Annotated in this window: 116 protein-coding genes and 2 tRNA genes (2 of these 118 only partly in view); 59 read left to right on the forward strand and 59 right to left on the reverse strand. The window is 27.8% G+C overall.

Going from position 1 to position 115343, the window contains the following annotated elements; translation table 11 throughout:
• The 3 genes from ACJJVK_RS11630 to ACJJVK_RS11640 form a co-directional block, all read right to left on the reverse strand.
• Positions 1-690, reverse strand: the 5' end (the start) of a protein-coding gene (locus ACJJVK_RS11630; RefSeq protein WP_215994987.1) for a peptide chain release factor 3. The gene continues 903 nt to the left of window position 1, outside the view; 690 of the gene's 1593 nt are visible here — the first part of the coding sequence; its start codon is at positions 688-690; its stop codon lies beyond the left edge, outside the window.
• A 109-nt stretch (positions 691-799) separates the two neighbouring features.
• Positions 800-1363: a YceI family protein gene (locus tag ACJJVK_RS11635; protein WP_405566151.1), complete on the reverse strand. Its 564-nt coding sequence runs from the start codon at positions 1361-1363 to the stop codon at positions 800-802.
• An 89-nt stretch (positions 1364-1452) separates the two neighbouring features.
• Positions 1453-2145: a peptidylprolyl isomerase gene (locus ACJJVK_RS11640; RefSeq protein ID WP_405566153.1), complete on the reverse strand. Its 693-nt coding sequence runs from the start codon at positions 2143-2145 to the stop codon at positions 1453-1455.
• Positions 2146-2263: 118 nt separating this feature from the next.
• On the opposite strand from ACJJVK_RS11640, the gene idi reads away from it, so the two are divergent.
• Together idi and ACJJVK_RS11650 are read left to right on the forward strand one after the other, a co-directional pair.
• Positions 2264-2782 (forward strand): isopentenyl-diphosphate Delta-isomerase, encoded by a 519-nt coding sequence (gene idi / locus ACJJVK_RS11645; protein ID WP_405566154.1) that lies wholly within the window; start codon positions 2264-2266, stop codon positions 2780-2782.
• Positions 2775-3188 carry a 6-pyruvoyl trahydropterin synthase family protein gene (locus ACJJVK_RS11650; protein WP_405566155.1) on the forward strand — a complete coding sequence of 138 codons (414 nt, stop codon included), beginning with the start codon at positions 2775-2777 and terminating at the stop codon, positions 3186-3188. The genes idi and ACJJVK_RS11650 overlap by 8 nt, the downstream gene beginning before the upstream one ends.
• A gap of 7 nt (positions 3189-3195) precedes the next feature.
• Here ACJJVK_RS11650 and ACJJVK_RS11655 read toward each other — a convergent pair whose 3' ends face one another.
• Together ACJJVK_RS11655 and ACJJVK_RS11660 are read right to left on the reverse strand one after the other, a co-directional pair.
• A complete protein-coding gene (locus ACJJVK_RS11655) occupies positions 3196-4161 on the reverse strand; it encodes a hypothetical protein (protein WP_405566156.1) in 966 nt (321 codons plus the stop codon).
• A 155-nt stretch (positions 4162-4316) separates the two neighbouring features.
• A complete protein-coding gene (locus ACJJVK_RS11660; protein ID WP_405566157.1) occupies positions 4317-5231 on the reverse strand; it encodes a hypothetical protein in 915 nt (304 codons plus the stop codon).
• A 275-nt stretch (positions 5232-5506) separates the two neighbouring features.
• On the opposite strand from ACJJVK_RS11660, the gene kdsB reads away from it, so the two are divergent.
• The 5 genes from kdsB (at position 5507) to ACJJVK_RS11685 (ending at position 8164) form a co-directional block, all read left to right on the forward strand.
• Positions 5507-6244, forward strand: coding sequence for a 3-deoxy-manno-octulosonate cytidylyltransferase (gene kdsB / locus ACJJVK_RS11665; RefSeq protein ID WP_215994994.1), 738 nt, complete (start codon positions 5507-5509; stop codon positions 6242-6244).
• Positions 6237-6929, forward strand: coding sequence for an HAD family hydrolase (locus ACJJVK_RS11670; RefSeq protein WP_405566158.1), 693 nt, complete (start codon positions 6237-6239; stop codon positions 6927-6929). Before kdsB ends, ACJJVK_RS11670 begins: the two co-directional genes overlap by 8 nt.
• On the forward strand, positions 6926-7552 hold the full coding sequence (locus tag ACJJVK_RS11675; protein ID WP_405566159.1) for a CatA-like O-acetyltransferase: 627 nt from the start codon (positions 6926-6928) through the stop codon (positions 7550-7552). Before ACJJVK_RS11670 ends, ACJJVK_RS11675 begins: the two co-directional genes overlap by 4 nt.
• A gap of 25 nt (positions 7553-7577) precedes the next feature.
• Complete coding sequence (locus ACJJVK_RS11680) at positions 7578-7838, forward strand: hypothetical protein (RefSeq protein ID WP_215994997.1); 261 nt, start codon at positions 7578-7580, stop codon at positions 7836-7838.
• A 131-nt stretch (positions 7839-7969) separates the two neighbouring features.
• Positions 7970-8164 (forward strand): hypothetical protein, encoded by a 195-nt coding sequence (locus ACJJVK_RS11685; RefSeq protein ID WP_215994998.1) that lies wholly within the window; start codon positions 7970-7972, stop codon positions 8162-8164.
• A gap of 33 nt (positions 8165-8197) precedes the next feature.
• On the opposite strand, the gene ACJJVK_RS11690 is transcribed toward ACJJVK_RS11685, so the two are convergent.
• From ACJJVK_RS11690 to ACJJVK_RS11705, 4 genes are all read right to left on the reverse strand, one after another.
• Complete coding sequence (locus ACJJVK_RS11690) at positions 8198-8659, reverse strand: sensor of ECF-type sigma factor (RefSeq protein WP_215994999.1); 462 nt, start codon at positions 8657-8659, stop codon at positions 8198-8200.
• Positions 8660-8670: 11 nt separating this feature from the next.
• Positions 8671-9210, reverse strand: a complete 540-nt coding sequence (locus ACJJVK_RS11695) for a hypothetical protein (protein ID WP_405566160.1) — start codon at positions 9208-9210, stop codon at positions 8671-8673.
• Between the two features lie 31 nt (positions 9211-9241).
• Positions 9242-9790, reverse strand: coding sequence for an RNA polymerase sigma factor (locus ACJJVK_RS11700; protein ID WP_215995001.1), 549 nt, complete (start codon positions 9788-9790; stop codon positions 9242-9244).
• Positions 9791-9853: 63 nt separating this feature from the next.
• On the reverse strand, positions 9854-11302 hold the full coding sequence (locus ACJJVK_RS11705; protein ID WP_215995002.1) for a TonB-dependent receptor: 1449 nt from the start codon (positions 11300-11302) through the stop codon (positions 9854-9856).
• A 76-nt stretch (positions 11303-11378) separates the two neighbouring features.
• Here ACJJVK_RS11705 and ACJJVK_RS11710 point away from each other — a divergent pair, with 76 nt between their 5' ends.
• The 5 genes from ACJJVK_RS11710 to ACJJVK_RS11730 all read left to right on the forward strand — a co-directional run bounded on the left by ACJJVK_RS11710 (position 11379) and on the right by ACJJVK_RS11730 (position 15471).
• On the forward strand, positions 11379-12161 hold the full coding sequence (locus ACJJVK_RS11710; protein ID WP_405566162.1) for an MBL fold metallo-hydrolase: 783 nt from the start codon (positions 11379-11381) through the stop codon (positions 12159-12161).
• A gap of 110 nt (positions 12162-12271) precedes the next feature.
• Positions 12272-12625 (forward strand): hypothetical protein, encoded by a 354-nt coding sequence (locus tag ACJJVK_RS11715; protein WP_215995004.1) that lies wholly within the window; start codon positions 12272-12274, stop codon positions 12623-12625.
• Complete coding sequence (locus ACJJVK_RS11720) at positions 12626-13438, forward strand: cell envelope biogenesis protein OmpA (RefSeq protein ID WP_405566163.1); 813 nt, start codon at positions 12626-12628, stop codon at positions 13436-13438.
• Positions 13439-13445: 7 nt separating this feature from the next.
• A complete protein-coding gene (locus ACJJVK_RS11725) occupies positions 13446-13931 on the forward strand; it encodes a Rab family GTPase (protein WP_405566164.1) in 486 nt (161 codons plus the stop codon).
• Positions 13932-13938: 7 nt separating this feature from the next.
• The gene (locus ACJJVK_RS11730) at positions 13939-15471 is read left to right on the forward strand and encodes a hybrid sensor histidine kinase/response regulator (RefSeq protein ID WP_405566166.1); all 1533 of its coding nucleotides are present in this window, start codon (positions 13939-13941) and stop codon (positions 15469-15471) included.
• Between the two features lie 25 nt (positions 15472-15496).
• On the opposite strand, the gene ACJJVK_RS11735 is transcribed toward ACJJVK_RS11730, so the two are convergent.
• The 7 genes from ACJJVK_RS11735 to ACJJVK_RS11765 all read right to left on the reverse strand — a co-directional run bounded on the left by ACJJVK_RS11735 (position 15497) and on the right by ACJJVK_RS11765 (position 23749).
• A complete protein-coding gene (locus tag ACJJVK_RS11735; RefSeq protein WP_215995008.1) occupies positions 15497-16135 on the reverse strand; it encodes an alpha/beta hydrolase in 639 nt (212 codons plus the stop codon).
• A gap of 37 nt (positions 16136-16172) precedes the next feature.
• Positions 16173-16499: a DUF4870 domain-containing protein gene (locus tag ACJJVK_RS11740; RefSeq protein WP_405566168.1), complete on the reverse strand. Its 327-nt coding sequence runs from the start codon at positions 16497-16499 to the stop codon at positions 16173-16175.
• Between the two features lie 5 nt (positions 16500-16504).
• Complete coding sequence (locus tag ACJJVK_RS11745; RefSeq protein WP_405566170.1) at positions 16505-17761, reverse strand: dihydroorotase; 1257 nt, start codon at positions 17759-17761, stop codon at positions 16505-16507.
• Entirely contained in the window at positions 17758-19707 is a 1950-nt protein-coding gene (locus ACJJVK_RS11750; RefSeq protein WP_405566172.1) for a BatA domain-containing protein, read from the reverse strand. The genes ACJJVK_RS11745 and ACJJVK_RS11750 overlap by 4 nt, the downstream gene beginning before the upstream one ends.
• Before the next feature lie 97 nt (positions 19708-19804).
• Positions 19805-20569: a TIGR02757 family protein gene (locus tag ACJJVK_RS11755; protein ID WP_405566173.1), complete on the reverse strand. Its 765-nt coding sequence runs from the start codon at positions 20567-20569 to the stop codon at positions 19805-19807.
• 7 nt (positions 20570-20576) lie between these two features.
• Positions 20577-21236, reverse strand: a complete 660-nt coding sequence (locus ACJJVK_RS11760; RefSeq protein ID WP_405566176.1) for an ABC transporter ATP-binding protein — start codon at positions 21234-21236, stop codon at positions 20577-20579.
• A gap of 89 nt (positions 21237-21325) precedes the next feature.
• Complete coding sequence (locus tag ACJJVK_RS11765; protein WP_405566177.1) at positions 21326-23749, reverse strand: DUF5916 domain-containing protein; 2424 nt, start codon at positions 23747-23749, stop codon at positions 21326-21328.
• A 313-nt stretch (positions 23750-24062) separates the two neighbouring features.
• Here ACJJVK_RS11765 and sucC point away from each other — a divergent pair, with 313 nt between their 5' ends.
• Complete coding sequence (sucC, locus tag ACJJVK_RS11770) at positions 24063-25259, forward strand: ADP-forming succinate--CoA ligase subunit beta (RefSeq protein ID WP_215995015.1); 1197 nt, start codon at positions 24063-24065, stop codon at positions 25257-25259.
• A gap of 292 nt (positions 25260-25551) precedes the next feature.
• On the opposite strand, the gene ACJJVK_RS11775 is transcribed toward sucC, so the two are convergent.
• The 3 genes from ACJJVK_RS11775 to ACJJVK_RS11785 form a co-directional block, all read right to left on the reverse strand.
• Positions 25552-26355, reverse strand: coding sequence for a carboxypeptidase-like regulatory domain-containing protein (locus ACJJVK_RS11775; protein WP_215995016.1), 804 nt, complete (start codon positions 26353-26355; stop codon positions 25552-25554).
• A 74-nt stretch (positions 26356-26429) separates the two neighbouring features.
• A tRNA-Leu gene (locus tag ACJJVK_RS11780) sits at positions 26430-26513 on the reverse strand.
• 50 nt (positions 26514-26563) lie between these two features.
• A tRNA-Lys gene (locus ACJJVK_RS11785) sits at positions 26564-26636 on the reverse strand.
• A gap of 94 nt (positions 26637-26730) precedes the next feature.
• Between ACJJVK_RS11785 and ACJJVK_RS11790 the strand changes: the two genes are divergently transcribed.
• Positions 26731-27246, forward strand: coding sequence for a shikimate kinase (locus ACJJVK_RS11790; RefSeq protein WP_405566179.1), 516 nt, complete (start codon positions 26731-26733; stop codon positions 27244-27246).
• Here the strand turns inward: ACJJVK_RS11790 and ACJJVK_RS11795 are convergent.
• On the reverse strand, positions 27238-27741 hold the full coding sequence (locus ACJJVK_RS11795; protein WP_215995021.1) for a phosphoribosyltransferase family protein: 504 nt from the start codon (positions 27739-27741) through the stop codon (positions 27238-27240). The two genes, ACJJVK_RS11790 and ACJJVK_RS11795, sit on opposite strands and share 9 nt — an antisense overlap.
• Positions 27738-28118 carry an RNA-binding S4 domain-containing protein gene (locus ACJJVK_RS11800; RefSeq protein WP_215995022.1) on the reverse strand — a complete coding sequence of 127 codons (381 nt, stop codon included), beginning with the start codon at positions 28116-28118 and terminating at the stop codon, positions 27738-27740. Before ACJJVK_RS11800 ends, ACJJVK_RS11795 begins: the two co-directional genes overlap by 4 nt.
• 79 nt (positions 28119-28197) lie before the next feature.
• Here ACJJVK_RS11800 and ACJJVK_RS11805 point away from each other — a divergent pair, with 79 nt between their 5' ends.
• On the forward strand, positions 28198-29115 hold the full coding sequence (locus tag ACJJVK_RS11805) for an FKBP-type peptidyl-prolyl cis-trans isomerase (protein ID WP_405566181.1): 918 nt from the start codon (positions 28198-28200) through the stop codon (positions 29113-29115).
• Positions 29116-29195: 80 nt separating this feature from the next.
• On the opposite strand, the gene ACJJVK_RS11810 is transcribed toward ACJJVK_RS11805, so the two are convergent.
• The 4 genes from ACJJVK_RS11810 to msrB all read right to left on the reverse strand — a co-directional run bounded on the left by ACJJVK_RS11810 (position 29196) and on the right by msrB (position 33900).
• Positions 29196-30071: a bifunctional 5,10-methylenetetrahydrofolate dehydrogenase/5,10-methenyltetrahydrofolate cyclohydrolase gene (locus ACJJVK_RS11810; protein ID WP_215995024.1), complete on the reverse strand. Its 876-nt coding sequence runs from the start codon at positions 30069-30071 to the stop codon at positions 29196-29198.
• Entirely contained in the window at positions 30068-31486 is a 1419-nt protein-coding gene (locus ACJJVK_RS11815) for a hypothetical protein (protein WP_215995025.1), read from the reverse strand. Before ACJJVK_RS11815 ends, ACJJVK_RS11810 begins: the two co-directional genes overlap by 4 nt.
• Before the next feature lie 50 nt (positions 31487-31536).
• Positions 31537-32865 carry a signal recognition particle protein gene (gene ffh, locus ACJJVK_RS11820; RefSeq protein WP_215995026.1) on the reverse strand — a complete coding sequence of 443 codons (1329 nt, stop codon included), beginning with the start codon at positions 32863-32865 and terminating at the stop codon, positions 31537-31539.
• Positions 32866-33411: 546 nt separating this feature from the next.
• Positions 33412-33900 carry a peptide-methionine (R)-S-oxide reductase MsrB gene (msrB, locus tag ACJJVK_RS11825; protein WP_405566183.1) on the reverse strand — a complete coding sequence of 163 codons (489 nt, stop codon included), beginning with the start codon at positions 33898-33900 and terminating at the stop codon, positions 33412-33414.
• 197 nt (positions 33901-34097) lie between these two features.
• Here msrB and ACJJVK_RS11830 point away from each other — a divergent pair, with 197 nt between their 5' ends.
• Both ACJJVK_RS11830 and ACJJVK_RS11835 read left to right on the forward strand, forming a co-directional pair.
• Positions 34098-34913, forward strand: a complete 816-nt coding sequence (locus ACJJVK_RS11830; protein ID WP_405566184.1) for a M48 family metallopeptidase — start codon at positions 34098-34100, stop codon at positions 34911-34913.
• A 98-nt stretch (positions 34914-35011) separates the two neighbouring features.
• On the forward strand, positions 35012-36307 hold the full coding sequence (locus ACJJVK_RS11835; RefSeq protein ID WP_405566186.1) for an MFS transporter: 1296 nt from the start codon (positions 35012-35014) through the stop codon (positions 36305-36307).
• Positions 36308-36358: 51 nt separating this feature from the next.
• Here the strand turns inward: ACJJVK_RS11835 and ACJJVK_RS11840 are convergent, their stop codons facing one another.
• The 7 genes from ACJJVK_RS11840 to ACJJVK_RS11870 form a co-directional block, all read right to left on the reverse strand.
• Positions 36359-36910: a type 1 periplasmic binding fold superfamily protein gene (locus ACJJVK_RS11840; protein ID WP_405566188.1), complete on the reverse strand. Its 552-nt coding sequence runs from the start codon at positions 36908-36910 to the stop codon at positions 36359-36361.
• Between the two features lie 35 nt (positions 36911-36945).
• Positions 36946-39351: a TonB-dependent receptor gene (locus ACJJVK_RS11845; protein ID WP_405566190.1), complete on the reverse strand. Its 2406-nt coding sequence runs from the start codon at positions 39349-39351 to the stop codon at positions 36946-36948.
• A 36-nt stretch (positions 39352-39387) separates the two neighbouring features.
• Complete coding sequence (locus ACJJVK_RS11850) at positions 39388-39666, reverse strand: hypothetical protein (protein WP_405566191.1); 279 nt, start codon at positions 39664-39666, stop codon at positions 39388-39390.
• A gap of 37 nt (positions 39667-39703) precedes the next feature.
• The gene (locus ACJJVK_RS11855) at positions 39704-40474 is read right to left on the reverse strand and encodes a TerC family protein (RefSeq protein ID WP_215995033.1); all 771 of its coding nucleotides are present in this window, start codon (positions 40472-40474) and stop codon (positions 39704-39706) included.
• Positions 40475-40915 (reverse strand): hypothetical protein, encoded by a 441-nt coding sequence (locus ACJJVK_RS11860; protein ID WP_405566193.1) that lies wholly within the window; start codon positions 40913-40915, stop codon positions 40475-40477.
• Positions 40916-40923: 8 nt separating this feature from the next.
• The gene (gene purB / locus ACJJVK_RS11865) at positions 40924-42267 is read right to left on the reverse strand and encodes an adenylosuccinate lyase (protein ID WP_405566195.1); all 1344 of its coding nucleotides are present in this window, start codon (positions 42265-42267) and stop codon (positions 40924-40926) included.
• 188 nt (positions 42268-42455) lie between these two features.
• Positions 42456-43037: an adenylosuccinate lyase gene (locus ACJJVK_RS11870; RefSeq protein WP_405566197.1), complete on the reverse strand. Its 582-nt coding sequence runs from the start codon at positions 43035-43037 to the stop codon at positions 42456-42458.
• 41 nt (positions 43038-43078) lie between these two features.
• On the opposite strand from ACJJVK_RS11870, the gene ACJJVK_RS11875 reads away from it, so the two are divergent.
• The 7 genes from ACJJVK_RS11875 (at position 43079) to ACJJVK_RS11905 (ending at position 48128) form a co-directional block, all read left to right on the forward strand.
• Entirely contained in the window at positions 43079-43795 is a 717-nt protein-coding gene (locus ACJJVK_RS11875; protein ID WP_405566198.1) for a toxin-antitoxin system YwqK family antitoxin, read from the forward strand.
• Between the two features lie 2 nt (positions 43796-43797).
• Positions 43798-44508: a hypothetical protein gene (locus tag ACJJVK_RS11880; RefSeq protein ID WP_405566200.1), complete on the forward strand. Its 711-nt coding sequence runs from the start codon at positions 43798-43800 to the stop codon at positions 44506-44508.
• A 67-nt stretch (positions 44509-44575) separates the two neighbouring features.
• Positions 44576-45763, forward strand: a complete 1188-nt coding sequence (mnmA, locus tag ACJJVK_RS11885; RefSeq protein WP_405566201.1) for a tRNA 2-thiouridine(34) synthase MnmA — start codon at positions 44576-44578, stop codon at positions 45761-45763.
• Positions 45764-45787: 24 nt separating this feature from the next.
• Complete coding sequence (locus tag ACJJVK_RS11890; RefSeq protein ID WP_405566202.1) at positions 45788-46606, forward strand: hypothetical protein; 819 nt, start codon at positions 45788-45790, stop codon at positions 46604-46606.
• Complete coding sequence (locus ACJJVK_RS11895; protein ID WP_405566203.1) at positions 46599-47540, forward strand: NAD(P)H-dependent flavin oxidoreductase; 942 nt, start codon at positions 46599-46601, stop codon at positions 47538-47540. The genes ACJJVK_RS11890 and ACJJVK_RS11895 overlap by 8 nt, the downstream gene beginning before the upstream one ends.
• A gap of 115 nt (positions 47541-47655) precedes the next feature.
• Positions 47656-47847 (forward strand): cold-shock protein, encoded by a 192-nt coding sequence (locus ACJJVK_RS11900; protein ID WP_015480027.1) that lies wholly within the window; start codon positions 47656-47658, stop codon positions 47845-47847.
• An 83-nt stretch (positions 47848-47930) separates the two neighbouring features.
• The gene (locus tag ACJJVK_RS11905; RefSeq protein ID WP_405566206.1) at positions 47931-48128 is read left to right on the forward strand and encodes a YwbE family protein; all 198 of its coding nucleotides are present in this window, start codon (positions 47931-47933) and stop codon (positions 48126-48128) included.
• Positions 48129-48137: 9 nt separating this feature from the next.
• On the opposite strand, the gene ACJJVK_RS11910 is transcribed toward ACJJVK_RS11905, so the two are convergent.
• From ACJJVK_RS11910 to mtaB, 3 genes are all read right to left on the reverse strand, one after another.
• Positions 48138-49040: a lytic transglycosylase domain-containing protein gene (locus tag ACJJVK_RS11910; protein WP_405566207.1), complete on the reverse strand. Its 903-nt coding sequence runs from the start codon at positions 49038-49040 to the stop codon at positions 48138-48140.
• A 35-nt stretch (positions 49041-49075) separates the two neighbouring features.
• A complete protein-coding gene (locus ACJJVK_RS11915; protein WP_405566209.1) occupies positions 49076-49744 on the reverse strand; it encodes an alpha/beta hydrolase in 669 nt (222 codons plus the stop codon).
• Between the two features lie 62 nt (positions 49745-49806).
• Positions 49807-51141, reverse strand: a complete 1335-nt coding sequence (mtaB, locus tag ACJJVK_RS11920) for a tRNA (N(6)-L-threonylcarbamoyladenosine(37)-C(2))-methylthiotransferase MtaB (protein ID WP_215995043.1) — start codon at positions 51139-51141, stop codon at positions 49807-49809.
• A 39-nt stretch (positions 51142-51180) separates the two neighbouring features.
• Between mtaB and ACJJVK_RS11925 the strand changes: the two genes are divergently transcribed.
• Both ACJJVK_RS11925 and ACJJVK_RS11930 read left to right on the forward strand, forming a co-directional pair.
• Positions 51181-51498 (forward strand): antibiotic biosynthesis monooxygenase family protein, encoded by a 318-nt coding sequence (locus ACJJVK_RS11925; protein WP_405566211.1) that lies wholly within the window; start codon positions 51181-51183, stop codon positions 51496-51498.
• A 2-nt stretch (positions 51499-51500) separates the two neighbouring features.
• Positions 51501-52025, forward strand: a complete 525-nt coding sequence (locus ACJJVK_RS11930; RefSeq protein WP_215995045.1) for a DUF4442 domain-containing protein — start codon at positions 51501-51503, stop codon at positions 52023-52025.
• A gap of 84 nt (positions 52026-52109) precedes the next feature.
• Here the strand turns inward: ACJJVK_RS11930 and ACJJVK_RS11935 are convergent, their stop codons facing one another.
• From ACJJVK_RS11935 to ACJJVK_RS11970, 8 genes are all read right to left on the reverse strand, one after another.
• Positions 52110-53252 carry a geranylgeranyl reductase family protein gene (locus ACJJVK_RS11935; RefSeq protein ID WP_405566213.1) on the reverse strand — a complete coding sequence of 381 codons (1143 nt, stop codon included), beginning with the start codon at positions 53250-53252 and terminating at the stop codon, positions 52110-52112.
• Between the two features lie 34 nt (positions 53253-53286).
• The gene (locus ACJJVK_RS11940; protein ID WP_405566215.1) at positions 53287-54297 is read right to left on the reverse strand and encodes an endonuclease/exonuclease/phosphatase family protein; all 1011 of its coding nucleotides are present in this window, start codon (positions 54295-54297) and stop codon (positions 53287-53289) included.
• Between the two features lie 21 nt (positions 54298-54318).
• A complete protein-coding gene (locus ACJJVK_RS11945; RefSeq protein ID WP_405566217.1) occupies positions 54319-55167 on the reverse strand; it encodes a rhomboid family intramembrane serine protease in 849 nt (282 codons plus the stop codon).
• On the reverse strand, positions 55167-55898 hold the full coding sequence (locus ACJJVK_RS11950; protein WP_405566219.1) for a rhomboid family intramembrane serine protease: 732 nt from the start codon (positions 55896-55898) through the stop codon (positions 55167-55169). Before ACJJVK_RS11950 ends, ACJJVK_RS11945 begins: the two co-directional genes overlap by 1 nt.
• Positions 55899-55900: 2 nt before the next feature.
• Complete coding sequence (mutL, locus tag ACJJVK_RS11955; RefSeq protein ID WP_405566221.1) at positions 55901-57718, reverse strand: DNA mismatch repair endonuclease MutL; 1818 nt, start codon at positions 57716-57718, stop codon at positions 55901-55903.
• Positions 57718-57993 (reverse strand): riboflavin synthase subunit beta, encoded by a 276-nt coding sequence (locus ACJJVK_RS11960; protein WP_405566222.1) that lies wholly within the window; start codon positions 57991-57993, stop codon positions 57718-57720. The genes mutL and ACJJVK_RS11960 overlap by 1 nt, the downstream gene beginning before the upstream one ends.
• A 252-nt stretch (positions 57994-58245) precedes the next feature.
• Positions 58246-58752 (reverse strand): 6,7-dimethyl-8-ribityllumazine synthase, encoded by a 507-nt coding sequence (gene ribH, locus ACJJVK_RS11965; protein WP_405566224.1) that lies wholly within the window; start codon positions 58750-58752, stop codon positions 58246-58248.
• Positions 58753-58827: 75 nt separating this feature from the next.
• Positions 58828-59595, reverse strand: a complete 768-nt coding sequence (locus ACJJVK_RS11970; RefSeq protein WP_405566226.1) for a tetratricopeptide repeat protein — start codon at positions 59593-59595, stop codon at positions 58828-58830.
• 113 nt (positions 59596-59708) lie between these two features.
• Here ACJJVK_RS11970 and recF point away from each other — a divergent pair, with 113 nt between their 5' ends.
• Both recF and ACJJVK_RS11980 read left to right on the forward strand, forming a co-directional pair.
• Positions 59709-60788: a DNA replication/repair protein RecF gene (gene recF, locus ACJJVK_RS11975; protein ID WP_405566228.1), complete on the forward strand. Its 1080-nt coding sequence runs from the start codon at positions 59709-59711 to the stop codon at positions 60786-60788.
• A 92-nt stretch (positions 60789-60880) separates the two neighbouring features.
• Positions 60881-61177 (forward strand): DUF721 domain-containing protein, encoded by a 297-nt coding sequence (locus ACJJVK_RS11980; RefSeq protein WP_215995054.1) that lies wholly within the window; start codon positions 60881-60883, stop codon positions 61175-61177.
• A gap of 373 nt (positions 61178-61550) precedes the next feature.
• Here ACJJVK_RS11980 and ACJJVK_RS11985 read toward each other — a convergent pair whose 3' ends face one another.
• Positions 61551-61970 carry a nucleoside-diphosphate kinase gene (locus tag ACJJVK_RS11985; RefSeq protein WP_405566230.1) on the reverse strand — a complete coding sequence of 140 codons (420 nt, stop codon included), beginning with the start codon at positions 61968-61970 and terminating at the stop codon, positions 61551-61553.
• A 219-nt stretch (positions 61971-62189) separates the two neighbouring features.
• Here ACJJVK_RS11985 and ACJJVK_RS11990 point away from each other — a divergent pair, with 219 nt between their 5' ends.
• The 5 genes from ACJJVK_RS11990 to ACJJVK_RS12010 are packed head-to-tail and all read left to right on the forward strand — an operon-like array spanning position 62190 to position 66217.
• Complete coding sequence (locus tag ACJJVK_RS11990) at positions 62190-63218, forward strand: bifunctional oligoribonuclease/PAP phosphatase NrnA (protein ID WP_215995056.1); 1029 nt, start codon at positions 62190-62192, stop codon at positions 63216-63218.
• 16 nt (positions 63219-63234) lie between these two features.
• Positions 63235-63738, forward strand: coding sequence for a gliding motility-associated peptidyl-prolyl isomerase GldI (gldI, locus tag ACJJVK_RS11995; RefSeq protein WP_405568365.1), 504 nt, complete (start codon positions 63235-63237; stop codon positions 63736-63738).
• A gap of 9 nt (positions 63739-63747) precedes the next feature.
• Complete coding sequence (locus tag ACJJVK_RS12000) at positions 63748-64473, forward strand: FKBP-type peptidyl-prolyl cis-trans isomerase (protein WP_215995058.1); 726 nt, start codon at positions 63748-63750, stop codon at positions 64471-64473.
• A 3-nt stretch (positions 64474-64476) separates the two neighbouring features.
• A complete protein-coding gene (locus ACJJVK_RS12005) occupies positions 64477-65634 on the forward strand; it encodes a peptidylprolyl isomerase (RefSeq protein WP_405566232.1) in 1158 nt (385 codons plus the stop codon).
• 1 nt (position 65635) lies between these two features.
• Positions 65636-66217: a phosphatase PAP2 family protein gene (locus tag ACJJVK_RS12010; RefSeq protein ID WP_405566234.1), complete on the forward strand. Its 582-nt coding sequence runs from the start codon at positions 65636-65638 to the stop codon at positions 66215-66217.
• A gap of 4 nt (positions 66218-66221) precedes the next feature.
• Here the strand turns inward: ACJJVK_RS12010 and ACJJVK_RS12015 are convergent, their stop codons facing one another.
• Both ACJJVK_RS12015 and ACJJVK_RS12020 read right to left on the reverse strand, forming a co-directional pair.
• Complete coding sequence (locus ACJJVK_RS12015) at positions 66222-67883, reverse strand: ArnT family glycosyltransferase (protein ID WP_405566236.1); 1662 nt, start codon at positions 67881-67883, stop codon at positions 66222-66224.
• A gap of 29 nt (positions 67884-67912) precedes the next feature.
• Positions 67913-69133, reverse strand: a complete 1221-nt coding sequence (locus ACJJVK_RS12020) for a peroxiredoxin family protein (protein ID WP_405566238.1) — start codon at positions 69131-69133, stop codon at positions 67913-67915.
• Positions 69134-69268: 135 nt separating this feature from the next.
• On the opposite strand from ACJJVK_RS12020, the gene pheT reads away from it, so the two are divergent.
• The 14 genes from pheT to hisIE all read left to right on the forward strand — a co-directional run bounded on the left by pheT (position 69269) and on the right by hisIE (position 83010).
• Positions 69269-71695, forward strand: a complete 2427-nt coding sequence (gene pheT, locus ACJJVK_RS12025) for a phenylalanine--tRNA ligase subunit beta (protein ID WP_405566240.1) — start codon at positions 69269-69271, stop codon at positions 71693-71695.
• A gap of 43 nt (positions 71696-71738) precedes the next feature.
• On the forward strand, positions 71739-72770 hold the full coding sequence (locus ACJJVK_RS12030) for a quinone-dependent dihydroorotate dehydrogenase (RefSeq protein WP_405566242.1): 1032 nt from the start codon (positions 71739-71741) through the stop codon (positions 72768-72770).
• Between the two features lie 123 nt (positions 72771-72893).
• Entirely contained in the window at positions 72894-73766 is an 873-nt protein-coding gene (locus ACJJVK_RS12035) for a glycosyltransferase family 10 domain-containing protein (RefSeq protein WP_405566244.1), read from the forward strand.
• Positions 73767-73786: 20 nt separating this feature from the next.
• Complete coding sequence (locus ACJJVK_RS12040; RefSeq protein WP_405566246.1) at positions 73787-74401, forward strand: LysE family translocator; 615 nt, start codon at positions 73787-73789, stop codon at positions 74399-74401.
• Between the two features lie 324 nt (positions 74402-74725).
• Positions 74726-75583, forward strand: a complete 858-nt coding sequence (gene hisG, locus ACJJVK_RS12045) for an ATP phosphoribosyltransferase (protein ID WP_215995067.1) — start codon at positions 74726-74728, stop codon at positions 75581-75583.
• A 111-nt stretch (positions 75584-75694) separates the two neighbouring features.
• Positions 75695-76981: a histidinol dehydrogenase gene (gene hisD / locus ACJJVK_RS12050; protein WP_405566248.1), complete on the forward strand. Its 1287-nt coding sequence runs from the start codon at positions 75695-75697 to the stop codon at positions 76979-76981.
• Positions 76982-77018: 37 nt separating this feature from the next.
• Positions 77019-78071 carry a histidinol-phosphate transaminase gene (gene hisC / locus ACJJVK_RS12055; protein ID WP_405566250.1) on the forward strand — a complete coding sequence of 351 codons (1053 nt, stop codon included), beginning with the start codon at positions 77019-77021 and terminating at the stop codon, positions 78069-78071.
• A 2-nt stretch (positions 78072-78073) separates the two neighbouring features.
• Positions 78074-79210: a bifunctional histidinol-phosphatase/imidazoleglycerol-phosphate dehydratase HisB gene (hisB, locus tag ACJJVK_RS12060; protein ID WP_405566252.1), complete on the forward strand. Its 1137-nt coding sequence runs from the start codon at positions 78074-78076 to the stop codon at positions 79208-79210.
• 54 nt (positions 79211-79264) lie between these two features.
• Positions 79265-79846 carry an imidazole glycerol phosphate synthase subunit HisH gene (gene hisH / locus ACJJVK_RS12065; protein ID WP_405566254.1) on the forward strand — a complete coding sequence of 194 codons (582 nt, stop codon included), beginning with the start codon at positions 79265-79267 and terminating at the stop codon, positions 79844-79846.
• Positions 79847-79858: 12 nt separating this feature from the next.
• Complete coding sequence (locus ACJJVK_RS12070; RefSeq protein ID WP_405566255.1) at positions 79859-80374, forward strand: TlpA family protein disulfide reductase; 516 nt, start codon at positions 79859-79861, stop codon at positions 80372-80374.
• Positions 80375-80385: 11 nt separating this feature from the next.
• Positions 80386-81123, forward strand: coding sequence for a 1-(5-phosphoribosyl)-5-[(5-phosphoribosylamino)methylideneamino]imidazole-4-carboxamide isomerase (hisA, locus tag ACJJVK_RS12075; RefSeq protein WP_405566256.1), 738 nt, complete (start codon positions 80386-80388; stop codon positions 81121-81123).
• Between the two features lie 65 nt (positions 81124-81188).
• Positions 81189-81944, forward strand: a complete 756-nt coding sequence (hisF, locus tag ACJJVK_RS12080) for an imidazole glycerol phosphate synthase subunit HisF (protein WP_405566257.1) — start codon at positions 81189-81191, stop codon at positions 81942-81944.
• A 5-nt stretch (positions 81945-81949) separates the two neighbouring features.
• Positions 81950-82411: a GNAT family N-acetyltransferase gene (locus ACJJVK_RS12085; protein ID WP_405566258.1), complete on the forward strand. Its 462-nt coding sequence runs from the start codon at positions 81950-81952 to the stop codon at positions 82409-82411.
• Positions 82411-83010 (forward strand): bifunctional phosphoribosyl-AMP cyclohydrolase/phosphoribosyl-ATP diphosphatase HisIE, encoded by a 600-nt coding sequence (hisIE, locus tag ACJJVK_RS12090; protein WP_405566259.1) that lies wholly within the window; start codon positions 82411-82413, stop codon positions 83008-83010. Before ACJJVK_RS12085 ends, hisIE begins: the two co-directional genes overlap by 1 nt.
• Here hisIE and ACJJVK_RS12095 read toward each other — a convergent pair whose 3' ends face one another.
• Together ACJJVK_RS12095 and ACJJVK_RS12100 are read right to left on the reverse strand one after the other, a co-directional pair.
• Positions 83011-83502 (reverse strand): hypothetical protein, encoded by a 492-nt coding sequence (locus ACJJVK_RS12095; protein ID WP_405566260.1) that lies wholly within the window; start codon positions 83500-83502, stop codon positions 83011-83013. It lies immediately after the preceding gene.
• A gap of 65 nt (positions 83503-83567) precedes the next feature.
• Positions 83568-85067, reverse strand: coding sequence for a hypothetical protein (locus tag ACJJVK_RS12100; protein ID WP_405566262.1), 1500 nt, complete (start codon positions 85065-85067; stop codon positions 83568-83570).
• A gap of 149 nt (positions 85068-85216) precedes the next feature.
• On the opposite strand from ACJJVK_RS12100, the gene yiaA reads away from it, so the two are divergent.
• The 3 genes from yiaA (at position 85217) to ACJJVK_RS12115 (ending at position 87636) form a co-directional block, all read left to right on the forward strand.
• Complete coding sequence (yiaA, locus tag ACJJVK_RS12105; RefSeq protein WP_215995079.1) at positions 85217-85702, forward strand: inner membrane protein YiaA; 486 nt, start codon at positions 85217-85219, stop codon at positions 85700-85702.
• Between the two features lie 82 nt (positions 85703-85784).
• Entirely contained in the window at positions 85785-87062 is a 1278-nt protein-coding gene (locus ACJJVK_RS12110) for a DUF2157 domain-containing protein (RefSeq protein ID WP_405566263.1), read from the forward strand.
• 10 nt (positions 87063-87072) lie between these two features.
• A complete protein-coding gene (locus ACJJVK_RS12115) occupies positions 87073-87636 on the forward strand; it encodes a GDYXXLXY domain-containing protein (protein WP_405566265.1) in 564 nt (187 codons plus the stop codon).
• Between the two features lie 10 nt (positions 87637-87646).
• Here the strand turns inward: ACJJVK_RS12115 and ACJJVK_RS12120 are convergent, their stop codons facing one another.
• The 5 genes from ACJJVK_RS12120 to ACJJVK_RS12140 all read right to left on the reverse strand — a co-directional run bounded on the left by ACJJVK_RS12120 (position 87647) and on the right by ACJJVK_RS12140 (position 90935).
• Positions 87647-88273, reverse strand: coding sequence for a TMEM175 family protein (locus ACJJVK_RS12120; RefSeq protein ID WP_405566266.1), 627 nt, complete (start codon positions 88271-88273; stop codon positions 87647-87649).
• 84 nt (positions 88274-88357) lie between these two features.
• A complete protein-coding gene (locus tag ACJJVK_RS12125) occupies positions 88358-88633 on the reverse strand; it encodes a hypothetical protein (protein WP_405566268.1) in 276 nt (91 codons plus the stop codon).
• A 6-nt stretch (positions 88634-88639) separates the two neighbouring features.
• Positions 88640-88795 (reverse strand): YqaE/Pmp3 family membrane protein, encoded by a 156-nt coding sequence (locus tag ACJJVK_RS12130; RefSeq protein ID WP_215995084.1) that lies wholly within the window; start codon positions 88793-88795, stop codon positions 88640-88642.
• 307 nt (positions 88796-89102) lie between these two features.
• Entirely contained in the window at positions 89103-90047 is a 945-nt protein-coding gene (locus ACJJVK_RS12135; protein WP_405566270.1) for a DUF5694 domain-containing protein, read from the reverse strand.
• Between the two features lie 93 nt (positions 90048-90140).
• Entirely contained in the window at positions 90141-90935 is a 795-nt protein-coding gene (locus ACJJVK_RS12140) for a LytTR family DNA-binding domain-containing protein (RefSeq protein ID WP_405566272.1), read from the reverse strand.
• A 118-nt stretch (positions 90936-91053) separates the two neighbouring features.
• Here ACJJVK_RS12140 and ACJJVK_RS12145 point away from each other — a divergent pair, with 118 nt between their 5' ends.
• The 3 genes from ACJJVK_RS12145 to ACJJVK_RS12155 all read left to right on the forward strand — a co-directional run bounded on the left by ACJJVK_RS12145 (position 91054) and on the right by ACJJVK_RS12155 (position 92678).
• Positions 91054-91941, forward strand: coding sequence for an EamA family transporter (locus ACJJVK_RS12145; RefSeq protein WP_405568368.1), 888 nt, complete (start codon positions 91054-91056; stop codon positions 91939-91941).
• 126 nt (positions 91942-92067) lie between these two features.
• Positions 92068-92271: a hypothetical protein gene (locus ACJJVK_RS12150; protein ID WP_215995087.1), complete on the forward strand. Its 204-nt coding sequence runs from the start codon at positions 92068-92070 to the stop codon at positions 92269-92271.
• Positions 92272-92474: 203 nt separating this feature from the next.
• Complete coding sequence (locus tag ACJJVK_RS12155) at positions 92475-92678, forward strand: hypothetical protein (RefSeq protein WP_215995088.1); 204 nt, start codon at positions 92475-92477, stop codon at positions 92676-92678.
• Between the two features lie 65 nt (positions 92679-92743).
• Here the strand turns inward: ACJJVK_RS12155 and ACJJVK_RS12160 are convergent, their stop codons facing one another.
• From ACJJVK_RS12160 to ACJJVK_RS12170, 3 genes are read right to left on the reverse strand one after another with little or no spacing between them, the layout of a single operon-like run.
• Positions 92744-93637 (reverse strand): transglutaminase N-terminal domain-containing protein, encoded by an 894-nt coding sequence (locus ACJJVK_RS12160; RefSeq protein ID WP_405566273.1) that lies wholly within the window; start codon positions 93635-93637, stop codon positions 92744-92746.
• A gap of 1 nt (position 93638) precedes the next feature.
• Positions 93639-96203 carry a circularly permuted type 2 ATP-grasp protein gene (locus ACJJVK_RS12165; protein ID WP_405566275.1) on the reverse strand — a complete coding sequence of 855 codons (2565 nt, stop codon included), beginning with the start codon at positions 96201-96203 and terminating at the stop codon, positions 93639-93641.
• Between the two features lie 5 nt (positions 96204-96208).
• The gene (locus ACJJVK_RS12170) at positions 96209-99556 is read right to left on the reverse strand and encodes a DUF2126 domain-containing protein (protein WP_405566276.1); all 3348 of its coding nucleotides are present in this window, start codon (positions 99554-99556) and stop codon (positions 96209-96211) included.
• A 247-nt stretch (positions 99557-99803) separates the two neighbouring features.
• Here ACJJVK_RS12170 and ACJJVK_RS12175 point away from each other — a divergent pair, with 247 nt between their 5' ends.
• Complete coding sequence (locus tag ACJJVK_RS12175; RefSeq protein ID WP_215995091.1) at positions 99804-101270, forward strand: circularly permuted type 2 ATP-grasp protein; 1467 nt, start codon at positions 99804-99806, stop codon at positions 101268-101270.
• 9 nt (positions 101271-101279) lie between these two features.
• Positions 101280-102230, forward strand: coding sequence for an alpha-E domain-containing protein (locus tag ACJJVK_RS12180; protein WP_405566278.1), 951 nt, complete (start codon positions 101280-101282; stop codon positions 102228-102230).
• Positions 102231-102250: 20 nt separating this feature from the next.
• Here the strand turns inward: ACJJVK_RS12180 and ACJJVK_RS12185 are convergent, their stop codons facing one another.
• The 3 genes from ACJJVK_RS12185 to ACJJVK_RS12195 form a co-directional block, all read right to left on the reverse strand.
• Positions 102251-102610: a hypothetical protein gene (locus tag ACJJVK_RS12185; protein ID WP_405566279.1), complete on the reverse strand. Its 360-nt coding sequence runs from the start codon at positions 102608-102610 to the stop codon at positions 102251-102253.
• Positions 102611-104683 carry a hypothetical protein gene (locus tag ACJJVK_RS12190; protein ID WP_405566281.1) on the reverse strand — a complete coding sequence of 691 codons (2073 nt, stop codon included), beginning with the start codon at positions 104681-104683 and terminating at the stop codon, positions 102611-102613.
• Between the two features lie 90 nt (positions 104684-104773).
• Entirely contained in the window at positions 104774-105286 is a 513-nt protein-coding gene (locus tag ACJJVK_RS12195; RefSeq protein WP_405566283.1) for a hypothetical protein, read from the reverse strand.
• Between the two features lie 485 nt (positions 105287-105771).
• Here ACJJVK_RS12195 and ACJJVK_RS12200 point away from each other — a divergent pair, with 485 nt between their 5' ends.
• The 4 genes from ACJJVK_RS12200 to ACJJVK_RS12215 all read left to right on the forward strand — a co-directional run.
• Entirely contained in the window at positions 105772-109926 is a 4155-nt protein-coding gene (locus tag ACJJVK_RS12200; protein WP_405566285.1) for a two-component regulator propeller domain-containing protein, read from the forward strand.
• Between the two features lie 260 nt (positions 109927-110186).
• A complete protein-coding gene (locus tag ACJJVK_RS12205; protein ID WP_405566287.1) occupies positions 110187-112748 on the forward strand; it encodes a T9SS type A sorting domain-containing protein in 2562 nt (853 codons plus the stop codon).
• Between the two features lie 50 nt (positions 112749-112798).
• Positions 112799-112978: a hypothetical protein gene (locus ACJJVK_RS12210; RefSeq protein WP_405566289.1), complete on the forward strand. Its 180-nt coding sequence runs from the start codon at positions 112799-112801 to the stop codon at positions 112976-112978.
• Positions 112979-113537: 559 nt separating this feature from the next.
• A protein-coding gene (locus ACJJVK_RS12215; protein ID WP_405566291.1) for a TonB-dependent receptor crosses the window boundary here: on the forward strand, positions 113538-115343 show its 5' portion. 1227 nt of this gene lie beyond the right edge of the window; 1806 of the gene's 3033 nt are visible here — the first part of the coding sequence; the start codon lies at positions 113538-113540; its stop codon lies off the right edge, out of view.

The raw sequence follows: 115343 nt of genomic DNA on the forward strand, positions 1-115343 counted from the left end.
CAATTCAATTTCTTCTCGTAAAGTTTCTGCAGCAATTTCTCCGACAACTTTGTCTAATTCAGGGTTAGATAAATCATCAAACTCAACACCTTCTGAAATGGTTTGTTTTTTATCACCAGAAAAAAGATTTAATTTCTTTTCCCAAATGTTATAAATCCCTTTAAAATCGTATCCCATTCCAATAGGGAAACTCATAGGTGTAACTCGTAAACCTAATTTTTGCTCAACTTCATCTAACAAATCGAAAGCATCTTTACCTTCTCTATCTAATTTATTGATAAAAACCAGCATTGGTATGCTACGCATTCTACAAACTTCAACTAATTTTTCTGTTTGTGGTTCAACACCTTTTGCAACATCAATAACCACAATAACACTATCTACAGCAGTTAAAGTTCTAAAGGTGTCTTCAGCAAAATCTTTGTGACCAGGAGTATCTAAAATATTTATTTTCTTATTTTGATAAATAAATGCCAAAACAGAAGTAGCAACAGAGATACCTCTTTGTCGCTCAATTTCCATAAAATCGGAAGTGGCTCCTTTTTTAATTTTATTATTTTTTACTGCACCAGCTTCTTGTATGGCACCACCAAATAATAATAATTTTTCTGTTAATGTAGTCTTACCAGCATCTGGATGCGAAATGATACCAAATGTTCTTCTACGTGCTATTTCTTCTAAAAAACTCATCTACAAAATTTGAGGTGCAAAGATAGGTTTTAAAAAAAAAGTGAGCAAAATAGAAGGTTGCCTATTTTACTCATTTTTAATTGATAAATGTACTATATAAAAACTTTTTTTATCTAGTCAATTCGGTTTTACAATGAAATGTGATTATCTCTCCAATCATTGCTTTGTTATATTTAATCCCAAAATCTTCTCTATTTATTTTTCCTTCAATCTTTAATCCAGCTCTAGCATCACTTCCAAAAGGGTCTTTTATAGTTCCATTATGAGTTATGTTTAACGTAATTTCTTTCGTAATACCTCGTAAAGTTAAATTTCCTTTTACTATATATTCTTTAACAGATGTTTTTTGAACAGAAGTACTTTTAAAAGTCATTTTAGGATGCATTTTAGTGTTGAAAAAATCTGCTTGTTGTAAATGATTATCTCTTTTTTCATCATTGGTATCTACACTTTTTAAGTTGATTGTAAAAAGAATATTTACATCTGAAAAATCATCATTTTTAGAAGAAGAGATTTCTCCTTCAAACTCACTAAATTTCCCCTCTACTTCTGATATTACCATATGACCTATTTCAAAACGAATAGATGTATGTGTTTTGTCTATTTTCCACTTATTTTGAGCACCTATTGATAAAATTGAGAATAACGTTAATGCTAAAAATATTTTTTTCATGATATTATAATTTATTAGATGTAAAATTAGATAATTGATGTTCTTTTTTAAGTTTGTAAATGTTAAGATAATTATAATTGGCTAAAATCTTATTCTAAAATTTCGATAGTCATTTGAATATCGTTTATAGGCCACTCATCAACACCTACTTTTACTTTAGATATTTTATCCATGGTATCAAAGCCAGAAATAACTTCACCAAAAACAGTATGTTCATTGTCTAAATGATGAGCGCCATTTCTTTTATGCACCATGTAAAACTCAAATGGGCTAGAAAGTTTATTCGGATTGTTTTCCCATTGTCTAGCTGCAGCTAAAGCACCGTATTTATGTTTTCTGTTTTTTCTAAATTCGGGTTTCATTAAATAATTACCATATTTTCTACGCTGTTTTTGTGTGTACATATTATCTGAATTACCACCTTGAATTACAAAGTTTTTTGCAACTCGATAAATAACAGTTGTATTAAAATATTTAATTTTTGTTAGGAAAATAAAATTGGCTCTATGTACAGGTACATCTTCATAAAGTTTAAGTTTTATATTACCAAATTTTGTTTTAATGATAACTCTTGTTTCAGGGTTTTGTTTACCATATTCTAATAAAAAAGCTTCTGTGTTGCTGCTATTTAAACTATCCCAAGGTTTAATAATTTTTTCTTCTTCTTTTTGCTTAATTGTTTTATCAATTTTGTTTTTTTTAACTTTTGATTCTTTTTTTGAATTACATTGATAAAAAGAAATTAGGCTAATCAGAAACAATATTCGAAATAAAAATTTCACTATAAAATTGGTTTTAATTTATCAAATATAAATCATCGAAATAAAAGAATAGAAAATTCTAATGGTTTTATTAAAATTTTAGCTTCTTATACTATTTTGATATATTATCTTTGTAAATATGGAAGAATTGGTAGTTTTAGTTGATGAGAATGATAAACAATTAGGTTTAATGCCTAAAATGGAAGCTCATGAAAAGGCGATTTTACATAGGGCTTTTTCTGTATTTATTTTTAATGATAAAGGTGAGTTAATGTTACAACAGAGAGCAGCACATAAATATCATTCGCCATTATTATGGACAAATACTTGTTGTTCTCATCAAAGAGATGGAGAAAGTAATGTAGAAGCTGGTAGAAGAAGATTGCAAGAAGAAATGGGGTTTACAGCCGATTTAAAAGAGATTTTTTCTTTTGTTTATAAAGCACCTTTTGATAATGGCTTAACAGAACACGAACTAGATCATGTAATGATTGGTAGTTATAATGACAAGCCAGAAATTAATAAAGATGAAGTGGAGGATTATAAATGGATGCAATTAGATGATGTTAAGGCTGACATTAAAAAGAATCCTGATGTTTATACAGAATGGTTTAAAATAATTTTTAAAGAATCTTATCAAAAATTAACAAATGCCTAAAGTTACTGTTCATAGAAAAGCTCATTTTAATGCAGCTCATAGATTATATTGTAAAGATTGGTCTGACGAAAAAAACTTTGAGATTTTTAGCAAATGTAGTAACCCAAACTTTCATGGGCATAATTACGAATTAATTGTTTCTTTAACAGGTGAAATAGATCCAATAACTGGTTATGTTTACGATTTAGGTGTTTTAAAAGATTTAATAAAATCTGAAATTGAAGATGCTTTTGATCATAAAAATTTAAATATAGAAGTTGTTGAGTTTAAGAATTTAAACCCAACAGCAGAAAATATTTGCGTTGTAACTTATAATAAATTAAGAAAACATCTACCTGAAAATTTAGATTTAAAAATAACTCTTTATGAAACTCCAAGAAATTTTGTGAGTTATTCTGGAGATTAATTTAAGGTTAATTAGAGGCTAAAATATTTTCATTTTTATCAAATTTATCAAAACTTCCATTTATACTATTATAATATTTAATAGATTTAGCTAGCTTATTGTAGTTGTAATAAGTAAAGTTTGTAAAATTAATTTTACTTAATAGACCTTTATTATTTTTTTGCATACTATCTATAAAAATTCTTTCACCTTGTTTAATTGAGTTGAATTTTAACCAACCACCCATAAACATGGTTTCTGATGAATAAATAATAGAAATTTTAGGCATATTTTTTACATCACTTAAATATTCTAACCTTTTACTTGCAGAATTAAATCCGTTTTTTGGGTCTGTAACATAAACATGCACAAGTAATCTATCTACATATCTAGAAATTTTTTCAATTTCGTGTTTGTAATATTTACCAACATAAGCTTCCACAGTAACTTTATGACTATTTTCTTTAGCCAATTCTTTCATCTTAGCTAAAGATTTTAAAAAGAAGTTAAAAGTGGTTTTTCTATTACAAGCTTCTCCGTTTTTTTTGAGATAGTTTTCACAATAATAACCGCCATTTTTATTGGCATCTTTTTTCCAATATTCATATTCTAAGTTGTAAGTGTCAAATCGTTCTATTGGGTTAATCCTAGACATGTTGTATGCATGAATAGCATCAACAAAAAACTCAGCACTTTCTCCAGAGCCACCAACACCTTCTAAACCATAATTAATTTTTGCTTTAAAAATAAATCTGGCTAAAATGCTGTTTTTTCTTTCATCAGCAAGTGGGTATACTTTGTTGATTTTGTGCAAATCATAAAGAATAATTTTGTCGAAACCATTTTGAACAGTGAACTCTAATAAGTCGTTTTCTTTTTGCTCATTTCCAAGAATATGGAAAAACTGATCTACATATAAGATTCTGTGAGATCCGTAACTATTGAATATAACAAATAACGTAATTACTAGAAATTTAGGGAATTTCCATTTCATACTTAAAGGGGATTTAAGGGATTTTATAAAGTACAATAGTACAACTTTTTTTTAAAAGACAAAGATTGTTACTATAATTCTTATAAAAAAGTTGGTTTTAAAAAGTAGTTTTAAAAAATTGATATAGAAATAGTTGAAGAGAATATATTGATAAATTAATTTCTAGTATAAGAATAATAACTGATAGATTTCTCTAAAAATGAATAGGTATGATAGCTAAAACCATCTAAATTTATGTTTTTAGATTGGTCTGTATTGTTTACATCCATTAAATTAAAAAAGTCCTTTTCACTACTTTCTAAACTATTAGATTTAAACCAAAATCCCATATGATTCATACGTGTAGAATATAAAATTGAGGTTTTAACTTTACTATTAATTTTAGACAAGTGAGCTAAGCTTTTTTTAGCTGAAACAAAAGAATTTCTTGGGTTTTTACCTGAGGTTTGTATAATTAATCGATCGCAATATTTTACAATATTACTCAGTTCCTTTTGAGAATAATAGTTTAAATAAGCTTCAATTTTAATGTTATGTATGTTGTTTTTAGAGAGGTTTTTTAGTTCTTTTAAATTATCAATAAAAAAATTATAAGAGCCAGTTCTGTTACAAGGTATGGAGTTGTCGTTCAAATAATTTACACAATAATAACCATTTTCGCCAGAAGCATTTTTAGACCAATATTCATACTCAAGATTATAAATGTCAAACTTTTCTTCAGCTTTATTTCTAGAATTGTTATAGGGGTCTATTGTGTTCGTAAAAAATGAAGCACATTCACCAGAAGCACCAATGCTATTTATACTAAACTCAGTTTTTGCTTTGACTATAAATTCTGCTAGAATATTATTTTTTCTTGGGTCAGAAAGTGTCCATTTTTTATCAACTTTATTTAATTGATATAAAATAAGTGTTTTAAAATTATTCTTTTTTGCAAATAATAATAATCTGTTTTCTTTGCCTGGACTACCAATAATATTTACAAAATCATCAACATATAAAGTTCTTTGTTTACTAAAAATACTAGAGCTAATTAGTAAACAAAAAATGAAAACAGTTATTTTTTTCAATTTAGAATTTAGTTAAAAATTATAATATAAAATTAAGTAAACTTTGTAAAGTATCAATCATACTTTTTATTTTTTTTATAAAAAACGGATGCCTTATATTGTAATTAACAGAATTTAAGTTGTTAAAATAACAGGAAATTTATCCATAAATAATCTTATTAATAAAAAAAATGATATTTTAAAGTTTATTATTTCTGGTTATTTCAGATTAATTCTTTTAGTCTTAAATTTGTACGGATAAATACAAGGTTAATAAAACTTGTAAACATAATTTTATGAAAGTAATTGCAATGATTCCTGCACGTTACAGTGCATCTCGTTTTCCAGGTAAATTAATGAAAGATTTAGCAGGTAAACCAGTAATTTTAAGAACGTATGAAGCTGCATTAAATACTAATTTATTTGATGAGGTTTATGTTGTTACAGATTCTGATGTTATTTTTAAAACGATAGAAAATGCAGAAGGAAAAGTAATAATGAGTAAAAAAGAACATGAATGTGGTTCTGATAGAATTGCTGAAGCTGTTGCAGATATTGATGTAGATATTGTAATAAATGTACAAGGAGATGAACCGTTTATTGATGCTGTTTCTTTAACAAAATTAATTCAAGTTTTTAAAGATGATGTAAACAAAAAGGTAGATTTAGCATCGTTAAAAGTTGAAATTAAAGATAAATTAGAGGTTGAAAACCCTAATAATGTTAAGGTGATTACTGACGTTAATAATATGGCAATTTACTTTTCTAGAAGTGTAATTCCTTATCATAGAGATACTACTATTAATGTGAAATATTACAAACATAAAGGGGTTTATGCGTTTAGAAAACAAGCTTTAATTGATTTTTATAATACACCAATTACACCTTTAGAAGCTGCAGAAAAAATTGAAGCAATTCGTTATCAAGAAATTGGTAAAAAAATAAAAATGGTAGAAACTTCTATTGAATCTGTTGGAATTGATACACCTGAAGATTTAGAAAAAGCAATTAAAATTTTGGATAACAATGAGTAAAAATATTAAAGTAATTGCCTTTGATGCAGATGACACTTTATGGGTTAATGAAACTTATTTTAGAGATGCAGAACATCAATTTGCAAAACTATTATCGAAATATGAAACCGAGAATAAAATAGATCAAGAACTCTTTAAAAAAGAAATAGATAACCTTTATTTATATGGTTATGGAATTAAAGGTTTTGTACTCTCTATGGTAGAATCTGCTTTAGAATTGTCTAATTATCAAGTTTCTCAAAAAACAATTGAAAGCATTTTAAACATTGGTAAAGAAATGCTAGAAAAACCAATTGAACTATTAGATGGGGTAGAAGAGGTACTAAAAAGTTTACAAGGTAAATACAAATTAATTGTTGCTACTAAAGGAGATTTATTAGACCAAGAACGTAAGTTAGAAAAATCGAATTTACTTAAATATTTTCATCATATAGAAGTAATGAGCGATAAGAAAGAAAAAGACTATATAAAATTAATTAAACACTTAGACATTAAACCTTCAGAATTATTAATGATAGGTAATTCTTTAAAATCGGATGTTTTACCACTAATTAGCATTGGTGCATCTGCAGTTCATATTCCATTTCACACAACTTGGGTTCATGAAGAAGTAAATGATAATGAAAAATCTGATGTTACTTATAAAACCTTATCAAGCATTAAAGAAATAGTGAACTTTTTATGAAGTATTTAGATATTGAAAATTGGAATAGGAAATTACATTTTAATCATTTTAAAAGTTTACAAAACCCTTTTTATGGTGTAACTGTTAATGTTGATGTAACTCTGGCTTATCAAAAATCAAAAGAAGAAAAAATCTCTTTTTTTGTATATTATTTACATGCTTGTTTAAAAGCATTAAATACTATAGATAATTTTAAATATAGAATTAAAGATGATAAAGTTGCAATTATAGATGTAATTCATGCTTCTGCAACAATTGCCAGAAAAGATCATACTTTTGGGTTTTCTTTTATTCATTTTGCTGATGAAATTGCTGTTTTTAATCAGAATTTTTTAAAAGAAAAAGAACGGATTTTAAATTCAGAAGATTTGTTTCCACTAATAAATTCTGATGAATGTATTTATTGTTCTGCATTACCATGGTTTTCTTTTACTAGCCAAATAGAGCCAAATGCAGGTTTAAAAGACGATAGTATACCTAGGTTAGCTTTTGGAAAAACTTTTAAAGTTGGCAATACACTAAAAATGCCAGTTGCTATTACAGTAAACCATGCTTTGGTAGATGGTTATCATCTTGGTTTATTTTTTAAAGAATATCAAAGCCAATTAGATAAAAACAACTAAATTTGCACTTTTAAAACAATAAGTAATGGCAAGTATAAAAAACTTAAAAAAAGATATCAATTACGTATTAGGTGACGTTATAGAATACACTTTAGATGTGTCTATTTTAAAAAACGAATCTAAAAAAGGTGATGAAATTATTGATGAAGCAATTGAGACTTTTGATAATTTAATTGCAAAAGTAAATGCTAAAGGTGTAGAAAACAAAAAAGCACATTATAAAGCAATTAATCAAGAATTAGAAACAGAAGCTAAAAACTTAGTAGAAAAAGTAAATAGCTTATAGTTTTTTAACAAATTCTAAACAAAAAATTAAGACCAACATCTAAAAAAGATGTTGGTTTTTTTTGTAAATTTGGTTAGTATACTAAAACGTTTTAGTTTACGTTATTAAAACATATAAATCTTTAGAAAAATATGGCAAGAGCAATGTTTGAGTACACGAAAACTGTACTAAAAAAAGTAAGTTTTAATTCAGATTTGTTTTGTAAAGAGTTAGAAAAAGCACTTGGTAGATTGTTACCTTATGAAGTAGATGAGTTAACAATATGGTTAAAGCAATTTACAGCAAACAAACCAGAATTATACTCCTGTTTAAACTTAATAAATTAAAAAAAAATGGAAGCTTAGAAGCTTCCATTTTTTTTAATCTTTTTTGTCATGATCTCTATGCTTGTATTTTCGCATTAATTTTCTGCCAAATTCCATTTCTGCAATTTGTAGTTTTAATATTTTTGAATAAGAAATAATACCTTCAATTTGTTTCGTGAATTTTTCTTGAGATAAGTAAAGTTTTTTGTCTGTAAGTAATTTTAAAGAAACAAGTTTTTTAGCTTCATCTTCGTTTAAACTGGCTAAATCTTCAAATTCTTTTTCCGCTTTTTTAACATTAGCTTTATAATTGTTTCTTATTGCATATTGGTCAGTTATATATGTATTATAAATTGGCCAAAACTTTTCTGCTTCAGAAGTCGTTAAATTCATCTGCTCTGTTAAATAAGCAACTTTTAATGCTTTAATCTTTTTTCTACCTTCTTTACTCATTTGAGCGTTTATGGATAGAGAGAAGCTTAAGGCAATACAGATAAAGGTTATTAATTTTTTCATTATCTAATTTTTTAATTTAATTCGTTTAATAAAGAAGTGTTATCTATAGAATTAATATAGTCTTCTATAGTTTCATCTTCAATTAGTGCAAAAGAAAACTCATTAATTTCTAATATATCTTCTGGTAAAATTTCTACAATATCATCAGTATCTATTGTGCTTGCGTCTAACCAATATTCAAAATCATCATCAGATAAAGTATCTATTGTGTTAGAATTACTAGTGTTAAATACAAAAGAATTTAAACCAATAAATAGAGCAATAGAAGCAGCAGCTGCAAAAGGCAATATTTTTAAAACTCTTTCTTTAAAAGAAATTACTTTAGTTTCTTTTTCTTCGGATGTAACTTTGGCAAAAATATCATCCTCTAAATTATTAAAATAAGCATCTGGTACTTTAAAAGAAGTTTCTTTTGTAAAACTTTCTTCAGAAATTTTTATAGTAATATCATCTTCTAAATTATTTAAATAATTAGAAGGTGTAGAAAAACCAGCTTTATTGCCAATTTGTTTTCTTAAAAAAGCTACACTATGTTTAATTTCGTTTTCCATTGTTATTTAGACCTTTAAAGTTTAAAAAGGTTTAATTTGTTTCTGTTTTTATATATTTTTCTATTTTTTTAACGGCATGAAAATATGATGCTTTTAGGGCTCCAACAGAAGTTTCTAAAATTTCAGAAATTTCATCATATTTTAACTCATCAAAATATTTCATGTTAAAAACCAATTGTTGTTTTTGTGGTAAGGTTGCAATTGCTTTTTGTAGAATTATCTGAATTTCATCACCAGAAAAATATAAGTCACTTTCTAAAGTGCTTGCTAATTGTTGATGATAGTCAGAAATATCTACGTTTCTTTCCTTAACTCTCTTATTAATAAATGTAATAGATTCGTTTGTGGCAATTCTATACATCCAAGAATATAGTTTACTTTGCTTGTTAAATTTTTCGATATTTTTAAAAATCTTTACAAAAGTGTTTTGTAAAACATCATCTGCATCATCATGTACAATTACAATTTTACGTATATGCCAATACAAGCGTTCTTTGTATTGTGTAATTAATACTCTAAAAGCTTTATCTCTTGTTTTAGTGTCTTGGAGTTGTTGTACTAGTGTAATTTCGTCTATCAAAAAACAACATTTTTTATTAGACTAAAATAGGTTAAAAAGGTTTAATTAAAAAGGTAATAAATATTAACTTTTACTTCTAGATCTAGAATAACCAAATAATCTTTTTTGTTTTATAATTTCAGAGACCCCTTCTGGTAACATTTCTTCCCAACCTTTTTCTCCATCCATAATTTTTCTTAATACAGTTCTAGAAAAGATGTCTAAAACTTCTTTATTAAAATCTTTAATGTCTAAGATTTTTCCGTTGTTTTTAAAGAATTTGTATAATTCTTTCATTCTAGGGTGTACTTTTAAGTTTTCACTATTCATATATTCTCCAGTTTCTGGGTCATGATATGGATACATGTACACTTTTAAATCTCTATGGAATAATTTACCAAAAGCTTCTAAGATTCCACCACTTAAATCTCTATAGTATTTTTCGTCAAAAATTTGTACCAGATTAAAAACACCCATGGCAAGCGCCATTCTTTCTTTGGTAAACTCACTAAAATATTCAACTAATTTAAAATATTGTTGAAAGCTGGTAATCATAACATTTTGTCCTAAAGAACATAGTAATTCTGCTCTATCTAAAAAGTCTCTTTCATTAATTTTACCTTCTGCAGATAAGTTACTTAATGTAATTTCGAATATAACTTGAACCTTGCTTTCATTTACTTTGTTTTCTTTTAAAAACATTTTTTTAGACTGTTCAAACATATCCATATTAACTTTAGTTACTGGTCTAAAACTACCTCTTAAAGCTAAAATGTTTTTTTTGTAAAGTACTTGAGCTGGTAATAAATTATTACCATCAGGCCCAAACATAACAGCATTTGTCATTCCATTTTTAAGCAATTGTAAGCTCATTAAACGATTGTCTACATACATAAAACGAGGGCCAGAGAAATTAATCATGTCAATTTCTAGTTGATGATTTCCTAAATTATGATAAAAAGATTTTACCAACTCTTTTGGATTATCATTTAAGTAAAAAGCACCATAAATAAGGTTTACACCCAAAATACCTAAAGTTTCTTGTTGCAAACGCGCATCTGTTTCTTTAAAGCGTAAGTGTAAAACAATTTCGTTATAATCTTCTAAAGGATCTAATTGAAAACGGATTCCTACCCAACCATGACCTTTAAATTTTCTAGCAAAATCTATAGTAGTTACAGTATTAGCATAACTAAAGAATAATTTATCAGGATGTTTTTGTCTACTTAAACGATCTTCCATTAAATCGATTTCGTGACCTAACATTTTTTTTAATCTAGGCTGAGTAACATAACGTCTGTCTTCTTCAATACCATAAATAGCATCAGAAAAATCTTTATCATAAGCACTCATAGCCTTTGCTATAGTACCAGATGCAGCTCCAGATCTAAAGAAATTACGAGCAGTTTCTTGGCCTGCACCAATTTCTGCAAAGGTTCCATAAATATCAGAGTTTAAGTTTATTCTTAGTGCTTTACTTTTAGTAGTTGGTACACTACTAATCTCTTTATCTCCTCTCAAAGAAATTGCCATATTAGATTTTTTAAGTACTTAACAAATGTAGTAAATAAGAATGCTATCAGTCAATTTTTATGTTATTTTTGTTATAATGAATTTTAGTAAAAAAGTATTAGATATAACCTTTCTAGGTACAGGAACTTCGCAAGGCATACCAATGATTGCAAGTAATGACCCAGTATGCCTATCAACAGACCTTAAAGACAAACGATTACGTTCTTCCCTGTTAATTTCTTGGAATGATTTAACTTACGTTATTGATTGTGGACCAGATTTTAGACAACAAATGTTGCGAGAAAATGTTCAATTAATTAATGGAGTTTTTTTTACACACGAACATGCAGATCATGTAGGTGGTTTAGATGATTTAAGGCCTTATTGTTATAAAATAGGAGATATGCCTATTTATTTAAACAAAACTACATTAACGAGTTTAGAGAAACGTTTTGACTATATTTTTAGTAAAGAAAACAGATATCCAGGAGCACCAAGTGTAACTCCATTTTTAGTAGATAGCAATAGTTTTTTGGTTGATGGATTAGAAGTTACTCCAATAAATGTAAAGCATGGTAAATTACCAATTACAGCTTTTAGGTTTCAAGATTTTGCTTATTTAACAGATGTAAAAACTATTGATGAAACTGAAAAACAAAAATTAAAAAACTTAGATGTTTTAGTCGTTAATGCTTTAAGGATTCAAGAACACCCAACTCATTTTAACTTAAAAGAAGCTTTAGATTTTGTTGATGAAATACAACCTAAAAAAACTTATTTTACTCATATAAGTCATAAACTAGGTTTTCATAAGGAGATTTCTAAGAAATTGCCTGAAAATGTATTTTTAGCTTTTGATGGTTTAAAAATAACAGTATAGGTTTTTATAATTTGTTTTTTAGTGTATATTTGTCTACAAGGCTATTGTTTTCAGAACTTTAGTCATCAACATTAAAAAGATTTAATAGTTATAAAAAACTAAATAATAGCATGGCTAAAACTCCCGAACAAAATAATGAAACAGCACCTAATCAACAAGTTGATACTAGGATTGCAGCAGTAAGAGACTTAATTTTTGGAGAGAATATTCAAAGATATGATTCAGAATTTGCAGACGTTTATGAAAAAATTGAAGCATTAAAAAAACAAAGTAACAATAGCTTAGCTGATGCTGTAACTAACTTAGAAAATAAATTATCTGATTTAGAAAGTTTAGTAGATCATAAATTTCAAGATTTAAATGATGATTTAGATAAGAAGTTAGCAGATTTAGATGATGAAAAAACAGATAGAAGAAAATTAGGAAAAGCTTTAGAGAAGATTGCACAGATGTTGCAAGAATAGATGAGAAAAACGACTGTAAATCATAATACTGACAACCGTTTTGAATTACTAAAAGAACTTTTATTAACAGATGATAGAAAAGAATTTGAAGCTTTAAGTGCCAAATTTTTAGAAAAAACTGAAGTTAAAAAAGAAGTAGCCCCAGTAATAGACCAAAAAATAGATGATTTTAAAGATAATTTTTCAGATCATTTTGGTGGCCATATTACAGAAGCTATAAAAGTACAAATTAGAGATTCTCAAGACGAAGTTGTAGAAGCACTTTACCCAATTATAGGTAAATTGATTAAGAAGTTTATTGTCGCAGAAATAGCTAAACTTACAGATACTATTAACGAAACTATTAATGATAAGTTTTCGATTACTCAAATTATAAAACGTTTATTTAAAGGTAAAAGAACAGATGCAGATGATGTGTTACAAGAAGTTTTTGAACCTATAATAGAAGAGATTTTTGTTATAGAAAAAGATTCTGGTTTATTAAGAGGTAGTTTTTCTAGAGGTAGTATTGCAGATAAAGATATGGTTTCTGGTATGTTAACTGCCATAAAATCTTTTGCTGAAGATGCTTTTTCTAAAGAAGGACAAGATTTAGAAGATATAAAATTCGAAACTTTTCAATTATCTATTCAAAATTTTAAATCTATCTATATTGCAACTGCAGCTTCTGGTATTATAAATAGTGAATTTAAAGAAGAACTTTTAGACGATATTAATATACTAGCAGAAAAAGTTTTAATGGATAGAAGTTTTTTAGCAGAAGAAGAAAGATTAAATGTTTTAATAATGGATATTTTTATAAATAAAGATTAAGTTTTAAATGATAGCAAAAAAAGTTTTACTTGTTGGTAATTTTGGTGTTGGTAAAACCTCACTAATTAGAAGGTTTGTTTTAAATGAATTTTCTGAAGATTACATCAGTACAATTGGTGTAAGAGTTAGTACTAAAATAGTAGAATTAAATTCAGAAAAAATTAAGCTATTAATTTGGGATGTTGCTGGTACTAAAGATGATGAAAAAGTGCCAAAAGCTTATTTTTTAGGAGCAAGTGCAGCTATGTATGTTTTTGATATGTCTAGAGATGAAACTTATTTAAATTTAAGCAGTCAAATAGATACAATTAAAGAATTGTCTGGTTTAGAGGATATTACAATTGTAGGTAATAAAAAAGATTTATTAACTAGTTTAGAGATAAATCAAGTAAAAAAAACTGTAAATATTCATATAGATTTAATTACCAGTGCAAAAGATAATGAAAATGTAGAAGATGCTTTTGTATTGTTAGCACACCAATCTTTAAAATAAAATTTCATTGATACCTCCAAATATAGAAAATGCTTTTATTGAAATTGTAACCAATAAGCAAGGAATTATTACTGCAATTAATGCAGGTAAATTTGCTAAAAAAGAATTTGATTTAAACACTTCAATATTTAATCCTTGCCCTTTTCTTTTTGGTACGTTAGATTTTTTAACAGAAAATGAAACAATTCCTATAAACGGAATGGTTATTTGTTCTGATGAAAAAGAGTACAATGTAGATTTAGAATTGTTAAATAAAAACAATGTAATAACAATTCTAATACAAGAAAGAACTGAGATTTACAAAACTATCACTAAATTAAATCAAAGTAGAAATGATTTGTATTTTTTGAAAAGAGAAATTTCAAAAAAAAATAAAGAACTAATTGTTTTAAGAAAAGCTTCTGATAAAGCTAATGAAGAAAAATCTCGTTTTTTAGCAATGATGAGTCATGAAATAAGGAATCCTTTAAATACCATTTTAGGATATACACAAATGATTTCTGAAGAAGATTTATCGAAAAAAGTAGAAGATTATATAAAATATCTTTCAATAGCTGGTAGAAATTTAAAAGTTATTGTTGATGATATTTTAGATTTATCGAGAATTGAAGCAGGTAAGCTTAAATTGGCTGTTGAGCAGATAAATATTAATGATATAATTGAGGGTATTTATATTAACTATAAGAATCAGAATAGTAATGATAAAGTTAATATAGAACTTTCAAAATCTGATCTTATACCAGATGTTTTATATGGAGATGGTGTAAGAGTTACTCAAATTATTACTAATTTAATGAGTAATGCTTTAAAGTTTACTAAAAAAGGAATGGTTTCTTTACAAGCAAATCTTATTTTAGACAGTCCAGAAACTACAGAAATACGTTTTAAAATTATTGATACTGGTAGAGGAATGACACCAGAACAAACTGTACTAATATTTGAAGAATATGGTCAAACAGAGTTAGATGATAATAGAATTCATGGTGGTGCAGGTTTAGGGTTGGCAATTGTAAAACGTCTGGTATCTGCAATGCAAGGAACTATATCTGTAGAAAGTGCTATTGATAAAGGAACTGTTTTTTCTGTAGAAATTCCGTTTAAAAAAGTAGATTCTTATATAGAAAACAAAATACAAGAGGTCCCAGAAACAAAAATTATAAGTTTAAAAGGTAAAAAAGTTTTACTGGCAGATGATGATCATTTAAATCAAAAAATAACCATTCATTTTTTAGAAAAAGAAGGGGTTAAAGTTACTGTTGTAGACAATGGATTAATGGCTTATAATGTTTTAAATAAAGAAACTTTCGATATTGTTCTTTTAGATATAAATATGCCAGAACTTACAGGAGTAGAGTTGGTTAAAAGAAAAGAACATCTATATTTTAATACAAAAACACCTTTTTTAGCCTTAACAGGTTTTGCAACTGAAGAAGATAAAAGTCACTATTTGAGTGTAGGTTTTAAAGACGTTATATTTAAGCCTTACAAGCCAGTAGAATTAATAGGAAAGCTTCAAAAATCACTCATAAATATAGATTAAGAGCTCTTTGGTAATTAGTTCTATTTTACAACCTATTTTCTATCCAAGACTTAAAACTATAGAAGTTTTGTGGAGCTACTCCATGACCAACAGGATACTCAGAAAAAACATTTTCTAACCCTAAATTATCTAAAAAGGGTTTACTTTTTCTTGCCCAATCAATAGGTAAAACTTGATCTACAGTTCCATGAGAACAATAATAGTCTGTTTTTACATCCTTAGAAATTGTTGATGGTAATAATTTTGTTTCAATATAACCACTTAATGCAATAATATAATTTACTTTATTTGGGTAAAAGAAACTTAAAGAATAACTTAAAATAGCACCTTGACTAAAGCCTAACAAAAAAGTATTGTTAGTACTTGTGTTGTATTTTGTTTTAATATCATCAATAAAAACTGCAATTTTATCAATAGATTCTTTAGCTTGTTTTAAATCAGAAAATTTACCATTTACTTCATCAAAATTAATTGCATACCAAGCATAACCACCATAACCCATTTCGTAAGGTGCTTGTACACTTACAATAAGTAATTCTTCTGGTAACTCTTCTGCAAACGAAAATAAATCTTGTTCATTACTTCCATAGCCATGTAATAAAATTAATAAAGGCGGATTTTCAGTTTTTTTAGTAGGTTCTTTTACAATGTAATTTAGACTCATAAATGTTTTTTAGACTGATAATAGTTTAATTTTTTTATTAAATTCCTCTAAACCAATTTTGAAAATGCTCACCAACTACTGGTACTTCTTTTTCCTCTCCTTTAAAAGCTCCTATTAAAGAAATAATCCATAGTATAAAAGCTAAAGCTCCAATAATATAACTAGCAGAACTACCAAAAAATTTAAGAATAATTGCTCCGTTTAAAAACTGAATAATATTTAAACCTATCATTTGTCTTATATAAAAACTAGCAAAATAATTCTTTTTATTCATGTTCATTACAAATGCAATTACAAGGCCTATAATCCAAAAATGACTTATAATTGCAGCTGTTTTTCCTTCACTTACAGAGGTGTTTTCCATAATATTTATTTTAATATTAATTGATTGTTTGCATAAACTCCATAAACTTTACCTTTTAACTTTTTGTTGATGAAAGGACTGTTTTTAGAAGTTGATAATATTTGTTGTTTTGTAAAAATAATTTCTTCTTTTGGATTAAATAAAGTGATATCAGCTTTATTACCTTCGTTAATTGTGTAATTTTCTAACCCAAAAATAGCTTTAGGTTTTGTAGTTAATTTCTCTATAAAATCTTCTAATTCTAATACAGAATTGATTGCTCCAAAAGCAGTTTCTAAGCCAATTACACCATCTTTAGCTTCACTGAATTCAACTTTTTTATGTTCTATGTCAATAGGATTATGATCAGAGGTAATAATATCAATAACATTGTTTTTAATCGCTTTTTGTAAAGCTTTAGTATCTGCTTTGGTTCTTAAAGGCGGATTCGTTTTAAAGTTACTATCAAAACCATGTAATTCATCATCAGTTAAAGTTAAATGATGTGCAGAAACACTACAAGTAACTTGCAATCCTTTTTTCTTAGCTTCTTTTATTAGGTCAACAGATTTTGCTGTAGAAATTGTTGGTATGTGTAATTTACCACCTGTGTATTCTAACAAAAATAAATCTCTCGAAATTTGTATATGCTCAGCTAAAGCAGGACTTCCTTTTAAACCTAATTTAGTGCTATTAATACCTTCGTTAGCAATTCCTTCTCCTGCAATCGCATTATTTTTAGGGAAACTTAAAACTAAACCATCAAAATTTTGAGCATATAAAAGTGCAACTTTCATTAAGTTGTCATTTTCAATTGGTTTGTTGTAATCACCAAAAGCAATGGCTCCAGATAGTTGCATATCATACAATTCAGCCATTTCAATTCCATTGCTTTTTTGTGTTAATGCAGCTATAGGAAATAATTTTGTTGCAGAATTATTAGCTTTGTTAATTAGGTATTCAACATCAGATTTAGAATCTATTATTGGGTTCGTGTTTGCGTTTACAGCAATTGCAGTAAAACCACTTTTGGCAGCAACTTGCAAACCATTTTGTATTGTTTCTCTTTCTTCAAATCCAGGTTCTCCTAATGAAACACTAGTATCAAACCAACCACAAGAAACGTGCAAGTCTTCTAAATCTACTAAATTTGTGTTTTCTTTAAGTTGAATGGTGTCTGCAATCTTTTTGATTTTTCCATTACTAATTAAAATGTCCTTTTTTTGAAGATGATAAGGACTTGATGCATCTATAATTGTTGCGTTTCTAAGAAGCGTACTCATGGTTTATAGAACTTTAAAATAAAAATTTCTAAAAGCAAAGATACAATTGCCAAGGCTAAAAACCATTTCCAAAGCCATTGAACTTCATTTTTTTTGTTTAAATCGTTAAAAACCTCTGCAATAGAAGAATTAAAATTGATGTTTTTATTTTCTTTTCTTAAAGAATTTAAATCTAAAAAGTTTAATGAACTCTCTTCTTTTGGGTTATTAAAAGCAATAGTTTGTAACGTGTCTTTTTTACTGATGATATTATAAAAACCAACTTTTGTAGGATTGTCTTTTGTAGAAATACTTACTTTATTTTGATAAGTTTGTTGAGATGGAATAAAAGATGAATTTTGATTAACAATGGTTAAAATTTCATCTTTTTCTAAATTGGTTTCTACATCAATTTTATTTTCTTTATTTAGATAATAATATAATTTTTGATGTTGAAAACTTAGTTTTCCAAAATTGTAAAATGTAGGTACAACTAGAGGTGAATTTAAAAAATTGCTATTGTTTTTTGATAAAGAACTAGAGATCCAATACACTTTGTTTTTCGAAGAATTAATCTCACTTATAAAACTTGAATTGTTCTCAAAAGAGATAATGTTACTTTTGTTTTTAGATAAAATAGGATAGTAGCTTTTAACAATTGGATATTGAAAATTCAATACTTTTTTAGAGAAAACATTTTTAAATAAAGGGTGATTAAAATTGATATTTGTAATTTTTAAAGTATCAGAAATTTTAGATTTTATTTTTGATCCAGCAATTTTATTTAAGAATAAATTATAAGATTGTACTTCAGATTTTATATTTGGTATAATTACAATCGTGCCTCCTTTTTTAGAAAAATTAACGATACTTTTTGATAGCGTTTCAGGGATTTTTTTTAATTCATTTAAGATGATAATTTGCTGTTTTGGAATGGCATTATAATTTATGTTTTGTAGGGTAGAAGTAGAGAAGTTAAATTCGTCTTTTGTGTAGATTTTAGATAAGAAATTTGTGTCATTACCAATACTTAGAATATTGATTTTTTTACTAGTGTTTATGCTAAAATAAAAACTATTGTCAAACAAAAAAGTGTCGCTAAAAGTAATGTCTAATTTCCCTAAGAATTCAGTAACATTTTGTAATGTAAAAGTTATTGTTTTATTTTCATTTTCGTTAATAGAGAAAGACTGTTTACTTACTAGTTTTTCTTTATTATAAATGGCTATTGGAATGTTGTTTTTTGCATCACCTTGATTTTTAACTACTACATTTATAGTTAAGTTTGTTGTGTTAGAGGTCGTAGTAAAAACACTATCTATAGAAATGTTGTTTTTTTTGCTACTCTCTAGTTTTATACCTGAAAAACCTTTGGTTACATTTGTAAACTCGTTGTTGTAAGTATTCTGAAAATCAGAAATAAAAACACTTTTATATAAAGTATTAGTTTTATTTTTTTGAGAGCTGTTTATTTTAAGAAAAATGTTCTTAATTTCTACTTTTTTAGCAGAATTTTTTATGTTTAGTAAGTTGTTTTTTAAATCTTGGTAAGAAATATCTTTGTAAAAATCTGTATTTGTTTGTAAAGAATATCTATCATTTCTAGAAGCATTTTCAATAATTTCTTGTGCTGCAATTTTTAATAAATTTCCTTTTTCTCCTGTACTATTTGTACTTAAAGAATTGTCTAAATAAATAAATATTTGCTGTTTAGTTTCTGTTTTTTTACCGCTAAAATAGGGTTGAGAAAAAGCAATAATTATCGCTGAAAGTAATAGTAGCCTTGTTGCTAAAATTAACCATTTTTTTATACGAGAACTCTTACGTGTTTGTTGTACTAATTTCTGTAAAAAAGCAACGTTAGTAAATGGTGTTTTTACAAATTTTTGTAATTGAAAAAGATGCACTAAAATGGGTATAATGAGTAGTGCTAAAAAGTATAAAATTTCAGGATTTTGAAATTGCATTTTTGTGATTAAAGTTCTCTCAAAAATAGGGAAATTAATCCATATTATAGCACTGAGTTTTTAATAGAAATCACAAAGTTTTATAAACATGTATTCTTTAAAATTTTTCAAAAACACCTAATCCAAAAAGGGCAAAATCATATTTTACAGGATCGCTTTTATCTAGTTTTCTTAAATTTTTGTCTAACTCAGAAAGTGCTTTCCAGTCGTTTTGTTTTCTGTTTAACAGTTTTAATTTTCTTGCAACATTACCAGAATGTACATCTAAAGGACAAGATAAATTTGCAGGATTATGAGTTTGCCAAATTCCAAAATCTACACCAGAATTATCGTCTCTAACCATCCAACGTAAAAACATATTTATACGTTTTGCAGCCGAATTTTTAAGAGGATCAGAAACGTGCTTTTGTGTTCTTTGTTGATAGTCAATTTCAAAAAAAATAGTTTTAAATTGATGTATTGCTGTTTTGTAATTTTTAGAATTGTCTTTTATGTTTAGTACGTTTTCTAACCCAAAATGGTTTTTATATATGTGTTGTAAAGACTTTATAAATTGTTGAAAATCGATGTTATTAAAAGTTCTATGTACAAAGTTTTCGAATGTTTTTAAGTCTTTTTCTTGATGGTTTAACACAAAATCATAAGGAGAATTGTCTAGTAATTCCATCATCCTATATGCATTTTTGATAATCATTTTTCGATTACCCCAAGAAATTGTTGCTGTTAAAAAAGCAGCAATTTCTATATCTTCTTTTAAAGTAAATGTATGTGGAATTTGAATTGGATCTGATTCAATAAATTTTGGATTATTGTATAAGACAACTTTCTCGTCCAAAAATTCTTTAAGTTCAGTTTTATTCATCTATCAACTAAAGAATTTTACCATCTTTCATTGTTAATTTTCTATCTGCCATATCTGCTAATTCTAAATTATGGGTAACCAAAACAAAAGTTTGACCAAATTCATCACGCAGTTTAAAAAATAATTCGTGTAAATTTTTAGCAGATTCACTATCTAAATTTCCACTTGGTTCATCTGCAAGAATAACAGATGGGTTGTTAATTAAAGCTCTAGCAACTGCAACTCTTTGTTGTTCACCACCAGAAAGTTCGCTTGGTCTATGATTTATTCTATGAGATAATCCTAAAAATTCAAGTAATTCTTTGCCTTTTTTTTCGGAACCTTTTTTAGATTTCTTTGCAATAAATGCAGGGATACAAACATTTTCTAACGCTGTAAATTCTGGAAGTAATTGATGAAACTGAAAAATAAAACCAATATGTTTATTTCTAAATTCTGATAATTGTTTGTCAGTTAAATTTTTAAGAGATTTATTGTTGATGTTAATTTCGAAATCTTGCTCTTTTAAAGGTTTGTCTAACGTACCTAGTATTTGTAAAAGTGTAGTTTTTCCAGCCCCAGAAGGACCAACAATAGCTACAATTTCTCCTTTTTTTATTTCTAAATCTAAACCTTTTAAAACTTCTACATCACCATAATATTTATGGATATTTTTTGTAACAATCATAGTTTTTATATCTGATTACGAATGTATAAAAAAACGGATATACTTTTTAAATATATCCGTTATTATTAAAAGTTGGGAGAGTTCTAAACTTAAAAAATGTTCTTAATCTTATTGTAATCTATAAAATATACAAACCTTACAGAAAATGTATGACTATGAGATTGGGCGAATAAATTATCCAAATTTTTGAAAAAATTCAAATTCGAGTTTGTGTCAGAGTTGTAGATTGAATTTCTATAAAATGCTATTAATTGGCTTCCAGGCGCAAATTGCCAAATATAATTTAAGTCTAAATTCCAGCTATTAAAATTCACGTTTTCTCCTTCATAGGTATCGTTTTTATTTAATTCACCATCAGAAGTTAGATTATAATAGTCATTATAATTTACTGCACCCCAATAATGCCTAAAAGTTAAGGAAAGTGAAGATTTTGTACTAAAACTATATTTACCAGAAATAGAATTGGTGTAATTTTTACGATCTCTCATACCAAAAATAATATTGGTGTCATCTTCATCTACATAACCTTGATCATCATAAAATTGATTGTAATTTAAGCTGTATTGTAAAGAAAATTGATTTGTAAATCGATAACGAGGTGAAATGCTAAAACCGTAACCAACTTTAGGGTTGTTAGAATAGGCAGTATGCCAAGCATCTGCATTTACCTGAAACTTTTTTTGTGAATTGGTAGATATCCAAGCATTGATGTTTTTTCTTTCGGGTTGTAAAAAGTAAACACCACTAGTTGTACCTTGTCTTGGTTCAAAAAAATCTTTGTTTTCTGTTTCATAATTTAAGTTACCACCAAAATAGAAGCGTTTTCTTGTTTGTGCACTTGCTCCAAAACTGGCTGAATAACCTGTAAATATTCCAGAAAAATGTTGGAATTCTGCATTGTTGTAAAAATAGAAATTGTAAGAATTAAATTTTTTGGTAGGTTGTAAAGTTCGCCAACCAGCACTACCATAAATTGTTTGTTGGTTATTGCTAAAAAGAATCCCCAAATCATTTGGATTAAAGTCTTTGTTCTCGAAGTTGTAACCTACTTCCCAGTTCCAATGGCCAGAATTGTATCCAAAACTATTATCAAAATAATAACCTAAACCATTGTTATTTACATCATCAGAAATAGAACTCATTTTTACAGAACCATCTGCATTGTATTTACTGTCTTTAGTTTCTATATGCCAATCTAAAGCAGTAACATTTGCATCTCTAAATCTGCCATCTCTGGTAACATTTGTGTTTATAAGAGATATGGTTGAGTTTTGATTAAATTGTTGATCTAGAACTAAAATATTATAGTTTGTAAAAGGATCAATTACTTCTTTTCTTTCAGTATTTGTTAGATTATTTTTTATAGTAGCTTCAGTTTTTTCTGTAATTGCGTTAAAAAAACCAATACCTAAACCCTTTTGGGTTCTTCCAGATATTTTAACAGCATTTAGCATGGTTACTTTTCCTGGGTAATCTGTAATTTCTTCATCTTCGGATATAGAACTTTCAATATCAAATTGATCTATAGGTTGAGCACCTATTCTTCTAGAATAAAATAAATTGGCAATATTAAACAATTCTGTACCTTCTGTAAAAAACTGTCTTTGCTCTGTAAATTGTTGCTCAAAAGGACCTAAATTTAATTCTACGTCATCAAAACCAACTTGACTAAAGTCAGGAATTAAAGTAGCATCCAAAGTAAAATTTTCTGTTAAACCATATTTAATATCCATACCAAGACTGTAGTTAAAATCGGTATTGCCTTCAAAAGTTGTAGTTGTTGCTGAAGCGTAAGGATATAAGTTTAATCTTGTTGGTGGTTTTATATCTCTAAAATCGGTGATTAAACCATCATATTGCGTCCACCTTCCTACAGTATTATCAATATGTGTCCAAGTGTGTTGTTGGTTTAATTTTTCTAATCTTCTATGAAAATTAAAACCCCAAGATTGTACAGGTCTGTTTGCAAAACGTAATGCTCTATATGGTATTTCCATTTCTACATTCCATCCTTTATCAGTAATTTTTGCAGCACTATCCCAAACAGCGCTCCAATTAAAATCTTCATTTCCATTAGATACTTTTGCATCACCTTGGTTTCCTGTAGATTGTACAATAAATTCAAATGGGTTTTGGCCATCATCATTTGGGTTTATGGTAACTAAAAAGAAATCTGCAATACCAAAATTATCTCTTACAGCAAATTCTTGAGGAATTCCTTCAGGATCAGGGTCTAACATTTCTGCTGATATGTAAATAGCATCATCATTATAAATTACCCTAACAGTAGTTTGATATTCTTTAGAAACTGGCTTACCATTGTCTGGTCTAAGAATAATAAAATCAGAACAAATTTCTGCATCTTTCCAAGCTTCATCATTTAAAATACCATCAATTTTTGGTGTTTTTGATATACGGGTTGTTTTAATTGTTTTTCTATTCTCTTGGTTTTGTGAAGATGATTGGTGAATGCCTAAAAAAGCAATCATTATCATTGAGATTTTTTTTAACATTTGGTTTTGGTTGATTTTTTGTTAAAACAATTTACGAATATATTTGACTCCTTACAGTAGTAATCATAAAATGTTGTTAATTCATATGAAAGACACCATATTTTTTAATGCGTTACAGTAACCAAGTGTTAATTAAATCTTAAAAAAGATTTAATTAAAATTAAAGTAAGTTTTCCTGTAAAAAATAAGCCTTAAGAACTTAAGATGTTTTTTAGTAGGTCATTTTTTTGTTTAGCTATAATTTTTATAAAAAAAATATCAAAAATCATCATTGAATTTGTATTTTTGTTTCCGTTTTAAAATCACGACACAGATGAACTTACACGAATATCAAGGAAAAGAAATTTTAAACAGTTTTGGAGTTAGAATTCAACGAGGAATTGTTGCAAGCACTCCAGCTGAAGCTGTAGAAGCTGCAAAAAAACTAACGGAAGATACTGGTACAGGTTGGCACGTAATAAAAGCCCAAGTTCACGCAGGTGGTCGTGGAAAAGGTGGTGGAGTTAAGTTAGCTAAAAACTTAGACGAAGTTCAGTCTATTTCTGATGATATTTTAGGTATGATGTTAATTACACCTCAAACATCTGCAGAAGGTAAATTAGTGAACCAAGTTTTAGTTGCAGAAGATGTTTATTATCCTGGAGATGAAGAACCAGATGAATACTATATGTCTGTTTTATTAAACAGAGCAACTGGTAAAAATATGATTATGTATTCTACTGAAGGTGGTATGGATATAGAAACTGTTGCAGAAGAAACTCCGCACTTAATATTTACAGAAGAAGTAGATCCTTTATTAGGTTTAATGCCTTTTCAAGCACGTAAAGTAGCATTTAACTTAGGCTTATCTGGTGTTGCATTTAAAGAAATGACAAAATTTGTTTCAGCTCTTTATACAGCATACATTAAGTCTGATTCTTCTATGTTTGAAATTAACCCAGTGTTAAAAACATCAGACTCTAAGATAATGGCTGTAGATGCAAAAGTGTCTTTAGATGAAAATGCTTTATATAGACATAAAGATTATGCAGCAATGCGTGATTTAAGAGAAGAAAACCCAATTGAAGTAGAAGCTAAAGCAGCTGGTTTAAACTATGTAGACTTAGATGGAAACGTTGGTTGTATGGTAAACGGAGCAGGTTTAGCAATGGGAACAATGGATTTAATTAAAGAATCTGGTGGTGAACCAGCTAACTTTTTAGATGTTGGTGGTACTGCAGATGCTGCAAGAGTAGAAACTGCTTTTGGTATTATTTTAAAAGACCCTAATGTAAAAGCTATTTTAGTAAATATTTTTGGAGGTATTGTACGTTGTGATAGAGTTGCACAAGGTGTGGTTGATGCTTACCAAAGTATGGGAGATAAAATTACAGTACCAATTATTTGTAGATTACAAGGTACAAATGCTGTAGAAGCTAAAGAATTAATTGATAATTCTGGGATGGAAATTATTTCTGCTACAGAATTTCAAGAAGCAGCAGATAAGGTTGCAGAAGTTTTAGGAGCTTAAGCTTTTAGTTTAAATATATTTTTAAAAAGCCTCACAAGAAATTGTGAGGCTTTTTTATATTCTTATTTTATTAAGATAGCATTGTTTAAATAATTTCAAACTTGTAAATTATCTTATATCCTTAAAATTCTGTTAAACAGTTTAAAATAATGTAACTTAATTACAAATGATGCGTCTAACATTATATAGCTAATGTCTTAAAAAGATATTTAGTAAATGTTAGTTAGTTTTTAATAGTTGATTAGAGTCAAAAGCTGTAAAACGTTTTTGACTCTTTTTTTGTTGATATATTTTAGTTTTTAGAAGGAATTTTATCACGCTCTATTTTACCATTTTTAATGGCTTTGTAGTTTTCGTAACAACTAAGAACAGCTTCAATCATTTGTAAATCTGATGCTTTTTTAATAAAATATTCAGAATAATTACAATCTGTTAATAGTTCAGTTAACTCTTGTCTATCCATTTGTAAGTATTCCATCATTACTTCTCTATCAAATTTACCTGCTAACATTTTACGTAAATCGTCTTCTTTTTTTAGTTTTTGTAATTTCTTTAGTTGTTTCGGTTTTTTACCAAACAAGTTGTATAAGAAATCTACTGGCTGAAATAAAGCAGCAACAGGAGAAGAGAAGTCTCTTTTATTAGCTTTACCAACTTCGTAAGTCTGTGGTAATCCATTAATATGAATTCTAGTAAATTTATCTTTAGGTACTTGTTTTACATCAATTTCTAAAACTCCAATTAATTTGGTAGATTTTATAATAACTTCTCTAATTTCTTCAGGCTTTTCGTACAAAGCAATCTCTAATTCATTTCCTTTCAATAAATCATTTGTAACTTTTACTTTTATTGATGAAAACCCTAAATAAGAAACTAAAATTGTATCGTTAGCTTGAGTTGGTATTTCAAAAAAACCTTTATCGTTAGTAATTGTACCTTGTACAGTGTTTAAATTTAAAATGTGTGCAGCGCTTAAAGCTTGCTTATTTACAGCATGAATAATTTGTCCTTTTAAAGTTGTATTCGGAATACTGTCTTGCTGAGAAAATGCGCCTAAACTTAAAAATAAGCACAGAATAATTAGAGTTTTTTGCATGAAAACAAAATTAATGATAAAAGTGATTAGAATGGTTAATATTTTGTGAAGATGTAAAATATTTCAATAAAAAGTGCGCACGAGAAGATTCGAACTTCCACTTTCTTGCGAAAACAGCCCCCTCAAGGCTGCGCGTCTACCAATTTCGCCACGTGCGCTAAATTTAAAAATAAAAAAAAGTTAAGCATTGGCTTAACTTTTTTTTCTGTGACCGGGCTGGGGCTCGAACCCAGGACCCTCTCCTTAAAAGGGAGATGCTCTACCAACTGAGCTACCAGGTCAAAAATTTTACGAGGTGCAAATATACTATCAATCATTTAAATCTGAAACATAAAATTGAAGAAATTTTTCGATATTTGCTAAAAATATAAATAAATGAAAATAGTTTTATTAGGTTATATGGCTTCTGGAAAATCTAGTATTGGTAAAAAGCTTTCTAAAAGTTTAGAAATGAGTTTTATAGATCTAGATGATTATATTATCGAAAAAGAAAACAAAACTATATCAGAAATTTTTAAAGAGAAAGGAGAAATCTATTTTAGATTGATTGAAACCAAATATTTGAAAGAAATCTTATCTAAAGATGGTAATTTTATACTTTCTTTAGGTGGAGGAACACCTTGTTATGCAAATAATATGGAAATTGTTAATGATGGAGAAACAAAATCTATCTATTTACAAGGGAGTGTGCCAACAATGGTAGAAAGATTAATAAGAAAAAAAGCAAAAAGACCTTTAATTGCTTCTTTAGGTGATGATAAAATTCCTGAATTTGTAGCAAAACATCTTTTTGAAAGACGTCCTTATTACGAAAAAGCAAAAATGACAATTAAAATTGATAACAAAAAGAAAAGCGAAGTAGCAGAAGAGTTATTTAAACTGTTAAACTAAATATGCTTTAGAATCGTTCTCTAAAAAGTCAATTTGTATATGTTCTTTTATTGATGTTGATAAAGAAATTCCTTTAAAATCTGCTTTTACAGGGTATTTTTTATGATTTCTATTTACCAAAACAGCTGTTTTAAATCTTTTTAGAGGTACATCTAAAAAATGTTTTACACCATAAATTAAGGTAGTCCCAGAGTTTAAAACATCATCAACTAAAACTAAAGATTTATTCTTGTAATCATCAACATTTAAAGTAGTGGTAATAGGTTCTAATGGTTTTTTCTTATTAATTGTTACCTTACAAATACTTATTTTAAGTGTAGCAATTTCGTTTAAAATTTCAACTAATTTTTCAGCAAAAACATATCCATTACCAATAATACCGGCAATAATCACTTCTTTTTCGTTACTATTACTTTCGTAAATTTGATAAGCAATTCTTCTAATTTTTTGATTTATTTGAACTGTATCTAATATAATATTTCCTTCTGTTATCATAAGTTTTCTGTAGTATCTTCTGTATATCCCTCAATATCCCTTCTATCTTTTTTTGTAGGTCTTCCAGTACCTTTTTTACGATAATAATCTTTAGCGTATTTTAAAAGTTCATTTTTTTGAAACTCTTCTTTAGGTGTAATATCTTTTCTGTACAAATCTGCTAATTTTGCACCAACACGACTTTCTGGTAAATCTAAAACTTTTATTTGATAATTAATTTGATTTTTTCTAACTAAAATCAATTCATTACCAAACACCTCTTTAGAAGGTTTTACATTTTTATTATCAATCTTAACTTGCCCTTTTTTACAAGCATTAGTAGCTATACTTCTAGTTTTAAAAGTACGTATACACCATAAGTATTTATCAATTCTCATAAAAACAGTTAAAATACATAATTTGTCTTTTTACAAAGGTATAAAAATGGTAAATTGCGCCCACAAAATTTATGATTAAATGAGTAAAATAAAAAACGCACTTGTTATAATAATTTTATCTACTATTATTTATGCTTGTAATGATGACAATTTTTTTACGAATCCTTTTGATGATGTAGATCATGAAGCATTAGCAATTTCTGATAATGATTCTTTAGTTAAGTTTTTGACTAATCATTATTACGATTTTAGTTTAGATTCAGTTAAAGCGATTACTGCTAGCGAAACTGCATTAATAAACGATACTAATTTAAAAACTTTACCTGTTACAGAAAACGATATTGATTATAATTTATACGTTTATGTTACTAGAACTGGAGATCCAAGCCCAGATGCAGATAAAGGAAACCCAACAAAAGTAGATTCTGTTTTTGTAAAATATTCTGGTAAAACAATTTCTGGCACTACATTTAGCGAATCAGATTTTGATAGTAATACAACAGGTCTTTGGCTTAGTTTATTGTCTACAGTAAGAGGTTGGTCTCATGGTTTTCAGTATTTTAAAGGTGGTTCTTTAAAGAAAGATCCAGATACAGGAGGTGCTTTTAATGGCCCAATAACTTATTTAAATGGAGGTAAAGGTGTTTTATTTATACCTTCAGGTTTAGCATATCCATCATCTTTAACTGCAAATCAAACTAATTCTTTAGTAGATACAAATTTACTTTTTTATATAGATTTATTAGATTTAGTACCAGATACAGACCATGATAATGATAATGTAAGTACAATTTCTGAAGATATAGATGGTGATGGTGATTTATCTAATGATGATACAGATGAAAATGGTTTGCCTAATTATTTAGATACAGATGATGATGGAGATGGAGTTTTAACGAAAGACGAAGATGCTAATAATGATGGAGATCCAACAAATGATTTTAGTGATCCTGATAATCCTACATTACCAGATTATTTAAATCCTGATATTGTTTAATAACAACAATTTAAAATATAAAAAAACTCTTTCTAATTTAGAAAGAGTTTTTTTGTAAAATATATTGTCTAAAATAGTTTTTAGTTTTTTCTTTTACACGCTAATAAAGTGTTTTTAAGAAGCATAGCAATTGTCATTGGGCCAACACCACCAGGTACTGGAGTAATAAAATTTGATTTTTCTGACACTTCTTTAAAAGCAACGTCACCTACTAATCTAAAGCCACTTTTTTTACTAGGATCTGCTAATCTTGTAATACCAACATCTATTACAGTTACATTATCTTTAACCATATCAGCTTTTAAAAACTCAGGAATACCAATAGCAGCTATAACAATATCTGCTTGTAAAGTAATTTCTTTTAGGTTTTTAGTTCTACTATGACACATAGTTACTGTTGCATTACCTACTTTTCTTTTTTGTGATAATAGAATACTCATTGGACTACCAACAATATGACTTCTACCCAGAACAACAACGTGTTTACCAGAAGTTTCTACATTATATCTGTCTAGCAATTCTAAAATTCCGAAAGGAGTAGCAGAAATAAAAGTTGGTAAATTAAGTGCCATTTTTCCAACATTAGTTGGATGAAATCCGTCTACATCTTTATCAGGATGAACAGCCATTAAAACTTTTTGTTCATTTATGTGTTTTGGTAAAGGCAACTGTACAATAAAACCATCAATATCATTATCAATATTTAAAATGGCAATTTCATTTAATAATTCTTCTTCTGAAATATCTTCAGAAAGTCTTATTAAAGTAGATTCAAAACCAACTCTTTCGCAAGCTTTAACTTTTGCATTAACATAAGTTACACTTGCACCATCATTACCCACAATAATTGCAGCTAAATGTGGAGTTTTATACTCGTTATTTTTTAAACCTCTAACTTCTAAAGCAATTTCTTCTTTAATGTCAGCTGATGTCTTTTTTCCGTCTAATAAAATCATTGTTCTTTTAAAATATAAATATTGGTAGCGATGTTAAAATTATTGAATTCTTTTAATATAATATAATCATTTTTTAAACTTTTTAATTCATCATCAGATAAATTAAAAACTGTAGCGTAAAAAACATATTTATTTTTTCCATTAAATTTTTGAAAAGATCTTTTATCACCTTTAAAATCAATATAATCTAATGTATTATAATTAGGGAAAAAACTAGCAACTTCTTCTATATTGATTTTTTCTTGATTTAAGTAATCTATAGTTTTTAAACGCAAAGAATGGTAAGGTATATGTGCTAAAGAAGCATCCCAGCCTTGAGAAATTTCTTTTGGATAAATCCATAAATTACCAGTTATAAGACCTATAAAAAGTAACGAATAAATTATTTTCTTTTTTATATAATGGTCATTTAAAATTTTAAATGAAAATACAATAAACAGAATATAAGAAGCTATAAAATAACGATGACCAAAAGTGTTTGTAGAAATCAGTGAAACTAAAATTATAAAAAACACAGAAGAAATAGCTAATAAAAGTAGTTGTTTATTTTCTATATGTTTTATTATTTTTTTACCAAAAAGGAAAAAAGAAATAATTAGAAACATAAAAATAAAAATTCTTCCAAAATCTGAGTATCTGTGAACAAAGAAAAAGCAGTTTTTAAGAAACCCTTTAAAATCTACATACTTCCATAAACTAGACCAAGGAGATTCTGGATGTGTTTGTAACCAACCTTTTGTAATTAATCTCCAAATCACAAAAGAAATACCAGACAAACTACCTAAAAAATAAATGGCTAGAAATTTAAAGTTAAGTATAGAGTTAATTTTCTTTTTTTCAAGATATAAATTATTTAAGATTTCAAAAAGAAATATCCCTGCTACTAACAACATACTTCTGTATGATATTATGCTTAAAAAAAGTAATCCTATTACCTTGAGAAAAATATTCTTATAAAGAATTGAGTTTATCACCAGGAAAAAGAAAAATAGAATTATAATTTCTGGATTTACGATAACAAATGTAGTAGCTAAAGTTGGTTCTGCAATTATTAGAATAAATAAATAGAAATGCTTTTTGGTATCTTTAATAAAATAGGATATAAATTTACTAATTTGAAAAAAGAATCCTATTGTAAATGGTATTATTAATAGGTGAGAAACCCATAATTGATGGCCAAAAATTCTCCAAAAAATAGCTAATAGAAAACCTAAAAAGGGTGGGTGACCAGGATCAAAACCTATTGGTATGTTCCAGTTAAAAATGGAGTTTTCATATAAGTGATTTCCCATTTTAGAAGCAAACAAAACATTATCCCAAAACATTCCGTTTTTATAGGATAATATAAAAATTAGTACACCAAGAGAAATAAAAAAAAGAGCTCTTTTAAATCCTGACTTAAAAAATGTTTGCAAAAAACTATACATTTAATAATTAAAAAAAGCTGCAAAATTGCAGCTTAAATTTATTTCATTCCTTTCATCATTTGCATCATCTTTCTACTACCTCCACCTTGCATCATTTTCATCATCTTACTCATTTGATTAAACTGCTTCATTAACTGATTTACTTCTTGTATCGAAGTTCCAGAACCTTTTGCAATTCGTTTTTTTCTACTTGAGTTTATAGTTGTTGGCGTGCTTCTTTCTAAAGGAGTCATTGAATGAATTATCGCTTCAATACCTTTAAAAGCATCATCATCTATATCAACATCTTTCATTGCTTTTCCAGCTCCAGGAATCATACCTACTAAATCTTTCATACTACCCATCTTTTTGATTTGCTGAATCTGACTTAAAAAGTCGTCGAAACCAAATTGATTTTTAGCAATCTTCTTTTGTAGTTTTCTTGCCTCTTCTTCGTCATATTGATCTTGTGCTCTTTCTACAAGAGAAATAACATCTCCCATACCCAAAATACGATCTGCCATTCTATCAGGATGAAAAACATCAATAGCTTCCATTTTTTCTCCTGTACCAATAAATTTAATTGGTTTATCAACCACAGATTTAATAGATAAAGCAGCACCACCTCTGGTATCACCATCTAATTTTGTAAGTACAACACCTTCAAAATTTAAAATATCATTAAATGCTTTTGCAGTATTTACAGCATCTTGCCCAGTCATAGAATCTACCACAAATAAAGTTTCTTGTGGGTTTACGGTTTTATGAATGTTAGAAATCTCTGTCATCATTTCTTGATCTACAGCCAAACGACCAGCAGTATCTATAATAACAACATTTTTACCATTTGCTTTGGCATGTTTTATAGCATTCTGAGAAATTTCGACAGGATTTTGATTACCAACTTCTGCATAAACTTCTACGCCAATTTGCTCACCTACAACTTGTAATTGATTTATAGCAGCAGGTCTGTAAACATCACAACCTACTAATAAAACTTGTTTAGATTTTTTTGTTTTAAGGTAATTTGCCAATTTTCCAGAAAAGGTAGTTTTACCAGAACCTTGTAAACCAGACATTAAAATTACAGTTGGGGATCCACCAAGGTTTACACCTACAGTTTCTCCTCCCATTAATTCAGTTAGTTCATCTTTAACTAACTTTACCATTAATTGCCCAGGATTTAATGTAGTTAATACATCTTGCCCAATGGCTTTTTGCTGAACTTTTTTGGTAAAATCTTTGGCAATCTTAAAGTTAACATCGGCATCTAAAAGGGCTCTTCTAACTTCTTTTAAAGTCTCTGCAACATTTATTTCTGTAATTTGCCCATGACCTTTTAAGGTGTGTAAAGCTTTATCTAATTTATCACTTAAATTATTGAACATAATTTGTATTCATTTTTTTCGAAACACAAATATAAATATAACTACTCTCTTATAAAAAATTAAAAGACTTATTCTCTTTTTAAAAGTAAACTTATAAAAAAGTTAATGATGTGGATAAAAATAGAAACTAGAAAAACTACAAATGATAATATTAAAAAAAGGTTATTATAGTCTTCTATCCAACTTTTGTTATTTGAAAGGATTAATAGTGTTAAAGCTACTATTTGAAGAATAATATGAAGAATTGTAAGCCATTTTTTTGGTGTTTTTTTTAACCAAATTAAAGCAAAATAGTTAATAGAAATCATTACAAAAAAAATGGCACAAAATTGTAGAAAGTGACTAAAAGAAATTACAAAATAAGTGTCGTAAATTGGGAAGTCTAAAGCTAAATTATTTAGAAAAAAACTACTAATTAGGCTTAAAATAGCTAAACCTATAAAGAAAAAATATGGTTTTGAAATCATTTATAATATTGTTTCTATAATTTTTAGTCAATGTTTTTTTTTGAAAATCAATTTCTTAAACTTTCGCCTAATAAAAATACTATAATTTATCTTTTTCAACAAATTCTAAAGCTGCTCCATTTATACAATGACGTTTTCCTGTAGTTTTACTTGGGCCATCATTAAAAGAATGCCCTAAATGACCACCACAAGTATTGCATTTTAGTTCAGTTCTTGCGTAGCCAATTTTATAATCTACATCTAATTCTACATTTTCTTTTATGGCTCTATCAAAAGAAGGCCATCCAGAACCAGAATCATATTTATGCTCTGATTTATAAAGAGGTGTTTTACAAGCAGCACAAATAAATGTACCATCTTTATGGTTGTTGTTTAAAGGGCTTGTAAATGCTCTTTCTGTACCAGCTTCTCGTAAAACATAATATGCTAAAGGAGAAAGCTGTGCTTTCCATTCAGCATTTGTTTTTTCTATTTTATATGTTTTATTTTTTTCTTTTGGTGTGTTTTGGGCATTACCAGTACAACTAAACATCAATATTAATATAAAAAGACTTGCTATTTTTTTCATACATATAAATTTAATCAACAATCATTTATGAGTGTTTTTCTATAAAATTGGACGAATTATTATGTAATATCTTACAATAAAATTAAAAACAATTTTTCAGTTTTAAATAGAATACTTAATTTTAAGGAAATAAATTCTTATAATAGTGACTAATTTTTAGCAAAAGTGTCATAATTAAAGAACCAAAAAGTATAAAAATGAAAAAAATAATAGTATTAGTAATCACAATTTTCCTTTTTTCTGAATGTAGTACAGTGCCAATTACTGGTAGAAAAAGAGTAAACTTTGTGAGTGATTCGCAAGTTTTACCTGCAAGTTTTGCACAATATAGTAGTTTTTTAGAAGAGAATAAGTTGTCTACAAATAGAACAATGTCTAATCAAATAAAAGATGTTGGTAAAAATATTTCTGCAGCTGTAGATCGTTTTATGAGAGCAAATAATATGGTTTCTGAAGCAAATTCTTACAAATGGGAATTCAATTTAATAGAAGATAAAACTGTAAATGCTTGGTGTATGCCAGGAGGTAAAGTTGTTTTTTACACAGGTATAATGCCAATTTGTGATAATGAAAATGGAGTAGCAGCAGTTATGGGGCATGAGGTTGCACATGCATTTGCAAAACACGGTCAAGAAAGAATGTCTCAAGGGCAATTACAACAAATAGGTGGTTTAGCAGTTGCTTTAGGAACGTCTGGTAAAGATTCTGAAAGTCAGCAAATTTGGAATACTGCTTTTGGTATTGGTTCTGGATTAGGAATGTTAAAATTTAGTAGAGTACATGAACAAGAAGCAGATAGATTGGGTTTAGTCTTTATGCTAATGGCTGGTTATGATGGAACTGAAGCAGCTGAAGTTTGGGTTAGAATGAGTGAAAATTCTGGAGGAGGATCTACACCAGAAATTTTAAGTACACACCCATCTAATGCATCAAGAATTCAAGATCTTAGAACTTATTTACCAACTGCAAAAAAATATGCAGCTCAATATAATGCAAATGGAGTTGTAAAATAAAATAGAAACAAATAGATTTCCTATATTGTAACCGTTCAAAATTTAATTTTGAACGGTTTTTTTGTTTTAAATGAATACTAAACAGTAAAAGAAATTTTATGTTAAAAATAGGAGATAAAAAATTAATTAATGCTTGGGCTTTTTATGATTGGGCAAATTCAGTTTATTCTTTAGTGATAAGCACAGCTGTTTTTCCTTTGTATTATAGCGCAGTTACAGAAGGTAAAATAGTTACTTTTTTGGGTATGGAATGGGATCATCCAGATAGTTTGTACAGTTATGCTTTATCTTTTTCCTTTTTGGTAGTTGCAATAATTTCACCAATATTATCTGGTATTGCAGATTATACAGGTAGTAAGAAAAAGTTTATGAAGTTTTTCTGTTTTTTAGGTAGTTTATCTGTAATGAGTTTATATTTTTTTGATGGAATTGATACAGTTTGGATTGGTATTGTTTTTACCATTTTAGCAAGTATAGGTTTTTGGGCAAGTTTGGTTTTCTACAATGCTTATTTGCCAGAAGTTGCTCATCCAAATCAACAAGATAGAGCTAGTGCCAAAGGATTTATTTATGGTTATATTGGTTCTATAATCTTGCTAGTTATCAATTTAGTTATGATTCAAATGCCAGATTTATTTGGTATAGATTCAGGAATGGCTTCTCGAATTTCTTTTGTTATGGTAGGGTTATGGTGGCTAGGTTTTGCACAAGTTACTTTTAAACGCTTACCTAATGATTTGTACAATAAAAAACCGGAAAAAGATTATATCTGGAAAGGTTTTAAAGAGTTAAAAATTGTTGCTAAAGAAATAGTAAATTACCCTACTTTAAAAAAGTTTTTAATTGCTTTCTTTCTATTAAGTGTTGGTGTGCAAACTATTATTTTATTGGCTACTATTTTTGGATCTACAGAATTGGGTTTAGAAACAATCGATTTAATTATTACAGTATTATTAATACAAGTTGTGGCTATTTTAGGTGCATTTCTGTTTTCTAGATTGTCAGGAAAAAAAGGAAATTTTTACGCTTTAAAATTAACCATTGTTATATGGATGATTGTATGCTTTTGTGCTTTTTTATTGCATAAAGAATTACCTAATGTTTCTATTTATTTTTATGGATTAGGTGCAGTTTTAGGTTTGGTTTTAGGAGCTATACAATCTTTAACACGTTCTACTTATTCTAAATTATTACCAGATACAGAAGATCATGCCACTTATTTTAGTTTTTATGATGTTACAGAAAAAATTGCAATTGTATTAGGTACAGCTGTTTATGGTGTTCTATATGCCATTACAGATTCTATGCAATGGAGTGTTTTGTGTTTGGCTTTTTTCTTTTTAGCAGCTTTAATAATTTTAAGCACTTTAAAGAAAACAAAATATGTGCGATAAAAAAAAGTGCTGTAAAACAGCACTTTTTTTAAATATTTGTAAGTTCTTGTATTATTGAACAGAAATTGCAAAAGTAACTTCAACATCAGTGCTACCTCCTGCATTGTCAGCAGTACCATCATTTGGCTTTGTTGGTTCGTGCTTTAAAATAATTGTTAAAGTACCAATTCCAGTATCTCCTGTTGTAAGCGTAGTTTCAATTCCAATTGGGTTTCCATCACCATCTGTATCTGTTTTTGCAACAGAAACTCCTGTAATATTAGAAGAATAAAAGAATTCGTGCTCATCAGCTTCATCTTTAACTTCAACAGTAATATCTTCAGCAGGGTCTTCAGTTTCATTTAGTAATTCTATAGCTCCTGTGTAAGTAGTGTTTGCAGATAAACTTCCAGAAACAGAGTAAGTTCCATCAGAACCACCTTCACCATCTAAATCTACGAATGATAAGGTAACAACATCATTTCCATTAGTTAATGTGTAATTAACAGTTGTAATTAATTCTTCTTCATGATCGTGGTCATCATCATCATGATCGTCATCAGAACAGCTAGAAAGTGTTAAAGCTGAAATAAATAATATTGCTAATAATTTGATTGTTTTCATTGTTGTTGTTTTTGAATTTTTCATAATTGAGTGTTCTAGTATTTTATTTTTATTTTAAAATTAAAATTCCTACCTAATTCATCAGCAAAATATCTTAATCTGTTTAAGTGTTCTCTGTAAGAAACATCAAACAAGTTTTCGATATTAAATTCTAATTCTAAACTTCCTTTGTTAAATGCTTTAAAAACAGCAGAAGTGTTTAAAATGAATAATGAATAAGCAGGTGGTGTAGAGCTAATGTCTACAAATACATTTTCTTGCGCAATAGCATTAAATGTATAAAAATTGTAATCTGGGTATCGTTTTTGTTGTAAAACCGATTTATGTGTTAAACTAATTTTTAGTTTGTTTAACGCATTGTTTGTATAAGAAATACGATTACTAAAATTGGCAGCAGGCATATGAATTAAAGGGATGTCTTCAGAAGTATTATCACCTCTTAATAAGCTTAAACTTCCTTTATAATCGAACTTGCTGTTAATTTTCTTGTTTACATCTAAATCAACTCCAAAAATCTGTGCATTAATCTGGTTGTATTGCCAAACAGGAAATGCACCTCTAATTGTTGTTGTAATTCCTACAGGGATTAATTGAATATAATTACGAATATGTTTAAAATATGGGCTAACTGAAAATCCGAAATTATCTGAATTTTTCTCTAAAGAAATGGCAAATTTATTTGCAGTTTCTTTTTCCATAGTTAATAAACCTATTTCTATTCTAGCAGCACTATGATGCAAACCATCACTAAATAATTCTGATGGATTTGGCACTCTTGAGGCTAAACCATAATTCACTAATAAAGACATATTATTTTCAAATTGTTTAGATAAACCTAAACTTGCAGAAATATTGTGGTATGAAAAATTTGGATTAGTTGGAATGTCTGTTCCATCAACTTCACCAGCTTCAAATTCAGGGAATAATTCGTCGTAGTTATACGTTTCGCGCCAATCTGTAACATTATATTCTTTTTGGGCATCTATTCTAGAAAAATCATAACGAACTCCTGCACTTAATTCAGTAGACTCGTTTATTTCATAATTTCCTATTACATAAGTACCAAAATCATATTTGTCATAATCAGGAATTAAAGGACTTGTACCTGTGCCTGAAACAGCATCATTTTGCTGATAACGTGCTAAAATACCAGTATTAATTTTTAAAATATCTGAATAATCTATTTGTAAATCTGTTTGTAAACTATTTGTAAATAATCTTAAATCTATTACAGGAGTATTACTTAAATCTCCTCTTCGTAAATCAAATTCTTTACGTCTATTAATTTGAAAATCGTATTGAACAGTTAATTTTCCAAAACCTTTAAAACGTTTATATGCTTCTATTTTTCCTAAATGATGTAAAATAGATTGTTTTGGAAAAGTAATTTCATAAGAAAAGTCTTCAATAACTCTTGGTTCTTGGCTGTTTATAGCATTTACTAAATCATTTACATTACCAATATGCGACGATTGTAAAATGGCAAATTCATTATTTACATAACTATAATAAGCGTCAAAACCTTTTTCGAAACTATTGTAACCAAATCTAAACGATGCGTTCTTGCTAATGGTTCCACTATTTGTAAGGTAATAATCAGGGGCTTTAAAATCTCCAAATTGTTTGTAATTCATCTGTATTTTTCCATAAAAACCAGATTTATAAGTTTTAACAATTTCTGAATTTATATTACCACCTAAGCCATTAGAATTAAATGAAACTAAAGTGCTCCCAAAAAGGCTATCTTTAATAGCATATTTTTTAGGTTTAATTAATATCATACCACCAATAGCATCACTACCATACTTTAACGTATTTGCACCTTTTATAACTTCTATGCTGTTATTAGCATTAATATCTATATTTGGAGCGTGTTCATCTCCCCATTCTTGGTCAAACATTCTTACATTATTGTTAATAATTAAGAGTCTGCTACTATGTAAACCATGTATCATTGGTTTAACAATAGTGTTACCAGTGTTTAATGAAGATACTCCACTTACGTTTTTTAAAGCATCACCTAAAGACTTATCAGAATAACCTTCTAATACATTTTTTTTGATAGATTGTTCAATACTAGTAGCTTCTGTCTTAAAATTTGTTTTTACAACTACCTCATTTAGTTCTTCTAGATGATGCTCTAACAAAATTTCTTTGTATAAATTTTGATTGATGGTAATTGTTGAATTTTTAGTTTCACAAGCTATGTGTTGTACTTCAATTACCAATTCTCCTTTACATAAATCTTTAAATTCAAACTCACCTTTTTGATTTGTAGATGTGTATTTGTTTAAATTTTTAATTTGAACAGATGCACCATAAATAGGTGTATTGTTGTGAAAATCAATAATTTTTCCCTTAAAAGTATATGTACAGTCTTGTGCTATTACATTTGTGGTAAAGCAAATAGCAATAACACAATAACAAAATAATTTTATCATTGTTTATTCTTAAAATTTAAATTAATAGCGTTTAATTTAAATAGATAAAGGTGGCCCTCTTAAAGAAAATGATAATTGATGATGATTTTTTAAGTAATAATATTTTTCGCTATTATTATCTAGAATAACAACTTTTGAAAGAATCTGAGGTGTATCTAAATATAATAAAGCACTACTATGCTTCATTAAATGTAGTTTACAATCAATATCTTTTTTATGAACATGTTGTTCAACTTTAGAATTACAAACAGCATGTTCGTGATTCATAAAATCGTGCAATGAATCAACAGCTATTGGTAATAAGAATATTACCAATAAAAAAATACCTATATGTTTTTTTATTTGCTTGATATTAATTGTTCTTTTTACGTGCTTTTAAATTTAACATTTCTACACCTAATGAAAAAGCGATCGCAAAGTACAAATAACCTTTAGGAATAGCACCTACAGTTCTGTTAAAAAATATAGTATGCGATAAATGTGCACCTTCTGTAATTAGCATAAACCCAATTAATATAAGAAAAGATAGTGCTAACATTTGAATTGTTGGATTTCTATTAACAAATTTATTAATAGGTTGCGAAAATAGCATCATAATAATAATTGAAATAATAACAGCAATTATCATAATAATTAATGCGCCATTTATTCCGTTTGTCATACCAACAGCTGTAAGAATACTATCAAAAGAAAAAACGATATCGATTAAAATAATTTGAAAAATTACACTTTTAAAAGAAACTACTTTTGGTGATTTTAGTACTTGTTCTTCATTAGTGTGTTCTACTTTTTCTCTTATTTCTTTAGTGCTTTTGTAAAGTAAAAAAATACCTCCTAAAAATAAAATTATACTTTGACCTGTTAAACCAGTTTTAAACCAGCCAAGATCTACAGTATAAAAAGGGTCTTTTAAAGCAATTAAATAAGATACACTAAAAAGCAATGCAATTCTGGTAATCATGGCTAATGCTAAACCCAATAGAGTTGCTTTTTTAACTTGATTTTCTGGTAATTTATTAGCGGAAATAGAAATAAATATAATGTTATCTATACCTAAAACAATTTCTAAAAAAGTTAATGTTAGCAAAGAAACCCAAGTTTCAGCAAGTAAAAAGATTTCCATTTATTTAACTTTAATTACAGTACCTGTTTTTTTAAATTTAGAAAAACCAATTTTTACAGTAAAATCGTAAGAATTTTCTCTAAACTTATTAATTTGAATAAACATTGGGTCTTCTTGTAAACTGTTTTTTGGGTTGATGTACTTTAAAGTATAAAAGAAATTATTTTTCCATTTTATAGATAAAGTATCAACCTGGTCTCCATATTTACTAATCTGAATGCTATCTTTTCTGATAATGGTTTCTTTTACAAAATCTTTACCAGCAGGAATTTCGAAAACCCCTTCTTTAAATCGATTTGAACTGTCTTTAACTGTAGGTTTACAGGATAGAAAAAACACAGATGCAAGAATAAAGAGAAAAGAGAACAATCCTTTTTTAACTTTTAACTTAAAGAAGTTTAAACTACTAACAACTATTTTCTTATTACTTTTTTCTTGCATTATAAAATTTATATACCTGTATAATTAGATGGTGTAATTGCTTTTAATTCTACTTTAATTTCATCAGAAACCTCTAAAGTATCTATAAAATTAGCAATTGAATTTTGGTTGATTTTTGCATTAGTTCTGGTTAATCCTTTTAAGGCTTCATAAGGATTTGGATAAGCTTCACGTCTTAAAATCGTTTGAATAGCTTCTGCAACAACAGCCCAATTATTTTCTAAATCTTGTTCAAACTTTTCTTTGTTTAACAATAATTTATTTAAACCTTTTAAGGTAGATGTAAACGCAATAATTGTATGCCCAAATGGTACACCAACATTTCTTAAAACAGTACTATCTGTTAAATCTCTTTGTAAACGAGAAATTGGTAATTTTGCAGATAAGTGTTCAAAAATAGCATTTGCAATTCCTAAGTTTCCTTCAGAATTTTCAAAATCTATAGGGTTTACTTTGTGTGGCATTGCAGAAGAACCAACTTCACCTGCTTTAATTTTTTGCTTAAAATAATCCATAGAAACATAGGTCCAGAAATCTCTGTCTAAATCTATGATAATTGTGTTAATACGTTTTAAAGTATCAAACAAAGCTGCCATATGATCGTAATGTTCTATTTGTGTTGTTGGAAAAGAGTGTTGCAATCCTAATTTTTCTTGTACAAATTCACCTCCAAAAGCTTTCCAATCTATAGAAGGATAAGCAACTTTATGAGCGTTATAATTACCAGTAGCACCTCCAAATTTTGCTGCACTAGGTATATCATTTAATAAATTGAATTGTTCTTTTAAACGAACCACAAAAACATCAATCTCTTTTCCTAAACGAGTTGGAGAAGCAGGTTGTCCATGTGTTCTTGCCAACATAGAAATGTCTTTCCATTCAATTACTAATTCTTGTAATTTTTCTACAACTTCAAAATAATGAGGTACAAAAACATCGTTCATTGCTTCTTTAATAGATAAAGGAATTGCAGTGTTATTAATGTCTTGTGATGTTAATCCAAAATGGATAAATTCTTTATCTTTTTGTAAACCTAAAGCATCAAATTTTTCTTTAATAAAATACTCAACCGCTTTTACATCATGATTGGTAACTTTTTCAATGTCTTTAATTTTTTGAGCATCTTCAGTTGTAAAATCAGTATAAATTTTACGTAAATCAGAAAATAAATCTTGATTAAAATCAGCTAACTGTGGTAAAGGAATTTGGCATAATGCTATAAAATATTCAATTTCTACTCTAACTCTGTATTTTATTAAAGCTTCTTCAGAAAAATAATTAGCTAATTTTGATATTTTACCTCTGTAACGTCCATCAATAGGAGAGATGGCATTTAATTGTGATAATTCCATTTTTTAGTTCTGTTGTTAACTGCAAAAATACATATTTCATAAGTTTTAAAAATAAGATTTTTGATGTTTTTTAGAAGCTAATTATAATAATGATTCTTATAAATTGATAGTTTTAATATTGATGTAAATTCATTAATTTTAAATAAAAAAACAAAATTTAAAGATTTTTTTATGTGAAATTTCTAAACTTAATGTCTAGGTTTTTTATCAATCAAATTTAAAATAAATTTTCCACGTGCTTTGCAGCCTTTGCTTTCATGAATAATTTTAGTTTCTATTAAATGTTTTAATTCAGGATGTACCCAATCATTTTCTAATCCAAACAAGTATAAAGTATTCATTGTATACGCTCTAACTGCTATTTTTTGAGGAGTAATGAGCCAGTCAAAACCAGTTTCTATTATTTTATTTATATGGTTTTCAGTTAAACTGACTTTAATTTCATTTGTTGTTTTAGAATAATAAGCATTTGCCAAATGCTCACAAATTTTTGCACAAGGCCTTGTTGCGCTATCAAAAATTACATTGCTAATGTTTTTAGTAAACTCATCTAAATGAGGAATTATCCAATTTAAATGATGGTGTGTGCAAATCCATTCTAAAATCCAAGCTGCTTTTATTGATATTCTATCATCAACCTTAAAAGCGATTGTTACCAAATCTTTGAATAAATTTTGATTTTCTAACACTATATCAGCCACTCTTTGTCGGTTTTCCCTTTTAGGGTTTTCCATATTATTGAGTTGCTCTGTTAAAAAAATAATACTCATTTTTGTTTTGATTAATGTATATTTACTCTAAAATTTTTGGAATGCTAAATATAAAAAGATTGGGTTTTGTTTTTGTGTTTTTAACTTGTTTTTTTTCAAGTGAAACTATTAAAGCACAGAAAATTAATCAGTTTGATGCGAATAAGAAAAGAACTGGAATTTGGAAAAAATACCACCCAAACAAAAGAATTCGTTACACAGGTCAGTTTATTAACGGAAAAGAGGTAGGTGTTTTTAAGTTTTACGATATTACTGACTCTAGAAATCCAACAATTATTAAAACTTTTTCTGCTACAAGTGATTCTGTTGCTGTTTCTTTTTACTCAATAAATGGTGTTTTAAAAAGTAAGGGGATTTTTATTGGTAAAAAAAGAGTAGGAGTATGGAAATACTTTTTTGCTGATGGTAAATTAATGTCTGATGAGTTTTATGTTGATGGAAAATTAGATGGTAAATTGGTTAACTATTATCCGAATGGAAAACCAGCAGAAATATCAATTTATAAAGCAGGTTTAAAAAATGGATTATCTCAAAAATACACAAGCAAAGGTATTTTAATAGAGGAGTTAATGTACCAAAATAATAAACCTAATGGAGTTGCCAAATACTTTGAATTAACGGGTATTTTAAAAGAAAAAGGAGTTTATAAAGACGGAAAAAGATTTGGGAAATGGGAATTTTATTTGGATGGTGAAATGGCTTCTGATGAAGATAATAAAAAGAAAAAAACGTTTACCAAAACAAAAAAAAATAAATAGCTATGAAATGTTTTTTAACACTTACTTTAACAATTTTCTTTTTTTCTTGTAATGAAAAAAACACTCAAGAAGATGATAATATAGAGGGGCTTTGGCTTGTTAAAAAAGTAAATGTAGACAATAAAGATTTAACTCCTATTGCAAAATGGGTTCGTTTTAATGCTGATGGCTCTCAAGCTTCTGGCAATGGTTGGTTGCAACATTCTGTTGGGATTTATAACCTAAATATTGAAAACCAGTTAACAGTTACCAATACATTTGGGATAAAAGATGATGCAGAATCGTTTAAAGTAAATATTGATAAAAACAATATGACTTGGCAAAGAAAAGAAAATGATTTAGACATTATTATCAGCTTAGAAAAAACAGATAAATTACCAACATCAGAGGCAAATAAACTATTTGGTTTATGGAAATTTGATTCTATTATAAAAGATGGTAAAGAAGTATCAGAAAGTTTAAATCCATCAAAAAAAGGAATGCTTTTTTTAAGATGGGACAATACTTATGAACTTCGTAATTATCCTTTAGGCGAAAAATATGGAATGTTTAAAACACATAGCCATAAAGCACAAATAGATATGGTAAGTTATGCTAAAGAACCCATATTTCAATTTTATACTTTTAGTTTAGTTAATGATAAATTATTACTGAAAGCAACAAATAACGACACTGAAATAAAATTGACAAGAATCCATCAATTTTTACAATAAATCCATCAATTCTTTCAATTTATAGTTCACTTACAAAGTCGTAACTTTGCAACCTCAAAATTAAAAAATGAAACGAGTAGTTGTTGGTCTTTCTGGTGGAGTAGATTCTAGTGTAACAGCACATTTATTAAAAGAACAAGGGTATGAAGTTATTGGGCTTTTTATGAAAAATTGGCACGATGATTCTGTTACTATTTCTAATGAATGTCCTTGGTTAGAAGATTCTAATGATGCAATGATTGTTGCAGAAAAATTAGGTATTCCTTTTCAAGTTGTAGATTTAAGTGCACAATACAAAGAACGTATTGTAGATTATATGTTCGACGAATATTCTAAAGGTAGAACTCCAAATCCTGATGTTCTTTGTAACAGAGAAATTAAGTTTGATGTTTTTATGGACATTGCTCTAAAACTAGGAGCAGATTATGTGGCTACTGGTCATTATTGTAGAAAAGGCGAAGAAATTATAGATGGTAAACCTGTTTATAAATTATTAGCAGGTAAAGACAATAATAAAGATCAATCTTATTTTTTATGTCAATTATCGCAAGAACAATTGGTAAAAGCTTTGTTTCCAATAGGCGAATTAACAAAACCAGAAGTTAGAGAAATTGCAAAAGAAGCAGATTTAATTACAGCAGAAAAGAAAGATTCGCAAGGTTTATGTTTTATAGGTAAAGTACGTTTACCAGAATTTTTACAGCAAAAATTACAACCAAAAGAAGGTGAAATAGTTACGATTCCTGCGGATTTTACAACGTATGTAAAAGAACATCCGAAGTTTGAGAATAAAGAAGATGAACTCAAATATTTATCAACTAAATTTTCTTACAACAAAGAAGATGGTAAAGTTGTAGGTAAACATCAAGGTGCACATTATTTTACTAAAGGACAACGTAAAGGATTAAATGTTGGTGGTACAAAAGAAGCTTTATACGTAATTGAAACTGATGTAAATGAAAATGTAATTTACACTGGTGAAGGTAAAAATCACGCTGGTTTGTATAGAAATGTATTGTTTGTTTCTAATGATGAAATGCATTGGATTCGTGAAGATTTAACTTTAAAATCTGGAGAAACAATGCAGGTTGATGCTAGAATTAGATACAGACAAAAATTGGAAAACGCTACTTTACACAAAGTTGATACTGGTTTGTATGTAGAATTTGATAACAAACAATCTGCTATACAAGAAGGGCAATTTGTGGCTTGGTACAAAAATGAAGAATTGTTAGGTTCTGGAGTTATTTCGTAACTTCGTTTTCATAAATATTTTGCTATGAAAATAAAATTCTCCATTCTATTTTTTTCTCTTGTTATTCAATCGGTTTTTTCTCAAAAAGATTCAATTGTTAGTTATTTAAACAGAAAGTTTGAAATTAATAATAATAGTAACAATAAAAACGATGTTGCTTATTTAAAAACCCAAGTAAAAAAAGATGCACTTTGGGAAAATATTATTTATTACAGAAAAGGGAATATTTTTAGAAAATATTATTCTAAAAACCTTAATGAGGATATTTATGTAGGTAAATTTTTAGAATATCATAGAAATGGTAAACTAAAAAAAAGGGTTTTTTATGATAACTCTGGTTATGAAAATGAAAGTATAATTATATTATTTGACAATGGAAAAAGAAATTATACAGGGCAATTTTTAAAAGGAATTGACATTAACTTATGGAAATACTACCATTATAATGGACAAGTAGCTGCTAAGTTTTATAAAGATAAAAAAGGGAATATTACAAAATCTGTGTTTTTTGATGAAAAAGGACAAGATGTACCAGAAGATGAGTATATAAAATTCAAAAAAGCTACATTTAAAGGCGGAATTGAAAAGTTTAATGAGAAAGTAAAGGTTTTACCTTATAGAATTAGGTATTATGTAAATACAACCATTTATGTAAATTATACTATAAATGTTGACGGAGATATTACAGATGTTTATGTAATAAATAATGTACCTAAAGATTTAGAAGAACAAATTAAATTATATTTAGAATCTATTAAGGGGTGGTCTCCTGAAATTGATTTTAACAGAAAAATACCTACAAATTATACTGTTAAATTAAATTTTTCTGTAATTGATGAATAATAAAATTACACAACTTTTTAATATAAAATACCCAATTATTCAAGGAGGAATGGTTTGGGTTTCTGGTTGGAGGCTAGCTTCTGCAGTTTCTAATGCAGGTGGTTTAGGCTTAATTGGTGCAGGTTCTATGTATCCTGATGTTTTAAGAGTACATATTCAAAAATGTAAAAAAGCAAAAGACAAACCTTTTGGTGTAAATGTACCAATGTTGTATCCTCAAATTGAGGAAATCATGAATATTATTGTTGAAGAAGAAGTCAAAATTGTATTTACATCAGCAGGAAACCCAAAAACATGGACTTCCTTTTTAAAAGAAAAAGGGATTACAGTTGTGCATGTAGTAAGTTCTGTGAAATTTGCTTTAAAAGCAGAAGCTGCAGGTGTAGATGCCATTGTTTGCGAAGGTTTTGAAGCTGGAGGTCATAATGGTCGTGAAGAAACAACAACGTTTACTTTAATACCAATGGTTAAGGAAGCTGTAAAAATTCCTGTAATTGCTGCTGGCGGAATTGCAACAGGAAAAGGAATGCTAGCTGCAATGGTTTTAGGTGCAGATGGTGTACAAATTGGTAGTAGATTCGCTGCAACAGAAGAGTCTTCTGCTCACATCAATTTTAAAAATTCTATTGTTAATGTTAAAGATGGTGATACACATTTAACATTAAAAGAATTGGCACCTGTACGTTTGATAAAAAATAAGTTTTATCAAAAACTACAAGAATTATATCAGCAAAACCCTACTAAAGAACAATTAATAGCATTGTTAGGTAGAGCAAGAGCAAAAAAAGGAATTTTTGAAGGAGATTTAGAAAATGGTGAGCTAGAAATAGGACAAATTGCGGGTTTAATTCATGAAATAAAATCAGCAAAACAGGTTTTAGAAGAGGTTATTGGTGAGTTTAATGCTGTTAAAACCACTGTTAATCAGCTATAAGAAGTTAATTGAAAGAAAATCAATAAATTATGCCTTTCTAAATTTATTGGCACTATATTTGCAACTTAAATAAACGTTGTTAGGAATTAATTTAACAACACAATAATTTTTTATAATGAATAAAGGTACCGTAAAATTTTTCAATGAATCTAAAGGATTTGGATTTATCACTGAAGAAGGAACAAACAAAGAACATTTTGTACATGTGTCAGGATTAGTTGACGAAATTCGTGAAAACGATGAAGTTGAATTCGACTTACAAGATGGAAGAAAAGGATTAAACGCAGTAAACGTAAGAGTTTTATAATTATATATTGCTAGTTAAATTTTTATCTAAAAGCCTGTCAAAATTTTGATAGGCTTTTTTATTTTTATAATTAAATATTATTTATGATTGATTGCAGGCAAAGAAAAAATATTAAAGTCGGTTTGTTTGTAGAAATCGTTCAAAAACCACATCAAAAAACAGGCGAATTAACAGAAGGTATTGTTGCAAGGTTACTAACAAATTCACCTAATCATCCTTATGGAATTAAAGTACAATTAGAATCTGGTTTAGTTGGTAGAGTTAAAAATATAATTGAATAGTACTATTTCTTAATTTGCAGGTATTTTAATTGTGTACAATTTTCTGCTCTTATTGTTTAAGTGATGTTCTCTTAACCAAGGATTTAAAATCTTAAATTCCTTGTAATTCATCCCAAACTTTTTTGCAAAAGCAGTAATATTTGTAATTGCAGTATCAACTTTTACAGTTGTCGTTTTTTCAATTGTATATAAATCTTCTTTTTCAAAAACAAAACCATATTTCTCAGAATTATTAATAATCTCTTTTAAAGCTAAAATTCTAAAAACGTAACGTTCAGTTTCATCAGCAAGTTTTGCATCATAATAATTATCTACATCTTGTGCCTCTAACCTTCTAGAAATTCCATAATTACCAGCATTATAAGCAGCAGCAGCTAAAGTCCAAGAATTAAAACGTTCTTTAGATTTAATTAAATACTCTGCAGCAACTTTAGTAGATTTTTCAATATCGTACCTTTCATCAACATTTTTATTAATTTCTAGCCCAAATTCTTTACCAGTTTGTTTCATAAAATGCCACATACCAGCTGCACCAACATTAGAGGTTTCATCTATAAAACCACTTTCTGCTAAAGCTAAAAATTTAAAATCATCAGGTAAGCCATATTTTCTTAAAAGTGGCTCTAAAACAGGAAAATATTTATGAGCTCTTTTTATCAATAATAAACCATTAGATTGCCAATATGTATTTACTAACAATTCTCTTTCCATTCTTTCCCTAACATCAGGTATTTCTAAAGGAACTCTTTCACCTGCCAAATTTAAATTGTTAGGTAATTTTAAAGATTTAATTTTATAGTATTTATGAGTGCTTACAATAGGGTCTATTTCTTCTTTATTTATGGCATTAATAAAGATAGAGGTAATAAAAACGATACTTAATATAGATAAAATTCTTAATGGTTTTTTCATAATCAAATTAATTTAAAGTATAAAAATACTTAATACTACTTGTTTAAAAAAGTTAAAGTATCCTCAATTATTTTAGATATTTGCTTAGCTTTTATAATTATCATAGAATGATTTCCGTTTTCAATTTCAATAGCATTTTTAATATTTTTTATCGGAAAAATCTCATCTTTTGTTCCGTGAATATGCGTAATGTTTTCTAAAACTATTTGCTGTTTCCAATTAAGAACATTTTCTATAGACCATTTCAAATAGTTTTCTCCTCTAACAGAAAGGTATTTTTTATACATTTTGGCTTTTTTTTCTAAGGTTTTGCCAATAAAATATTTAGAATACGTCTCAAAATTGGTTACAATTTGAGTTGGGAATAATTTGTAAATTTTACTTTTGCTAGCAAATTGAAAAGTAGTTGGGAATTCAGTTTGAGATTTAACACTAGATATAATAATTACTTTTTTAACATCGATAAACTTTGTAATTTCTTGTACTATAATCCCACCAAAAGAAACACCAACCAAAACAGGGTTTTCGTGTTTAATTTCTTCGGATAATCTTTTAGTGTAACTATTTAAACTTTCATCTAAAGTAAGTGGTTCTTTCCAAGTTAAATAATGCAATTCATATAACTCATTAGAAAGGGTTAAGTTTTCAAAAATTTCAGGTCCTGCAGCTAAACCAGGCATAAAATAAATATGAGTTTTAGACATAACAATTAATTTAAAATATACAATTCAGTGTACTAAGCACAAGTTTAATGCCAAGTTCCAAGTTATAAGGCTACTTTATCTTCTACAAAATCGAAACGCACCAAACCATCATCATCAATATTTGTTAAAGTAATGGTGTGCAAAGTGTTTATTAATTCAGGATTCCAAGGTGTTTTTACTTTTACGTAATTTTCTGTAAATCCGTTAATATAGCCTTCTTTGTTTTCATTTTCAAACAAAACAGTTACAGTATTACCTAATTGAGCTTCATAAAAAGCACGTCTTTTTTTAACAGACAAACCACGTAACATTTTACTACGTTTTGCTCTTGTTTTTTTAGGTACAACACCATCAAAATCTACAGCCTCTGTATTTGGTCTTTCAGAATATGTAAAAACGTGTAAATAAGAAATATTTAATTCGTTTAAATAATTATAGGTTTCTAAAAATAATTCATCAGTTTCACCAGGAAAACCAACAATAACATCAACACCAATACAAGCATTTGGCATTACTTCTTTAATTTTAGCAACTCTATTTGTGTAGGTATTTCTTAAATATCTACGTTTCATTTTCTTCAATAACTCATCACTACCAGATTGTAAAGGAATATGAAAATGAGGTACAAAAGAGTCGGATTTAGAAACAAAATCAATCGTTTCATCCTTTAGTAAATTAGGTTCAATAGAAGAAATTCGTAAACGATGAATACCATTAACCTTATCCAATTCTTTTACCAATTCTAAAAAAGTATGTTCGTGTTTTTTGTTACCAAATTCACCTTTTCCATAATCGCCAATATTAACACCTGTTAAAACAATTTCTTTAATGCCTTTTGATGATATTTCTTTGGCATTGTTTATTACATTCTGTAAAGTATCGCTTCTAGAAATTCCGCGAGCTAAAGGAATTGTGCAATACGTACATTTGTAATCGCAGCCATCTTGTACTTTTAAAAAAGCACGAGTTCTATCGCCTATAGAATAAGAACCTACATAAAAATCGGCATCAACAATTTCGCAAGAATGTACTTCACCAACATCATTTTTAGTTAAATCGTTAATATAACTGGTAACATTAAACTTTTCTGTTGCACCTAAAACCAAATCTACACCATCTACAGCAGCCAATTCTTCTGGTTTTAATTGCGCATAACAACCCACAGCAATTAAAAAAGCATCTTCATTTTTCTTTAATGCATTTTTTACAATCGATTTAAAACGCTTATCTGCATTATCTGTAACTGAGCAAGTGTTAATTACGTAAATATCTGCTTCTTCAGTAAAATCTACACGTTCAAAGCCTTCATTGACAAAATTTCTTGCAATGGTTGAGGTTTCCGAAAAATTTAGTTTGCAACCTAAAGTATAAAAAGCTACTTTTTTATCTGCCATCATTCCTGTACATTTATAGATTGCAAATTTACAAATTTAATTATGATAGTAGCCCATCTAAAAGCACCTTACTATGCTGTTATTTTTACAACAATTTTAGAAAATAATTTACAAGATTATCTAGAAACAGCTGAAAGAATGGAAGCTCTAGCAAAACAACAAAATGGTTTTTTAGGTATTGAATCTGCAAGAAAAGAAATAGGAATTACAGTTTCTTATTGGCAAACTGAAGATGATATTATTTTTTGGAAAAATAATATAGAACATACAGAAGCAAGAAATTTAGGCAGAGAAAAATGGTATAAACAATACCAATTAAGAATCTGTAGAGTGGAACGTGAATATGGTTTTAAGAAATAAAGATGTACGCACAAATTCAGAAAGTATTAGAAAAATTTATGAGTAAAAGTAGTATTTATAAATACGGTTTTAACTTATCACCTATGTATAGAAGATCTACTGGAAGAGTAATAAAAGTTTCTAAGGATTTATTAAATATAGAAATACAAATCAAATTAAGTTACAAAAACAGCAATTATGTAGGTTCTATTTTTGGCGGAAGTTTATTTTCTGCAACAGATCCAATTTTTATGATTCAGTTGTTAAATATTTTAGACACCAATTTTGTGGTCTGGGATAAAGCAGCTTCTATAAAGTTTAAAAGACCAGCAAAAGAAACTTGTTATGTAGATTTTATTTTTACTTCGGATGAAATTGAACAAATAAGAAAAGATGTGTCTGAGAAAAAAGAAATTGATTTAATTAAAAATATACAATTAACCAATAAGGATAAAACTGTTGTTTTTGCTGAAGTTTCTAAAACAATTTATATAGCTGATAAAAGGTATTATAAAGAGAAAAGAAAGCTTAAAGCAAAGCAAAAGTAATCATCAAAGTTATTTTGAAGATGTAATATTTGTTGTTATAGTTTCTATTGATTTAATACGTTCCTAACTCAGAAATACATTTAATTAAAAAATCTTCTCTTTAATTTTATTTTTAAGTTTTTCTGAAACATTTGTAGGAAAAGGACGATCTCCATGTAAAATATCAACCATAATATTATTAAAATATTGGCCGTATTTATTCAATAAATACTTTCTAACAGGATTATTGTGATAAAAGAATTTAGATAAAAAAGCGCCCGATTTTAACTCAGGTAACAATTTAATATTTAGTTTTTCTAGGTAAAGTTTTTCAGCAATTTTTAAATCTAAATTGCTTTCAATAATTGCTTCAGCAACATATTTTCCGCTTAAAATAGCGTTAGAAATTCCTTCTGCAGTAATGGGTTCTGCAAAACCTGCAGCATCTCCAATTAAAAAGACATTGTTCTTTACAAAACCATCTGTTCTTGGTGCTAAAGGAATCTGAAAACCATGAGCATCTTCCTTTACTATTTCTTTAATTCCTAAAGTTTCTAAATATTTTTTGTAATATTCTTTTAAATTGATTTTTCCTTTTTTAGTAGTTAAAACTCCTAATGATAAATGATTTTTTTTAGGAAAACACCATGCATAACCATAAGGAACTGCATCAATATCAAAACGTACAGTTTTAGAAAGTCTTTCAAAATCTTCTGTAGAAACTTCTACTTCATACTCTAAAGCAGGTATTAAATTTCTAGTATCATTTTTATAACCCGCCATTTTTGCAGTCGGGCTCAAAACTCCATCAGAAGCAATAATAAAATCAGCAGAAATATCACCTTGAGAAGTTTTTAAAATTGATTTATCATCAGTAAAATCAATACTTATCAATTTATGATCTTCTAATAAAGTAACTCCAAATTCTTTTGCTTTATTAACAATTAAATTGTCGAAAGCATCACGCATAATCATTGTAATTATGGGTTCTTCTTTGTTAGAATAGTAGCATTTTTCGTGATTGTTAAAGTAAGTATCAACTTGGCAAAATTCACGTTCTACAACCTCAGAAATATCAAAAGGCATGTTTTTTTTACCTCTGTTAACAAAGCCACCACCACAAGTTTTATATCTTGGTAAGGTTTCTTTTTCTATAATAACTGTGTTAATACCTTGTTTGCCTAAATAAAATGCGGTTGATGCTCCAGAAGGACCACTACCAATAATTGCAACTGTAAAATGTTTCATAGCACTAAAAAGCTTTACGCGAATATAGAGATTCTTACCAATTTATTTTAGCTTGAATAGGGAAGTGATCTGAATTTTTTTCTGTAAATGATGTAAATTGATTAATTTCTGCGTTTTCATCTGTTAAAATAAAATCGATTCGCATAGGAAACCAATAATTAAAAGATTTACCAAAACCTTTACCAGCCTCAATAAATGCATCTTTTTTATCTTCGGATATTTGATTATACACCCAAGAATAGGAAGTGTTATTAAAATCGCCAGCAACTATTTTTTTGCCTTTCCATTTTTTTTCGTGTTCTAAAAATAAAGAAGTTTGTTCTGCTTGTTTTTTAAAGCCTTCTTTTAATCTTGCTACTAATTTTTCCGAATTTTCTTGTCCAAAGTTTTCTTTATCTGTGTTTAAACCTAAAGATTGTAAGTGAATGTTGTAAATTCTAATGGTGTCTTTCTTTTTTAAAATATCAGTAAAAATGATATTGTTAGACGTGTTTTTAAAATCAAAAGAACCTTTATTAATTATCGGAAATTTAGAGTAAATGGCCAATCCGAAATTAGAATTTAGTTTACTAGATTTAATATATTTGTATTTATAATTAAAATTTATTCCTTTCTGATTAAAAAATTCTTGAAAAAGTAGAATATCTGGCGATTCATTTTTTATAAAATTATTGATGTTTTCTGGTATTTTTTTGTCATCAATCCAATTCCAATAATTAAACATTCTAACATTATAACTCATTACTTTTAAATCTTCTTTGTTAGAAATCTCTTTTTCAGAAAATTTATAAATATTAGGTATTATAAACCAACCAAGCAATAAAATTAAGGTTGATAAAAGGAATTGTTTTTTTATGTTGATAAGCCAATAGAGTACAAAAACTAAGTTAATTACAATTAAAATAGGGGCTAATAAGCTTAGTATTGCAAATATAGGAAAAGACTGAGGAGAAACATAAGGCAATAAATATGAAAACAACAAACAAGTAGCCATCAATGAATTGATGATATAAATAAGCTTATTTATAAAAGATAATTTTTTCACGTTGGGGAGTTAAAAAATGAACTATTTTTTGCCTTGTCTAAACAAAAAATCTTTTTCTGCTTTAGTTAAAGTATCGTAACCAGATTTACTAATTTTATCTAAAATATCATCAATCTGTTGTTGATTTAAATTGGTATTCGTTTTCTTTTTTACTTTTGATTTATGTACAGTTTTTAATGGTGATTTCTTTTTCTTTTTAAAAAGATTTGCAATTTTATCGAATATTTTAATTTCTGTATTACTCGCTTTTTTAACGTATAAAAAACCAAATAAAGCACCACCTAAATGTGCAAAATGGCCTCCAGCATTATTGCCAATTAAAGCCATAACATCTAACCCAATCCAAATTGCAGCTAAATGCCAAAGTTTTACAAAACCTATAAAACGTAATTTTAATTGATAATTAGGTATGTATGCAGCAATACCAATAAAAATTGCAGAAATACCTGCAGAAGCACCAATTAATATAGATGTTTCACCATCAAACAAAGGAAAATAATTCTGACTGAAAATAAATAAAATTCCACCGAAAAAAGTACCTAATAAATAGAAACTCAGCAATTGTTTTTGAGTAAAATATTCAAGAAATAAATTACCTATAAAATACAAAACCATAAGATTCATTAAAATATGAAGAAAATCGGCATGTAAAAAACCATAAGAAACAATAGACCAGGGTTTTGTATATAAAGATTTTATTTCATCATCTAAAGAAAACCATTCAACTAACCAGTTTATTTGTCCTTCGTATAAACCTTGAAAAACACTTACTAAAATGGTAATAACGAATACAGCAATATTTATAAAGATTAATTTTTCTACAATATTACCAGTAATATACCTTCTTTTTATTTCGTCTATTACACTCATTAATTTACTTTAAATTGATTTTTTTTCCAGAACCAAGCAATTAAAAAACCTATTAATGCACCACCAACGTGTGCAAAATGAGCAACATTTCCAATAGAATACTTTGTCATTCCAAAGAATAAATCACCTAAAATCATAACAGGAATAAAGTACTTTGCTGCAATAGGAACAGGAAAAAATATTAATGCTAATTTTGCATCTTTAAAATACAATCCAAAAGCAACTAAAATTCCGTAAACAGCTCCAGAAGCTCCAACTGCGGGTGTGTTATATAAAGACCAAATTTTATTAAACTGATCTTGATTAATTACTTCTGCTAATCTAGGATCATTTGTGCTACCAATTTCTAAGATTGAGATTACTTCTGAATCAGTTAAACCAGCATTTATAAAAATTTCATAAATACCATTAAACTGATAGTAATTAACCAATGTATAGATTAAACCTGCACCAATTCCTGCAGAAAAATAGAAAAAGAAAAACTTTTTCTTACCCCACATTTGTTCTAAAGGAGTACCAAAAGCCCATAAACCATACATATTAAATAAAATATGAGAAAAGCTTCCGTGCATAAAAATATGTGTGACATATTGCCAAAAGCCAAAGTGTTCATTTCTTGGAAAATGTAAAGCCAAAATATTTGTAAAATCTAATTGTAATATTTGTGGTGCAATAAAAAATATTACATTTATAATAATTAGATGTTTTATAGCGTCTGTAATTCTATTCATTTTTAGCTGTTAAATAGATTATCTATTTCGTTTAATGTAAGCGTTTTAAAAGTTGCTTTACCTGTAGGAGAAACTGTTGGCTCTTTACAAGAAAATAAATTATTTACTAAACTTTCTTGTTCTTGTTCAGAGAGTTGAGTTCCAGTTTTAATAGATAATGTTTTAGCAAAAGATTTTGCCATAACATCAAAATGACTAAAACTTGTATCTGGTACTTCTAAATTTATATCATTTAAAAGTTCCTCTAATATAATAGTAATTTTACTTTCTGTAACAGAAACCGGAATTCCTTTAATGGTAACACTGTCTTTGGTAAATTCATCAAAAGAAAAACCAGCATTTTCTAATTCGGTTTTTATGGTGTATATCATTTCTATTTCTTGTGATGAAAAAGAAATTTTAACAGGAAACAATAATTGCTGACTATTAGCTTCTTTTACAGTGATACTTTCTAAAAAATCTTCGTACAAAATACGTTGATGTGCCAAAGATTGATGAATTAAAACTACACCAGATTTTATCAAACTCATTACATATTTGCGCTGAATTTGAAATGTTTTTTGTGTCTTAGTCTCTGGTTGATGTTCAAATAGTTCTTCTTGCTTTTCTGTTTGATGATTAGAAACAGAAGTATATAAACTTTCCCAGCTTTGTGTATTTTGCTCTCTTTTGTAAGGGAAACTAGTTTCTTTCTGTTTTACATCTTCTTTAAAAGGGTTAAAATCAGGATCTACAGTAATTTTTGGTGTAGATGTTTTTGTGTTATTTTTATTTAAATGATAAGGTGTGTCTAAATTTGAATCCCTATTAAAATCTAAAACAGGAGCCACATTATATTGTCCTAAACTATGTTTAACAGTCGCCCTTAACATAGAGTATAAAGCCTTTTCGTTATCGAACTTTATTTCTGTTTTTGTAGGATGAATGTTAATATCTATTGTGTTTGCAGGTACAGTTAAATATAAAAAATAGGAGGGATGTGATCCTTGTTCTAACAAACCATCAAAAGCATTTACTACTGCATGATTTAAGTAAGAACTTTTTATAAATCTGTCATTTACAAAAAAGAATTGTTCGCCTCTTTTTCTTTTAGAAAATTCTGGTTTTGCTACAAATCCGTTAATATTTAAAATATCTGTTTGTTCATTTATTGGTACTAATTTTTCATTCATTTTTGTACCAAAAACAGCTACAATTCGTTGTCTTAAATTGCCATTTTTTAAATGATAAACCTCATTGTTATTATGGTGCAATAAAAAAGCAATATCTGGATGTGCTAAAGCAACTCGTTGAAATTCATCAATAATATGTCTGGTTTCAACAGTATCTGATTTTAAGAAATTTCTACGAGCAGGAATATTGTAAAATAAATTTTTTACAGCTAAACTTGTGCCTTTAGAAGTAGAAATAAAATCTTGAGAAATTACTTTGCTGCCTTCAATTTTTAGGCAAGAACCTAACTCCTCATTTTCTTGTTTGGTTTTTAATTCTACGTGTGCAATTGCAGCAATAGATGCTAAAGCTTCGCCCCTAAAACCTTTTGTACATAGATTAAACAAATCTTCTGCTTTCTGAATTTTAGATGTTGCGTGTCTTTCAAAACACATTCTGGCATCTGTAGCACTCATTCCTTTACCATCATCAATAACCTGAATTAAAGTTTTACCAGCGTCTTTTAGTAATAATTTTATACTAGTTGCACCAGCATCAATTGCGTTTTCTAACAATTCCTTTACCACAGAAGCAGGTCTTTGCACTACTTCTCCTGCAGCAATTTGGTTAGCTACATGATCTGGTAAAAGTTGAATGATGTCTGACATTAATTATTAATGAATATGGATAAATCGAAATCTATAATATACAAGAAAGCTAAAACTAAAATTAAAACAATGTAAACAATTGTCTTATTAAACTTGTTTTCTGAATCTTTTAATTCGTTTATGGCTGCAGAAAATTTAGATTTTAAGCCTTTGTTTTTTCCTGTTGTAGTTCTAAATTTATCTAGTTTATGTTCTATTTTAAAAGGACTTCCTTCTCCTTTATAATAACGAGGTTGGTAATCAAATTTTTTATTTGTTCTTTTTAAAAATCCCATAATTTTAGATAATAATTGGTGAATAATGGTTTAGAAATCTCAAATATTGTACCAATTTTAAGGATATCAAAATTAAAGAATTAAAAGGAATACTTCAAGGAATGATGTTAAAAGTATTCTTAAAAATCCTGCATGATTTTTAAACCACTTTAGGTTTGTGTATTCTTTTAAATTAAGAGAATTCCTAAAAGGTTAAAGAAATTTTGTATTAGAATTTAAAAAAAATGATTTGTATTTTAAACCTCTACTTAATTAAAAACCAATGCTATCAGAAGTTCTATCTATATTTTTAAGAGCTGCCATTTTTACAGCTGCAACAGCACATTCTATACCTTTATTACCTAATTTACCTCCAGATCTGTCTATTGATTGCTGTTTGTTATTATCTGTTAAAACACAGAAAATTACTGGCACATCGTATTTAATATTTAAATCTACAATACCTTGTGTAACTCCTTCACAAACAAAATCGAAATGTTTTGTTTCTCCTTGTATTACATTACCAATAGCAATGATAGTATCTACATTTTGAGACTGTATCATTTTTTTGCAACCGTAAACAAGTTCAAAACTACCAGGCACATCCCAAGAAATTATATTTTCTTCAGTTGCACCACAGTCTAAAAAAGCTTCAATAGCTCCTTTTTTTAGGTTTTGTGTAATTTCTGGATTCCATTCAGAAACAACAATCCCAAATCGAAAAGTCTTCGCATTTGGGATTGTTGTTTTATCGTAATATGATAAATTGGTTGTAGCCATTTGTTGGTTTTTGGTTTATTGTTGTTGATTTTTAGTAATATTTGTAACTAAAAACTAAAAACCAAGAACTAAAAACTATTGAGCATATTTTGCTGCATTGATAAATTTTTCTACATCTCTACCTTGATCAGATTTTGGGTAGCTTTCTTTAATTTTAGAAAATAAATCTTCTGCTTTACTGTATTCTTTTAAATTCATAGCAGTTTGCCCTGCTTTGTATAAAAATAAAGGAGTTGTAAAATCGTTTGTTTTTTTGTTAGCTGCTTTTTCATAGTATTCTAAAGCTTCTTCTTCTTGTTCAATATCAGAAAAAGCATCACCAATTGCACCTAAAGCAACAGGACCCAACATTTCATCATCAGAATCAAATTTGCTTAAAAATTCGATAGCTTTATCATATTGTTTCATTTGTAAATAAGAAACACCAGCATAATAATTTGCCATATTTCCTGCATCTGTACCACTATAAGAATCAGCAATATCTAAGAAACCGTATTTACCATCTGCACCTTCTAAACCTAAAGTTAAAAGAGAATCTATACCAGAACCAGCAGTTGCTGCTTCATCAAAATATTTTCTAGGAAAAGCCAATTCGTTAGACGCATCTAATTCATTTGGTTCTACTATATATTTATTATATCCTAAAAATGCTAAGAAAATAACAACAATTGCTACTAAAGCACCAAATAAAACTTTACTGTTTTTCTCAATCCATTGTTCAGATTTAGAAGCAGTTTCATCTAAAGTATTAAATACTTCAGCAGTTGTACTGTCCATATTTTCTACTTGTTGTTCTTCTTGTTTATTCTTAGGTTTGTATCCTCTCTTCTTGTATGTTGCCATATTTCCTTAAAAATTAGTGGCGCAAAAATAGTTTTTTTAATTGGATTTTAAAAGAGGTTATTTCGCAAAATTTTCAATAATTTGCAATCCTTTTTTAATCTAGTTTTTTACAAATGTATTTACAGAAAATTTCTATTGTAAATTTTAAAAATATCGAATCGCAAACTTTTGATTTTCAGGAGAAAATAAATTGTTTTGTGGGTAATAATGGTGTAGGTAAAACTAATGTTTTAGATGCAATTTATTACTTGTCTTTTACAAAAAGCTACTTTAATTCAGTGGCTGTGCAGAATATTAAACATGGTGAAGGTTTTTTTATGATAGAAGGTAATTACCTTTTAAATGATAGAAATGAAAAAATTGTATGCAGTTTAAAAAAAGGACAGAAAAAGGTTTTAAAGAGAAATGAAAAAGCTTATGGAAAATTTTCTGAACATATAGGTCAGTTTCCTTTGGTAATCATTTCGCCTGCAGATCGTGATTTGGTTACAGAAGGTAGTGATACTCGTAGAAAATTTATAGATGGTGTAATTTCTCAACAAAATAAAGCCTATTTACAAGATTTAATTGCTTATAATAAAGTGCTAAGCCAGAGAAATGCATTATTAAAATATTTTGCAGCAAACAGAACTTTTGATGCTTTAAATTTAAGTGTTTATGATGAGCAATTAGCTAATTATGCAAGCAAAATATATAAAGTAAGAAAGACCTTTTTAGGAGAGTTTATTCCGATTTTTAATGAAAAATATCAGATTATATCTGGTGATAAAGAGCAAGTAAATCTTAATTATAAAAGTCAGTTACATGATTTTAATATGGATGATTTGTTAAAAAAATCTTTAGAAAAAGATAGGGTAATTCAATATACCACATCAGGGATTCATAAAGATGATTTAAGTTTTGAAATTGGAGATTATCCTATTAAAAAATTTGGTTCTCAAGGTCAGCAAAAATCATATTTAATTGCTTTAAAATTGGCGCAATTTCAATTTATAAAACAGCAATCTAAAGTTACTCCTATATTATTGTTGGATGATATTTTTGATAAGTTAGATGAAAATCGTGTTGCGCAAATTATAGATTTAGTGAATAATGATGAGTTTGGACAGATTTTTATTACTGATACTCATTCTGAAAGAACTGAGAATATTTTAAAACAAGGTGATAAAGAATATCAAATTTTTAAGTTGTAGTGTATTGAAAGTAGTAAGTTTAGTTTTAAAAGTTTAATTCATTTTAAAAAATAGATTGCACATCAATAAAAAAGATTTGTAAGAATAAAAATATGGCAAAGCGAGAAAATGATTCCTTTTCGATAGAAGATTTAATGAAAACCTTTATCAAAGAAAATAATTTGAGCAAAGGAATGCAAAAAATGAAAGTTGAAGAAACTTGGCTCAAAATGATGGGGCCAGGAGTTGCCACGCATACTACTTCTGTAAAGTTGCAAAATAAAACTTTAATTATTCAATTAAAATCGTCTGTTTTAAGAGAAGAATTAAGTTACGGAAAAGACAAAATCATTAAAATGATGAATGAAGAATTAGGAGAACAGGTAATTACAAAATTGATGTTAGTTTAAATGAAAAATTATTGCCATAAATTTATGGGAATAATGATCATTTTATTGAGTCTATTTTGGGTGTATCAGAATATAAACCTTTATTAACTTTATCATTTTACAAATGTTCTTTTTGCTTTTAGATATTCTAATTGGGCTTTATTTTTTTAAGTTTTTTTTGGTGTTTTTAAATTAAGATAATTTATAAATAAAAAGTAATTTTAATTACAGAGAAAGTAAATAACAAATGTTTTTTTTTTAATTGTATTTAGGGTAATTTAGGTGTTGATTAATAATTTTTAAGAGAAGTGTTTATTTGATTTTTAAAAAAGAAAACTCGCAACCAAAAAGGTTACGAGTTTTTAAAAATATTTTTTTGAACTTAAATTCTAAATTAGAATTGCTCTCTACCAGAAAAGTGAAAGTTTCCTTCGATTTCAGCATTTTTATCAGAATCAGAACCATGAACTGCATTTTCTCCCATAGAAGTTGCATATAATTTTCTGATTGTTCCTTCAGCTGCATCAGCAGGATTTGTTGCTCCTATTAAAGTCCTAAAATCACTAACTGCATTTTCTTTTTCTAAGATTGCTGCAATTATTGGTCCTCTTGTCATAAACTCAACTAATTCTCCAAAAAACGGACGCTCATTATGCACAGCATAAAAAGTTTCAGCATCAGCTTTTGTCATTTGAGTTTTCTTTAACGCTACAATTCTAAATCCTGCAGCATTAATTTTTTCTAAAATTGCACCAGTGTGTCCGTTTTCTACAGCATCTGGTTTTAGCATTGTAAATGTTCTATTTGTTGCCATTTTCTATAATTTTCGGCAAAAGTACATCTTTTATTGTTAATAACAAGTTAATGATATACTTGTGTTAATTCTAACTGTATTATATGGTGTTTACTATTATTAAAAGAGTGTTTTTATTTTCTTAAATATTAAACTTTAACTCACTAAAATTGTCGTTATATTTATATGTATAAGAAAATATATTTTAATCAATGTTATTAAATTGTATATTCGCAAATTATGATTTTGAAAGGATTTGAAGATTTAAAAGAGTTTTTAGAAGAACCAAAAAAAATAGTAATTGTAGGACATAGAAATCCTGATGGTGATGCTATGGGTTCTACTTTAGCGTTAAAGCAATATTTAAATAAAAAAGGCCATAAAAGTACAGTTGTTGTTCCTAACGATTATCCAGATTTTTTAAAATGGTTGCCAGATTCAGACTCAACTTATTTATTCGATTGGCAAAATAAACAAGCTAAAAGAGCAATAAATAATTCTGATATTATTTTCTTATTAGATTTTAATGCATTGCATAGAGTAGGTAGTGATATGCAGAATACATTAGAGGCTTATGAGAACGATTTTGCAATGATAGATCATCATCAACAACCAGATGATGTAAAATATATGTATTCTGATACAGAGATCTGTTCTACTTGTCAAATGGTGTATCAGTTTATTGAAATGAATAACGATTTAGATTTAATTGATGCCAATATTGCAACTTGTTTATACACTGGTATAATGACAGATACAGGTTCTTTTCGATTTAGATCTACCACAAGTACAACCCACAGAATTATTGCAGATTTAATTGATAAAGGCGCAGAAAACGATAGAATACATAATAACGTTTATGATGCCAATTCTTACAATAGGTTGCTATTATTAGGTAAAGCTTTAAGTAATTTACAGATTTTACCTAATTATAATACAGCTTATATTACTCTAACAGACGAAGAAAAAAAACGTTTCGACTTTCAAAAAGGAGATACAGAAGGTGTTGTAAATTATGCATTATCATTAAAAGGTATAATTTTTGCAGCTATTTTTATTGAAGACAAAGAACAAGGTATTATTAAAATTTCTTTCAGATCAAAAGGGAAATTTTCTGTAAATCAATTTGCTAGAAACCACTTTGATGGTGGAGGACATGATAATGCTGCAGGTGGTAGGTCAGATTTACCAATGGCAAAAACAGTAACAAAATTCACATCATTAGTTTCAGAATATCAACAAGAATTAGAAACCTCTTATGAAGCATAGTTTTTTGTTTTTTTTGATGATAGTTTGCTTTTCGTGTTCAAAAATTGAGCCTAGAAAACCTATTAATCCCAAACCTTCTACCACACTTTATTTTGAAGCAATGCAACAAAATAAAATTTTAAATAAACAAGAAGAGAGTAAGATTTTACACTTAATAGAGAACGATTCTTTAAATACTTATTACCAATCTTCAAATGGGTTTTGGTATAAATACATCAACAAAATTACTGAAGATTTGCCAACTCCTATAAAAGGAAATGAAGTTACCTTTCAATATAATATCACAGATTTAAAAGATTCAATAATTTATAGCAAAGAGGAGTTAGGAATTAAAACTTATGCAATAGACAAACAAGACATTATTTCTGGCTTACAAAAAGGAATAAAGTTGATGAAAATAGGAGAAACCATTACATTTGTAATTCCATCTTACAGTGCTTATGGTATTGCAGGCGATGGAAAAAAAATTGGAATAAATCAATCAATAAAAAGTACAGTAACATTAACAAATATTAAATAAACAAATAAAATGAGAGTATTAAAAAGTTTAGCAATTATTACAGTTTTAGGAACAATGGTTTCTTGTGGAAATCAAGTAAAAAACGCAAGTTCTTTAGAAACTGAATTAGATTCAGCTAGTTATGCTTTAGGTTTAGATATGGCTTTAAAAGTAAAAGCTAATTTTGATGAAGCAGATACAGATTTATTTTTACAAGGTTATAGAAACGGAATTGATTCTACAAACTTGTTAATAGAAGAAAAAGATTTAAGTAATTTTTTAAGAGCTTTCTTTCAAAAACAACAAGCAGAAAAAATGAAAGAACAGCAAGCTAAAGCAGAAAAAGATGCTTTAATTAAATTTGCTGATGTTAAAAATGCGGGTGAAGAATTTTTAACGCTAAATAAAGTAAAAGATGGTGTAGAAACTACTGCAAGTGGTTTACAGTATATTGTACTAAAAAATGGTAAAGGAGATAATGTAAAGCCTACAGATAAAGTTAAAATCCATTATCATGGAACTACAATTGATGGTGAAGTTTTTGATAGTACTGTAGATAGAAAATCTCCATATACATCAAACGCAAATGTTTTTGTACCAGGTTTTAATGAAGCTTTAACTTTAATGAATGTTGGTTCAAAATATAAATTTTTTATTCCTCAAGAAATTGCTTATGGTGCACAACAAAGAGGGCAATTAATTAAACCTTTTTCAGCTTTAGTTTTTGAAATTGAAATATTAGAAATTGTTAAGTAATAGATGAAAAAATCAATCTATATTTTAGTTTGTTTCTTTTTAATTATTGGTTGTCAATCTCCAAAATATAAAGATTTACAAGATGGTTTGTATGCAGAAATACAAACGAATAAAGGAGATATTTTATTAGAACTATACCCAGAAACTGCACCAATGACAGTTGCTAATTTAGTGTCTTTAGCAGAAGGAACTAATAATAAAGTTGCAGATTCTTTAGAAGGTAAAAAATTTTATGATGGTATTCGTTTTCATAGAGTTGTAGATAATTTTGTAATACAAGGAGGTGACCCAACAGAAACAGGAAGAGGAACTCCTGGTTATAGGTTTGGTAGCGAGTTTACTAAAGATGAAAATGGAAATTTGCTTTATAAACATGATGATGCAGGCGTATTTTCTATGGCAAATGGAGGTCCAGAATCTAATGGAAGTCAGTTTTTTATAACACATAGACCAATTCCTCATTTAGATGGTAAACATACCGTTTTTGGTAAAACAATTGTTAATTCAATTCAGTTAGCAGATTTAATAACAAAAGCTAAAGACTCTTTAAGTTTAGAAAGAGCAATAGATTCTTTAAGAATGGCTGTTGTTTTTAATATAGAGCAATTTGATACTATTAATACAATAGAAATTGTTAGAATTGGTAGTAAAGCAAAATCTTTTGATGCAGCAGAAATTTTTGATGCAGAATTAATTAAATATGCAGAAGGTAAAAAAGATAGAGAAAAAGATCTTTTAAATGCAGAGGCTGTTAGGTATTCTAAGTATTTAGAAGATAAGGTTACTTTTTTAGCTAAAATGGATGAAGATAAAGCAACAAAGACAAGCTCTGGCTTACGTATTTTAAAGCTTAAAAATAATCCTTCAGGAGAAAAAGTTGTTACTAATAAACCTATTAAGGCACACTTTACATTATATACTGCAGATGGTAAAAAAATACAATCTACAGAAGATTCTGGTCAGCCTTTTGTTTTTCAGTTAGATGATGCAGAAAGACCAATGATAACAGGTTTTAAAGAAGGTGTTGCAGATATGAGAGTAGGTGAAAAAGTACGTCTTTTTATACCTTATTATATTGGTTTTGGTGAAGCAAAATTTGGACCTTTTCCAGCAAAATCTGATTTAGTTTTTGAAGTAGAAATTTTAGAAATAAATAAATAATTTGTTCGATTTTATAATTAAAAAAGATCAAGAATTATTAATATTCTTAAATAGTTTAGGAAGTGAACAATGGGACCCTTTTTGGTTGGCAATAACCAAACAATTTAATTGGGCACCATTGTTCCTTTTTGTTATTATCTTAATATTTAAATTTTTTGGTTTAAAACGTGGAGGTTTTGTAATATTATCTCTAATAGTTTTAGTAGCCTTTTCTGATCAGTTTGTAAATTTAATTAAGAACTCTGTAGAAAGATTAAGACCAAATAACAATCCAGAAATAAATCATATCATAAGAACTTTTACTTATTCTCCTGGTGGATTTAGTTTTGTATCTGGTCACGCAACAACATCTACATTTTTCTCTGTATTTGTAATCCTTTTGCTTAAAGATAAATTCAAATACATTTACTTCATTTTAATTTTTCCATTATTTTTTGCATATAGTAGAATGTATTTAGGAGTGCATTTTCCTTTGGATATTACTTTGGGCACTTTAATTGGTTTTACACTGGCAAATTTGTATTATTTGCTGTTTAATAAAGTAGATCAGAAGTTGTTTGCAAAACAAATAGCAAAAGAGTAGCTTTTTATTTAACTTCTACCAAATATCTGATTTCTAAAGCCTCTTTTCTAGTGTCTTTTTTCAGAAATTTATTATTAATTCTACTTACAGCAAAGTTTTCGATTTCTTTTATTATTTTAAAATTTACGTTTTGTCTTTTAAATAAATAAATTTCTTTATTATTAAGATAAAAAATACGTCCTTTTTCTTGATGGATTTTTAAAGTATCAATTCTTTTAAAATTATCTTTTAAATAATATTCGAAGGCAAAATGACGATTCATATTATTTAACAAACTTCCTTTGCCTTTATAATTTTTATTTACAAAACGAGCTGCACTTACACCTCCTTGATATGGTAAAATAGTTGGATAAAAATGTGTGAATAAAAAGGTGTAAATATTTAAAAACAATACTGTAGAAACAAGAAAAAGCTTCTGAATTGAGCTGTTTTTAGATTTGTAAATACTTCTGAATATAAAGATTGAAAAAGCTAAAACTGCTAAAAATACAAAGTTAAATTCAGGTTGCATTACATAAAATAGAAAGCCGATAATTAAAATGGCAATTACATTTTGAAACCAGAAAATTACAGCATAACCTTTTTTAGTAACATTCTTATTGTTACTTAATTTGTCAATAAAATCAGCAACAATAATTGCCATAAAAGGAAATACAATATTAGTATAATGAGCTAATTGAAATTTGCTTAAAGAAAAAATAAATATGGCTGATAAACATCCAAAAAGACTATAGAATTCCTCTTTTGTAATTATTTTTTTAAGGTTTCTTTTTACTTTGCTAAATGTTGCTATATAAAAAAGGATTCCAAAAGGTAAAAAAGCCCAAAGAATAGTGTGTAAAAAGAACGTTTTATCTCCAGTTCCTTTTATAGGGCCAGAATTAAAAAATCGACCAAACTGACTATCCCAAAAGAAAAATTTTAGCCCAGAAACATTGTTTCGTTCAAAAACTAGTTTTTCAGGATGCATATCAAACTGAACATATAATGTGTAAAGTTCTGGTAAAATAAAAATGAAAATTAGTACGGTTGCTAATAACCAAATAGGGTTAATAATTTGTTTCCATTTTCTTTTTAAAAACAGCTCACCACCCAATGCAGCTATTATAGGAATCATCGCAAAAATACCTTTAGTCATAATTGCAAATGCAGAAAAAAGACAGGCAAAAATTAAATGTTTTATTCGTTTGTTTTTTAAGTAAACATCAAAATAATAAATGCTACTAATCATAAATGCAGTTAAATAAGCTTCAGCTCTCACATCAAAATTAGAAATAATACTATGAGTTGCAGTTGCTAAAATAATTGCAGCATAAATACCTGTTTTTGTATTGTAATTATTTTTAGTGAATTTATAGGTGGTATAAATTCCGAAGAAAAAAATAAGCACTGCTGGTAGTTTGTAAGCAAAATTAGTAACTCCAAAAATTTTATAAGAAATTGAAGTAAGCCAAAAAGGTAAATGAGGTTTATCTAACCAATCATGACCTAAAGAATATAGGTTTATATAATCGTTACTTTCTGCTATACTTTTAGAAATTGATGCGTATAATGCAGCATCAGGATCTATTAAATCTAAAGGAAGCCCAATAATAGTAACAATTAAAATTAAAGTAAAAATTAAAAAAAACAGATTATTTTCTTTTGATAAAAATTTGGCTAACATAAGTTTTTTGTAAAGTTTTTAAATCTATTTTATATATTGTGTTTTTCTAAAAGTTCTTGAACAAATTCTTCAAATTCTTTTTTAAACTCTTCATACTTTTTACCAGTTGCAGGTCCATTAAAACCAGTGTGAATTTTTTTAACTTTTCTGTTTTTATCCATAAAAATAGTGGTAGGATAAGAAATAATATGGTTTAACATTGGTAATTTTTTTTGCGCCAAAGTTTTATCAGCAACTTTACCAAATTGTGCTAATAAAACAGGGTATTCTACACCAACTCTTTCTTTAAAACGCTTAATTCTTTGGTAAGCAATTTCTCTGGTTTTTGCCACTTCAAAAGCTAATGCAATTACTTGTAAATTTTCATTCGGATTTTCCTGTAAATAGTTTACTAAATACTTACTTTCATCCAAACAATTTGGGCACCAAGTTCCCATAATTTGAATGATGATAGTTTTGTCTTTAAATTCAGGATCACTTAAAGCAACAATTCTACCTCTTGTATCAGGAAAAGAAAAATCGAAATATTCGTACCCCTCTTTAATGTAGGTTAAATCTTCTTCTTTTGGCAACTCATAAGCATTGTTTAGTTTTGCTCTAAAAGGTTCTTTCCAATGATTTCCAGAATAGAAAAAACCATTCATTGTAGAATCTGTAACCTTTGCTGTAAATAAAAATGCATGAGCACCATCAAAAGTAGAAAGCTTTAAAGAATCACCGTCAATAATACCTTCTAAGTATCTATAATCTCCAGTAGTTGTTCTAAAAGTACCAGTTACTTTATTTTTTGTTTGATTAAAAATTCCTTTGGCAATGTATCTTTCATCAGGATTATTATCACTAAAAACAGTTTGCCAATTACCAGAAATATTAACTGATTCTTTTTGGGTTGATGAAAATCGGACACTATCTTTTTTTGCTTCAAAAGGTACAACTCTGTCTAAACTAGGTTTAATAAAACTACCTTTTAATGTGTTATTTGCAATTTTAGCAATAATATAACCTTCAAAAACAGGTGTTTGAATAGTAATTGAATCATTGCTGTAAGTAATTTCGTCAACAATAATTTTTTCATCAGCATTAATAATAGTGATTAAAGAATCGTTTTCAACTTTAAAAATAAATGGTAATTCTTGGTTGTTTTTCACCTTTAAAATGGCTCTGTAAGTACCTTTATCTAATTTTATTTCTGTTTTTTTATCACAAGAAATAAATATTAAAATACTGATTATCAATAAAAAAATCCTCATTACTAACTCTTTTTTAGAAAAAATGAAATTACAATAATTTGCGAACATTATTAAGGGCAAAATTATAATGAATATGTTTAATATAACCTTAAAATTGGTTAAATTCGCAGATTAAATATCATCATAAAAAAATAAATGAAAATATCGTATAATTGGTTACAGCAATTTTTAAAAGTTGATTGGGAAGCTGAAAAAACTGGTGAACTTTTAACGGATTTAGGTTTAGAAGTTGAAGGAATTGAAAAGATAGAATCTATTAAAGGTAGTTTAAAAGGAGTGGTTGTTGGTGAGGTCTTAACTTGTATTCAACACCCAAATGCAGATAGATTAAAAGTAACTACTGTTAATTTAGGCGATGAAAATCCTGTGCAAATTGTTTGTGGAGCACCAAATGTTGCGGCTGGTCAAAAAGTACCTGTAGCCACAATTGGTACTATTTTATATGATGAAAAAGGCGAAGGATTTAAAATTAAAAAAGGTAAAATTAGAGGAGAAGAAAGCCATGGAATGATTTGCGCTGAAGACGAATTAGGTCTTGGTAAAGGACATGATGGAATTCTAGTTTTAGAAGCTGATTTAAAACCAGGTACATCTGCTGCAGAAGTTTTTGATATTGAAACTGATTATGTTTTCGAAATTGGTTTAACACCAAATAGATCTGATGCTATGAGTCATTTTGGGGTAGCAAGAGATTTACGTGCTGGCTTATTACAAAATGATTTAAATTTAGAATTAATATCGCCATCTGTAAGTGATTTTCATGTAGATGAAAGAACATTACGTTATGATGTTGAAGTAGAGAATAAAGAATTAGTACCTCGTTATTGTGGTATTACTATTACTGATGTAGAGGTTAAAGACTCACCAGATTGGATTAAAAATAGATTAAAAGCAATTGGTATTACACCTAAAAATAATATAGTTGATATTACCAACTATGTTTTGCATGAATTAGGTCAGCCTTTACATGCTTTTGATGCCCAGAAAATTAAAGGTAATAAGATTATTGTTAAAACTTTAGAAGAGGGTACAAAATTTACAACACTAGATGAAGTAGAAAGAGAGCTTTCTGCAGATGATATTATGATTTGTGATACTGATGGAAATCCACTTTGTATTGGTGGTGTTTTTGGAGGTTTAAAATCTGGAGTTACAGAACATACAAATTCAATATTTTTAGAAAGTGCATATTTTAATCCTGTTTCTGTAAGAAAAACAGCAAAAAGACATGCTTTAAACACAGATGCATCTTTTCGTTTTGAAAGAGGAATTGATATTAATATGACAGAGTATGCTTTAAAAAGAGCAGCTTTGTTAATTGAAAAATATGCTAGTGGTAAATTGGCATCAGATATTTCTGATTTCTATCCTATTAAAATGGAAGATTTTCAAGTATTTCTTTCCTACGATAATGCTTATAGGTTAATTGGTCAAGAAATTCCGAAAGAAAAAATCAAGAACATTTTAGCTTCATTAGAAATTAAAATTAATAGTGAAACTGCAGGTGGTTTAGGACTAACAATACCATCTTATAGAACAGATGTTCAAAGAGAGGCAGATATTATAGAAGAGATTTTAAGAGTATATGGTTACAATAATATTGAGTTTTCATATAAATTAAATACTTCTATTTCTTTTGATTCTAATAATGATACAAAAGTAGAAAACATAGTTGCAAACCAGTTAAGTGCTTTAGGTTTTAACGAAACTATGGCTAATTCATTAACAAAACCTGAGTACAATTCTCTATCAGAAAGTATAAGTGATGATGCTAAAGTAATGATGTTAAATCCGTTAAGTAACGATTTAGCTGTAATGCGTCAATCAATGTTATTTAGTGGTTTAGAATCTGTATCTTATAATTTAAACCGAAAAAATACGGCTTTAAAGTTTTATGAATTTGGTAAAACTTACCATAAATATGGTGATAAATATCAAGAAGATAAGCATTTAACGCTTTTTGTTACAGGTAATAGAACAAAAGATTCTTGGCAATCAAACAATAACCCTTCAGATTTCTTTTATGTAAAAGGAGTAATAACTTCAGTTTTAGAAAGATTAGGGATTCAGAAATTAAAAGCTACTCCTGTTAAAAACGATGTTTTCTCAGAAGGTTTAGTTTTTAGTTTAGGTAAAATTAAAATTGCAGAATTTGGAGTTGTAAAAAGAAATGTTTTAAAAGAATTTGGTATAAAACAAGAGGTTTTATTTGCTGATTTTAATTGGGATAATGTTTTAAAATTCTCTGGTAATAAAAATGTTAAAGTTGCTAGTTTAACAAAGTTTCCTGCAGTAAAAAGAGATTTAGCATTATTGTTAAATTCTAAAACCGAATTTAAAGAGGTATATAATTTAGCATTTCAATCAGAAAGAAAACTCTTAAAAGAAGTAGATTTGTTTGATGTTTATGAAGGTGATAATTTACCAGAAGGTAAAAAATCTTACGCTGTTAGTTTTGTTTTACAAGACGAAACCAAAACTTTAGAAGACAAGCAGATTGATAAAATAATGCAAAAATTACAACAAAGTTTCGAGAAAAATTTAGAAGCTGTTTTAAGATAATTACAAAGCTCCTTTTTAGGAGCTTTTTTTATAAAAGTAAATTATGTACAAATTAATAATAAGACCATTTTTCTTCCTTTTTGACCCAGAAAAAATACATTATTTTACATTTTCTTTGGTTAAATTTTTATCTAAAATACCTTTAGTACCAAATCTTTTTAGAAACCTTTATCAAGTAAATGATAAAAAACTAGAACGTAATTTATTTGGATTAACATTTAAAAACCCAGTTGGTTTAGCAGCAGGTTTCGATAAAAATGCAGTTTTATATAATGAATTGGCAAATTTTGGTTTTGGTTTTATAGAAATAGGTACTGTAACACCTAAAGGCCAAGTTGGTAATCCTAAAAAAAGATTATTTCGTTTAAAAGACGATCAAGGAATTATCAATAGAATGGGGTTTAATAATGAAGGTTTAGCCATTGCAATTGAACAGTTAAAAAAGAATAAAGGCAAAGTAATTATTGGTGGTAATATTGGTAAAAACACCCAAACTTTACCAGAAAATTACACAGCAGATTATAAAGAATGTTTTAAAGGTTTACATCCTTATGTAGATTATTTTGTGTTGAATGTAAGTTGCCCAAATGTTGGTAGTCATGCAAAATTAAATGATAAAGATTATTTGGTTGAGTTAATTACAGAATGCCAGAAACTAAATAATTTAGAAGAAAAACAAAAGCCAATTTTATTAAAAATTGCACCAGATTTAAATGATGTTCAGCTTGATGAGATTATAGAGCTAGTTGCAGAGACAAAAATTGATGGTGTAATTGCTTCAAATACATCAACCAATAGAAGTAATTTAAAAGCTTCAGAAGCACGTTTAAAAGAGATTGGTAATGGTGGTGTAAGTGGCCAGCCAATAAAAAATCAAAGCACAAAAGTGATTAAATATTTGGCAGATAATTCTAATAAATCTTTTCCAATTATTGGAGTAGGAGGTATCCATTCAGAACAAGATGCTTTAGATAAATTAAATGCAGGTGCAGATTTGGTTCAGATTTATACAGGTTTTATTTACGAAGGTCCAAGCTTGGTAAAAAGAATTAATAAAGCAATTTTAAAAAAGTAGTTTTATAAAGATGATGTTATATTATTCAGTTTAATCTCAAAGAAATTGAATATTTATTTTTCCTTTGAACTTTAAAAAAATCAAAAAGAATTAAATTATTTTTTTTACTAAATTTATACTAAGATGAACTCTAAACCAGCAATAGGTCTTATTCCTTATGGAAAATTCCCAAACTTTGGACTTCGTAATATGTCTTTAGATGATTTACATTGGCCACTTGGTAGACCAGAAAGATTAAAGAATGGTGTTGTTGCAGATATGGAAAAAACAGACCATATTATAACAAACCCAAGAAAATCAGTTTTTTTATTCCCGCGTTTTGGAGTTAAAGCGAAACTATCAGTAATAATTTGTGAACCAGATATTATACATCAAAAATATATTAATCTATCTCATTATCTTAATTGGAGGTTTTATAAGATTCTTACAAAATCAGAAAAATTACTAGAGAGTATAAATAATGGAATTTTCTATATTTATGGAAGTACTTTTTTAAAGGATATAGATACAGTTAACACAAATAAAAAACACCTTATTTCACTTATTGCGTCAAATAAAAAGAATTTAATTGGTCATAAATTAAGACACGAAATTGTTGATTATTTACGAAATAATAATTCAGAAGCGCATATAATGGGGCGTGGTTATAAACCTTTTGATAATAAAGAAGATGGTTTAGCACCTTATAAATATTCTATTGTTATAGAAAATAATCAAGAATCAAATTATTTTACAGAAAAATTGATAGACTGTTTTCTGTGTGAAACAGTTCCTATTTATTGGGGAGCTCCTAATATTGAAAAATATTTTGATGCTAAAGGTATGATTATTTGTAATTCATCAGAAGATATTAAGAATGCTATAAAAAGTATTAGTAATGATGATTATGAGTTAAGATTAGAAGCGCTAAAAGCAAATAAAAAAGAGGCTTACAATTACATCGATTTTGAAAAGAAAGCAGCTACATTGATTAGTAATAGCTTGATAGAAAATTAAATATTAACCAATATTAAATAGTGTTAGAAACTCTTTTGTCTTTTGCTTTTGCAACATTTATACTAGCACTTTCTCCAGGTCCAGATAATATTTTTGTATTAACACAAAGTATTGTAAATGGCAGAAAATTTGGTTTAGCTACAGTTTTTGGCTTAATTTCTGGCTGTTTAGTACATACTTCTTTGTTGGCATTTGGAGTCTCTGCAATTATAAAAAAATCAGAAAATATATTTTTTGCAATTAAATTATTTGGTGCCATTTATTTACTGTATTTAGCTTACAAAGTATATAATTCTGATGCTAATATTATTCTTTCTAAAGATAATGTAGAACAAAAAACTACCACACAATTATTTAAACAAGGGTTTATTATGAATGTATTAAACCCTAAAGTATCTATTTTCTTTTTAGCATTTTTTCCAGGGTTTTTATTTTCAGAAAGTATTTCTACTGTAATTCAATTCTATGTTTTAGGTTTTGTATTTATGTTAGTTTCACTTGTAATTTTTTCTACAATTGCAATTTTAGCAGGTACAATTTCAGAAAAAATCAAAGAAAATCAAAAAATTGGTTTGTATTTAAAATGGATGCAAATTGTAGTTTTTGTGTTAATTGCTGTTTTTATATTTATTTAGGCTGATGTAATTAGGGAATTGTATTATCATTTTCGCTACTTTTTATTAAAAATCAAACAAAAAATCAAATCTTGATAAATATTATATTTAACTAAATTTTATAGTCACTTCATTTGGTTTTATCAAAATAAAATTTGAATATTTGTATAATTAATAAAGTAAATGAAATTTATTCAAAATCATCATCATCATTTTTACAATTGCTCTCAAGCGATTTAAAAATGTATTGAATAAAGTCAAGATATTTATAAACCTGTTTGAGCAAATCAAACAGGTTTTTTAATTTTAAAAATCAAATTTGCTCAAACCAAACTAAAAACAAAAATGAGTAACTTAAGAATTGCAGTACAAAAATCAGGTAGATTAAATGAAGATTCAATGAGAATCTTAAAAGACATTGGTATTTCTATCGATAATGGTAAAGATCAATTAAAAGCAGCTGCTAGAGATTTTCCTGTAGAGGTTTTTTATCTTAGAAATGGCGATATTCCTCAGTATTTAAAAGACGGAGTAGTAGATGCAGCCATAATTGGTGAGAACGTTTTAATCGAAAAAGGAAACGATATTCAGTTTGTAGAACGTTTAGGTTTTTCTAAATGTAAAGTTTCTATTGCTGTGCCAAAAGAATCAAATGCAAGTTCATTAAAAGATTTGGCAGGCAAACGAATTGCAACTTCATACCCAGAAACTGTAAAAAAGTTTTTAAAAGAACAAAACATTGATGCTCAATTGCATAAAATTAACGGTTCAGTAGAAATTGCACCCAATATTGGTTTAGCAGATGGTATTTGCGATATCGTTTCTAGTGGAAGTACACTATTTAAAAATGGTTTAAAAGAGATTGAGGTTTTATTAAAATCAGAAGCGGTTTTAGCAGTTTCACCTCAAATCAATGCAGAAAGAAAAGCAATTTTAGAGAAAATTCAATTTAGAATTCAATCTGTTTTAAAAGGTAGAAATTCAAAATATATCCTATTAAATGCACCTAATGATAATTTAGAAAGCATTCTAAAATTATTGCCAGGTATGAGAAGTCCAACTGTTTTGCCATTAGCAGAAAAAGGTTGGAGCTCAGTACACACTGTAATATCTAAAAATGAGTTTTGGGAAATTATAGACGAATTAAAAGCCAATGGAGCAGAAGGTATTTTAGTTTGTCCAATCGAAAAAATGGTGCTTTAATTTTTTTATTAGGGCGTTTTAACGGGCTTTACACTATATCTTTTTGTGAAAAACAAAAAGGATGTCGTTTCAATCCCTAACGCTTACGCAAGTTTATAAAGAGTAATTATTATGAAAATTATTAATAACCCATCAAAAGAAACTTGGTCTCAAATTTTAGAAAGACCAACAAAAACAGTTGATGATATAGAAGGTGTAGTAAATGAAGTTTTTGCTGATATTCAGAAAAATGGAGATAAAGCTGTACAGAAATATACAGCCAAATTCGATGGTATTTCTTTAGAAAACAATATTGTTACAGAAGCAGAAATTACAGAAGCTATAAATTTAGTTTCAGAAGATTTAAAAGCAGCTATTCAATTAGCCAAAGTAAATATTACTAATTTTCATAAAGCTCAAAAAACAGAAAAAGTTTTTGTAGAAACTGCAAACGGAGTAGAATGTTGGCAAGAAAAAAGACCAATTCAAAAAGTTGGTTTATATATTCCTGGAGGCACAGCACCTTTATTTTCAACAGTATTAATGTTGGCAGTTCCTGCTCAAATTGCAGGTTGTAAAGAAATTGTATTGTGCTCTCCACCAAATGCAGCAGGTAAAATAAATCCGGCAATTTTGTACACAGCAAATTTATGTGGCGTTACTAAAATTATAAAAGTTGGCGGAATTCAAGCCATAGCAGGTTTTACTTTTGGTACAGAAACTATACCACAAGTTTATAAAGTTTTTGGTCCAGGTAATCAGTATGTAACAGTGGCAAAACAGCTATCAACTAAATTTGGTGTAGCAATAGATATGCCTGCAGGACCAAGTGAGTTATTAGTAGTTGCAGACGATTCTGCAAATGCAAGTTTTGTTGCTTCAGATTTATTAAGTCAAGCAGAACATGGAGCAGATAGTCAAGTTATTTTAGTTTCAACATCAAAAGAATTAATTAATGAAGTTGAAATAGAAATTGAAAAACAATTAGCAGTATTACCAAGAATAGAAATTGCTGAAAAAGCAATTGCCAATTCTAAATCTATTTTTGTTGAAAATGATGAAATAGCTTTAGAATTAATTAATGAATATGGCCCAGAACATTTTATTGTTTGTACAAATAATAATGATTATTATATAGATAATATTGCAAATGCAGGCTCTGTTTTTATAGGTAATTACACTCCAGAAAGTGCAGGAGATTATGCCTCTGGAACAAACCATACATTACCAACAAACGGTTTTTCTAAAGCCTATTCAGGTGTAAATTTAGATAGTTTTACAAAAAGTATTACTTTTCAAAAAATATCTAAAACAGGAATTAAAAACATAGGAAACGCAATTGAATTAATGGCAGAAGCAGAAGGGTTACAGGCACATAAAAATGCAGTTTCTATTCGATTAAAAAATTTGCAAAAATAATTTGTAACTAAAACTCCTTTTTCGGAGTCTTTAAAGTATGAAAACAGACTTTAACATCAACAACCTAGTAAGAGAAAATATTAAATCTTTAAAACCATATTCATCTGCAAGAGACGAATATAAAGATCTAACCTATAATGATATGATTTTCTTGGATGCCAATGAAAATCCTTTCGAAAATGGTGTAAATCGTTATCCAGATCCGCAACAACTTGGTGTAAAAGATATTTTATCTGAAATTAAAGGAGTTGATGTAGAAAATATACTTTTAGGAAATGGTAGTGACGAAGTTTTGGATTTAATTTACAGAGCTTTTTGTGAACCAAAAGTAGATAATGTTATTACTTTACCACCAACTTATGGTATGTATTCTGTTTTAGCAGATTTAAACAACGTTGAAAATAAAAAGGTTTTATTGAGTACTGAATTTCAGCCAAATATTAAAGAAATTTTAAGTACAGTAAATAAAAATACTAAAATTCTATTTTTATGTTCACCCAATAACCCAACAGGCAATAGTTTTACAGAAAAATCAATACACGAATTACTAATAAAATTTAAAGGTTTAGTAGTTATTGATGAGGCTTATATCGATTTTTCAACCCAAAAAAGTTGGTTAAAAAAATTAGAGAAATTTCCTAATTTAATAATTACACAAACGTTGTCTAAAGCCTATGGTTTAGCAGGTATTCGTTTGGGTGTTTGTTATGCGTCTAAAGCAATTATTAAAATTTTAAACAATATAAAACCACCTTATAATGTAAATGAATTAACGCAACAAAGAGCAGTTAATCGTTTGCAAAAAATAGATGAAATTAATAACGAAGTTGCACAGCTAATTAGCGAAAGAAAACGTTTAAAACAAGAATTAGAAAGTAGTATAAGTTTTATAGAAAAAGTATACCCTTCAGATGGTAATTTTTTACTCCTTAAAGTAGATGATGCTAATAAGCGTTATAGACAATTAATAGAATATGGTGTAGTAATTAGAAATAGAACTACACAACCTTTATGCGAAAATTGCTTGCGAATTAGTGTTGGTATTTGCGAAGAAAATCAAAGATTAATCAGAGCTTTAAAATCATTATAATAATGAAAAAAGTATTATTTATAGATAGAGATGGAACTTTAGTTTTAGAACCACCTGTAGATTATCAATTAGATAGTTTAGAAAAATTAGAATATTACCCAAAAGTATTTCAATACATGGCAAAAATTGCCTCAGAATTAGATTACGAACTGGTAATGGTTACCAACCAAGATGGTTTAGGTACAGATTCTTTTCCAGAAGATACATTTTGGCCTGCACAGAATAAAGTAATTTCTGCATTCGAAAAAGAAGGTGTTATTTTTTCTGAAATATGTATTGATAAAACTTTTCCGCATGAAAACGCAGAAACTCGTAAACCAAGAACAGGTTTATTAACTAAATATTTTTCTAACGATTATGATTTAGAAAATTCTTTTGTTTTGGGTGATAGAATTACAGACATGGAGCTGGCTAAAAACCTTGGTGCAAAAGGTATTTATTTATCAGAAAATCCAGAATTAGGAGCAGATGAAATAGAAACTTCTAAACAAGAAATTTTAGATTGTATTGCTTTAACGTCTACAGATTGGGCAGCAATTTACGAGTTTTTAAAGCTAGAAGATAGAGTTTCTGAAATTACCAGAAATACCAACGAAACTAAAATTTACATTAAACTAAATTTAGACGGTTCTGGTAAAAATGACATTGATACAGGAGTTAAATTTTTCGATCACATGTTAGATCAAATTGGTAGACATGGAGCTATGGATTTAACTGTAAAAGTTGATGGTGATTTAGAGGTTGATGAACACCACACAATAGAAGATACTATGATTGCTTTAGGTGAATTATTTCACAAAGCATTAGGTAATAAATTAGGCATAGAACGTTATGGTTTTTGTTTGCCAATGGATGATTGTTTGGCGCAAGCAGCTGTTGATTTTGGTGGTAGACCTTGGCTAGTTTGGGATGCAGATTTTAAACGAGAAATGATTGGAGATATGCCAACAGAAATGTTTTTACATTTGTTTAAATCCTTTACAGATGGTGCAAAATGTAATTTAAACATTAAAGCAGAAGGTGATAATGAGCATCATAAAATAGAAGGAATTTTTAAAGCCTTTGCAAAAGCAATGAAAATGGCCGTAAAAAGAGATGCTAACAAAATGTTTTTACCATCAACAAAAGGAGTGTTATAAAATTGCCTTTAACTGTTAGCTTGTAGCTAATAGGTAAAAGCCAAAAGCTAAAAAATGAAATTAGTAATTATAAATTACGGAGCAGGAAACATAAAAAGCATTCAATTTGCCTTTAAACGTCTGGGGATTGATGCTGTTTTATCGAATAATATTGATGAAATAAAAGCTGCAGATAAAGTAATTTTCCCAGGAGTAGGAGAAGCAAGTTCTGCAATGAAAATGTTGCAAGAAAGTGGTTTAGATAAAGTGATTCCTACATTAACACAACCAGTTTTAGGTATTTGTTTAGGTATGCAGCTAATGTGTAACTCATCAGAAGAAGGAAATACAAAAGGATTAGGAATTTTTAATGTTGATGTTAAAAAGTTTTCGAATGCTGTAAAGGTTCCTCAAATGGGATGGAATGTAATTTACAACCTAGAGTCTGAATTGTTTGCTGGTATTAAAGAAAAAGAATTTATGTATTTGGTACATAGTTTTTACGCAGAAGAATGTAATGAATCTATTGCAACTACAGATTATGAAATCGAATATGCATCAGCATTAAAAAAGGATAATTTTTATGGAGTTCAATTTCATCCAGAGAAATCATCAAAATCAGGTGAACAAATTTTGAAAAACTTCTTGAACATTTAAATTACTATAGCTATGAAAAAACAAATTTTAATGTCTGTAATTGTATTTGGTTTTTTAATTACAGGTTATGCTCAAAATAATCCAGTTCCTGTACATTTAGAGGACAAGCCTTTTTCTAAGGAACTCTTAAGTTTTAAAGTAACTAGTTTAGAAGGTAAAGTAGTTTCTTTAGGTGAAATTTTGGAGTTACATAAAGGAAAAAAAATAGTGATTGATTTTTGGGCTTCTTGGTGTAGAGATTGCATTATTGATGTGCCTGCTGCTAAGAAATTAAAGCGAAAAACAAAAAATACAGACTTTGTTTATATTTCTTTGGATAAAGATATAGAACGTTGGAAAAGAGCTATAACTTATTGGAAAATAAAAGGAGATCATTATTACATAAAAGAGGGATGGGAAAATGAACTATCAAAATATGTAGATTTAGATTGGATACCAAGATATATAGTATTAGATGAAGCTGGAGTTATTAAATTACCTAAAGCTTTAAAAATATCAGATAAAGAAATTAAAGAAATCGTAGATTAAAGAAAAATTATATGCGAATTATACCAGCAATAGACATCATAGACGGAAAATGTGTTCGTTTAACAAAAGGGGATTATGATACCAAGAAAATTTATAACGAAAATCCGTTAGAAGTTGCTAAAGAATTTGAAGCTGCAGGAATCGAATATTTACACGTTGTAGATTTAGATGGTGCAAAAGCAAGCCAGATTATTAATTATAAAGTTTTAGAACAAATTGCCTCTAAAACCAATTTAAAAATTGATTTTGGTGGAGGATTAAAATCTGATAAAGATTTAGAAATTGCCTTTAATTCAGGCGCAAATCAAATTACGGGAGGAAGTATTGCTGTTAAAAATCCACAAATATTTGAAAGTTGGATTGCTAAATATGGTTCAGAGAAAATTATCTTAGGTGCCGATTTTTATCCTGATAATTCAGGAGGAAAAATTGCAACAAATGGTTGGCAAGAAGAAAGTTCTTTAGAGTTAATTCCTTTTATTACAGACTATCAGCAGAAAGGAATTCAGTATGTAATTTGTACAGATATTTCTAAAGATGGTATGTTACAAGGTCCAAGTTTTGATATTTATAAAGAGATTTTATCAGAAGTAAAACCTTTAAAATTAATTGCTTCTGGTGGAATATCTACTTTTGATGAAATTCCTAAACTAGCAGAAAATGGCTGTGAAGGAGTAATTATTGGTAAAGCGATTTATGAAAATAAAATCAGTTTAAAACAATTAGAGAATTTTATAATAAAAAAATAGTCATTTGCTTTTAGCAGTTTGCTATTTGCGAACAGCCAAAAGCCTAGAGCCAAAAGCTATAAAAAATGTTAACAAAAAGAATAGTACCTTGTTTAGATATTAAAAACGGAAGAACTGTAAAAGGTGTTAATTTCGTGAATTTAATAGATGCAGGAGATCCTGTGGTTTTAGCAAAACAATATGCAGATTTAGGTGCAGATGAATTGGTTTTTTTAGACATTGCAGCTACTTTAGAAAATAGAGGAACTACTTTAGATATGGTTTTAAAGGTTGCTGAGCAAGTAAATATTCCGTTTACAGTTGGTGGAGGAATATCTTCTGTAGCGCATGTAGATGCCTTATTAAAATGCGGTGCAGATAAGGTTTCTATAAATTCATCCGCAGTAAAAAGGCCAGAATTGGTAAGTGAATTGGCAGATAAATTTGGGAGTCAATGTGTGGTTGTTGCTATTGATGCAAAACAGATTGATGGAGAATGGTTTGTGCATTTAGCAGGAGGAACAATACCAACTGATATTAAATTATTTGATTGGGCAAAAGAAGTTGAAGAAAGAGGAGCAGGAGAAATTTTATTTACTTCTATGAATCACGATGGAACAAAAGCAGGTTTTGCAAATGAAGCTTTGGCACATTTATCAGAATTGCTAAACATACCAATTATTGCTTCTGGTGGAGCAGGAACAATTCAGCATTTTGCAGATACTTTTATTGATGGAAAATCTGATGCAGCTTTGGCAGCAAGCGTTTTTCATTTTGGTGAAATTCCGATTTTAGAATTAAAACAAGCATTAAAAGAACAAAATATTCCTGTTCGTTTATAATACAAATGGAGGGTTTAGAAATTATAGAATATAAGAATAAGTATCAAAAAGAATTCAGAGAACTTAATCTACATTGGCTTAAGAAATTTGAACTTTATGAAAAAGCTGATGATTATTTATTAGACAATCCTGAGGAATTTATAAAAAATGGAGCTACTATATTTTTGGCTCATTTAGATAATAATATTGTTGGTACTATATGTTTAAATCCTATAAATAACACAACTTATGAAATTTTAAAGTTTGCTGTTAGTGATGGATATAAGCGATTAGGAATAGGGAATAAATTATTGCAAATTGGTATTAATTTGTGCAAACAAAACAAAGCTGAAACAATTTTTTTAGAATCGAGTTCTAAATTACAAAATGCTTTAAAACTTTATGAAAAATATGGTTTTGAGCATGTAGAAGTTAAAGAAACTCATTTTGTTACAGCAGATATAAAAATGGAATTAAAATTAAAATAATGAATATAGATTTTAATAAAAATAACGATGGTTTAGTGCCAGCAATCATACAAGATGCAACAACTAAAAATGTGTTGATGTTGGGTTATATGAATGAAGAAGCTTTTGCAAAAACACAAGAAACTAAATTAGTTACTTTTTTTTCTAGAACTAAAGATAGACTTTGGACCAAAGGTGAAGAAAGTGGCAATGTTTTGAATTTAGTTGATATTAAACTTGATTGTGATAATGATACTTTATTAATTTTTGTAAATCCAAAAGGACCAACTTGCCATACAGGAACTGATACTTGTTGGAGTGGAGAAAACAACCAAAACTATGGTTTCTTTTCTACTTTAGAAGATGTTATAACAGAAAGAGTTGCAAACAAAGACACTAAAAAATCTTATGTAGCTAGTTTGTTTTCTAAAGGGATAAACAAAGTTGCCCAAAAAGTAGGAGAAGAAGCAGTAGAAACTGTAATTGAAGCTATGGATAATAATGACGAGTTGTTTTTATACGAATCTGCAGATTTATTATTTCATTATTTAATGTTGTTACAAGCAAAAGGATTTACCTTAAAAGATATTGAAGCAGAGTTAAAAGGCAGACATAAATAATTAGTTTATTGCTGTAAGAATTAAGGTTTGCATATAATTTCCTTTATCACCAGAAGCAAAAAGCATTCTGTTTTCCGTTAATTCTTGCAGTTCTAGAATCGTTAATCTAGATTGGAAACTGTTATTGAAAGATTCGCCTCTACTTACGTTTAAGAAAACACGACCTTCTGATTCGTTTATAGAATAGGTTAGTGTAGCTGCTTGTTCTGTTGGGTTATCAAAAAAACAGCTAACAGCGCCTAAATTGGCTTCAGCTTCATTATTGTCTTTGTAAAAAGTAAAAGTATCGTCTGTATAGCAATCATTATATTCGCTTAAAATATTCGAATCGTAATTACTATAAAAACGCTCTACTTGCCAAGTTTTAGTGCTGTTACCATCAATTTTTTGTAAATCGATGCTTGTAAAACCAGCCTCAATTTCATCATCTTTACTACAGCTAAATAATAATATTGACAGTATACTTAAAACAAATATTTTACTGATTTTCATTAGGCGAATTTTTAATTTATATTGTTTTAGTTAGTCAAAGATTATGCCACTTATAATAGTTGAAATTATTTTTTATTTATCAATTCTAATGTAACATCATAAACGTTTTGTTTCGTCATTTTTGCTTTTAACCAAGCAAAGAAGCTCATTATAAAAATATCTTCTTTTTTGTGATCTAACCAAGTAAAAGATTTCTCCACTTTTTGATGAAATTCTTCTGACGTAACAATTTCTGGATTCTTATAATAAGTTTCTATTAATTTTAAATAATTAATTACTTTTTCTTGATGTATGTTTTTTAAATACTCCTTGTAATTACGTTTAAAACTTAAAATTCTAGAGTCTACAACATCAATATTACCTAAATCTATTTGTAATAAAATTTCGATTAAATTCTTTTTTATTGTCCAGTCAAATCCTCCTTTATCAATATACCATTTGTCTGTGTGATAAAATTTTAAAAATAAACTTTGCGCTTTTTTTATTTCTTTTTTCTGTGCATAAAAAACGATTAACGATAAGTAAATGTCTAGTTGAGAAACAATGTCTAATTTTTTTTGATCTATAAAAGGTGTTAAAAGTTGTATGGCAAAATCTTGATTTCCAGAATAATTGTAATTTAAAGATACAAGTAATTGATGTTTTAGATAAAAGTCTTTATAATGTTTTTTTTTATTTTGATGCATATGTAGGTACATCAATTCTAAATATTCTAGAGATTGTTTAAACTTTTTATTTCTAAATAAAGTATTCGCAATTACATACAACACTTCTATGTGATAAAATAACTGTTTGTCTTTTGCCTTATGATTTTTTAAAATTTGATAAGTTTCTAATAAAAATGGTTCTATGCTCCAATACTCAAAATTTTGAATGGTAGAAATATTTGTAATTTTTATAATTTGATATAAAGATTTAAATGATAATTCATTAGAAATAGTAATTTGATTTTCTTTAAAAACGGTTTCTATTACAGATTTTAAATCAATAATTTTTTGTTGATGTTCAATTTCATTTAAAGTTTTTGTAATCTTAGCATAAGCAATGTTTAATCTTTCTTCTAATTGATGTTGCTGTTGATTTTCTTTAAATTTTAGAATGATTTCATCAATATCAATAGTTTTTAAATGATTTACATATTCAATTTTAGTGTGATATATTTCATTTAATATCGTATATAATTGATAATCGATAGCTATTAATTCTGCTTTATCTAAAATTTTATAACCTACTTTATATTGCCCTTTTTTTAAAAAAGATCTAGCAGAAATAATGTGTTTTATTAAAGAAATATCAATAGAGTTTTCTTCTTTTAAATTAATATTTGCTGTATAATCGATTAAAGATTTAAATAAACGTTTTCTTAAAGCGTGTAAAGCTACTTTGTTTTCTTTACTATATAGTTTTAAACAAATTTCTTTAGAAGAAAAGTTATCATCTATTAAAAGCTTAACTAACTGAATGTTTTTAGCATCTTTTCTTTTGTTCTTTTTATCTAGATAATAAATAAAATCTTGTTGTTTTTCTTCTGTAAATGAATTTAGTATTTGTTTTAAATCGATCATTATGTCGTCAGTAATTACTTAACTAAAATACAAAATAATTGATATTTATATTAAAATTTTAAATTTATATCGTCAGTAATTACTTAATTATGTTTTTACCAAGTTAAATTTCTAAACCAAATTTGCAATGTAATTATTAAACTAAAATTATGAATTATCAAACAACAGTTTCATCTAATGAAGAAACTAAAAAACAGAAAACAAAAAATAAATTAATTGCAGAAATGAATCAAAAACCAACATCTGCTTATGTAGGTGCAACTTGGGGTGTTGTTAGTATTGGGTTACTTTCTTATTGTATTGGTTTATGGAATGCAAGTATGCAACTCAATGAAAAAGGATATTACTTTGCTATTTTATTAATGGGGATTTATGCTGTAATTTCTTTGCAAAAAGCTGTAAGAGATAAAGCAGAAAGTTTAAAAGTGAGTGATATGTATTATAGTATAAGTTGGGTAGTTGTAATTGTTGCTTTGCTTTTATTAATCATTGGTCTAAGAAATGCAGATTTAACTTTGAGTGAAAAAGGTTTTTACGGAATCTCTTATTTATTAAGTCTTTTTGGGGCAATTACAGTACAGAAAAATGCAAGAGATATAGATTTTATTAAAACTAAAAAAGAACTAGAAGAGTAGTTAGTTTGATAATGGTTGTTAACCAAAACCTCATAAATTAAGGTTTATGAGGTTTAAAATTACTAACTTTAAAAAAAATATTATGAATTCTAAATTAATAAGAGAATTACAAACTCTAGTAAAGAACGAAGTAATTTCTATAGAAGTTGCAGATAAAATAGAAACGTATTACAATTCTAAATCTCCAAACCAAAGCAATAAACTTCTAACCATTTTTGGAGTTATTGGTAGCCTTTTGGTTGGTTTAGGAATTATATTGGTTTTGGCTCATAATTGGGATAATTTTTCTAAAATTACTAAAACAGTTCTTGCCTTTTTACCACTTCTAGTTGGACAAATAATTGTGGGTTATTCATTACTAAAGAAAAAATCTAAAACTTGGTTAGAATCGTCTGGAGTATTTTTGTTTTTTGCAGTTGGTAGTTCAATTTCATTAGTAAGTCAGATTTATAATATTCCTGGAAATTTAAGTTCTTTTTTATTGACTTGGATTTTACTTTGTGTACCGTTAATTTATCTATTAAAATCAAAAGCACTTTTTTTATTAATATTGGTTTTTGCTACAGTTTATAGTATTGATGTTGGCTATAATTTTTCTGGAATTAGAAAAGTTCCTTGGATGTATTTGTTGATTATCGCAATTCTTTTACCAAAGTATTTAATGCTTCTAAAAGATGAGGTTGTACAAAATTATACTTCACTTTTAAATTGGCTTTTTCCATTAAGTTTTATTATCGTTTTTGGTGCATTTATCAATTCAAATTTTTTGTTTGAATTAATTTTATACATCTTACTATTTGGATTACTTTATAACATTGGATTACTTAAAAAAAATAATAAAACAAGATTAGTTAAAAATGGATTTTTAGTTATTGGCTCAATAGGCTTAGTGATAACTTTATTATTAGCGAGTTCTAAAAGTTTTTGGTATAAAAATATAGATGTTTCTAATTTAGAAATTAAAGAAATATTAATTGTAATTATATTGGTATTAAGTACTGTTTTTGTGCTGCTTAAAAATAATTTCTTCAAAAATAAAGGGTATCAAAAACTATTTCAATCTGCATCAATAATAATGATTTTTATATTTATTGTTCATTATTTTGATGTTACTGTTGCTCTTAGCCTTATAAATTTTACAATTTTAGCTTTAGGAGTAACAACTATAAAAAAAGGAGTAGATACAATCAATTTTACTTTATTAAACTACGGATTGTTAATTATTACAGCATTAATAATAACTCGTTTTTTTGATACAAATATGTCTTTTGTTGTACGTGGTTTGTTATTTATTTTAGTAGGTGTTGGTTTCTTTTCTACTAACTATTTATTGGCAAAAAAAATAAAAAAGAATGCTTAAATTTTATCGAATGAAATCAAAAAAAATAATTTTTATACTTTTTTTATTGGTAGCAATATTGCAATTATTAGCGCCAACAAAAATGATTTACGATCAAGAAAATACACTAAAAAATGGTAAAGCTCTTAAGTTTTTAACAGAACCAATAGATCCTAATGATCCTTTTAGAGGTAAATATATCAGAATGAATTATGATATAAATTCATTTAATACTAAAGATACAATTTGGGAAAGAAAACAAGAAATTTATGTTTATTTAAACGATAGTTTAGGATTTGCTACTTTAAAAACTGTTAGCAAAACAAAATTAGAAATTGATAATAATTATGTGAAAGCTGAGGTAAGTTGGTATGATAATTACAATAATAAATTAAGATTTAATTTACCTTTTGATCGTTTTTATATGGAAGAATCTAAGGCAAAACCAGCAGAAGATTTGGTAAGGATAAATAATAGAAGAGATAGTTTAAAAACAAATATTACGTTTGCTATGGTTTATTTAAATGATGATAAATTTGTCTTAGAAAATGTTTTTATAAATGATGTTTCAATTAAATATTTAGTGGGTAAATAAGTTGTAAGGCTTATATATTTCTTTCTTTCATCAATTTTTTCTTGAAGTATTTGGTTATAAAAATTTCACTTATAAATAAGAAAATAAATAAAAATCTAGAAAACATAGGTAAAGTAAAAGCCAAACAACCTGCTATAACCCAAACTAAAAATCCGTTTAAAGCTCTTAATTTATAATATTTACCTAAAGTAGCTGAAATACCAGTTAAACCTTTTTCTTTTTTAATGATATAAAAATTCATTAAAACGTTAAAAAGCCCAATAGCAGAAAGATTAAAACAGTAAAAAGCAAATGGACCATTGTAAGAAAAGCCTTTTACATAGAAAGCTGTAGAAAAGGGGAGAAGTACAATAAAAAATAGTAGCATTATATTTAGCCATAATAACTTACTATTAATGCTAGAAACATATTTTATAATACGTAAATGAGAAACCCAATAAATAGCAGTTACCATAAAACTAACTACTAAGCCAATAAAACTTGGTATTCTATTTCTTAGAATTAATAAAGTATCTCCTGTTTTTAATTCTTTATAGCTTGGTATAACAACTTCTAGCACTAATAAAGTAATTGCTATAGAAAAAACAGCATCACTAAAACTTATTACTCTGGCTTTGTCAAAAGTTTCGTTTTTCATTATAAATAATCTATACTTTCAAATATAGTATTTTAAAAATGTTATTTAAAAAAGGGATAGAATTTTATTACGTTATTTTTTAAATTAGTCAACACTATCAATTTCTAAACTCTCATTATCATCACTACCTAAACTATAAAGTTGATTTTCTTCATCTTTTAAACTTTTTTTAGATGTTTTAATTAATGATTTTCTACCTGGTACATCTAAATCTTTACCTTCAAAATCGGTATCATTTACTTTGTTTTTTAGTAGCTCATCATCACTATTGTCATTTCTTAAATTCCCAGATTTATCACCTAAAGTTTTTAAATCTTCTTTTGTAATTTCTGGATTGTATTTTGTGTTTTTTGTGTTCATATTTTTTTATTTACTGTTAACATAAAATGCGTGTATTACTCCTGGTAACCAACCTAAAATGGTTAATAAAACATTTATTACAAATTCTTTACCTAAACCATGTTTTAAAAGTACTGCTACAGGTGGTAATAAAATGCTTAATATTATTGTTAAAATTGACATGTTTTTGTTTGTTTTTAATTGATATACAAAACTAAATTTTAATCTAATTTTAGATTACCTTAAAAGATATAAGTTTTAACTCATTACCTATTTTAATATTTTAAAATATTAATTAATAGTTGTTTAACTTAATTCATGAAAGTTAATGCTTACATTAAAATGAACTTAAAAAATAAGAGTGATGGAAATTATTATAAAAAAATGAGAGAAAAAAAGCAACAAAATTCATAATTATAAATAGTTGTATATAAAAACTAACGCTCACATTTTATGTGAGCGTTTTCTAATTAAAAGTAAAATAGAAAGTTTAATACTCATTCATTAGAATTACTGTTAAGTTTGGGTAGTTTGTTTTCAATTCTTTTTCTAAGCCAATAACATGTGCTGCACCCACAATAACTAAATTTCTTTTTTTGTTTGATGTTAAAACTTGTTCTGCAATATTTTTAGCCATTCTCATGTTTCTCTCATTCCAATATTTTCTACCTTCTTTACAGCCTTCAGTATCTTCTAAAACATAGCTAAAAGAACTCATTTTATGCAATCTGTTTAAAGATTTTCTTTTATTTACATGTTTACCTAAACCTCTGAAAATAGCAGGTAAAATGGCTGAATTGTAATCTTTTTTATTCAATTTGGAATTTTCTGAATTATTTCCATTTTTAACACCTTCTTTAGAGCACTTGCTCCAAGCTTTATGATAGAGACCATTACTCTGCTGATCATCCATATTTGTAACTTTTAAATTTTGATGAATTGCCAATTTAAAGGTTAAATCTCCATCTTCATGTCTTGTTGGGTTTTTAGCACCTTTTAAGCCATAAGTTTTTAAATATTTCAATAAATCATAATTACCATTATCTCTTTTGTATGTGTAAGCGTTTATTAGATAATCAATTTCATTTTCATTTATATCATTTAAATTTTTGTTTGCTAAAGTTTTAAATTTATCAGTATTAAACAGAAAAGTATCTTTAATATTTTTAGATGATTTATAAAATTGAATATAATTTTTAGACCATCCATCTTTTAAATAATTCCAAGATATAGAATCATTTGCCATTGGCGATTCTACATAAATTGCTTCAGGATTGTATTTTTTTGCAAAACGTAACATGGGTTTATAACTGTGTTTTACAATTTTTGGGACTGTGTGCATTGTACCAATAATTACAACTTCTTGTTGTTCTTGAGCTGATAAATTAAAATTTAAAACGAATAATAAGGTAAATAGAGTAACTAGATTTTTCATAATGATGTTTTTATTGATTAAACTTTCTGATACAAAACTAGAAAGGAATCGTTTAAAAACTCAGTATTATAAAGCAATTGGGGCGAAAAGTAGTTATTCTGTGGTAGAATTAAGAGCCACTTTTACATCATTTTGATAGGTTCTTGAAACTGGCACTTCTATGTGGTGAAATAACAATACAAACAATTTGCTTTTTTCTGTTTTCCATTGTAAAAAGTGAAAAGGATTAATTAAATAAGAACGATGAGTTCTTAAAAGTGATGGAAATTCATCTGCAACAACAGACAGTTTATTTCTAATTATACTTTTTTTAATTTCATTATTTGAGATGTAAAAAACTTCTATATAGTTGTCTGAAGATTTTATACAAATAATATCATTCAAAAATAAGCGCAAACCTTCATAATTACCTTCTCCTTTTATTTCTATCTTTTTTGCTTCAGTTTGTTTGTTTTTATATTTTCCAAAAGCAAAACGACCAATAAATACAATTGGTAAAATTGTAGTTAATGCTGGTAAAATTATTGCAGTTAAATGATATGTAAATGTATAAGGGTTTCTATCTGGTTTAACTATATATAAATAAAAAAATCTCGCAGCTACAATTGCAATTAAAACAAACAATAAAAAGAAAAATAATTCAGTTTTTAAATACCAATTCTTGTTGTTTTTGATGTATAGGTAATTTTGAAGAGGTAAAAAAATAGCATAACAAACAGCACCTAATAAACCATATAAAGGCAAATAAATTAATTTTTCTACACTTTTAAATTCATTTATATCTACAGGTTCAGAAAAGTATAGAAATATAAATATCCAAAAAGCCAAACCTAAAGCAATTATAAAATGATGCTTTAATGAAGAGTCAAAAGGGTATTTTTTGTTCAACAAATCTTTTATTGTAATGGTATAAAATTCAAATATACTTATATTATAAACATTCTTGTAAATTAAATGCTTTGGATGATTATTAATAGTATTTTTGATAAACTAAAATTTTTATGTCCTGAAAAATTCTAAAGTATTAATAGTTTTATCGTTTATCTCTATTTACATCATTTGGGGGTCAACTTATTTATTTAATAAAGTAGCTGTTACAGAATTACCTCCTTTTTTTTTGGCGTCAATTCGATTTTCTGTGGCAGGTTTTTTTATGATTTTAATGGCAATTTTATTAAAACAACCTTTAAAAATTTCTAAAAAACAATTTTTAAATTCTATAATAGCTTCATTTTTCTTTTTAGTGTATGGTAATGGAGTTTTTGTTTGGGCTTTACGATATGTAGATAGCGGTTTTGGAGCTCTATTAGCTTCTACACAACCGCTATTTGTGCTTTTTTTATTAAGGTTGATAGATAGAAAACCACTACAAAAAAAATCGTTGATTGGTGTTGCTTTGGGTATGTTTGGGATGTATTTATTAGTTAGCCAAAAAGAACTAGTAACATCCGAAGATACATTGTTGGGAGTTTTTATGATGTTAACTTGTGTGCTTAGCTGGAGTTTTGGTAGTGTTTTTGTTTCTAAAGCCAATTTACCTAAAAGTTTTATGGTTTCTACTGGCTACCAAATGTTAGCCGCTAGTTTTATACTTTTTTTATTAAGCATAAGTACTAATGAAAGCTGGAGTTCTCCTTTAAGTTGGAGTAGAGAGGTTCAATTATCAATGTTATTATTAATTGTTTTTGGTGGTATTATTGCTTTTACAGCTTTTAATTATTTGTTAAAAGTGGTTTCTCCAGAAAAGGTATCTACATCTGCTTACGTAAACCCTGTAATAGCTCTTTTTATGGGATGGTATTTTTTAGATGAAAAATTAACTCCTCAGTCTATTATTGCTTCATCAATATTACTAACAGGAGTTTACTTTATAACATCTAGAAAAAGGAAATAAATTATAGTTACATTCTATTTTATTTGCGAAAAATGCATGAATACCTATGTGTTAATGTTTTACAAATTTTTAACATTTTAAATGAAAAAAAAGTATATATTTGTTTAACCTTAAAAATTAACCCCTATGTCACACTTAAACCTAACTGCTACAGAGCAGTCTGTACTTAATGCAGTACAAGAAGAACACCTAACTAGTTTCGAAATTCTTAAAAAAGTTGAAAACGTATCTTTAATATTATCTTTATATAATATTTTAGATAGACTTAACAGTAAAGGTGTATTAAAAAGTTACATGAAACAAAACAGAAAGTATCATTACGCTGCTTAAACGTTTTGCTTATATGTGAAAAAAACGTTAGTTAAGTTTAATTTTAAACTTAACTAACGTTTTTTTTATAAATGATCTTTTAGCTTTTTACAGTTCATCTATTAAAAAGGGTTGTATAAATGATAAATAATTACGTTTATCTAATTTTTTTAATTTCATGGTAAATCTTGTGTATTTTTACACTATCCTTAAAAATAAACGCAATGGAATTACATAATTTAACAGAACAACAATTATCAGTTTTACAAGTTATACAAAACGAACCTCTAACTAGTTTTCAAATTTTAAAAAGAGTTGAAAATGTTTCTATGATTTTATCTTTATATAATATTATGGATGAGTTAAAAAGTAAAGGAGCGCTTAAGAGTTATATTGTAGAAGATGTGAAATATCATATTGCTTGCTAATACATATAAAAATTTTAAGCTTAAAAATAATTATTAAAAAATGATTTTTTTTAAGCTTTTTAAATTTATAAAATTGCAGGTCTAATATCTACAGAAACATCCATTATACTTTTTCCTGATCCATAAATAACTCCTTTTAAAGGAGGTACATCATAATAATCTCTACCATAAGAAATTACTATGTGTTGATTTTTAGGTATTTGATCATTTGTAGGGTCAAAATCTACCCAGCCAAATTCTGGTATAAATACAGAAAACCAAGCATGAGATGCATCTGTACCAACCAATTTTTCTTTTCCAGGAGGAGGTAAAGTTTCTATATAACCACTTACATATCTTGCTGGTAAGCCAATAGAACGTACACATGCAATTGCTAATTGTGCAAAATCTTGGCAAACTCCTTTTTTTGCCTCCATAACTTCTTGAATAGGTGTGGCTATTGTACTAAAATTACTGTCAAATTTAAATTCTGTAAATATTCTTTTCATTAATTCATTAGCAGCATCAAAAACAGAACGATCTTTTTTAAAAGATACTTTAGCATAATCTTTAATGGTAGATGAAATATTTTTTATTAACACAGAGTCTAATAAAAATTGTTTAGCTTCTATGATTTCTGGTGTTAATGAGTTTAATTTAGATAATGCTGTTTCTAGTGTTATAGCTTTGCAAGCTTCTGAATTTATATCGTTTTTTTGTAGTTCATAAGATCTATTTACTTTGCTTTTTGCAGTAACAATAAGTTCTTTATGTTGTTTTTCAATAGAAAAATGCGTTACAGAATTACCAAAAAAATCGATATTTTCATTAATTACAGTTGGTTTTGGTTCTATTTCTAAATCGTATTCTAGTAATTCTTGACCAGCAAAAAGTTTAGGTTTTAGAATAGCCAAATTATGACAATAAGTTACATTATTATCATATTTATAAATCGTTTGATGTATGATAGAAAAAATCATATTAAGATGTATAATTTTGATTGAATAACTGTATTTGCTCTTCTGAATGATTAAAATACATATCTGTTAAAGACATTGATGTGTCATGAATTAAATCACTTAAAGTGGCCAATAATTCTTCTAACTCTAATCTTGTAAACGAATCTTTATCAACCTTAATTAAGTTAGTTGCATTTGCTTTATCAATTAAATTACAAGCATTTAAAATTGATGATTGAACAGCAGTTAGGTTTGAGTCTTCATTTCTTTTTGGCAACCTAAAGATGTCTTTTCTTATCCTGTTTAATTGATATTTTAAAGACCTAGAATAAGATTTATCTAGTAAAATAAGGTTGATTACATTTTCTATATCTAAATATGATCTAAAACTGTATCTATAAATATTTAAACTTTCATGGCTATTTAATAGAGATTCTAAAATTTCATATTCAACATCTTCTTCATAATTAATTGTCAGTAAAGCTCTACATTTATCTATATTCATCATAGCTTGTTCCATTTGTATGCCTATAAAATAAACTAACAAGCCTTGTTCTACTAATATGCTTTCTTCAATTAAACCAATAAATGCAATTAAATTAATGATAACTGAATCTAATAGTTTTGTGATTTTTTGAATGTTGTTATAATCTTCTTTATCAAATTCTTGCCAAGTTTTTTGTAATACATCATAAACTCGCCACATGTCTTTAGACCAAAGATTTCGCAAAGAATAATAAGAATTATTGAAAGATGATAAAGAGTGAGCTAAACTACCAACTTGAGATTTATCAAAAAGTACTTTTATTATTTCTTTTAACGGTTCTTTTAGGGCTTCTTCTTTGTTTTTACCAGTAAAACCAGGGAAAATAGAAGTTAAATGCGTTATAGATTGATATAGAATCTGTAAACTTTCTGAGTCTGATTCTCGTTTATTAATCTCAGAATTAGACATTTGGTTTAATACCATTCTAATGTACCTAGCTGTAACTAAAGTTCTTGCTAAATATCTACCAGACCAAAATAAATTTTCGGCTGTATTACTAGGTATATTTCCTATACCTGATAAATTATTTGTAGTAGAATGATGCCAATGATATCTTTGACGTTTTTTGTAAGCTCTTTTTTCGCTATTTGTAATCCAAAAATCTTTACTTGTACCTCCTTTTTGATTAGAAACTTTTAAACGTTCTGTTTCTGAAGCAACTCTAACTAAACCACCAGGCATAATGCTATAGCTATTCTCTTTAGCAACAGCAAATGTTCTACACATAACCTTACGAGGTTCTAAATGTTCTTTTGCTAAATTAGGAGCTGTAGAAAAAGAAATTTTTTCTTGTGCTACATAATGATATGGTTTTGCTAAAATTTCTTTTTTTAGATCTTCTAATTCAGTTTCATTTAAAAATTCGCAGAAATAAATATGTTCTCTGTGTGTGTTGTCTATTGGCTTTACAACAAAGTTTTTTAGATTATCTAAAACGTGTTTGCGTTCTTTTTCTTGACCACACCACCAAGAAGCTATTTGGGGTAAAATTAAATCTTCTTTTAAGAAATATTTACAAATAGAATTCATAAAAGGAATTAAACCTGGGTTTTCTAAAACGCCACTTCCTATAGGATTCATAATTGCAACATTTTGCTGCCTTACTACATTTAATAAGCCTGCAACACCTAAATAAGAATTTCCATTAAGTTCTAAAGGATCTGAATATTCATCATCTACTCGTCTATAAATTACATCAACTTGTATTAAACCTTTTAAAGTTTTTATCCAAACTTTATTGTCTCTTACTACTAAATCATTTCCTTTTACTAAAGGATATCCGAAGAAAGAAGATAAGTATGCATGCTCAAAATAGGTTTCGTTATGAGGACCAGGAGTTAAAATAACAATTGTAGGATTCTCTTTATTTGATGGTGCTGCATTTATAAGTAACTCATTAAAATCTTTAATAAAATTAAATGGTTGCTTTACGTTAATTTCGTTGTAAAAATCGGGAACAACTTCACTTGTAGAAAAACGGTTTTCTAGAGAATAGCCAAGACCAGAAGGTGCTTCTGTTCTATCATTAACTACCCACATTTGTCCATTTGGTCCTCTAGCTAAATCTGCTGAATGAAATAATAATTGTTTTGCTGTTTTATATTGAATTTGATGGCAAGGTCTTAAAAAACCACGATGAGAAAATATAATTTCGTGAGGTACAATACCGTTTTTAATTAATTCTCTTTTACCATAAATATCTTTTAATACTAAATCTAATACTTTTGCACGCTGTTCTAATCCTTTTTCTATATTTTTCCATTCTTTTCTTTCAATTACAAACGGAATAATATTCAAATTCCATGGTCTATTTAAACCATTAGGATCATTATATACATTGTAGGTTACCCCATTTTCAGCAAGTAACCAATCTAAATCTTCTTGTCTTTTAGTTAATTCTTTTAATCCTAATTTAGAAAAGTTTGTCAACAATTTTTCCCAATTAGGATTTATCTCCATATTAGATTTTAAAACTTCATCATAATTTTCAAAATCTTTAAAGTAATCTTTAAAAAAAGAGGTTATTGGTGTTTTTGTCAAGTTAATTATTTTTTAAGACGCAAATCTAAGGTATTTGGATATTCTGAGTTAACAGGATATACTTTATATCTATAAATATTTGAACTTTCTTCTTCTTCAACACTTTTTTCGGTTACTCCTTTATCACTTTGCATTAATTCTTCAATATAACTTGCATCAGTTTGGGTCTCTCCAATATCCCAAAAACGGTTAATTCTTCTTGATTCTGCTTCAAAACTATTAACAGGATATGTTTCATAAGATCTACCTCCAGGATGTGCAACAAAGTATTTACAACCACCAATAGATTTTTTACTCCAAGTATCTACAATATCAAAAGCTAAAGGGGTGTCTACACCAATTGTTGGGTGTAAAGCTGAATATGGATCCCAAGCTTTGTATCTAATACCAGCAACATATTCACCTTTTTTAGTTGTTGGTTGTAATTGTACTTTTACGCCATTACAAGTTAATACATATCTTTCGTTTGTAAAATTAGATACTTTAACTTGTAAACGCTCTAAAGAAGAATCTACATAACGTGCAGTTCCACCACCTGTCATTTCTTCACCTAAAACATTCCAAGGTTCTATACCTGCTCTTAATTCTAAGTGTATATTATTAATATCTACCATCCCATGTAATGGAAATCTAAATTCAAAGAAAGGATCGAACCAATCTACTTCAAACTCATAACCTGCTTTGTTTAATTGCTCAACAATATCTTTAATATCTTCTCTTACAAAATGTTCTATTAAAAATTTATCATGTAATTCTGTACCCCATCTAACTAAGTTATGTTCGTAAGGTTTTTCCCAGAACCAAGCCACTAATGTTCTTACCAATAGCATTTGCATTAAACTCATCTGTGGATGTGGAGGCATATCAAAACCACGAAGTTCTAAAATACCTAATCTACCAGAAGAAGAATCTGGAGAATATAATTTATCTATACAAAATTCTGCTCTGTGAGTGTTACCAGTTAAATCTGTTAGTAAATGTCTAAATAAACGATCTGTTAACCAAAAAGGTACTTCACCACCTTTTGGTATTTGGCTAAAAGCAATTTCTAACTCGTATAAGTTTTCCATTCTAGCTTCATCTATTCTAGGAGCTTGACTTGTAGCACCTACAAATGCACCAGAAAATAAATAAGATAATCCTGGGTGATGCTGCCAAAATGTTAGTAAACTTCTTAATAAGCTAGGTTTTCTTAATAATGGGCTATCAGAAGGTTTAAAGCCACCTAAAGTTACATGGTTTCCACCTCCAGTTCCTGTGTGTTTACCATCAATCATAAACTTCTCTGTTCCTAAACGAGATTTTTTAGCTTCAGCATATAGGGTTAAGGTATTGTTTACTAATTCTCCCCAACTTTTCATTGGGTGTACATTTATTTCAATTACACCTGGATCTGGTGTAATTTTCATAGATTGTAATCTATTGTCATGTGGTGGGTTATATCCTTCTAAAATAACAGGAATATTTAATTCTTGTGCTGTTGCTTCTATAGATGCAATTAAGTCTAAGAAAGCATCTGCAGATTCTAAAGGCGGTAAAAACAGATATAATTTACCATCTCTAATTTCTGAACAAATTGCAGTTTTTACAAAATATTTTGGTTTATCTGTATTAATACCTTTTGCAATAAACTTTTTATGTCTTTTACTTACCTTAGTTTTAAAATTAGGTAAAGGTTTACGCTCTTTAAATAAATCTGGTTCGTATACAGGGAATACTCCATATTCTGGTTTTACTATTAAAGATTTAATAGGTAATCTTAAACCAATAGGAGAAGTACCTGGAGTTAATAATAAATTTTTTCTTCTAAAAGACCATTTGCTAGAAAACCATTCATCTTCATGATTGTTTAATGGTAAAACATAACCAACAGGTTTATGAGTTCCTTGCGCTAAAATATCTGCAAGTCTATTTCTTACTAAATCATCGCTATCTTTTTTACTGATATCAATATCTACAGGTAATTTACCTTCTTCCCAAAGCAAATAAAAAGCATCTTCGAAAGTTGGTGTTATATTTTGATTGGATATGCTTAAATATCTAGTTAAAGTAGTTAAAAATCGAATATCTGCATCTTCTGGAACAATTGGATTAGGTGCAAATGATGATAATAAATCTTGATTATACCAAATAGGCTTTCTATCAATTCTCCAATACAATTGAATTTCCCATCTTGGTAATGGTTCTCCTGGATACCATTTTCCTTGTGCATGATGTAACATTCCACGAATTCCAATTTTGTCCATTAACCTTTTGGTTAAATTATTGGCTAATCTACGTTTATGTGGGCCATCTGCATCAGTGTTCCATTCAGGAGACTCCATATCATCTATTGAAACAAAGGTAGGTTCACCACCCATTGTTAAACGAACATCTCCTTCTTCTAATTGTTTTTCTACTTTATAACCTAATTTTTCTATGGCTTTCCATTGTTCTGTAGTGTATGGTTTTGTAACTCTTGGAGACTCTAATATTCTAGTTACAGAATTATCAAACTCAAACTCTGTTTCAATTTTTTCATTTGACATAATTCCTCCTGTAACTGCTGCAGCACTTTTATAGTGAGGAGTACAAGATAAAGGTATATGGCCTTCACCTACTAATAAACCAGAGGTAGAGTCAAAACCAATCCAACCAGCACCTGGAATATAAACTTCTGTCCAAGCATGTAAATCTGTAAAATCTTGTTCAGGTCCAGATGGGCCATCTAAAGATTTTTCATCTGCTTTTAGTTGTACAATATAACCCGAAACAAACCTTGCACCAAAGCCTAAATGTCTCATTACTTGTACAAATAACCAAGAATAATCTCTACAAGAACCTGTTTTACAAGTTAAAGTTTCTTCAGATGATTGTACACCCGGTTCTAAACGGATGTTGTATTTTAAATATTCGTAAATTTTTCTATTTACATCAATTAGAAAATATATTGTTTTTCTTGGTGTATAATCTATGGTTTTTAAAAAGTCTTGTAGTATTTCACTGTCTTCATTAACTTCTAAATAAGGCGCTAATTCTTTTTTTGTAATCTCATCATACTTAAAAGGGTATTCTTCTGCATCATCTTCTACAAAAAAGTCAAAAGGGTTTATGGTCTTTAAATCTGCAATGATTTCTACTGCGATAGACAATTCTTTTGTTTTTTCTGGAAAAACAACTCTTGCCTGATAATTACCAAAAGGATCTTGTTGCCAGTTAAAAAAATGATTTTCTGGTTTTATTTTTAATGAATAAGATTCTATGGGTGTTCTAGAATGAGGTGCAGGTCTCAATCTAAAAATATGTGGAGAAAGCTTTACAGAACGATCGTATTTATATGTTGTTTTGTGTGATATTACAATTTTTAATGCCATAAATGCCTTTTTAAAATTATTTTGGTTTAAGCGAACGTTAATTTAACGAAACTACTACAATTTAACTACAAATATCAAAAAATTAATTCGACTTTTTGTTGATTATTGTATTTTTAATAAAAACAAAGTTTTGATAAATTAAAACTAAGCTTTTTGTAAAATTAGTTAAAATAATTTAACATAAATCGTAAATTTAGGTATATATTTATGTTTTATTTTATTAAATTTACCAAAAAAAGGACTCAATTTGAAAGCACCAACTAGTTTACCAATTTTTTCTTCTTATGAATTTGATTCAAGATTTTATGACGAAATTTTTACAAAAAATAATGAAGTAAGAGAAGTATATCAAACACTTTTTAACTTATTTAGCGAGTACTCTGTAGATGACTTTGTAAATTTAAATGACAAAGCAAAAGATGCTTTTTTTAATCAAGGTATTACATTTCAGGTATATAGTGATCAAGAAACAAAAGAGAAAATATTTCCTTTTGATTTATTTCCTAGAATTATAGGAAATGATGAATGGACAAAAATAGAAAAAGGAGCGTTACAACGTAGCAAGGCTTTAAATCTTTTTTTATGGGATTTATATCATGATCAAAAAATAATTAAACAAGGTATTGTACCAATAGAATTAATAAATTCATCTGCAAACTATTTAAAGCAAATGCATGGCTTTAATCCTCCTGGAGGTGTATATAACCATATTTCTGGTACAGATTTAATAAAACATTTAGATGGAGAATATTATGTATTAGAAGATAATATTAGATGCCCTTCTGGTGTTAGTTACGTTGTAGGTAATAGATCTGCATTAAAGAGAACATTATTTGGGGTTTTTAATCATTATAAATCTTTTAATGTTTCTGATTATGGAGAAAATTTATTAGAAGTTATAGAATCTGTAAAACCTAAAGGGGTAGATTTACCTAAATGTGTTGTTTTAACACCTGGTGTTTATAATTCTGCATATTATGAACATTCTTTTTTAGCAAAACAAATGGGAGTTGAGCTTGTTGAAGGGCGAGATTTATTCATAGAAAACGACTTTGTTTATATGAAAACTATTAAAGGGTTAGAAAGGGTAGATGTTATTTATAGAAGAGTAGATGATGAATTTATAGATCCTTTAGAGTTTAAAAAAGATTCATTATTAGGGGTGCCAGGTTTGTTTAAATGTTATATGAAAGGTAAAGTAAATCTAGTTAATGCACCAGGAACTGGTGTTGCAGATGATAAAGCTATTTATACGTATATGCCTCAAATTATAAAATATTATTTAGATGAAGAACCAATTTTAAATAATGTACATACTTATCATTGTAGTAGACCAGATGAATTGAAATATGTTTTAGAAAATGTAGATAAATTGGTTGTGAAACCTGTAGATGAATCTGGAGGATATGGAATATCTATTGGTAATAAATTAACCAAAGAAGAAATTGAAAAAGTAAAAGAAACCATTAAAGAAAGCCCAAGAAAATATATTGCACAACCTATTATGTCGCTTTCTACACATGCAACTTATATAGAAGAAGAAAATTCTTTTGAACCAAGGCATGTAGATTTAAGAACTTTTACTTTATTAGGTAAAGATGTAGATTTTGTCTTAAAAGGTGGTTTAACAAGAGTAGCATTAAAAAGAGGGAATTTAGTTGTAAATTCATCACAAGGAGGAGGATCTAAAGATACTTGGGTATTAAAAAAATAAAACTATTTTATGTTAGCAAGAGTAGCCAATAATTTATTTTGGATGGGACGTTATATAGAACGTTCTGAGCATTTAGCAAGGTATATGAATGTCAATTATTTTTCATCATTAGATGCACCTAATGATATTTCTCAATCAAGACAATTTGTACTGCGTTCTATGTTGTTTGTAGCAGATGAAGAAGAATTAAAAGAGAGTAAAGAATTAGAAGAGCAAGATGTGCTTTTTGATATTGGTTTAAATCCAGAAAAGTCTTTCTCTATAGTTTCTGCTATTAATAATGCACAACAAAATGCAAATGGAGCTAGAGATTTAATATCTACAGAGCTTTATGAGTCTATTAATACTTTAAAAAGAACTGTAAATAATTACGATAAAAACCGATTTGTAAAAAATAGTTTATTCGATTTTACAACAATGATAACTGCAAATGTTGCTTCTCTAAGAACTAAAATTAGAGGTACTTTATTACACGATGAAGTTTATGCAATTATAATGTTGGGTATTTATATAGAAAGAGCAAACCAAGTAATTAGAATTATAAATTCTAAATATAATGATGCGTTAATAGAAAAAGTAAATTTTGGTAGTTCACTAACCAAAAGTTATGAATGGACAACTTTATTAAAGTGTGTAGAATCTTATGATATGATGCGTAGATATTATAGAAAAGTACCTACAAGCCATACAGTTTTAGACTTCTTAATTTTAAATCCACACTGTCCAAGATCTATTATGAACTCTTTAAACTGTATACAAAGTTATATCTGTTACTTGTCTAAAGACGAAATGCCACACAAAGATTCTGCTGCTTTTTTAATAGGTAAATTAAAATACGAGCATGAATATAAAACCATAGAAGATGTGCAGGGAGATTTAAAAGGATTTATAGAAAAATTAGTAGATGATTTATCTTTAGTGGGTGAAAAAATGGATAATGATTATTTTTCATTATACTAAGTAACTTACTAACAATACAATTAATTTAAAACTGTTTTAGAATCTTTAATTCTAAAACAGTTTTCTGTTCCTAAGAATTTCGGATTTCCAAATTCTTCAGACCAAAATCCCTCCAAAATATCTTTACTTATACATTTATAGACTACAGTACCATAATATACTGAGTTTTCATCACCTTGATAATTAAAGTTGATGACCAAAATGTTCTTATTAAAAAAACCTATCCCAAATTGCTCTTGACTTTTATTGATGAGCCACTTTGCAACAATCCTATTTTTATCATCTAAACTAAGCGTTAATTCGCCTTTGTAGGTTTCTTTTGATTCATTTTGATTAGAACCAAGGATAGAAAACTTACCTAAAATATCTTCTATTTTCATCTATTTTATAATTTCTACAAACAAATCTCTTCTGTCATTTATATTATGATAAAAGTCTTCCTTTTTCATTCCACTAGATATAGAAACAATTTCATTTTTATAATTTTCAAAAATTATTTGAGGATATCCTTTTGTAGCAATTGTATAGTAAGATTGTGTATCTCTATTGTAAATAGTTGCTATTTTTTTGTGTTCGCTATCAGCTTCAAAAGACCAACTAGGGTCATTATTTGTACCATAAATAAGTTTCCCATTTAAACTAACGTTTGATGCGAAATTAGGCTGACTAAAAGATGTTATCGAAGAAAAGTCGTTACCAGAATATATTTTTTTTTCTTTAAAGTTGATGATATAATTATCTGCGAAATTATAGTATGCATTTCTTTCTTTATTTTGTTTTAGAGGTACAGGAACTAATTTTAATTTTATTAATAATCCATAATTGTCAATACTAAATACAAAACTATTTGGTTCGTTATAATGGCCTATTATTAATTGATTATCTTTAATTTCTAAAATTTTATAATCATAACCAGACTGATAGTTAGTGAAATGTATGTTTTTATCAACTAATGTTAAAACATCATTATTTCTTGAATACGTATAAATATAGTTGTCTTCTATAAAAACATAATATCCTGAAGATGAATAAATAAAATCATCAATAGAAAATAATTCCTTAGGTTCTAAGCTGTATTTGAATTCTAAACTATTAGCATCATACACATCTAGAGCTCCACTTTGATCCACAAAAATTTCATCACCATAAACAGTAGTAGAAAACTTTATTGGTATATAATTAGAGTAATTTATATTTTTAGTAGAAACAGCTTCAATTTTATTAGTTTCGTAATTATAATTATAAATTCTTGAAGGATCTGTTGTGTTAGAATTATAACCATATAAATAGATATTAGGTTTGTTAGGGTTTATTTCATAAGAAATTATATGTGTTAAATCTAAAATTTCATCTCTTTTAAAATCTACTTCCCAAGCAGTTGTATAACCATCATTTGTATCATAGGTTTTGTTTCCAAAAATATCATAAACGTGAATTGAATAATAAGGTTTTTCTAAATAGGGTGGGTTTTCATCAATAAAAGTAGTTGTATTTTTATCTGTAATTTTAGTAACAATTACATTTTGTTCTCCAAAAGCACTAATGTTTGGTGCGTAGTTAGCGTAAGAAATTTCGTAGTGCGAAAAATAAGGCATTTCACTTTTTGCCCATTGTAAACTAATTGTATTATTTACTGCTATTGGCTCTAATAAATTAACAGGTGTTGCAACTAGAGTATGAGTGTTTAAAGTCTGTAAATCACTTTCACCTAATAGACCAGTTTGTATTTTTACTTTTAGATAGTAACATAAATGCACTTCATTTACAGGTAAAATATCTCTAAAAATAGTTGTATTAGGGTCTGTAATTGTTTCAACTAAAACAGCATTATTTTTAGAACAAAAATCTACAGAACTTGCACTTCTGTATATTTCATAAGCAACAAAAGGTTCTGAACCAGTATATGGAGCCCAATTATAACTTATATAATTGTTAGATGTAGCTGAGGTGTTTCTTGAAAAAGTATCAGAAATATTGTCTATTTCTTTTGGTACATAAGGTTTTAAATATGCAGTAATTATGTCTAATTCCCCATCTTCATCTACATCTAATTTAGTTTTAAAAATAAATTCAGAACTGGTTAACTTGGTTACTACAATTTCTTCTGTTTCATTAAAATTATTTGATAGTGTAATTATTCCTTTAGATAAACTCCAGTTTAAAGTATTTCTTAAAGCAGTGCAATTAGAATCTTCAAATAAAACTTCTTCATAAACTCCATTTTCTTTAAAAACGCTATAATTTCTACCACAATCTTGGTAATCTATAGGAACCTGTATTGTTTGTCCATCAAATTTTAAACTGTAAATAGACCAAATACCTATTAAATTATTTGTAGTTACAGATGCATCTGCATTAGAATAAAAATCTGTATAAAAATCATATTCATCTTCTTGAGAACAAGAGGATAATAAACTTATAATTAATAATAAAAATGGGAATTTAAATTTCATAACAATGTATAAAGCGACTATTTAACTTCTTAAAAAGAAGTTTTAAAAATAGTCTTTTTAAATTGCAGATAAAAAATAAAAATCTAATTATTAAAATCGTTTACCAATACCAATACCTATAGACCAAGTACCAAAGTTATTAGAACGATAATCGTAAAAAACAGTAGGGGCAACATCCCAATGATTACCAAATTCAATTTCGTATTCTAAACCTGTTCTAATAATAAATAAATCTTCATTTTTTTCAAACTCAATACCAGTTCCAAAAACTAAAATCCATTCTTTGTGAAATTTCCAAAGAGCATCTAAAGTTAAAACTACAGGAAACTCCTTTTCTATAAAAATCTGATGTTCTTTTTCAATTTCGAAAGTTTCTAATTCTAGATCGTTATGGAAACCAAATCCCCATTTTTTATTAAACCAATATTCTACATCTAAACCAATAGAAGGTACAATTACGGTTTTATCTCCATCATTTGTAGCCATTGGAATGTAAGTATGACTAAGCACTGGACTAATTCTAAAATGTTTAAAATGTTCTTCTTGTGCAGCTAACTTTATGGAGCTTAATAAGATTACTAAAACTAGAATGTTTTTTTTCAAAATAATTTAATTTTATATTAATTCTAACACAAAATTAAGAGCAAGTTTTTTAAAAAAATATGATAAATGTTAACTCTTAATAAAGAAAATAGATTAGAAAAAATAAGTGTAAACTTTCTGATACAATATAAAATTTTCCTTTATTTAAAAGTCGCTACAAGTTATTAATTAGAGTTTTTTTTCTTTTAGTTGATTTTGTCAAGTAAAAGAAAAACTATAAACTTTATTTATAATTACATTTTATATTTTTTTACATATATCTCCTTGACTTGTTATTTTAATAACGAAAAATTCAGGAGATTTGGTTGTAAATAATGTGGCTAATAATAGGGTTAAATTTACAGATGCTCATACTTCATCATCATTATGTACAACTAAGTTGTGGAATTTTAACAGACAGTTACTTAGTTTAAAATTGATCAAATTCTATGATATAATGTTAAAAAATTTCTTTTTTTTTAAGAAAAATAAATTAAATTTGAAATATGAAGAAATATTTAAGACTTCTATATATTTCCAACTTCTTACTATTTAATATTTTTATAATATCAGGACAAAATTTCGAGAGGTTTTCCAATAAAGAAGGTTTTTACCAAAATACTATAAATTCCATTGCTCAAGACAAATATGGATTTTTATGGTTTGGAACACCAAACGGATTGATTAAATACGATGGGTATGAATTTGCAACTTATTCTGCTCAATCTAACACAGATGGAACTATTTCTAGTAATAATATAACCACCTTACACAAAGAATCTAATGGTGTATTATGGATTGGTACTAATGTAGGAGTAAATGTATATATTCCTTGGCTCGAAAGATTTTATACAGTTCCAATTCTTTCTAAAATAGAAGTTAGTCAAATAATTTCTGACCCAAATGGACAAGGAGTTTGGTTTTCAGGAGAAAACCATTTGTACCATTGTAAATTAAAAGATATAGAAAAAGGTGTTTTCAACGTTTCTGAAAATCTACTAATAGACGCTACTAATATCTTAACTATAAAAGATTTTAGTTTTATTAATAAAAAAGAGCTAATCTTAGCTACCAATTCTGGGATAAAAAAAATAAAATTAGAACAAGACACTTCAACTTATACTTTTAAGGTAAAATCAATTTTAAATTTTGACAACTTTGACAATACCTTTATTCATGTCGTAAAAAAGCTAGGAAACATTTTTTGGATTGGAACCGATAACGGCTTGTATAAAACCACTCTAATAGAAAATAAGTTATTAATAATTGATGTTATTGATTATATTGATGGAGCAAAAAAAACGAACCCTCCTTTGTCTATTAATTCTGTATTTGAAGATAATAATGGTGATGTATGGATTGGAACAAAAAAGAATGGTTTATTAAAATATTCAGACAAAGAAAGCCAAATATTAAATTATAGATACAATCCAAAAAATGAATTTGGATTAACTAGTAATTATATCAATACTATTTTTCAAGATAATTATGGAGTTTTATGGATTGGTACAGCTCAAGGTGCTATTAATAAATTAGATATTTCCCAAAAACAATTTATAAATTACTCTAAAAATCCCTATGATAAGTTTGCCTTAACAGATAACTTGATAACATCTATATTAGAAGATAACACAGGTAGACTTTGGCTATCTTTTTTTAATAATAAGGATTTATTAAGAAGCACAAAAAAAATTAACGAGAAACAAATTTATAATCTTAAGTTTGAAAGTGTTAAAAATAAAATTCCTTTTCCATTTAATAATACAATTAGATGTATTTATGAAGATGATAAAGGGTTTATTTGGTTTGGAGCCGATTTTAATTTGTTTGTTTATAATCCATCAAATGAAAGTTTTAAAAAAGTAGATTTAAAAAAGGATGATGAGATTCTGGAGAAGCAAGGCTATAGAGATATTCTTCAGTTAGATGAAAACAATATTGTATTTGTAGGACGTAAAATTTCTGTAATCGAAAATCCTTGGTCAAGAATTAAAAAACAACAATCTCCAGAATTAGAAGTTAAATCATTTATAAATTTATATGAAAGAACATTTTGCCACACTGTAATTAAGGATACTAAAAATAGAATTTGGATTGGTACTAATAAAGGGTTATTATATGGTTCTTTTATTGACGGTGAATTAGTTGTAAACGGAAAGCTATCTGATGAAAAAACAACTGAATTAAAGTTAAGTAATTCCAACGTGTTTTCGTTATATACAGATAATAAAAACCATGTTTGGGCAGGTACATTTGGTGGTGGATTAAATAAAATTACGACTAATACCTCAGGAATTCCTGAGAAAATAGAATATTACAGAAAGAAAGATGTACTCCCAGATGATGCAATATATGGTATTTTAGAAGAGAATGATAAGTATTGTTGGTTGAGTACAGACATGGGGTTGGTAAAGTTTAATATGAAAACTAATACAACAAATGTTTTTGATGTTAGAGATGGTTTGGCACAAAACAATTTTAGGCAAGGCGCTTACTTTAAAGGTAATTCAGGTTATTATTACTATGGAGGACTAAATGGATTAACCATTTTTAAGCCAGAAAATATAGAGCAAAATAATACACCTCCTAAAATAATAATCACGGCTTTATTTATTAATAATAAGGAAGTAAAAATAGGTGAAAAATTAAATAAGGAAACCATACTTAAAAAATCAATTTCTGAAACAGAAAGTATTTCTGTAAGTCAAAATGAACAAACCATTGCATTTCAATTGGTTGTTGATCATACATCAACACCTTCAAAAAATAAATTAGCATATAAATTAGAAGGTTTTAATAATGATTGGATTGAGTCTGAAAGTGGTAAAACTACCATAAGTTATACAAATCTTTCTTCTGGAGATTACACATTACAAATAAAAGCTGCTAATGGAGATGGTATTTGGAACTCAGAAATAAAAAAAATAAAACTTAAAATTTTACCACCTTGGTATCGAACTTTTTGGAGTTATTTATTGTTTACTATAGTTGTAGTATTAATAGTTGTAGGGATAATGATATATCTTATCAAACATGAAAAGTTAAAACAAAAACTGATTTATGAAAAATTAGATAAGGAGAGAATAGATACAATCAATCAAGGTAAATTTCGTTATTTCACAAATATTTCCCATGAATTTAGAACGCCTTTAACCCTTATAGCTAGTCCTTTAGAGCAGGTTATAAATATTAATAAAGACGAAGCTCAATCAAAATACTTAGCAATTATTCAAAAAAACACAAAAAGGTTATTAAGTTTGGCAGATCAATTAATAACGTTTCGTCAAGCAGAACAAGGATTTATCAGTTTAAATCTAAATAAAATTACACTTGGAAATTTTATTTATCCAGCAACAGAAGCCTTTGAGAATTATGCGATTGAAAAAAACATAAACTTCTTTTATAAAGTTAGTTCACCTAATGAAGAAATTATAATAGATGTTGGAAAAATAGAGCGTATACTCTTTAATCTTTTATCAAATTCTTTTAAAAATACACCTCCAAATGGTAATATTAGCATAGAAGCTGATATTATAACTACAGAAAACGGTAAACAGATAAAAATAGATGTTATAGACACAGGTAAAGGAATTCCTGCAAAAGATTTAGATAATATTTTTGAACGTTTTTATCAATTAGGAAATAATAAAGAGAACAATAGTGGAGGAGGGATTGGTTTGGCCTTTTGTAAGTCTTTAGTAGAACTTTTTAAAGGTGAAATTAAGGTGAAAAGTCAACCAAATGTTGAAACAAAATTTTCAATTATAATCCCATCAACAACGAATAATGAACAAAATATTTCTGAAATAGATATAACTAATAAATCTTATATTAAAGACTGGGTACCTTTACCAAGTGAGTATAAACAAGAAATTATAGAAAATGAAAAGGAAAGTGAAAAAAACAAGCATACTATTCTTATTGTAGAAGATGAAGAGGATCTTCAAATATTTTTAAGAAATTTCCTTTCTAATAGCTATAATATATTAATGGCAAAAAATGGACTTGAAGCATTAGAACGCATTAAATTACAAGAACCAGACTTAGTTGTTAGTGATGTAATGATGCCAATAATGGATGGTTTTGCTTTATGCGAACAAATTAAAATAAATCCAGAAACCTGTCATATTCCTGTATTACTTTTAACGGCACTTGGTGATGATGAAAATTTAATAAAAGGTTTAGAGTTTGGTGCAGAAGAATATATTAGCAAACCCTTTTCATTAAAACATTTAGCAATTCGAGCAGAGAGACTTATACAAAATAGTATAAAACTTAAAAAACATTTTTCTAAAAATAGTTCTATACCTAAAGGAGATATTGAAATGTCTGCAAGAGATAAAGAATTTTTAAGTAATATAATTACCGCTATTGAAAAAAATATTTCTGATTCAAGTTTTGGGGTAGAAGAATTATCAAAAGAAATAGGATTGAGTACGTCTTATTTTTATAAACGCTTAAAACTACTTACAGGTCAGGTACCAAATGTGTATTTAAGAAACTTTAGACTACAGCGTGCTGCAGATTTATTAAAAAGCAATAAAGGTTTTAATGTAACCGAAGTTATGTATCAAATAGGCATTGAATCACCTTCCCATTTTTCTACTTCATTTAAAAAATTACTCGGTGTTTCTCCTTCTGAATATTTGAAGAAGAAATAAACATCACTTCCCTTAAAATTCATAATTAACTATATTTCAGGTATTTATTTTTTAAAAATCGATTTGAGAAAGAAAAAAATCGATTAGAGAAAAGAGTCATAGGTGTAGCAATATTAATTTTACCCCAAATTAATTAAAGACTATTTACATTTATGAAAAAAACTATTTTACCACTTTCCTTTAGAAAAGAAAAACTTACGCTTTTAGATTTAAAAACGACTAACAAAAAATAACCACTATTTTTTTAAAAAACATTAATTATGAAAAAAACACTATTTACATTTCTATTTTTAGCAAGCTCAATAATAAGTTATGGGCAATTGTACGATGTACATGATTTAGACGATTGTAGATCATTATCTTACCTTTCCAGCGCAAATGGAGCGACTTATACAGCCTCAACAACAAACCCAGATGCAGGAGACACTGATAATCCAAACGTATCTTTAATAACTTCAAATGCTAGTAATAGCCAAGTAAGACTAAGTTTACCCTATACATTGGCTGATGGTTTTGAATTAGAATGGAGTATACGTATATATTCAGCATCTAATACCAACACTGGTTCTGTGTCTTTAAGGATATATAATTCAGGTACAGGTTTGGCAGGAAGTAACACTGTTATTCTTACACCATCTGGAACACGAACTGCAGGTTCTTGGACAACTATTTCAGGTACTACAACCTTAACAACTACAAATAATGTTGCAACTTTTAATACTTTAAACATTTTACCATCTTTAGATGCATCAGCTTTTGAAGACTTGTATATAGATGATATACAGTTTAATGTTAACCCAGCTACGCCAATAACTGATGATACAGCAGATTTAGCTTCTGGTAATGCTTGGTTGTACGACAATAGACCATCCAATACAAAAACAACGGTTTCTGGTGATAATTTGGTGACTATTGAAGAAAATGTGGCAACACCCTCTACAGATGGTAATGCATCTACTACAGTGTTAAAAGTTACAAGAGGTAGTAATAAGTTCGGATTTTTTAAATTTAATCATGAAACATTGTCTGCTAAGCCATCAGGAACTGTGAGTTTTAGAGTATATCCAGAATGTATAAATACAGGTAGTGTAACACCATCAGTTCAATATCGTATAAGAAATAATGCTAATAATGAAGGTTATCAATCAGCTAATCAATCTTTAACTGCAAATCAATGGAATGAAGTGACAATTAATTACTCTGCTATGACTGCATTTTCTGGTGGGTCTTCATCTTTAGATGAGTCGTTAATTTATTTTAATTTTAATGATGCTAGTGCAGATTTAGATGGTGCAGTTATGTATATAGATGCAGTACAATTCCCTGCTTTATCTGCTACTTGGGATGGAAGTGAAAGTACAGATTGGGCTAATGGAGACAATTGGGATATAGGTTCAGTACCAAATTCTACTTATAATGTTTCAATACCTTCAGGACAAAACCCTGTTATTAGTGGTTCTACAGGAGTAAGTGTAAATAATTTAACAGTTGATGGTGCAGGCTCTTTAACTGTAAATTCAGGTGGTTCATTAATTGTAAATGGAACTTCTACTGGTAATATTACTTATAATAGAACAATAAGTACAACAAATTGGTATACAATTGCTTCTCCAGTTGTTGGGCAAGGTGAAGATGATTTTGCAACTGCTTCAGGTCTTGCAATAAGTGTAGATAATGCACCTAACCAAGGTTTGGCTTCTTATAATACAGTAGATAATACTTGGTCTTATTATGATGGTACTGCAAGTGCAAATACACTTACAAATGGTAAAGGTTATTCAATAAAATTGGCTGCTTCAGGAAGTATATCTTATACTGGTTCAGTGCTTACAGATGATTTAACACCTATTACCCTTACAACAACAGGAGATGGTTTCAATCTTGCAGGTAACCCATACACATCTTATGTGAACAGTGCAACAATGCTAACAACAAATACTGAATCATTAGATTCACAAACTATTTGGGTTTGGAATCAAGGATCAGGTGATTATGATCCTATTGTTACTGTTGATAATTTTCAAATTGCTCCAGGACAAGGTTTTTTTGTAAAATCTGATGGAGCTGCAGGTACACTTGCTATTAACGAAGATTTCCAAAGTATTCAAGGGTCAGATACTTTTCAAAAAGGAGGAGATAAATCTGAAATTCATTTAAATCTTTCAGATGGTACTACTCAGAAATTAGCTAAAGTATATTATATAGATGGTGCATCAACTGGTTTTGATAACGGTTTTGATGGTCCAATGTTTAGTGGTGTAAGTAATACTTTTGCAATCTTTACCAAAGCATTAAATGGTGAAGGAAGAGATTTAGGTATTCAATCTTTACCAAATGATAATTATGAAGGAATGGTTATACCTGTTGGTGTAAATGCTTTGGCTGGAAAAGAAATTACTTTTTCTGCAACTGCTTTAAATTTACCTTCAGGAATAAAGGTTATCCTTGAAGATAGAGTAAAAAATGTATTTACTGATTTAAGTGAAACAAGTTATAAAGTTACTTTAGAAGAAGAGGTTGATGGCATTGGTAGATTTTATTTACATACTTCTGCTAAATCTGTGTTGAGTGTAGATGATACTATTGCTTTAGATGGTATTAGTATATTTAAAACAAATAGTTCTACATTAAGAGTTGCTGGTTTACAGCAAGGTAATGCTAGTGTTAAATTATATAATATTCTTGGTAAACAAGTTTTAAGTAGCTCTTTTGTTACAAGTGGTGTTAAAGATATTGCTTTGTCAAAATTAGCAAAAGGGATGTATATTGTTCAGCTTCAAACAGAAACGGGTACGTTGAATAAAAAAATTATTATGGAATAATTTTTTAAATAATATATACTTAATAATTACAACTTATAAAAAATAACATCATGAATAAAAATATAGATAACAATAATAAAGAACAAGACATTACTCGTAAAGACGCAATTAAAAAAATAGGAAACTATAGTAAATATGCAGCTTTAACTGCTCTTGGTACATATATGATTTTAAACCCACAGAAAGCCCAAGCAGCATCAGAACCTGCTGATCCTGGGTCTGGGTTTTAATGTAGTTTTTCCAATAGTAAACTTAAAATAATGAAAGAGACTGTCTGAAAAGGCAGTCTCTTTTTTGTACTTATTAAATTGTACTTATATGTATTTAAGTTATTATTTACTATTGGTGCTTTGTAATTCTTAGTAAGAAATAGAATTTAATTATTTGTTTAGTTAAGTAAGGTGAGAATATAGAAACAGAACATGAAGTTTTCAATCGTAATTTGATAACAATTTGCAAAAACAACAACAACAATTATTTTCGATGATAAGGCTAATTATGAAGTAATAATTTTGGTTATAAATACTTTGATTTTTAAAATAAAAACCTCGATTTGTTAAACTTAATTGCTAAAATAAATAGCAATAATTTTTAATTAAGTTGTGATTTTTAATTAAAATAGGAATTAGAATGTAATTTTAAAAATCTGTTAATCAAGTAATTATATTGTGTATTTATGTAATGATTGAAATAAGAAAGAATAATACCGATTTGAGTAAGCTAACTTTTTAGTTTTTGTATTTTTTTGTTATCAAATATTTAATCAATTAAAAACTAAATTTAACGATTATGAAAAAAATCAGACTAAACAAAATCTTGTTTATGTTATGTATGTTACAAGGGCTTTTTGCTTTTTCTCAAGAAAAACAAATTTCCGGTAAAGTATTAGACGAAACAAGTCAACCTATTATTGGTGTTTCAGTTTTTGCAGTAGGAACTTCTACAGGAACAACTACAGACATTGATGGGAACTATAAAATTAGTGTTCCAGGTAGTGCAACTACACTTAGATTTTCTTATTTAGGATATCAAACCTTAGATAAAGCTATTGGTGAACAGTCTACAATTAATATTATATTAAAAGAAAGTTCTGCGCAATTAGATGAAATCATTATTACTGGTTTTAGAGGTGCTGAGCAAAGAGCAATTGCAGTAAAAAGAAAAGCTGCAAGTATTGTAGAAGCTATTACTCCAGAAGATATTGGAAATTATTCTGATGAAAACATTGCAGATGCTTTACAACGTGTACCTGGTCTTCAGGTAGAACGTGATGATTCTGGTAATGGTGGAGGAGACCGAGTTTCTGTAAGAGGTGTTGGTCCTCAATTTGTAAAAATTACCGTTAATGGTAGAACACCACTTTCTGCAGGTAATGAAGGTATAGATGGGTTAAGACAATTTAATTTAGATGTTCTACCAACAGAAGTTGTGGGAGGTGCAATGGTGTATAAATCATCAGAAGCTCATCTTGTTGAGCCAGGTTTAGGTGGTGCTGTAGATTTTCAAACGATAAAACCACTTTCTTTACGTTATGGAGATAAAAATCATTATTTAGCAATTAATGCACGTGGAGATGTAAATGATTACGGAGACAACAGTGCGTTTAGACCTCGTGTAAGTGCTATTTTTGGTATAAAATCAAAAAATGAAAAAGTTGGTTTCATGTTATCTTCAATAACTAGTAATTCAAAAAGAGCATTTGATTCTTATAATATGGGGTATCTTTCAAGAAATATAAATGAAGATACAGATGGAGATGGTACAGCAGATATATCTCATACAGGTGTTTTATCTCCTGGATTAACTAGATATAATCCAGTTCGTAATACAGTAGACAGAAGTGGTATTTCAGCAGCATTTCAATGGAAAATTAATGAAAAATTAGAGTTAAATGCAGATGTTTTATACACTTCGTTTGATAACCGTTCTACACGTAATCAATTTAGATTATTTCCTCAATTAGAAACAAATAATGTAACATTTCCTTCAGCAGATTTAAATATTGATGAAAACAATGTATTAAGAGGTTTTAATACTCAAAATTCTAGTAATCCAGTTGCTAGAACCGCAAATGTGCCTACACAATATGATAATTTCCAGACAAGTTTTATGACTGGATTAAATTTAAAATGGGAAAAAGATAATTGGAAAATTACAGGAGATTTATCACTTTCTAATATAGATTTTGATCAAAGACTTACTTTAACCCAATCTTGGTTTAATGTGCCTTCATTAAGCTATGATGGTACAGGTGATTTGGCTGTTTTTAATTTTGATCAAGCAGCATCTACAGATATTGCAAATGCAAACCCAAGAGACTATGCTTTTTTAAGAGATATTATGCTAAAAGGAAATAATCATGCTGCACGAATTGATTTTGAAAATACAATTAATGATAAATTAAAACTGCGATTTGGTGGGCGTTATAGTGCAACAAATTTAGATAGTAGACAAGCGCAATTAGCAGGTGCAGGTCAATCTTGGGAAGCAAACTACCTAGATCCTGAATATTATTACAATACTTATGTTACTGGAGTATCTAGTTCAGATTTTGCTGCAGGTAGAAATATTGGTAACAACAGTTTTTTAATGATC

It is taken from the genome of Polaribacter sp. Asnod6-C07 (assembly GCF_045063625.1).
Taxonomy (GTDB): Bacteria; Bacteroidota; Bacteroidia; order Flavobacteriales; family Flavobacteriaceae; genus Polaribacter; species Polaribacter vadi_A.

Excerpts from the sequence above, each read along its gene's own strand:
- ACJJVK_RS11635 (WP_405566151.1), bottom strand. The coding sequence starts at position 1,363 with ATGAAAAAAATATTTTTAGCATTAACGTTATTCTCAATTTTATCAATA.
- idi (WP_405566154.1), top strand. The coding sequence starts at position 2,264 with ATGGAAGAATTGGTAGTTTTAGTTGATGAGAATGATAAACAATTAGGT.
- ACJJVK_RS11650 (WP_405566155.1), top strand. The coding sequence starts at position 2,775 with ATGCCTAAAGTTACTGTTCATAGAAAAGCTCATTTTAATGCAGCTCAT.
- ACJJVK_RS11655 (WP_405566156.1), bottom strand. The coding sequence starts at position 4,161 with ATGAAATGGAAATTCCCTAAATTTCTAGTAATTACGTTATTTGTTATA.
- kdsB (WP_215994994.1), top strand. The coding sequence starts at position 5,507 with ATGAAAGTAATTGCAATGATTCCTGCACGTTACAGTGCATCTCGTTTT.
- ACJJVK_RS11670 (WP_405566158.1), top strand. The coding sequence starts at position 6,237 with ATGAGTAAAAATATTAAAGTAATTGCCTTTGATGCAGATGACACTTTA.
- ACJJVK_RS11675 (WP_405566159.1), top strand. The coding sequence starts at position 6,926 with ATGAAGTATTTAGATATTGAAAATTGGAATAGGAAATTACATTTTAAT.
- ACJJVK_RS11680 (WP_215994997.1), top strand. The coding sequence starts at position 7,578 with ATGGCAAGTATAAAAAACTTAAAAAAAGATATCAATTACGTATTAGGT.
- ACJJVK_RS11685 (WP_215994998.1), top strand. The coding sequence starts at position 7,970 with ATGGCAAGAGCAATGTTTGAGTACACGAAAACTGTACTAAAAAAAGTA.
- ACJJVK_RS11690 (WP_215994999.1), bottom strand. The coding sequence starts at position 8,659 with ATGAAAAAATTAATAACCTTTATCTGTATTGCCTTAAGCTTCTCTCTA.
- ACJJVK_RS11695 (WP_405566160.1), bottom strand. The coding sequence starts at position 9,210 with ATGGAAAACGAAATTAAACATAGTGTAGCTTTTTTAAGAAAACAAATT.
- ACJJVK_RS11705 (WP_215995002.1), bottom strand. The coding sequence starts at position 11,302 with ATGGCAATTTCTTTGAGAGGAGATAAAGAGATTAGTAGTGTACCAACT.
- ACJJVK_RS11710 (WP_405566162.1), top strand. The coding sequence starts at position 11,379 with ATGAATTTTAGTAAAAAAGTATTAGATATAACCTTTCTAGGTACAGGA.
- ACJJVK_RS11715 (WP_215995004.1), top strand. The coding sequence starts at position 12,272 with ATGGCTAAAACTCCCGAACAAAATAATGAAACAGCACCTAATCAACAA.
- ACJJVK_RS11720 (WP_405566163.1), top strand. The coding sequence starts at position 12,626 with ATGAGAAAAACGACTGTAAATCATAATACTGACAACCGTTTTGAATTA.
- ACJJVK_RS11725 (WP_405566164.1), top strand. The coding sequence starts at position 13,446 with ATGATAGCAAAAAAAGTTTTACTTGTTGGTAATTTTGGTGTTGGTAAA.
- ACJJVK_RS11735 (WP_215995008.1), bottom strand. The coding sequence starts at position 16,135 with ATGAGTCTAAATTACATTGTAAAAGAACCTACTAAAAAAACTGAAAAT.
- ACJJVK_RS11740 (WP_405566168.1), bottom strand. The coding sequence starts at position 16,499 with ATGGAAAACACCTCTGTAAGTGAAGGAAAAACAGCTGCAATTATAAGT.
- ACJJVK_RS11745 (WP_405566170.1), bottom strand. The coding sequence starts at position 17,761 with ATGAGTACGCTTCTTAGAAACGCAACAATTATAGATGCATCAAGTCCT.
- ACJJVK_RS11750 (WP_405566172.1), bottom strand. The coding sequence starts at position 19,707 with ATGCAATTTCAAAATCCTGAAATTTTATACTTTTTAGCACTACTCATT.
- ACJJVK_RS11755 (WP_405566173.1), bottom strand. The coding sequence starts at position 20,569 with ATGAATAAAACTGAACTTAAAGAATTTTTGGACGAGAAAGTTGTCTTA.
- ACJJVK_RS11760 (WP_405566176.1), bottom strand. The coding sequence starts at position 21,236 with ATGATTGTTACAAAAAATATCCATAAATATTATGGTGATGTAGAAGTT.
- ACJJVK_RS11765 (WP_405566177.1), bottom strand. The coding sequence starts at position 23,749 with ATGTTAAAAAAAATCTCAATGATAATGATTGCTTTTTTAGGCATTCAC.
- sucC (WP_215995015.1), top strand. The coding sequence starts at position 24,063 with ATGAACTTACACGAATATCAAGGAAAAGAAATTTTAAACAGTTTTGGA.
- ACJJVK_RS11775 (WP_215995016.1), bottom strand. The coding sequence starts at position 26,355 with ATGCAAAAAACTCTAATTATTCTGTGCTTATTTTTAAGTTTAGGCGCA.
- ACJJVK_RS11790 (WP_405566179.1), top strand. The coding sequence starts at position 26,731 with ATGAAAATAGTTTTATTAGGTTATATGGCTTCTGGAAAATCTAGTATT.
- ACJJVK_RS11795 (WP_215995021.1), bottom strand. The coding sequence starts at position 27,741 with ATGATAACAGAAGGAAATATTATATTAGATACAGTTCAAATAAATCAA.
- ACJJVK_RS11800 (WP_215995022.1), bottom strand. The coding sequence starts at position 28,118 with ATGAGAATTGATAAATACTTATGGTGTATACGTACTTTTAAAACTAGA.
- ACJJVK_RS11805 (WP_405566181.1), top strand. The coding sequence starts at position 28,198 with ATGAGTAAAATAAAAAACGCACTTGTTATAATAATTTTATCTACTATT.
- ACJJVK_RS11810 (WP_215995024.1), bottom strand. The coding sequence starts at position 30,071 with ATGATTTTATTAGACGGAAAAAAGACATCAGCTGACATTAAAGAAGAA.
- ffh (WP_215995026.1), bottom strand. The coding sequence starts at position 32,865 with ATGTTCAATAATTTAAGTGATAAATTAGATAAAGCTTTACACACCTTA.
- msrB (WP_405566183.1), bottom strand. The coding sequence starts at position 33,900 with ATGAAAAAAATAGCAAGTCTTTTTATATTAATATTGATGTTTAGTTGT.
- ACJJVK_RS11830 (WP_405566184.1), top strand. The coding sequence starts at position 34,098 with ATGAAAAAAATAATAGTATTAGTAATCACAATTTTCCTTTTTTCTGAA.
- ACJJVK_RS11835 (WP_405566186.1), top strand. The coding sequence starts at position 35,012 with ATGTTAAAAATAGGAGATAAAAAATTAATTAATGCTTGGGCTTTTTAT.
- ACJJVK_RS11840 (WP_405566188.1), bottom strand. The coding sequence starts at position 36,910 with ATGAAAACAATCAAATTATTAGCAATATTATTTATTTCAGCTTTAACA.
- ACJJVK_RS11845 (WP_405566190.1), bottom strand. The coding sequence starts at position 39,351 with ATGATAAAATTATTTTGTTATTGTGTTATTGCTATTTGCTTTACCACA.
- ACJJVK_RS11855 (WP_215995033.1), bottom strand. The coding sequence starts at position 40,474 with ATGGAAATCTTTTTACTTGCTGAAACTTGGGTTTCTTTGCTAACATTA.
- ACJJVK_RS11860 (WP_405566193.1), bottom strand. The coding sequence starts at position 40,915 with ATGCAAGAAAAAAGTAATAAGAAAATAGTTGTTAGTAGTTTAAACTTC.
- purB (WP_405566195.1), bottom strand. The coding sequence starts at position 42,267 with ATGGAATTATCACAATTAAATGCCATCTCTCCTATTGATGGACGTTAC.
- ACJJVK_RS11870 (WP_405566197.1), bottom strand. The coding sequence starts at position 43,037 with ATGAGTATTATTTTTTTAACAGAGCAACTCAATAATATGGAAAACCCT.
- ACJJVK_RS11875 (WP_405566198.1), top strand. The coding sequence starts at position 43,079 with ATGCTAAATATAAAAAGATTGGGTTTTGTTTTTGTGTTTTTAACTTGT.
- ACJJVK_RS11880 (WP_405566200.1), top strand. The coding sequence starts at position 43,798 with ATGAAATGTTTTTTAACACTTACTTTAACAATTTTCTTTTTTTCTTGT.
- mnmA (WP_405566201.1), top strand. The coding sequence starts at position 44,576 with ATGAAACGAGTAGTTGTTGGTCTTTCTGGTGGAGTAGATTCTAGTGTA.
- ACJJVK_RS11890 (WP_405566202.1), top strand. The coding sequence starts at position 45,788 with ATGAAAATAAAATTCTCCATTCTATTTTTTTCTCTTGTTATTCAATCG.
- ACJJVK_RS11895 (WP_405566203.1), top strand. The coding sequence starts at position 46,599 with ATGAATAATAAAATTACACAACTTTTTAATATAAAATACCCAATTATT.
- ACJJVK_RS11900 (WP_015480027.1), top strand. The coding sequence starts at position 47,656 with ATGAATAAAGGTACCGTAAAATTTTTCAATGAATCTAAAGGATTTGGA.
- ACJJVK_RS11905 (WP_405566206.1), top strand. The coding sequence starts at position 47,931 with ATGATTGATTGCAGGCAAAGAAAAAATATTAAAGTCGGTTTGTTTGTA.
- ACJJVK_RS11910 (WP_405566207.1), bottom strand. The coding sequence starts at position 49,040 with ATGAAAAAACCATTAAGAATTTTATCTATATTAAGTATCGTTTTTATT.
- ACJJVK_RS11915 (WP_405566209.1), bottom strand. The coding sequence starts at position 49,744 with ATGTCTAAAACTCATATTTATTTTATGCCTGGTTTAGCTGCAGGACCT.
- mtaB (WP_215995043.1), bottom strand. The coding sequence starts at position 51,141 with ATGATGGCAGATAAAAAAGTAGCTTTTTATACTTTAGGTTGCAAACTA.
- ACJJVK_RS11925 (WP_405566211.1), top strand. The coding sequence starts at position 51,181 with ATGATAGTAGCCCATCTAAAAGCACCTTACTATGCTGTTATTTTTACA.
- ACJJVK_RS11930 (WP_215995045.1), top strand. The coding sequence starts at position 51,501 with ATGTACGCACAAATTCAGAAAGTATTAGAAAAATTTATGAGTAAAAGT.
- ACJJVK_RS11935 (WP_405566213.1), bottom strand. The coding sequence starts at position 53,252 with ATGAAACATTTTACAGTTGCAATTATTGGTAGTGGTCCTTCTGGAGCA.
- ACJJVK_RS11945 (WP_405566217.1), bottom strand. The coding sequence starts at position 55,167 with ATGAGTGTAATAGACGAAATAAAAAGAAGGTATATTACTGGTAATATT.
- ACJJVK_RS11950 (WP_405566219.1), bottom strand. The coding sequence starts at position 55,898 with ATGAATAGAATTACAGACGCTATAAAACATCTAATTATTATAAATGTA.
- mutL (WP_405566221.1), bottom strand. The coding sequence starts at position 57,718 with ATGTCAGACATCATTCAACTTTTACCAGATCATGTAGCTAACCAAATT.
- ACJJVK_RS11960 (WP_405566222.1), bottom strand. The coding sequence starts at position 57,993 with ATGGGATTTTTAAAAAGAACAAATAAAAAATTTGATTACCAACCTCGT.
- ribH (WP_405566224.1), bottom strand. The coding sequence starts at position 58,752 with ATGGCTACAACCAATTTATCATATTACGATAAAACAACAATCCCAAAT.
- ACJJVK_RS11970 (WP_405566226.1), bottom strand. The coding sequence starts at position 59,595 with ATGGCAACATACAAGAAGAGAGGATACAAACCTAAGAATAAACAAGAA.
- recF (WP_405566228.1), top strand. The coding sequence starts at position 59,709 with ATGTATTTACAGAAAATTTCTATTGTAAATTTTAAAAATATCGAATCG.
- ACJJVK_RS11980 (WP_215995054.1), top strand. The coding sequence starts at position 60,881 with ATGGCAAAGCGAGAAAATGATTCCTTTTCGATAGAAGATTTAATGAAA.
- ACJJVK_RS11985 (WP_405566230.1), bottom strand. The coding sequence starts at position 61,970 with ATGGCAACAAATAGAACATTTACAATGCTAAAACCAGATGCTGTAGAA.
- ACJJVK_RS11990 (WP_215995056.1), top strand. The coding sequence starts at position 62,190 with ATGATTTTGAAAGGATTTGAAGATTTAAAAGAGTTTTTAGAAGAACCA.
- gldI (WP_405568365.1), top strand. The coding sequence starts at position 63,235 with ATGATAGTTTGCTTTTCGTGTTCAAAAATTGAGCCTAGAAAACCTATT.
- ACJJVK_RS12000 (WP_215995058.1), top strand. The coding sequence starts at position 63,748 with ATGAGAGTATTAAAAAGTTTAGCAATTATTACAGTTTTAGGAACAATG.
- ACJJVK_RS12005 (WP_405566232.1), top strand. The coding sequence starts at position 64,477 with ATGAAAAAATCAATCTATATTTTAGTTTGTTTCTTTTTAATTATTGGT.
- ACJJVK_RS12015 (WP_405566236.1), bottom strand. The coding sequence starts at position 67,883 with ATGTTAGCCAAATTTTTATCAAAAGAAAATAATCTGTTTTTTTTAATT.
- ACJJVK_RS12020 (WP_405566238.1), bottom strand. The coding sequence starts at position 69,133 with ATGAGGATTTTTTTATTGATAATCAGTATTTTAATATTTATTTCTTGT.
- pheT (WP_405566240.1), top strand. The coding sequence starts at position 69,269 with ATGAAAATATCGTATAATTGGTTACAGCAATTTTTAAAAGTTGATTGG.
- ACJJVK_RS12030 (WP_405566242.1), top strand. The coding sequence starts at position 71,739 with ATGTACAAATTAATAATAAGACCATTTTTCTTCCTTTTTGACCCAGAA.
- ACJJVK_RS12035 (WP_405566244.1), top strand. The coding sequence starts at position 72,894 with ATGAACTCTAAACCAGCAATAGGTCTTATTCCTTATGGAAAATTCCCA.
- hisG (WP_215995067.1), top strand. The coding sequence starts at position 74,726 with ATGAGTAACTTAAGAATTGCAGTACAAAAATCAGGTAGATTAAATGAA.
- hisD (WP_405566248.1), top strand. The coding sequence starts at position 75,695 with ATGAAAATTATTAATAACCCATCAAAAGAAACTTGGTCTCAAATTTTA.
- hisC (WP_405566250.1), top strand. The coding sequence starts at position 77,019 with ATGAAAACAGACTTTAACATCAACAACCTAGTAAGAGAAAATATTAAA.
- hisB (WP_405566252.1), top strand. The coding sequence starts at position 78,074 with ATGAAAAAAGTATTATTTATAGATAGAGATGGAACTTTAGTTTTAGAA.
- hisH (WP_405566254.1), top strand. The coding sequence starts at position 79,265 with ATGAAATTAGTAATTATAAATTACGGAGCAGGAAACATAAAAAGCATT.
- ACJJVK_RS12070 (WP_405566255.1), top strand. The coding sequence starts at position 79,859 with ATGAAAAAACAAATTTTAATGTCTGTAATTGTATTTGGTTTTTTAATT.
- hisA (WP_405566256.1), top strand. The coding sequence starts at position 80,386 with ATGCGAATTATACCAGCAATAGACATCATAGACGGAAAATGTGTTCGT.
- hisF (WP_405566257.1), top strand. The coding sequence starts at position 81,189 with ATGTTAACAAAAAGAATAGTACCTTGTTTAGATATTAAAAACGGAAGA.
- ACJJVK_RS12085 (WP_405566258.1), top strand. The coding sequence starts at position 81,950 with ATGGAGGGTTTAGAAATTATAGAATATAAGAATAAGTATCAAAAAGAA.
- hisIE (WP_405566259.1), top strand. The coding sequence starts at position 82,411 with ATGAATATAGATTTTAATAAAAATAACGATGGTTTAGTGCCAGCAATC.
- ACJJVK_RS12095 (WP_405566260.1), bottom strand. The coding sequence starts at position 83,502 with ATGAAAATCAGTAAAATATTTGTTTTAAGTATACTGTCAATATTATTA.
- ACJJVK_RS12100 (WP_405566262.1), bottom strand. The coding sequence starts at position 85,067 with ATGATCGATTTAAAACAAATACTAAATTCATTTACAGAAGAAAAACAA.
- yiaA (WP_215995079.1), top strand. The coding sequence starts at position 85,217 with ATGAATTATCAAACAACAGTTTCATCTAATGAAGAAACTAAAAAACAG.
- ACJJVK_RS12110 (WP_405566263.1), top strand. The coding sequence starts at position 85,785 with ATGAATTCTAAATTAATAAGAGAATTACAAACTCTAGTAAAGAACGAA.
- ACJJVK_RS12115 (WP_405566265.1), top strand. The coding sequence starts at position 87,073 with ATGAAATCAAAAAAAATAATTTTTATACTTTTTTTATTGGTAGCAATA.
- ACJJVK_RS12120 (WP_405566266.1), bottom strand. The coding sequence starts at position 88,273 with ATGAAAAACGAAACTTTTGACAAAGCCAGAGTAATAAGTTTTAGTGAT.
- ACJJVK_RS12125 (WP_405566268.1), bottom strand. The coding sequence starts at position 88,633 with ATGAACACAAAAAACACAAAATACAATCCAGAAATTACAAAAGAAGAT.
- ACJJVK_RS12130 (WP_215995084.1), bottom strand. The coding sequence starts at position 88,795 with ATGTCAATTTTAACAATAATATTAAGCATTTTATTACCACCTGTAGCA.
- ACJJVK_RS12135 (WP_405566270.1), bottom strand. The coding sequence starts at position 90,047 with ATGAAAAATCTAGTTACTCTATTTACCTTATTATTCGTTTTAAATTTT.
- ACJJVK_RS12150 (WP_215995087.1), top strand. The coding sequence starts at position 92,068 with ATGTCACACTTAAACCTAACTGCTACAGAGCAGTCTGTACTTAATGCA.
- ACJJVK_RS12155 (WP_215995088.1), top strand. The coding sequence starts at position 92,475 with ATGGAATTACATAATTTAACAGAACAACAATTATCAGTTTTACAAGTT.
- ACJJVK_RS12160 (WP_405566273.1), bottom strand. The coding sequence starts at position 93,637 with ATGATTTTTTCTATCATACATCAAACGATTTATAAATATGATAATAAT.
- ACJJVK_RS12170 (WP_405566276.1), bottom strand. The coding sequence starts at position 99,556 with ATGGCATTAAAAATTGTAATATCACACAAAACAACATATAAATACGAT.
- ACJJVK_RS12180 (WP_405566278.1), top strand. The coding sequence starts at position 101,280 with ATGTTAGCAAGAGTAGCCAATAATTTATTTTGGATGGGACGTTATATA.
- ACJJVK_RS12185 (WP_405566279.1), bottom strand. The coding sequence starts at position 102,610 with ATGAAAATAGAAGATATTTTAGGTAAGTTTTCTATCCTTGGTTCTAAT.
- ACJJVK_RS12190 (WP_405566281.1), bottom strand. The coding sequence starts at position 104,683 with ATGAAATTTAAATTCCCATTTTTATTATTAATTATAAGTTTATTATCC.
- ACJJVK_RS12200 (WP_405566285.1), top strand. The coding sequence starts at position 105,772 with ATGAAGAAATATTTAAGACTTCTATATATTTCCAACTTCTTACTATTT.
- ACJJVK_RS12205 (WP_405566287.1), top strand. The coding sequence starts at position 110,187 with ATGAAAAAAACACTATTTACATTTCTATTTTTAGCAAGCTCAATAATA.
- ACJJVK_RS12210 (WP_405566289.1), top strand. The coding sequence starts at position 112,799 with ATGAATAAAAATATAGATAACAATAATAAAGAACAAGACATTACTCGT.